Consider the following 111,047-nt stretch of genomic DNA (forward strand, 5'->3'; position numbering starts at 1 on the left):
GCGATTGCTTCATGACGGCTGGCGAATCGCCTGACTTCGACCGGTACGCCCAGCTGCTCGGCGATCAGCCCGGCATAATCGGCGCTCAGGCCTTCGTAATCAGCCAGGCTGACGTTGATTTCAAAGGGCGGGTAATCCGGCCGTGAACTCCCCAGCAGCAACACGCCGCGCCGCTGCAGCCATTGGCGGTCGACGTCATCCAGTTGCAGTGGTTGCGTGGCGCTGGTGGCGCGTGCCAGCAAATGCCTGGGTTCAGCATCGGCAAGCGCCATGAACGGGTAACAGAGCAGGGCGATCAGCAGGGCAAGGCCGGCCAGGACAGGTTTCATGCTACCCACACGCATCAACTGATGCGGTTGCGTTTGGCCAGATCCACCATTTCCACCAGTGACTCGGTCTTGAGCTTTTCCATGATACGGCCTCGGTAGGTGCTGATGGTCTTGGCACTGAGGTTCATGCAGGTGCCGATGTTCTTGTTGTTTTCACCACGGCTCAGGCGCCGCAGCACTTCCATTTCACGGTTGGACAGGCTGTTCAGGCGCTCTGGCTCGCTCTCCAGGGTATTGCTGTTCACCGCCATCTGAGGGAAGGTGGAGTAACCCTTGGTCAAGGCCTTGAGGGCGAACACCACGGCCTCCAGGTCCTCGCCTTTGGTGACGAATGCACCGATGCCGGCATCCAGGCAGCGGCGCACATAAAGGTCGGTGGCTTGCCCGGTCAGCACCATGATCCTGGGGGCCGGCTCCTGTTGTTGCAGGCGCTTGATGACTTCCATGCCATCCAGGCCGGGGAGCCCGATGTCAAGCAGCACCACATCCGGGCGCAATTCGCGCACCTTCTGCGCCACCTCACTGCCATTGTCGACTTCGCCGACGATACGAAAGCGCTCACGCTCGAGCAATATGCGCAAGGAAAAACGGACGATGGCATGATCATCAACGATCAGCACGGTTGTCATATCACTAACTCCTATCGGAATGTGGTCGGCTTCCTGAAGCAATCAGGAATACGTCTGCAAGCTTTTTCTGCTGTGCGGCACGATACGACCATTCCGGACCCATGGTAATGGCGAGTATAGGTGTGTTGAACAAGCGAGCCGATATTGTAGAAATTTCCTACACGGCAGCCGTTACAAGCACCGTCAGAAGCGGCGGCGCCTGTATTGGCGGAGGGTCAGGCGCAAGTCGGGTGAGGCTTGAGGACCCGTTGGGTCGAGGCGGGGTTGTTGCTCAACGCCTGCCCCACCCGCGTCGGGCGGGGTAGCAACTGGCCGCCGCAATTCGGACAACGCCCCTGCAAGCGGTGGTCAGCGCAGTGGCGGCAGAAGGTGCATTCGAACGAGCAAATCAGGGCGTCGGGGCTATCGCCCGGCAGATCGGCATCGCAGCATTCACAGTTAGGGCGCAGCTCCAGCATGGGTATCCCTCCGGTCTGGTGGAGTGCGCAGTCTGCTCCGCCCCTTGTCAGCTTGGCAATGCTAGTCGCCGGGGCGGTACAGGTGGGCGTGGCCGGCGCGGTACAGCGCCGACTCGGTGAACGGCGCATCGCCGAGCACGTGGCCGACGAGGATCAGGGCGGTGCGCCGGAAACCCCTGCTCGCAACCTGTTCGACGATATCGGCCAGAGTGCCGCGCACCCAGTCCTGGTCTGGCCAGGTGGCACGATGAACCACCGCGATCGGGCAGTCGGGGCCATAGTGGGGCAGCAGTTCTTCGACGATACGTGGCAAATGCTTGACCCCCAGGTGAATGGCCAAGGTACTGCCGTGTCGGGCCAGGTCGCCGAGCTGCTCGCCAGCGGGCATCGGTGAGCTGTCGCCGTAGCGGGTGAGGATGACCGTCTGCGCTACTTGCGGCAGGGTCAGTTCGCAGCCGAGCAGTGCCGCGCTGGCGGCGGTGGCAGTGACGCCGGGGATGATCTGGTAATCGATGCCCAGTTCGCGCAGATGGCGGATCTGCTCGCCGATGGCCCCATACAGGCTGGGGTCGCCACTGTGCACCCGGGCCACGTCTTGGCCATTGGCGTGTGCGGTGCGGATGGCGTCGATGATTTGTTCGAGGTGCAGTTCGGCACTGTTGATGACCGTCTCGGCTTGATGCCCTTCGAGCACCGCCGCGGGTACCAGCGAGCCGGCATAGATGATCACCGGGCACTGACGGATCAGGCGTTGGCCCTTGACCGTGATCAGTTCCGGGTCGCCGGGGCCGGCGCCGATGAAGTAGACCGTCATGGCGGATCCTTGAATAGATGAAAGAAGCGATTATCCGGCACAGGCCAGTGCCAGGGTAGCGGGGCCGCGCACCTGGCGGGCCACCCTGAGTGCGGCGCCGGCGTGACTGAGGTTGGCCAGGGCCAGTGCCGTGCTCTCGGCGACGCCCCAGCAGCCGCTGTGGGCGTAGGCGATTGCGGAGCGATGGCTGAGCTGGGGTTCATACGGCTGCAGTTGCTCGGCAGTGAAAACCTCCAACGGCAGGGCGTAGCGTGCGGCGAGTTGCTGCAAACCTGGCTCGTCGGCCTTGCCAGCGATGCTGGCAAAACCGCGAAGTGCTGTGGCGCTCAGGCCGTGACGCTGCAGCACTTCATGCAGCAAGGCGTCGAGGGCGTCCGCCGAGCAACCCCGACGGCAGCCGAAGCCGGCGTACAGCGCCGGCAATGGCTGATCGATGGCCATCAGGCGTGGCTAGAGCGGCGATACAACCAGGCGCTGAGCAGGCCCAGGGCCACCCAGAAGGCCGCGTTGGTCAGCCAGGAAGCGATCTTGAACTGAGCCTCCAGGGCTTCGGGGGCCAGGCTTTCGTGGACTTCCGGCTGCGGAGCGCCGATTACGTGCGGTACCACCAGCAAGACGGCGCCCAGTGCCTTGAGCAAACCATGGCGTGCGAACACCAGCAGGGCCAGGCCCAGTGCGGTCGCGGCTGCGGTGCCGACCCACCAGCTCTGGCGCTGACCGAGGTCGGCGGCAGCTGTGCCTGGCAGTTCCGGTGGCAGGCCCAGGGTTGGAGCCAGGCAGAACACGGCAAAACCGGCCAGTCCCCACAGCGCCCCAGTGCTGGTACGGCCCGGCTCACGCAGGCTGTACAGGGCGGCGAGGATCAGGGCAAAACCGACGGCAACCACCAGATTGCCGCCGGTGGTCGACAGGATGCGCTGCCAGCCATCTGCTGGCGACCAGGCTTCCTCGCTGTGGCTGTGGCCAGCGCTGGCCTTTTCGCCGTGGCTGTGTTGCTCGGCTGCGGGGGCCGCCGTTTCATAGGTTTCCGCCTCGAGGATCAGCGGTGCGACCCAAAAGCTTTGCAGCAGGGTCAGCAACAGAGCGGCGAGCAAGCCGCTGAAACCGGCAGTGCGGGCGATACGCTTGATCATGGCAGCCTCAGTGGCAAGGGAAGGCGGCGCTGTGGCGGGTGTCGTGCGCGGCGTTGTGCACGGCTTCGATGTGCGAGAACCCGGCAAAGTACACCAGGCACAGGCCGAGCAGGCTGGCACTGACGGCGATGACCACGCGCTGGCTGAGGGTGACGGGGGTAGTAATGCTGTGTTTGGCGCTGGTGATGGGCATGTCGCGATCCTCTGCTTTGCTTTTTGCTTTTGCTTTCTAGAAGGCAATGGGGACACGCGCGGCAGCCCCGGGCACGGGGCGCCCGAGGGAATGCGACAGCGCCCGCCCACCGCGGGGTGTTCATGAACGCCAGGCCGGTCTCCGGGCTTGCGAGGAGGAGCAGGGCTCCTTGAAAAGCATCACCTTCCCATGCCGGACTGCGTGGCACAGTGGTCTGGACGCTTCGCTCGCTTACCGTTGCGGGGGCAGCACCGGATTTGCCCGGCCCTGGCAAGGGCCTGCGACGCACCGATTTCCCGTTTCACCCCCAATGGGGGCACCTGACGCAAGGCGTAAGGAGAGCACGCGGTGAAGGTGGCGTCAAATGCAATGGCATTGAACCGGGGGGCAGGGGGCATCATGAAACAAGATCAGCGGATGATGCCCGGCCCGAACCTCTGTTTTTTGCACAGTCCAACGTAAGCAAGGCCTCGCTTCGCCTGGCTGGAGGTACGCACATGAAACGCAAGACTGCATGGGTTGTCGTGTTGTCCGGGTTGTTGTTGCTCAGTGGCTGCTGGCCTTACTGGCACGACGGGGATCACCACCACCGGCATTACTACGATGAAGATCGCGGCGGGCACCAGGACTATCGTCGTTACTGATGCAAGGCGGCATTGGTTATCCACACTGGCAGGTGGCTGGATGTTCATGCCGCCAGGTGGCGGTGGTGGGCATGGTGGGGGACATGGCGGCCCACGCTGACTGTACTGAAGCAGACGGCTGTTCGCTCACCGGCCAAGGGCTGGGCGGATAGCCCGGCTGCCGTCATGATTCTTCGAGCAACCGCCCAGGGTTGAAGAAGAACGATGCAATCATGACGGCGCTGATCACACCCAAGGCGTCCGCGACCAGCAACAGGAATTCGCTGCCAGCCCCCGGCAGCGCCTGCTGGCTGATGGCGAAGCTCGTCCCATGGGGGAAAGCTGCGATGCCCAGCAGGGCCAGCGCCAACGCGGCTGATAGAAGCTTGCTGTAGGTCCTGCCGAACGCCAGCGTGTAGGCCCAGAACACAAAGATGCTGAACACGGCAAGGCCTGTTGAAATCACGAACTGGGCGAGTATTTCCAGCCACCACACCATGGACCTCTCCTGAACGGTGCATCTGGTCGATACGCATCAGAATCATGGCTGATTGAAATCGTTCCGCTCGGCTAAAGAAATAATGCGAAAGTCGCAAAGTTGCCAGTCATGGGCCATTGCCCATATAGCAAACAAGAATATTGTGCTGTGCACTTTGCGCAGTACCATGGGCACACGAGAACTAAAAAAGGGCGTTCGGCTTGGCCACTCTTTCGTCAGTTATCGATGGGGCAGCAGGAGCGTGTCGCGTGAAGCGTTCAAGATCGGTCGCAGGCGCAATACTGTTAACCACTTTCGCCACGCTGTTGATGGGCGGGTGCGCACAGAATCGGGATGTACGGGATGGCCATGATTATACGTCCGGTACTACCGACAGAAGCACACCCGTTTATCTAGGGTGTGTCAAAGGCGAACTTCAAGGTAATGTGAAAACCTATGAGGTCGATGGCGACAACTCGGTGAAACTGTACGTCGAAAGTACCGACCCTACCCAGGCCGCTGGTTTGGTAGAACTGCGCGGAACGGGGACCGAGCGTCAGTTCACGGCCTACCAGCGCGACGCCTGGTACGACCATGGCAGGCTGCTCGATGCTGCATTGATGTGTAAAAAAGCCTGATCCATTGATCTGCAAGTGCAAAAAGCCCGCGCACATGAGAGCGGGCTTTTTGCGATGGGTGCTGATCCATCAGCGGGGTTCATTCTAGGGGATAGGGCCGTCTTGCCCATTCGACGGAAGTCTTGCGCGGTTGCAATCAAGCCTGCGCACGACCTTGGTGGATTACTCCTGTGGCTCGATCCCGGCTAGAATGGCCCATGTTCCAGTCAGGTTAATCGCAAATGCCAACCGTTCGTATCCTCTTCTGCGCTGCACTCGCTGCGAGTCTTGTTGCGTGCGCCAACCCGGGCAAGCCCACTGCCAGCAAGCTCACTGCAAAATCCCCGGATGTGTACGCCGCCTGCGTACTGCCAAAGTGGCAGGCACTGTCCCCCCAGACAACGCAAAAGTCCATCAGCCATGGTTATCGGCTGACTGCACCGAGTGCCGTCACTTCAGACGAGGTGCTGGAAGTGGTCGAGTATCACGATGGCAGCCGGGCAACTTTCTACAAAGGCAGCTTTCTGTCGAGTGACAAGCTGCGCATGGCCGCCAGAGAGTGCCTTGAGTGACCGGCTGCCGGGTGCCTCAGTAGCCTGAACCTCCCATACCGCCCATGCTGGGTAATGCCTGCCGGGCCTTCTGCTGGGCATTGCTCCATTCGGCGCAGGTCATGAAGCTGGTCTTGTCGACCTTCCCGGCCTGATCGAAGCTGACCATGTAAGGTTGTTGCTTCTGCCCCGGTTTGCTCAGCATGTAGTCGAAGCACGTTCCAGGCACTACCGTGCGCTCGGACTGGGCGCCCGGTTTGCCACCTATTTGCAGTACTTGCTCTTTGCTCATGCCGGTATCGACTTTGGTTACCAACGGCTGGTCATGGTAAGTGGATGCGTTACTTGAACAGCCAGTGAGCACTGACAACGTCAGTATCAGCGCACAAGTTGATTTGTTCATGGCAGTGCTCCTGTCAGAGAACGCCGTTGCGGAACAGCATCAATCCAGTCGGCTATTCATCATACGCTTGTATTGCTTGACCCGACGCAGCGTGCACCACTGTTCCAGCAGCAGGGCGCGCAGCGGGGAGGCCTTGGCCTGGGGTTTGCTGCCGGCGGCGAGCCGGCGCATCTGCAACTTCACCAGCGCCATGTAGGCAAGGGCGGCGAATGCCTTGCGCTTCCAGCGGATCGGCGGCAGTTCGGCCAATGCGTTGGTCTCGCCGTTTTGCCAGCGCCGGGGCAGGGTGGGGTCGACCGCCAGAGCGGTGGCAATGCCTGCCATCGCCACGCCATTGGCGAGCACCTGTTCGACCACCGCCAGGCGACGGATGCCACCGGTGACCATCACAGGCATGCGGGCAATCGCGGCAATGTCGCGGGCGAAATCGAGGAAATAGGCCTCCCGCGCCAAGGTTCGGCCATCCCGGGCATCGCCTTGCATGGCCGGTGCTTCGTAGCTGCCCCCGGACAGCTCCACCAGGTCCACCGGCAGTTCGTTCAGCCATAGCACGACCTGGCGCGCATCTGCCGGTTCGAAACCGCCGCGCTGGAAGTCAGCCGAGTTGAGCTTGACCGCCACGCTGAAGCCGGGAGCCACCACCTCGCGCACCGCCTTCACCACTTCCAGCAACAGCCGTGCACGGTTTTCCAGGCTGCCACCCCAGCGGTCCTGGCGCCGGTTGGTCAGCGGCGAGAGGAACTGGCTGAGCAGGTAGCCGTGGGCGGCGTGTATCTGCACACCGCTGAAGCCGGCTTGTTCGGCCAGTGCCGAAGTGCGGGCGAAGCGCTGGATCAACGCGGCGATTTCGCTTTCGTCCAGGGCCTTGGGCTGCGGGAACAGTTTCGACAAACCGCCCATGTTCAGTGCCACCGCCGAGGGTGCCACGGTTGGCTGGCCAAGGTTGGCCTGCATTTGCCGCCCGGGGTGGTTGATCTGCATCCAGAACTGCGCGCCTTGGGCGCGGCCTGCTTCGGCCCATTGGCGAAAACGTTGCAACGGCTGGCTGTCATCGAGCATCACGCCCCCTGGCCCGGTCATGGCGCTGGGGTCGATCATGACGTTACCTGTCAGCAGCAAGCCGGCGCCGCCTTCGGCCCAGGCCTGATACAGGCGCAGCAACTGATCGGAAGGGGTCTGATCCTGATTGGCGAGGTTTTCTTCCATGGCCGCCTTGGCAATGCGATTGGGGATGACGCTGCCATTGGGCAGGCACAGGGGCTGGAACGGGGTCATGCGATATTCTCCAAGGTAGCGCCGGGCGTCGGGCGGGTTGGGTTTTGGAGAAGGCTAAGGTTAAAGTAAACCTTAAGGTCAACAGAGAATTTCACCCAGCATGAGAATTGGCGAACTGGCCCGACGCACGGGCCTCAGCGCATCGCGTATCCGTTTCTATCAAGCCAGCGGGCTGATCGAGGCCAGGCGCCTGGGTAACGGTTATCGGGATTACCCAGAGCAGGTGGTGAGGTCACTTGAGATCATCACCTGCGGGCAGCAGGCGGGCTTCAGCCTTGAGGAAATGCGCAAACTGACCAGCGCAGCTGGCGACGGCGCGGCGCGGCACGATCGGCTGCTGGCAAGCCTCATGCGCAAGGTGGCCGAGATCGAAGCGATGCAGCTGCGCCTGGCACAGAACCGCGCGCAATTGCTGGCAGTGATCGCTGGCATGGAGAGCAAGCCACAGGGCTTGGATTGCGACGAAAATGCCCAGCGCCTGATCAATGGCTGGCAGGAAGGTGAGGCCGACAAGCCGCATCAATGATGATCGTGTTTTCCGTGAGGGCCGGATTTGCGGCCCTCACCGATGGCGGTCAAGGTAGCTGACTACCTGGCCTACTTTGCCATGTTCATGTTTCGGCACTGTACCTCGGCATCCGTCTTGTTCGGGTAACTGGGTTTGAGCCGCTCCTTTTCCTGAGTGTCGTAGATATCGAAACCACCGCATACGGCCGCCGCGTAGTAGCGGGTGCCGATGCGGAACGACTGCTTTTCAATGGGCACAGCCGGAACGATAACAAATCTTGTTTGCATGTTTCGTGCCTCCCCAGGCAGAGAGTTAAGTATTAGTCGGGCCTTTGTTAACCATCAAGACGGCTCATGAAGAAAAGATTGCAGGCTCAGCCCTGGCCTCTGTCATCAAATGAAAACCCGCTGTCGCCCGATGCGAAGCACTCCGCACCCGGAGCGCTTACATTCCAATGACCCAGAACTGACGCCCTGCGTCCAGATCGATGATTGGAGTGACAAGCATGTCAAAAGCCGTACGTTTCCATCAGACCGGTGGCCCCGAAGTGCTGCGCTACGAGGATGTCGAGGTCGGCGATCCCGGCCCGGGGCAGGTGCGCCTGCGTCACGTGGCGGTTGGCCTGAACTACGCCGACACCTATTTCCGCAATGGCACCTACCCAATCCCGCTGCCCAATGGCATCGGTGTGGAAGCCTCCGGCGTGGTGCAGGCGCTAGGTGAAGGCGTAACTCAGGTGGCGGTGGGTGACCGGGTCACTTACACCGGCTTTCTCAACACCCTCGGCGCGTATTGCACCGAGCGGCTGATCCCCGCCGCAGCGCTGATCAAGCTGCCGGAAACCATCGCCTTCGAAACCGCCGCTGCCATGACCATGCGCGGCCTGACGGCGGCCTACCTGATGCGCCGGCTTTACGCCTTCAAACCGGGCGACACCGTGCTGCTGCATGCGGCGGCGGGTGGCGTCGGCCTGATCGTCGCGCAGTGGGCGCGGCTGCTGGGGCTGAACGTGATTGGCACGGTGTCCACCGAGGCCAAGGCCGAAGTCGCCCGCAGCCATGGCTGCAACCAGATCATCAACTACAGCGTCGAGGATGTGGCCAGCCGTGTGCGTGAGCTCACCGATGGCGTCGGCGTCAACGTGGTGTTCGACAGCGTGGGCAAGAACACTTTCATGGGTTCGCTCGATTCGCTCAAACGCCGTGGCCTGATGGTCTGCGTCGGCACCGCCTCTGGCACCATCCCGCCGTTCGACCCACAGTTGCTGGCGATCAAGGGTTCGCTGCAGCTGACTCGCCCGGCACTGGCCGACTTCATTGCCGACCCTGCGGAAAAGGCCGACCTGGCCGGCGAGCTGTTCGACCACGTCAGCAGTGGCCGCATCCGCATCGAAATCAACCAGCACTATGCCCTGCAGGACGCCGTCCAGGCCCATCGCGACCTGGAAGCGCGCAAGACCACCGGCTCGTCGATCTTCGTCATCTGAAGAGGGCAACCACATGCACATCGAACAACTGAGCTGTGCAATCGGCGCCGAGATCAGCGGCGTCAACCTGGCTGACGCGATCCACGATGACGATCTGTTCGAGCAACTGCGCGCGCAGTTGCTCAAGCACCGTGTGCTGTTCCTGCGCGACCAGCATTTCAGCCGTGCCGAACACGTGGCCTTTGCCCGGCGCTTTGGTGACCTCGAAGACCACCCGGTGGCCGGCAGCGATCCGCAGCACCCTGGCCTGGTGCAGATCTACAAGCGTCCCGACCAGCCCAACGACCGTTACGAAAACGCCTGGCACACCGACGCCACCTGGCGCGAGGTACCGCCCATGGGCTGCGTGTTGCGCTGCGTCGAGTGCCCGCCGGTAGGCGGCGACACGATGTGGGCGAACATGGTGATGGCCTATGAAAACCTGCCACGTGACGTGAAGGCGAAGATCGAAGGCTTGCGTGCACGCCACAGCATCGAAGCCAGCTTCGGCGCGGCCATGCCGATCGACAAGCGCCTGGCGCTCAAGGCGCAGTTCCCGGATGCCGAACATCCGGTGGTGCGCACTCACCCGGAAACCGGCGAACAGGTGCTGTTCGTCAATGCCTTCACGACCCACTTCAGCAACTACCACACGCCCCAGCGCGTGCGGGTCGGCCAGGACGCCAACCCCGGCGCCGGCGACCTGCTGCGCTACCTGGTCAGCCAGGCCTACCTGCCCGAGTACCAGGTACGCTGGCGCTGGAAGCCCAACAGCGTGGCCATCTGGGACAACCGTAGCACCCAGCATTACGCGGTCATGGACTACCCGCCGTGCCATCGCAAGATGGAACGTGCGGGGATCAAGGGCAGCCGCACCTTCTGAGTCATCCGCAGTCAGCTGTGCCCGTGCCGCGTCACGTTCGTCAACCTAAGCAAGCGAGTGTTTGCCTCATGTCTGATTACCTTGCACCACTGCGCGACATGGATTTCCTGTTCAACGAAGTGTTTGATATCCCGGCCTGGTGGGCGCAGACCCCGGCCTTGGTCGAGCAAGTCGACGCCGACACTGCCCGCGCCGTGCTGGAGCAGGCCGGCAAGCTGATTGCCGAGGTGGTGGCGCCGCTCAACCGCTGCGGTGACGAACAGGGTTGCCGCTGGGAAAACGGCCGTGTGATCACCCCCGACGGTTTCGCCGATGCCTACCGGGCGTTCGCCGAAGATGGCTGGGTGGGTGTGGCTGGCGCGCCGGAATATGGCGGCATGGGCATGCCGAAAGTGATCGGCGCCCAGCTTGAAGAGATGCTCAACGCCGCCAACCTGTCGTTCGGCCTGTACCCGATGCTCACTGCAGGCGCCTGCCTGTCCTTGCTCAACCACGCCAGCGAGCCGCTCAAGGCCCGTTACCTGCCACCGATGTATGAAGGCCGCTGGACGGGTTCGATGTGCCTGACCGAGTCGCACTGTGGCACCGACCTGGGCCTGCTGCGCACCCGTGCAGAACCTGCGGCCGATGGCAGCTACCGGGTCAGCGGCACCAAGATTTTCATCACCGGTGGTGAGCAGGACCTGACCGAGAACATCATCCACCTGGTGCTGGCCCGTCTGCCCGATGCACCCGCAGGTGCAAAGGGCATTTCCCTGTTCCTGGTGCCGAAAGTGCTGGTCGACGACAAGGGCGCGTTGGGCGAAGCCAATGCGGTCAGCTGCGGCTCCATCGAGCACAAGATGGGCATCAAGGCCTCGGCCACCTGCGTGATGAACTTCGACGGCGCCATCGGCTACCTGGTCGGCGAGCCGAACAAAGGCCTGAACGCCATGTTCACCATGATGAACTACGAGCGCCTGGGGGTGGGTATCCAGGGCCTGGCCCTGGGCGAGCGCTCCTACCAGAATGCCATTGCCTATGCCCGCGACCGCCAGCAGGGTCGTGCCCCGACCGGCGCCGAGGTGCCTGGGCAAGCTGCCGACCCGATCGTCGTGCACCCGGATGTACGACGTATGCTGCTGACCATGAAGGCCCTGAACGAGGGCGGGCGGGCATTCTCCACCTACGTGGCGTTGCAGCTGGACCTGGCGAAGTACAGCGAGGATGCCGGCGCACGCCGCCTGGCCGAGGCCAAGGTGGCCTTGCTGACTCCGGTGGCCAAGGCCTTCCTCACCGACATGGGCCTGGAAACCACGGTGCATGGCCAGCAGGTGTTCGGCGGCCACGGCTACATCCGTGAATGGGGCCAGGAACAGCTGATTCGCGATTGCCGCATCACCCAGATCTACGAAGGTGCCAACGGCATCCAGGCCCTCGATCTGGTAGGGCGCAAACTGCTGGGCGATGATGGCCAGGCGTATCGCCTGCTGTCGACGGAGATCCGCACGTTCGCCGAGACGCTGACAGCCGAGTTCGGTACGCCGCTGCTGGCGGCGGTGAGCGAACTCGACGCACTGACCGCCTGGGTCCTCGACCGTGGCCAGGGCAACCCCCAGGAGATTGGCGCGGCGTCGGTGGAATACCTGCATGCGTTCGGTTACACGCTCTACGCCTACCTGTGGGCTCGCATGGCCGAAGTCGCACTGAACACGGCGCAACCTGAGCCGTTCCACCAGAGCAAGCTGGCCACCGCGCGGTTCTACTTCGCGCGCCTGCTGCCGCGCACCCACTCGCTGAGTGCCAGCGTCAAGGCGGGTAGCCACAGCCTGTATCTGCTCGATGCCGACCTGCTGTGACAGATGCTGCTCGCGGAATAACCTGCGCAAGAAAGCGGATGCAGCAAGGGGGCGAGCGACGTTAAAGTGCGCTGAAACTGGTTTGCCGTAGGGAACTCAGATGTCCAGCGCCTTTTCTTTGATGCCGTCTCCGGTCGGCACCCTGACCCTGGTGGCACGCGGCGAGCGACTCGCCGCCGTGCTGTGGGAGGAGGAGCGTGAGAACCGCGTGCGGCTTGGCGAGTTGCACCGCGATGATCGCCACCCGACGCTGTGCGAAACGGCCCGCCAGCTGGGCGAGTACTTCGCTGGCACGCGCCAACACTTCGAACTGGCACTGGACTTTGCCGGTACTGAGTTTCAGCGCCAGGTGTGGGCGGCCTTGCTGACCATTCCATTTGGTGAGACCCGCAGCTACAGCGACATCGCCCTGCAGATCGGCAACCCAAGTGCCGTGCGGGCAGTGGGGGCAGCCAACGGGCGCAACCCGATCTCGATCATTGCCCCGTGTCACCGGGTTATCGGCGCGTCCGGGAGCTTGACCGGGTTTGCCGGGGGCTTGCCAGCCAAACAGTTTCTGCTGGCATTGGAAGGGCGGCAGAGCCTGGCCCTCGACCTGTGAGAAACCTGTAGCGGCCTGTTCGTGGGAGAGGCTCCTCAGCTGACCCAGCTCACCAGCAGGCAGACGACCAGCGCCAGCACAGACCCTGCCATCAGTGTGTACTGACGCCGTGCACGCTGTGCATGCGGCCTTACCTCGCGCAGGTACTCCCCCGGCGTCGGTGCATCGGGCCGGTGCCGCAAACTCTCGGCAATTTCAGCCAGCTGGCCCTGGATCAGCAGGCTGACCACGTAGTAGGTGACGGCAAAACTGAATAGCGTCGACAGCAGAAACTTCATGCCTCAGGCATATCCAGCGGCAGGCCGAGCGCGATGTTGCTGGCGGTATCCAGCAGGATAAGGCCTTCGGCCTTGTCATCCAGCGCTGCCAGCAGGTTGCCCTGGCTGTCCCAGGCTGCGGAGCCGCCGGCACCGATGAACTTGTCGGCCGGCCCGACGCAGTTGGCCAGCAGCACCGGAATGCCCAGGGTGCGCGCCACCTCCGGGTAATGCTCGTTGCCTTCACGTATGCCTTTGGCGGTCTTGGCCACGCTGACCAGATACAGCTCGGCACCCAGCCCACGGGCCTGGGCGGCATGTTCGATGAACATCGATTCATAGCAGATGGCCGGGGCGATCTGCAGCGTCCCCGATTCGAACACCAGGGGTTGGTCACCACGCGTGAAGAACGGCAGCTCATCGTCATGCAGGCGCTGCTTGGCATATGCCAGGCGCGGCAGGCCTGGGCGCAGGATGGGCATGCCGATACGAATGCCCTCGGCGGTCGGCAATGGCAGACCCACGGCCACGCTGATTGCCAGCTGGTCACAAAGCACCTGCAAGGGCTCGAGGCGGGCAGAGGTCACCGGCAGGGCCACCTGGCGCGCCACGGTCGGTTCGTAACCGGTCAACGACAGTTCCGGGAACACCACCAGCTCGGCGCCCAATGCCGCGGCTTGCTCGATGCAGCGCAGATGGCGGGCGAGGTTGCCCGCCAGGTCGCCTTTACGCGACGCCAATTGTATGGCACAGAGTTTCATGGTGTGTTCCTTCCCTGGTACAGGTCGAATGGCCGAGCATACCCCCGACACACTGGCGAAGCCAGTCGTCGAGCATGGCCTTTTCCGCGTACAGGCGGTCACTGCTAGTCGAAACGCACCTCGACCTGCGCAGGCGGGGTGCCTTGTGCCATGCTGTTGAATGACAGCGCCATGAGCACGGCACACACGAGAGCGTTACGCATGATGCGCCTCCGCGGCGGGCTGCGTGTCGCTCCAATTTACGCCGGCCGCCGCGCGCCAGCAGAGGAACATTGTAATGAGCCGGTTTCGGCGGGTAGCCGCCAACAGCAAGGGGCGCGACCTCGCCGTGGGCGATATCCACGGGCATTTTCGGCGGCTTGAGCAGTGCCTGGACGCAGCTGGTTTCGACCCAGTAGTGGACCGGCTGTTCAGCGTCGGCGACCTGGTCGACCGCGGGCCGCACAGTGAAGAGTGCCTGTGGTGGCTGGAGCAGCCCTGGTTCCATGCCGTGCAGGGCAATCACGAGTCGCTGGCGATCACTTGCCTGAAAGGCGGGCGCCTGGACCTGGAAATGTACCGTGCCGCAGGAGGTGGTTGGTTCATCGACATGCCCAGTGACAGGCAGGCAGTCTTTGTCGAACGGTTTCTGCAACTGCCGATTGCCATGGAGGTGCAAACGGATGTCGGCCTGATCGGCTTGCTGCATGCAGACAGCCCGTTCAACGACTGGAATGCCTTGCGCGATAGCTTGCTGTTCGATGACGACGCAGGCGTTCGTGAGGTTTGCCAGTGGTCGCGTCAACGACTGAAGGACGGCAACACCGAGCATGTGGCAGGCCTGCGCGCCTTGTTGGTGGGGCATACGCCGGTGGTGCGGGCCAAGCAGCTGGGCAACGTCTGGCATCTGGATACCGGTGGCTGGGCCAGTGGCCATTTCAGCCTGATGGACCTCGCCAGCCTGCGCCTGGTCATCCCGCCAGCAGATGAATCAACAGCGCCACCGCCAGCACCATCAGCATGACCCCGGATGCCCGTTCCAGCCACGGCAGGGCACGGGCGAAACGCCGCAGCAGGCGTTGATTGCCGATGGCCGCAGCCACCAGCAGGTCCCACAGCAGCACGATGCTGAACATCCAGGCGCTGTACAGCCACTTCCAGCCGGCGCTGCTGCTGGCCACCATGCCGGCAAGGCTGGCGTAGAACAGCGCGTTCTTCGGGTTCAGTGCCCCAGATACAAAACCCATGCCCAGGCCGCGCCACCAACCCTTGATCGCGGCTTGCCCGGCAACGGCTGTCAGCTCGCTTTTACCGGCATGACGCACGAACAGCAAGCCGATGTACAACAGGTAACCGGCACCGGCCAGTTGCAGGGTAAGGAACATCGCACTGCCTTCGCGCAGGATGGCCAGGCCGGCAAAGGCCATGGCAATGAACAGGCCATTGGCCAGGGCGATGCCCAGGCAGGCGCCGCTGGCCACACGCCAACCCGCCGATATAGACGTGCGGGCGACCAGGAAAAAGTCCGGCCCCGGTGACAGCAGGGCGAGGAAGTGGGCGAGGGCGACGATCAGGAACTGCTCCATGGTGGGCTTTCTCGGTAGCAAAGCCGCAGTCTGGAGGCTGCCCTGGAGCAGGTATTGAAGATTATTGCGCGTGCCGGTACTGCCCCGGCGTGACCCCGACATGGGCCTTGAACACCCGCTGGAAGTGGCTCTGGTCGGCAAACCCCAGCTGGTACGCAACCTCGGCCAACGCCAGCCCGTCACGCAGCAGTACCCGGCCACGGTTGACCCGCGCGTTAAGCAGATAGGCATGGGGTGTCAGCCCGGTGGCGGCGCGAAACGCCCGGATCAACTGATAGCGGCCAAGGCCCGCCTGCCCGGCCAGGCGCTCAAGGCTCAGTTGCGCCAGGTCTTGCGCTTCGATGTGTTCGATCAACTCACGTAAGGTCGGCATCCCCAGCACAGGTGCGGGCGCTGCCAGCGAAACCGGTTGCGCGGAAAAATCGTGATCGCCGAGCAATGCCACGAGCGCCGCTTCCTTCTCACCGATGCTGGCTGTAGAGAAGAGCAGGTCGTTCAAGTTGCAGAATTCTTGGTACAGCGTCGGTTCCCGGCTGATCCGTGCAGGGGCACCGGGCCTTGCCGCTTCGAGCCCTGACTCCAGGCGCAATTGCGCTAGCCAGCTGGCATCCACATGCAGCATCTGATAGCTCCAAGCCTGGCCAGGCTCGGGGTTGCAGGCATGCACTCGCTGCGCCGGCACCAACACCAGGGTGCCCGGTGTCAGGCGCTCCTGCCCGTCGCCGGCTCCGCTGAAGCAGCTGCTACCAGCATCCACTGCGCCGATGGAGAAGGTCGGGTGACTGTGCGCCTTGTAGCAGGCGCGGCTATGGCAGGCGCGGCGGCTTTCCACCCAGGGCAGTGCCGGGTCGCGCCAGAGCTGGGAGCGGGCAGTGGGCATGACAGGGTCCTCGGTCAGCTGGGCAGCTTAGCAGCGCCGGGCGAGCGACCGTACAGTTTTTGCCGTTGGCTGTACCTTGACCCGGCCCCTGCACGGCATCGACAGTAGCGGCTGATTGCCTGGAGAACAAAATGGACCTGTCGAGCCTGTTGCTATTCATCCCCGCCTGCTTCGCCCTGAACATGGCACCGGGGCCGAACAACCTGTTGTCGCTGCACAATGCCAGCCGCTACGGCCTGCGCACTGCCTGCGTGGCCGGCGGCGGGCGAATTCTCGCCTTCAGCGGCATGATCGCCCTCGCCGCCATGGGCCTGGCGGTGGTGCTGCACACCAGCGAGTACCTGTTCCTGGCGATCAAGGTGGTGGGCGCGGCGTACCTGTTCTACATCGCCTGGCAGCTGTGGCGCGCCCCGGTCGGCGAAGCCGTGGTGGCCAGTGATCACCCGCGCGGCACGTGGCGCCTGGCACGCCAGGAATTCTGGGTGGCGGCGGGCAACCCGAAAGCCATCCTGATCTTCACCGCCTTCCTGCCGCAGTTTGTTTCGGTTGGCAGCGCCACGCCGGTGAGTGAGCAGTTCCTATGGCTTGGCGTGCTGTTCTTGCTGCTGGAGTGGGCGGCGATCGCCATCTATTCAGGCCTGGGTGCCTACATGCAACGCTGGTTCAGCCAGCCCGGGCCACGCCGGCTGTTCAACCGGGTCAGCGCCTCGCTGCTTGGTTGCGCCGGCCTCGGCCTGCTGGCGGCGCGGCGCTAGAACTGCCAGCGCACGCCCAGGTTCACGCTGCTGGCTTCCTGCTGGCGGCTGTCGAGGTTGCGTGAGTACTGCACGCCGCCGTGCAGGCTCAGCGCCTCGCTAACCTGGGCGACCAGGCCGGTTTCGAGCTGTAGCGAGGTGTAGCGGTAGTCGGTCTTGATCTTGTCCACGCCATCGAAGGTCAGGGTGTCCCGGCCGCCGTCGCCGTGCCACAGGTTCAGTTGCGCATAGGGTTGCAGCAGGCGCCCGCTGCTTGCTTTGTAGGCGCCTTCGAGGCGCACGCCGAGCCGACCGGTCAGCTCGACCTGGGCGTCATGGCTGACGTGCGAGACGCTGTCGTTGGCGCTGTCCAGCGAGACTTTCTGGGCGATCAGCTGGGCTTGTGGCTCCAGGATCCAGCGCTCGGAGAGGCTGATCGGGTAGCCGGACTCCAGCGACGCAGTCCAGGCGTGGCCGTCGATGTTCAGCTTGTCGCCCCGGTCGGAGCGGGCTCGGCCATCGAGCTTGGTGTACTGCAGCACGCTGTCGAGGTACCAGCCTTGTGGACCCACCAGCGTCCAGTAGCCGCCGACACTGTCGCCGTCGAGCTTGAGGTCACCCACGCTGCGATCCTCCACGGCCAGGGCAAAGCCTTTGACGTCGGCGTCCAACCGGCTATGGCTGACGTATAGGCCCAGATGCTGGCGATAGCCGTCATCGCTGACCATGGCGTACAGGTCCTGACCCACCTTGAAACCAAACAGGTCGCCGTCCAGGCTCGGGCTGACGGTGCCGCTCCATTGCTGGCGCAGCGCGCCGCCATAGGCCTGGCCCCAGCTGGCGGGGAGGGCGCCCCCGCCCTGCAGCAATTGCTGGTCACCTTGGCGCTGATGGAACGTGCCCAGCGCCTGGCGGGCTATGATGGCGGCGCCTCTAGGGGCAGCAGCATAGACCGGCACTTCCGGGCGATACAGCGGCAGGCTTTCACCTTGCACGGGCGCTGGCAGGTCGGGCTGACCGGGTGCTGGCGCCGCGACAGGCGGGGTGACGGCCGGAGCGGGCAGCGCGACCAGCGTCGAGCGCAGGTACCAGCTGTTTTCGCTGCCCGCAGTCATCCCACCTTTAAACAGTCGGTAGTCGTAAGCGCCGACCGATAGCGTCTGAGTCTGGACAAAAGCCGTGGCGGTGCTGGTGGCGCCATTGCGCGCTTCGACGACCTGGATACCATTCTGGTTGGTGGCGGCACCCGCGCCACCTAAATTGTTCACCTCCAGGCGCGTGCTGCCGCTGATGCTGCCCTGGCTGACCACCAGCCGGTCGGATGCTGCGTCATCGCCCGCGAGTATGCTGTTTACGCGCAGCAGTCCGTTCTCCCCAACGTAGTTGCCGTTCACCGTCAATCTGCCCTGTGCATCATTGCCGCTGCTGAGGTCAATGGTGCCAGCATTGTTTAGCGTCGCATCTTGCCCTTGGCTGATGGGCATCATGATCCCGTGGCGGGAAACCAGTGTGCTGCTGTCGTCAATGAGCAGGGCGCCTGTGCCGCTACCAGGTTGCTCAACGGTGCCGTCGCCAAGGGTCAACGTGTCGTCGAGCGTGAGGCGGCTGTTTTCGAACAGGCCGATTGCTTCCCAGTTCACATACCGGGCCCCGCCATTGATCTGGCTGTTCTCGAATACCAGGCTGTCGTTGCCGCGGCCGCCGTCCAGTTCAGTGACCAGCGTGCTGGCGTCGAGGCCAACGATGCTTGCATGGTCATCACCTTGGCCCTTATCGACCTTGCCGCCTATGCGGCCACCCGTCCAGGTGAAGAGGTCGTCACCTGCGCTGGCCAGTACATTGCCCTTAAACAGACCGCCGCTGATGGTGATGTCGTCGGTACCGCCGCTGGTGCTGATGTTACCGCCGATGGTGCCGCCACGAAGGATGATGGTGTCGTTGCCGAAACCGCTGACCAGGTTGCCATCGATCAAGGTTTCGACACCAAGGTCCTGGGACATGGCGAAGTAGTTGTCGGCCAGCTTGAGGTCGACACGGCCAATTCGTCCGCCAGCGAAGATTGCACGGTCGCCGTCCTCGAATGCGCCGACGATTCGCCCGCCGGACATGTAGAACGTGTCGTAGCCTTGCCCTTGGTTGAGTGACCGAATCGTTCCGCCGGTCATTCTGAAATCATCAATGGCCGGGGTCTGTACGACGGCGCCAAGGTTGTCGCCAGGCGAAACCAGCAAGGTTTGCGCGTTAACGATCAGCGGCAGGGTGAGGAGGGGAAAGGCAGCAGGCAGCAGCAGGCGAGGGCAAGGCATCGGCAGGTCTCCGTGTCCATTGAGGGACCACAACCTTGAGCGGCATTTCATATGCCGCTTCGGCCCTGCCGGAGTTGTATGTCAATGCATTGACACGGGCCAACTGGCAAAAATGCCAGGTGGCCCGTGGCTATCAATCGCGATAGAAGGTTTGCACCAGGTGGTAGCCGAACTTGCTCTTGATCGGCCCGTGCACCACGCGCAGGGGCTTCTTGAAGATCACTTGATCGATCGCGCCCACCAGCTGGCCCGGGCGTACTTCGCCCAGGTCACCGCCGCGCTTGCCCGACGGGCAGGTGGAGAACTTCTTCGCCAGCACGTCGAAGGCCTCGCCGTTGGCGATGCGCTGCTTGAGCTTTTCGGCTTCGTCAGCAGTCTTGACCAGGATATGGCGGGCTTGAGCTTTCATGGGTACACCTGTGCTTCGGGGCAAAAAAGGGCGCCATTATGCCTGATCGCGCAGCTCCGTGCGGTCACGAAACTGCTCCAGTGCCTGCGGGTTCGCCAGGGCGTCGGTATTTTTCACCGGTAGCCCATGCACCACGTTGCGGATGGCCAGTTCCACCAGTTTGCCGCTGATGGTGCGTGGGATGTCGGTTACCTGGGCAATGACCGCTGGCACATGGCGCGGCGTGGTGTACTGTCGGATCACCTGGCGAATGCGCTGGCGCAGGGCGTCGTCGAGTTGCAGGCCATCGCGCAGGCGCACGAACAGCACCACGCGCACATCGCCGTGCCAGTCCTGGCCGATCGCCACGCTTTCCAGCACCTCTTCGACCTTTTCCACCTGGCGATAGATCTCTGCCGTGCCGATGCGCACGCCGCCGGGGTTGAGTACGGCGTCGGAGCGGCCATGGATCAGCAGGCCGCCGCTGCTGCTGCGCTGTTCGGCGTAGTCGCCCTGCGCCCAGACCCCGGGGAACCGGCTGAAATACGCGTCATGGTAGCGGCTGCCGTCGCTGTCGCTCCAGAAGCCCATCGGCATCGACGGGAAGTTGCGGGTGCAGACCAACTCGCCTTTTTCGTCGAGCACTGGCTGGCCCTGTTCGTTCCACACTTCCACGGCCATGCCCAGGCCCTTACAGGCCATTTCGCCGCGGCGCACCGGTAGCGTCGGGTTGCCGAGCACGAAACACGAAACGATATCGGTACCGCCGGACATCGACGCCAGGCACAGGTCAGCCTTGATCTTGCCGTACACGTAGTCGTAGCTGTGCGGCGACAATGGTGAACCGGTGGAGAGGATCAACCGCAGGCTGTCGAGGCGATGGCTGCGGGCCGGTTCCAGACCTTCCTGCTCCAGCGCGGCCAGGTACTTGGCACTGGTGCCGAAGGCCTGGATGCGTTCGGCGTCGATCAGGTCAAGCAGGCGCTCGGGGCCAGGGTGGAAGGGGGAGCCGTCATACAACACCAGGGTGGCGCCGACGGCCAGGCCGCTGACCAGCCAGTTCCACATCATCCAGCCACAGGTGGTGTAGTAGAACAGCACATCGTCGGCCTTCAGGTCGTTGTGCAGGCCATGTTCCTTGAGGTGCTGCAGCAGCAGGCCGCCGGCACGGTGGACGATACACTTGGGCACACCCGTGGTGCCGCTGGAATAGAGAATGTACAGCGGGTGGTCGAACGGCAGCGAGGCAAACTCAGGTTCGCCGCCGGGCTGGTAGAAGTCATCCCACAGGCTGACCTTGGCGGCGGTGAATTCACACGCTTGGGTGTGGGGGCGGGTATAGGGCACCACGATCAACTGCTGCAGCCTCGGCAACTGGGCGCAGACCTGGTTGATCTTGTCGACCTGGTCGATCGACTTGCCGGCGTACTTATAACCGGCGCAGACTAGCAGCAGTTTCGGTTCGATCTGGCCGAACCGATCGATGATGCCGTGCAGCCCGAACTCCGGCGAAGACGTCGACCAGACCGCACCCAGACTGCTGCAGGCGAGCATTGCCACCAGGGTTTGCCAGGTATTGGGCATGACTGCCGCGATGCGGTCACCGGGCACGATGCCAGCTGCCTTGAACGCTTTCTGCAGGCCCGCAACTTCAGCGGCCAGTTGGGCATGGGTGAAGACCGTGCGCTGGCCATCTTCGCGCACGGAAACCATCGCAGGCCGGTCGTCACGACGGCGCAGCAGGTGTTCGGCGAAATTCAGGGTTGCCCCACTGAACCAGCGGGCGTCAGGCATCTGCGCGCCTTCGCTGAGGATCTGGTTGGCAGGGGTATGCCAGGCCACATGAAAATAGTCGGCAAGGGTTTGCCAGAAGACCGGACGCTGCTCGATGCTCCAGCGGTGCAAGGCCGCGTAGTCATTGAGCTGCAAGTTGTAGCGCAAGTTCACCCGGCGGCGGAAGGCATCCATCCGGCTGGCTTCGATCTGCGCCGTGGAGGGGCGCCAGAGCACATCGTTCATGCCGAACCTCCAGAGACTGCTTGGGGTTGAGGGCCCGTGAAGGGCCCTCGGGGTGACTTATTCCACTTTAGCCTTTTGCACCTCTTCCGATGCCGACCACACGCGATAACGCACTTCGACACCCTTGGGCACATACACCACGACAGGCAGTTTGCTGTTGTAGCGCAGCATGAAGCCTTCACCGACCACCGGCACGAAGGCCTGGGTCTTCTTGCCATCCGGGCAGGCCATCAGGGTGCTGGCTGGCCCACCGATCTTGTCCAGGCGGTAGTAGCTGTAGCCCCAGCCTTCGAGGGTGTGTTCTTCCAGGCTGCCGGCCAGGCGCTGGCGGTTGCAGTCCACTTCCAGCGTCTTGCCGGCCAGGATTTCCAGCTTGTGGGCCGATTCATCGGTTTGCGCCGGCAGGTGGATGACCTGCCGGGTGAAGCCTTTTTCCGCCTCGGGATAGGGCGCGACGTCCTTGAGGCTGGCGGCCATCGCCGGAGCGGCGGCGGCCAGAGTCAGGGCAAAGATCGCGGTCATTGGGGTTGGGCGCATAGGGCCTCCTTGCAGGTAAACGAGTGCAAAACCGTTGCCAGGCCCAGGCCGCCCGTCACTGGGCCAACCAGCCACCATCGACGTTCCAGGCGGCACCGCGAACCTGGCTACCGGCCTCGCTGCACAGGAATAGTACCAGCTCACCGAGGTGTTCGGGGGTGACGAAGGCCAGCGAAGGTTGCTTCTCGGCCAGCAGATCGTGCTGCGCTTGCTGCGGATCGACGCCGTTGGCAGCACGATCGTCGATTTGCTTCTGAACCAGCGGGGTCAGCACCCACCCTGGGCAGATGGCGTTGCAGGTGACGTTGCTGGTGGCGGTTTCCAGCCCCACCACCTTGGTCAACCCGACCACGCCATGCTTGGCCGCCACATAGGCCGCCTTGCCGGTGGAGCCGACCAGACCGTGCACCGAAGCGATATTGATGATCCGCCCCCAGTTGCGCGCGCGCATGCCGGGCAGGGCCAGGCGGGTCCCGTGGAACACGGCCGAGAGGTTGAGGGCGATGATCTTGTCCCAGCTTTCCAGCGGGAACTGCTCCACCGGCGCCACGTGCTGGATGCCGGCGTTGCTGACCAGGATGTCGACGCCGCCGAACTCGCGCTCAGCCATCGCGAACAGCGCTTCGATCTGCGCCACATCGGACAGGTCCGCCGGGTGGTGGGCAACCTTGACGCCTTGGCCGGCGACCGCTGCCAATGCCGGCGACGGGTCGCCGAAACCGTTGAGCACAATGTTCGCGCCAGCCCGGGCCAGTACCTGGGCGATGCCCAGGCCGATGCCGCTAGTGGAACCAGTGACGAGTGCCGTCTTGCCTTTCAAAGTCATGTAAATACTCCTTAGACGATGCCGGTGGCGTAGAACGTGGCAATGACCACGAATACCGCCAGGGTCTTGATCAGGGTAATACCGAAAATGTCCTTGTAGGCTTCGCGGTGGGTCAGCCCGGTCACGGCCAACAAGGTGATCACCGCGCCGTTGTGTGGCAGGGTGTCCATGCCGCCACTGGCCATCGCGGCCACCCGGTGCAGCACTTCGAGGGGAATGTTGGCGGCATGGGCCGCAGCAATGAAGCTGTCGCTCATGGCCGCCAGGGCGATGCTCATGCCACCCGAGGCGGAGCCGGTGATGCCGGCCAGCAAGGTCACGGTGATCGCTTCGTTGACCAGCGGGTTAGGAATCCCGCGCAGCGCATCGGCCAGCACCAGAAAGCCCGGCAGCGAAGCGATGACGGCACCAAAGCCATACTCGGAGGCGGTGTTCATGGCCGCCAGCAAGGCGCCACCGACTGCACTCTTGGTGCCCTCGGCCAGGCGCTCGCGGATCACCCCGAAGGCACATACCAGCACCATCAGGATGCCCACCAGCAGGGCAGCCTGCACCGCCCAGATTGCCGTGAGCTTGGCCACGTCGCTGTTGACCGGTGCGCTCATGCCCGGCAACTGCAGGGTGTGGCTGGGGCCGTACCACTGCGGGATCCAGTGGGTGAACAGCAGGTTCATCACCCCCACCAGTACCAGCGGCGACAGCGCCAGCCAGGGGTTGGGCAGGGCAAGGTCGGTGGCGGTTTCAGGTTCGTTGCGCAGGTTGCTGCCGTAGCCTTCACCCGCGCACTGGGCCTTGTTGCGCTGGCGCTGCAGGTAGAGCATGCCGCTGCAAACCACGAACAGCGTGCCGATCAGCCCCAGCCATGGCGCGGCCCAGGCGGTAGTGTTGAAGAAGGTGCTGGGGATGATGTTCTGGATCTGCGGGGTGCCGGGCAGAGCATCCATGGTGAACGAGAACGCGCCCAGGGCGATGGTCGCCGGGATCAGGCGCTTGGGGATGTCGCTCTGGCGGAACATTTCGGCGGCGAACGGATACACCGCGAACACCACCACGAACAGCGATACGCCGCCATAGGTGAGCAGGGCACAGACCAGCACGATCACCAGCATCGCCTGGCGAGTGCCAAGCAGGCGGATAGCGGCGGCGACGATCGAGCGCGAGAAGCCGGACAGCTCGATGAGCTTGCCGAACACGGCGCCGAGCAGGAACACCGGGAAGTACAGCTTGATGAAACCGACCATCTTCTCCATGAACACCCCGGTGAACGCGGGGGCTACGGCGGCCGGGTCGGTAAGCAGGACGGCGCCGAGGGCGGCGATGGGGGCGAAGAGAATCACGCTGTAACCGCGATAGGCGGCCAGCATCAGCAGGGCCAGAGCGGCGAGGGCGATGAGCACGGTCATCGGGATGGATCTCCTGGGTGAGTCTTGTTGTTATGGGTGGCCGGGAGATAGCGGGAATCGTGCCAATTTCTTAACTATATGAACTTAAAGGAATTTTTTGTTTTGTTTAATGGCTGTGTCTCCATTTTGAGATTGCAGGGGCCGCTGTGCGACCATCGCGGATGGATGCGCTCCTACCGGAGACCGCGTACCCCTGTAAGAGCGCGTTTATCCGCGTTCGAGAGCAGCCCTCGCGGCAATCTCAAAAATGAAACAAAAGTCTCCATTCAGAGACCGAGCGCTACCATCTTCTTGTACAAAGTCGAGCGCCCCAACCCCAGCGCCTTGGCAGCCTCGGGCACATTTCCCGCATGCTCGGCCAACGCCCCGGCAAGTAGCCTGCGCTCAAACTGTTCACACGCCTCACGATAGCGCATCCGTTGTTCCTGATCCGCGACCGGGCTCAGCGGCCCCAGTGCCGCCGTAAGGTCGGCGACACCAAGGCGCGGTTGGTCGGCCAGCAACGTCGCCCGCTCCAACACGTTGCGCAGCTCACGAATATTCCCCGGCCACCCATGCCGCGCCAGCAATGCCTGGGCGTCCTGCTCCAGCTCGTACTGGCTGCCCAGCTCGGCCAGGATTGCTTCGCACAGCGCCGGCAAGTCTTCGACGCGCTCGCGCAGCGGCGGCACTTCAATCGGCAGCACATTCAACCGGTAGTAAAGGTCGGCACGAAATGCCCCACGGGCCATGGCCGCCTGCAGATCGATGGAGGTGGCGGCAATGATGCGCACATCGCTGCGCAGCATCTGGTTCGAGCCAACCGGTTCGTACTCCTTTTCCTGCAGTACGCGTAGCAGCTTGCTCTGTAGAGCCAGCGGCATGTCACCAATCTCGTCGAGGAACAGCGTGCCACCCTCGGCCAGTTGCAGCTTACCGCTGCGGCCCTTGCGGTCGGCGCCGGTAAAGGCACCGGGTGCGGTGCCGAAAAACTCGGCTTCCAGCAGGGTTTCGGGGATTGCCGCACTGTTGATGCTGACAAAGGCCTTGTGCGCCCGCGCCGAAGCCGCATGAATGGCATGGGCCAACAACTCTTTGCCAGTGCCGGTCTCTCCCAGCAGCAGCACCGGCGAATCGCTGCCCGCACCGCGCCTTGCGCGCCGCTTGGCTTCGAGGCTGGCCGGGCTGCTGCCGACGAACTGGGCGAAGCTGTACTTGGCCTGGCGTGCGCGCAATTGCGAGCGGGTGCTGGCCAGTTCCTGTTGCATGCTCGCATAGCGCTTGAGCAAGGGCGACAGGCTGCGCAGCTCTTCGAACAGGGCGAAGCCGATGGCCCCGATCAGGGCGCCCTGGGCATCGTGAATCGGCAGGCGCATCACCACCAGCGGCTCGTTGGGGGTATCGAGCATGTCCAGCAGGATCGGCCGGCCATCGCTCACTACCTGGCGCATCAGGCTGCCCGGAATGACCGCCTCGCACGGCTGGCCGATCGCGCTGGCTGCGTCGGCCAGGCCGAAGCGCCGGGCGTAGCGCTCGTTCATCCAGACGATGCGTGCATCACGGCCGACGATCACCGTGCCTTCGCTGGATTGCTCGATGATCTCGAACAGCGAGCGGATCGCCAGTTGCCGTACCTGGGGGTAGTCCTTGAGGCTGTCGCTGTCATGCATGGTTAAAATCCTGAAACCTATCGTCTGGGGTCGAACGCCTCACGCAAGGCATCGCCGATAAACACCAGCAGCGACAAGATCACCGCCAGGGCAAAGAACGCGGTAAAACCCAACCACGGCGCTTCCAGGTGCTGCTTGCCCTGAGTCACCAGCTCACCCAGTGAAGCGCTGCCGGCGGGCATGCCGAAGCCGAGGAAATCCAGCGCCGTCAGCGTGGTGATGGCCCCGGTGAGCATGAAGGGTACATAGGTAAAGGTCGCGTTCATCGCATTAGGCAGCACATGGCGCAGCATCACCAGGGTGTCTGACAACCCCAAGGCACGCGCCGCCTTCACGTATTCGAGGTTGCGCCCACGCAGAAATTCGGCGCGCACCACATCGACCAGGGCCAGCCACGAAAACAGCGCCATGATGCCCAGCAACCACCAGAAATCCGGCTCGACAAAGCCACTGAGGATGATCAGCAGGTACAGCACCGGCAGCCCCGACCATACCTCCAGCAAGCGCTGCCCGAACAGGTCCACCCAGCCGCCGTAATAGCCTTGCAGCGCGCCGGCGCCGACGCCGATGAGCACGCTGATCACCGTCAGGGCAAAGGCGAACAACAGCGAGGTGCGCGTGCCATACAGCACCCGCGCCAGCACGTCGCGGCCTTGGTCGTCGGTTCCCAGCCAGTTGCTCGCGCTCGGCGGGCTGGGGGTGGGCACCAGCAGGTCGTAGTTGGGTGTGTCGGCGCTGAACGGGATGGGGGCGAACAGCATCCAGCCGCCCTGGCCCTCGATCAGCTGGCGCACATAGGCACTGCGGTAGTCCGGCTGGAACGGCAGCTGGCCGCCAAACTGCTGCTCGCTGTAGCGCTTGAGCGCCGGCATGTACAAATCGCCTTTGTAGCTCAGCAGCAGCGGCTTGTCGTTGGCCACCAGCTCGGCGCACAGGCTCAGCGCCAGCAGGCCGGCGAACAGCCACAGCGACACCCAGCCGAGGCGGTTGCGGCGAAAACGCTGCAGGCGACGACGCGAAACCGGCGACAGCATCAGTGCGCCCTCGTGTCGAAGTCGATGCGCGGGTCGAGCACGGTGAAGGCCAGGTCGCCAATCAGGCGGAACAGCAGGCCGGCCAGGGTGAAGATGAACAGCGTGCCGAACACCACCGGATAGTCGCGTGACACCGCTGCTTCGTAGCTCATGCGACCAAGGCCGTCGAGAGAGAAGATCACCTCGATCAGCAACGAGCCGGCGAAGAACACTGTGATCAGCGCTTGGGGCAGGCCGGCCAGCACCAGCAGCATGGCGTTGCGCAACACATGCCCATAAAGCACGCGGCGTTCGCTCAGGCCTTTGGCGCGGGCCGTGACCACGTATTGGCGGGAGATTTCATCGAGAAAGGCGTTTTTGGTCAGCAGAGTAAGGGTGGCGAAGCCACCGATCACCAGTGCGCCGACTGGCAACACCAGATGCCAGAAGTAATCGGTGACCTTGCCCAGCAGGCTGAGCTGGTCGAAGTCATCCGATACCAGGCCACGAACCGGGAACCAGTTCAGCGAGGTGCCGCCCGCGAACAGCACGATCAGCAGCAGCGCGAACAGGAACGAGGGCAGGGCATAGCCGACCACGATCAGCGCGCTGCTCCAGGTATCGAAGCGGCTGCCATGGCGTACTGCCTTGCGGATACCCAGCGGGATCGACACCAGGTAGGTGATCAGCGTGGCCCAGAAGCCCAGTGACAGGGTCACCGGCAGCTTGTCGAGGATCAGGTCGGTGACCTTGGCGCCGCGGAAGAAGCTCTGGCCGAAGTCCAGCCGGGCGTACTGGCCGAGCATCAGCCACAGGCGTTCCGAGGCGGTCTTGTCGAAACCGTACTGGCGCTTGATCTCCTCGATCAGCTTTGGGTCCAGGCCGCGGGTGGCTCGGGACTCGCCGTGTACCACTTCGGCCCGGGAGCCGGGCGCACCGCCGCCCAGGCCCTGCAGCCGCGCTACCGCCTGCTCGACCGGGCCACCGGGGGCGGCCTGGACGATGGCGAAGTTGACCAGCAGGATCGCCAGCAAGGTCGGGATGATCAGCAGCAGGCGCCGCAAGATGTAGCTGGTCATGGCTGGGCCTTCTGCCGTTCGGCCATCTGCGCGTTGGTCAGTGCGGTCGGGCTGATTTCCCACCAGCTGTCCAGGCCTTCGTCATAGGCGGGCTGGATTTTCGGCAGGCCGAAGCGGTTCCACCACACTGTCGAGCTGCCGGGCGGGTAATAGTTGGGGATCCAGTAGTAGTTCCATTGCAGCACCCGGTCCAGGGCATGGGCGTGGTGCAGCATGTCGGCCTGGGTATCGGCGCGCACCAGGCCGTCGATCAGCTGGTCCACCACCGGGTCCTTGAGCACCATCAGGTTGTTCGAGCCCGGGTCGTTGGCGGCGGCCGAGCCGAAGTAGTTGTACAGCTCGGCGCCTGGCGAGAGGGTCACCGAATAGCCGGTGACGATCATGTCGTAGTCGCGGGCCATCAACCGGTTCACGTACTGCGCCGAATCGACGTTGCGAATGTTCAGGCTGATACCTATCTGTGCCAGGTTGCGCTTCCACGGCAGCAGCAGGCGTTCCATGCCGGACTGGCCGTTGAGGAAGGTGAATTCCAGCGGCTCGCCCTGGGCGTTGACCAGGCGATCACCGTCGGGGTGCCAGCCGGCCTGTTGTAACAAGGCCAGCGCCTGCAGTTGTTGCGGGCGAATGATCCCCGAGCCGTCGGTGACCGGCGCCGTGAACACCTGGTTGAAGACTTCGTCCGGCACCCGGCCGCGCAGCGGTTCGAGCAGTTTGAGCTCGCCCGCATCCGGCAGTTCGCGGGCCGCCAGCGGGGTATTGGAGAACACGCTCTGCTGGCGGATGTACATGTTGCGCATCATTTGCCGGTTGCTCCACTCGAAGTCCCAGAGCATGGCCAGTGCCTGGCGCACACGGCGGTCCTTGAATTGGGGCTTGTCGAGGTTGAACACGAAGCCCTGGGCCGCCTGAGGCTTGGCCGGCCCCAGATGGGCCCGTTGCAGGCGGCCATCGTCCAGCTGCGCGCCGTTGTAGCCCAGGGTGTAGGCGGTGGCGGAAAACTCGCGGTTGTAGTCGTAGCCACCGCCCTTGAGCACCTGGCGTGCCACTTCGGTATCGCCGAAATACTCGATGCGGATGTGTTCGAAATTGTAGCGCCCGCGATTGACCGGCAAGTCCTTGGCCCACCAGTTCGGGTCGCGTTCGAAGGTGATGCTGCGGCCGTTGTCGATGCGCCCGATTCGGTACGGGCCGCTGCCGACCGGCTTGTCAAAACCGGCGCCGTTGGCAAAATCGCGGTTGGCCCAATCGTGCTCGGGCAGCACTGGCAGGCTGGCCAGGTCCAGGGCCAGGGTGCGGCCGTGGGGCTGCTTGAAGTCGAAGCGCACCTGCAGCGGGCCTTCGACCGTGACCCCGGCAACTTCGGCGAACTGGGTGCGGTACTTGAGGCTGCCTTCGGCCATGAGTTTATTGAAGCTGAAGCGCACATCTTCGGCGCGCACCGGCTTGCCATCGGCGAACGTCGCCTTGGGGTCAATCTCGAAGCGCAGCCAGGCGTCGTCCGGGCCACGTTCCATGCGCCGGGCTATCAGGCCGTAAACGGTATAGGGTTCGTCGAACGAGCGTTGCGCCAGGGGCGCATACAGCCAGCCATCGACCTCGCTGACGCCGATGCCTTTGTCGATGTAGGGCAGGATATGGTCGAACTGGCCGATCTCGATGGCTGAGCGGCGCATCAGGCCACGCTTGGGAGCGTCGGGGTTGGCGTATTCGAAGTGGCGGAAGGTTTCGCTGTAGCGGGGGGCTTCGCCGTAGACGGTCAAAGCGTGGGTGGGCGCGGCTTGGGCCATCCAGCCCATACACAACAGCACGACCCCAAAAATGGCTTGTGGGAACGGCTTTACCCGCGAAGAGGCGCGAGCCGGCAATGTAGTTGCCTGGGCTGGCCTATTCGCGGGTAAACCCGCTCCCACAGGGATAGTCATCGGATTCGATGACTTAGTCCTGGCGGCTGGTCACTTCCAGCAGGTGATAGCCGAACTGGGTCTTGACCGGGCCCTGTACGGTGTTGACCGGGGCGCTGAACACCACGGTGTCGAATTCCTTGACCATCTGGCCTGGGCCGAACGAACCCAGGTCACCGCCCTGGCGGCTGGACGGACAGGTGGAATTGGCCTTGGCGATTTCAGCGAAGTCGGCACCGGCTTCGATCTGGGCTTTCAGTTCGTTGCACTTGTCTTCAGTGGCGACGAGGATGTGACGTGCGGTGGCGCGTGCCATGGGTACTGCTCCTTGGGGGTGAAAACGGCAAGCCTAGCGCACTTGATCGGGTGATGTCTCGCCAGGCTTGCTGTAGGCACTTCACAGACGGGCCGCGGCCTCGCGCAGCAGGGTTTCGGTCGCGCTCCAGCCCAGGCAGCCATCGGTGATCGACACGCCGTATTTCAGCGCGCCCTTGCCCAGGGCCTGGCAGCCATCGAACAGGTGGCCTTCGAGCATTACGCCGACCAGCGAGCGGTCACCGGCCAGGCGCTGGGCCAGCACGTCCTCGAACACGGCGGGCTGGCGGGCTGGGTCCTTGCCGCTGTTGGCATGGCTGCAGTCGACCACGATGCGTGCCTGCAAACCGGCTTTGGCCAGGCCTTGGCGGGCCAGGGCGATGCTGGCGGCATCGTAGTTCGGGCCCTTGTGGCCGCCGCGCAGTACCAGATGGGTATCCGGGTTGCCCAGGGTTTCGATGATCGCCGGGTAGCCCTGCGCATCCATGCCGAAGTGGCGGTGCGGGGCCGCCGCGCTGCGCATGGCGTCACTGGCGATGCCGACGCCGCCGTCGGTGCCGTTCTTGAAACCGACCGGCAGCTCCAGGCCGCTGACCATTTCCCGGTGAATCTGCGATTCGGTGGTGCGTGCGCCAATCGCCGCCCAGCCCAACAGGTCATCGAAGTAGCCGGCGGCCATCGGTTGCAGCAACTCGGTGGCGATCGGCAGGCCGCGTTCGATCATGCTCAGCATCAAGCCGCGGGACAGGGCGATGCCGGCATGCATGTCGTCGCTGCCATCGAGGTGCGGGTCGTAGGCCAGGCCTTTCCAGCCCACCGTGGTGCGGGGTTTTTCCACGTAGGCGCGCATCACCAGCAGCAGCTTGTCATCGACTTCGCGGCTCAGCGCCGCCAGGCGGTCGGCGTATTCCAGGGCCGAACGGGGGTCGTGGATCGAGCACGGACCGACGATCACCAGCAGGCGCTCATCGCGGCCTTCGAGAATGGCGCGGATGGCCTGGCGGTGGCTGTGAACTTGCTGGGCGAGTTCGCTGGACAGCGGCATCTGCTGCTTGAGCAGGTGCGGGCTGGGCAGGCGCTGGCTAACGGAGGTGTTGGCAGCGTGCGGTTGGGTCAGGGGTAGAGCGAGGTTCGAGGCTTGCATGGCGTATGTTCCCTGGGCGGACGGCGGGTTCTGGCCCGCGCGGTCGGCCCTATCGAGGTGTTCGACTATTCGTTGATTGATGATCTGCAGCATTGCCACCCGTGATGGACCGATCGGAGGCGGCAGGCTGGCCCGAACGGGATTGGCTAAATCGCCAGGCATAGGTGCTTGCGTAGTAATAAGTGGCGTAGTTCATGAATCTGTCCTCAGTTCGAATCGGTAAAAGTGCAATGGCCTGAAAAGCAAAACCCCCGGGCGGGGAGCCGACCGGGGGTTTGAGTATTCTCATGTTCGGCGGCCCCTCGAAGGTGGGCGCCGGGTGGGTATCGGCGCCTAGTGGCTAAACCAATACCCAAAGTAATAGCTGGCAGCAGCCTGGCAGCCGGCAACGGCCAGCACTGGGCGCAGGGTGCGACCGGTATGGTTGGCGTGATTGCGGGTGTGTTTCGGCATGTTGCTCTCCAGTGAATGAGCCCGAGCTTACTTCAGGCGATGCGCACTGTTCAATGGATAAATGCTATCGCGCCAATAATTGCACAAAACGGATAGCACTCTGCACACGATGGATATTGCCACCCCAGGGCAAGCTCTAACCTGACCCGGTCTGAACAATAACAATGGAGACCCTGGCCATGTCCCTGGGATTCGACTACCTCAATGCCATGCTTGAGGACGACCGTGAAACCGGCGTCTATCGCTGCAAACGCGAGATGTTCACCGACCCGCGCCTGTTCGACCTGGAGATGAAGCACATCTTCGAGGGCAACTGGATCTACCTGGCCCATGAAAGCCAGATCCCCGAGAAAAACGACTTCCTCACCCTGACCATGGGGCGCCAGCCGGTCTTCATCGCGCGCAACAAGGACGGCGAACTCAACGCCTTCCTCAACGCCTGCAGCCACCGCGGCGCCATGCTCTGCCGACACAAGCGCGGAAACCGCGCAAGCTACACCTGCCCGTTCCACGGCTGGACCTTCAACAACAGCGGCAAGCTACTCAAGGTCAAAGACCCGAGCAATGCCGGCTACCCCGACAGCTTCAATTGCGACGGCTCTCATGACCTGACCAAGGTCGCCCGCTTCGAGTCGTACCGTGGCTTCCTGTTCGGCAGCCTGAATGCAGACGTCAAGCCGCTGGTCGAGCACCTCGGCGAGTCTGCCAAGATCATCGACATGATCGTCGACCAGTCCCCGGAAGGCCTGGAAGTGCTGCGCGGTGCCAGCTCGTACATCTACGAGGGCAACTGGAAGCTCACCGCCGAGAACGGCGCCGACGGTTACCACGTCAGCTCCGTGCACTGGAATTACGCCGCCACCCAGAACCAACGCAAGCAGCGCGAAGCGGGTGACGAGATCAAGACCATGAGTGCCGGCGCCTGGGCCAAGCAGGGCGGTGGTTTCTATTCCTTCGACCACGGCCACCTGCTGCTGTGGACCCGCTGGGCCAACCCCGAAGACCGCCCGGCCTTCGAGCGCCGCGATCAGCTGGCCGCCGATTTCGGCCAGGCCCGCGCCGACTGGATGATCGAGAACTCGCGCAACCTGTGCCTGTACCCGAACGTCTACCTGATGGACCAGTTCAGTTCGCAGATCCGCATCGCCCGGCCGATTTCGGTGAACAAGACCGAAATCACCATCTACTGCATCGCGCCGAAAGGCGAGAGCGCCGATGCCCGGGCCAAGCGCATCCGCCAGTACGAAGACTTCTTCAACGTCAGTGGCATGGCCACCCCGGACGACCTGGAAGAGTTCCGCTCCTGCCAGACCGGCTACGGCGGCGGCACCGGCTGGAACGATATGTCCCGTGGTGCACAGCACTGGGTCGAAGGTGCCGATGAGGCGGCGAAGGAAATCGAACTCAAGCCGCTGCTGTCGGGCGTGCGCACCGAGGACGAAGGCCTGTTCGTGCTGCAGCACAAGTACTGGCAGGACACCATGATCAAAGCCCTCGAACAGGAAACCCAGCTGATCCCCGTGGAGGCCGTGCAATGAGCCTGCATGACACCGTGCGCGACTTCCTCTACCGCGAGGCGCGCTACCTGGACGATGCCCAGTGGGACCAGTGGCTTGAGCTGTACGCCAGCGACGCAACCTTCTGGATGCCGTCCTGGGACGATGACGACACCCTCACCGAAGACCCTCAGAGCGAAATCTCGCTTATCTGGTACGGGAACCGTGGCGGCCTCGAAGACCGCGTGTTCCGCATCAAGACCGAGCGCTCCAGTGCGACCGTGCCGGACACCCGTACCTCGCACAACATCAGCAACATCGAGATCGTCGAGCAAAGCGAAGGCAGCTGCCAGGTCCGCTTCAACTGGCACACCCTGAGCTTTCGCTACAAGACCACCGACAGCTACTTCGGCACCAGTTTCTACACCCTTGACCTGCGCGGCGAGCAGCCGCTGATCAAGGCCAAGAAGGTGGTGCTGAAGAACGACTACGTGCGTCAGGTCATCGACATCTACCACATCTGATCCGAGGTAACGCGAGCCGCTCGGTGTGCCCTTGGGTGCGCCGCGGCCAGGCTCGCCCGTGAGGTGCAACATGAGCTTCCAGATCGCGCTTAATTTCGAAGACGGGGTCACCCGCTTCATCGAGGCCAGCGGCCATGAAACCGTGGCCGATGCCGCCTACCGCCAGGGCATCAACATCCCGCTGGACTGCCGCGACGGCGCCTGCGGTACGTGCAAGTGCAAGGCCGAATCCGGGCGTTACGACCTGGGCGACAACTTTATCGAAGACGCCCTGAGCGAGGATGAAATCGCCGAAGGCTACGTGCTGACCTGCCAGATGCGCGCCGAAAGCGACTGCGTGGTGCGCATTCCGGCCTCGTCACAACTGTGCAAGACCGAACAAGCCAGCTTCGAGGCGGCCATCAGCCAGGTGCGCCAGCTGTCGGCCAGCACCATCGCCTTGTCGATCAAGGGCGAGGCACTGAGCCGCCTGGCGTTCCTGCCGGGGCAGTACGTCAACCTCAAGGTGCCTGGCAGTGACCAGAGCCGCGCCTATTCCTTCAGCTCGCTGCAGAAGGACGGCGAGGTCAGCTTCCTGATCCGCAACGTGCCAGGCGGCCTGATGAGCAGCTTCCTCACCAGCCTGGCCAAGGCCGGCGACAGCATGAGCCTGGCTGGCCCATTGGGCAGCTTCTACCTGCGGCCGATCCAGCGCCCGCTGTTGCTGCTGGCCGGTGGTACGGGCCTGGCGCCGTTCACGGCGATGCTGGAGAAGATTGCCGAACAGGGCAGCGAGCACCCGCTGCACCTGATCTATGGGGTGACCAACGATTTCGACCTGGTCGAACTGGACCGCCTGCAGGACCTGGCGGCGTGCATCCCCAACTTCACCTTCAGCGCTTGCGTGGCCAACCCTGACAGCCAATACCCGCAGAAGGGTTACGTGACCCAACACATTGCGCCGCAGCACCTCAATGACGGCGACGTCGATGTGTATCTGTGCGGGCCTCCGCCGATGGTCGAGGCGGTGAGCCAGTACATCCGCGAGCAGGGCATCACCCCGGCGAACTTCTACTACGAGAAGTTTGCAGCGGCGGCCTGAGTTTACTTGGGGCCACCGGCATCGTGCGGGTGACGGTGGCCTCCTTTTATTGACTGCGGGATTGAAAGGAGATCGACGTGAACAACCGATTCCACAACAAGGTCGCTTTGGTCACCGGCGCCGCCCAGGGCATCGGCCGCGGCGTGTGCTGGCGGCTCAAGGCCGAAGGCGCGCAGGTGGTGGCGGTGGACCGTTCCGAGCTGGTCCACGAACTGGCCGGGGAGGGCATGTTGACCCTCACCGCCGACCTTGAACTGCATGCCGATTGCGCCCGGGTCATGGCCACGGCGGTGGAAACCTTCGGCCGCCTCGACATCCTGGTCAACAACGTCGGCGGCACCATCTGGGCCAAGCCTTTCGAGCATTACCAGGTCGACCAGATCGAGGCCGAAGTACGCCGCTCGCTGTTCCCGACCCTGTGGTGCTGCCACGCGGCGCTGCCGTACATGCTCGAACGCGGCAGTGGCGCCATCGTCAACGTCTCGTCGATCGCCACCCGTGGGGTCAACCGCGTGCCGTACGGCGCGGCCAAGGGCGGCGTCAACGCGCTCACCGCGTGCCTGGCCTTCGAAACCGCCGGCCGCGGCATTCGTGTCAACGCCACCGCGCCAGGCGGCACGGAAGCGCCCCCGCGCCGGGTGCCGCGCAACACCAGCGAGCAGAGCGAGCAGGAAAAGGCCTGGTACCAGCAGATCGTCGACCAGACCCTCGACAGCAGCCTGATGCACCGCTACGGCAGCATCGACGAACAGGTCGGCGCGATCCTCTTCCTGGCCTCCGACGAGGCCTCCTACATCACCGGCGTAACCTTGCCGGTGGGGGGCGGTGACCTCGGCTGAACCCTCCCCATGCAAAGCCCCCCGGCAAAGCGTTCCTCCAAAACAACAACAAGAGAGACAGATGCCATGCGAACCCTTGACGTACACCCGATCATCGATAACGCCCGCTTTACACCGTTCCACTGGCTGATCATGGCTCTGTGCGGCCTGCTGCTGATCTTTGACGGCTACGACCTGTTCATCTACGGCGTCGTGCTGCCGGTGATCATGAAGGAGTGGGGCCTGACCCCGTTGCAGGCCGGTGCGCTGGGCAGCTACGCGCTGTTCGGCATGATGTTCGGCGCCCTGTCATTCGGCAGCCTGGCTGACCGCATCGGGCGCAAGAAAGGGATCGCCATCTGTTTCGCCTTGTTCTCCGGGGCGACCATCCTCAACGGCTTTGCCAGCAGCCCCGGCGAGTTCGGCATCTACCGCTTCATCGCCGGCCTCGGCTGCGGCGGCCTGATGCCCAATGCCGTGGCGCTGATGAACGAATACGCGCCCAAGCGCGTGCGCAGCACGCTGGTGGCGATCATGTTCAGCGGTTACTCGCTGGGCGGCATGCTTTCGGCAGGTGTCGGCATCTTCATGCTGCCGCGTTTTGGCTGGGAGTCGATGTTCTTTGCCGCTGCGGTGCCGCTGCTGCTGTTGCCGGTGATTCTCTATTACCTGCCGGAGTCCATAGGCTTTCTGGTGCGGCAGGGGCGTACCGATGAAGCGCGCCAGCTGCTCAAACGCCTGGACCCGGATTGCGATGTGCAGGCGGATGACGCGCTGCAGGCGACGGACCGCAAAGGTGGCGGCAGCACGGTGCTGGAACTGTTCCGCAATGGCCTGGCCATCCGCACTTTGGCCCTGTGGCTGGCCTTCTTCTGCTGCCTGCTGATGGTCTACGCGCTGAGCTCGTGGCTGCCCAAGCTGATGGCCAACGCCGGCTACAGCCTGGGGTCGAGCCTGTCGTTCCTGCTGGCCCTGAACTTCGGCGGCATGGCCGGGGCGATTCTCGGTGGCTGGCTGGGCGACCGCTACAACCTGGTCAAGGTCAAGGTGGCCTTCTTCATCGCGGCGGCGCTGTCGATCGGCCTGCTTGGCGTCAACAGCCCGATGCCGGTGCTGTACCTGCTGATCTTCATCGCCGGCGCCACCACCATTGGCACGCAGATCCTGCTGTATGCCGGTGCTGCCCAACTCTACGGCCTGTCGGTGCGTTCCACCGGCCTTGGCTGGGCGTCGGGCATCGGCCGCAACGGTGCCATCGTCGGCCCGTTGCTCGGCGGTGCGCTGATGGGCATCAACCTGCCGCTGCAACTCAATTTCATCGCCTTCGCCATCCCCGGTGCGATTGCCGCGCTGGCCATGGCCGTGCACCTGGCCAGCGGCCGGCGCCAGGCCCATCTGGCGACGGCCTGATTATTCACTGACTGAACTGGAGCTTTTGCATGACAAGCCCGACCATCGAGCGCATCGACGCGATCATCGTCGACCTGCCGACCATCCGCCCGCACAAGCTGGCGATGCACACGATGCAGCAGCAGACCCTGGTGGTGCTACGCCTGCGGCGCATCGCCGGGCACTACGCCAACTACAGCGTGTTCGACGTGCCCAGCGTCGAGGCATTGCACGACACGCTGATGCAGCTGCCGCTGTTCCCGTACATGGAAATCGAGGTCGACGGCCTGTGCCGCCACCCGTCGTCGATCCACAGTGACGACCGCTGATTCAACCCTTTGCACAAGAACACGATGAGGTAACCATCATGACCGTGAAGATTTCCCACACTGCCGATATCCAGAAGTTCTTCGAAGAAGCCGCCGGCTTTGGCAACGACCAAGGCAGCCCGCGCCTGAAGCGCATCGTCCAGCGTGTGCTGCAGGACACCGCGCGGCTGATCGAAGACCTGGAAATCACCGAGGACGAGTTCTGGCACGCCGTCGACTATCTCAACCGCCTCGGCGGGCGCGGTGAGGCCGGGTTGCTGGTGGCAGGCCTAGGCATCGAGCACTTCCTCGACCTGCTGCAGGATGCCAAGGACGCCGAAGTCGGTTTGACCGGCGGCACCCCGCGCACCATCGAAGGCCCGCTGTATGTGGCCGGTGCGCCGCTCGCTGAAGGTGAAGTGCGCATGGACGACGGCAGCGAGGAGGGCGTGGCTACCGTCATGTTCCTCGAGGGCCAGGTGTTCGACCCTCAGGGCCAGCCGCTGGCCGGCGCCATTGTCGACTTGTGGCATGCCAATACCCGTGGCACCTACTCGTTCTTCGATCAGCGCCAGTCCGAATACAACCTGCGCCGACGCATCATCACCGATGCCGAAGGCCGTTATCGTGCGCGCTCCATCGTGCCGTCCGGTTATGGCTGCGACCCGCAGGGCCCGACCCAGGAATGCCTGGACCTGCTCGGTCGCCATGGCCAGCGCCCGGCCCACGTGCACTTCTTCATTTCGGCGCCGGGGCATCGCCACCTGACCACGCAGATCAACCTGGCCGGGGACAAGTACCTGTGGGACGACTTCGCCTACGCCACCCGTGACGGGCTGGTGGGTGAGGTGGTGTTCCATGAAGGGGCAGAGGGGCGCCATGCCGAGTTGAAGTTCGACTTCCAGCTGCAGAAGGCCCAGGCCAATGCGGATGAACAGCGCAGTGGTCGGCCACGGGCCTTGCAGGAGGCCTGATACATCGCCTTGGCTTCTTCGCAGGCCTGCCCGCGAAGAAGCCAACACAGAACAAGAGCCAGCCACCAAGGCCGGCCGATGCCTTGCGAGAAGTCTCATGAAAACCCTGCTCAAGGACTGCTCTCTGTCAGCCCTGGTCGCCGGCTGCATCGCGACCCTGATTTCCTACGCCGGCCCACTGGTGATCATCTTCCATGCCGCCGAAGCCGCCGGCCTGTCCCACGGCATGCTGTCGTCCTGGGTCTGGGCCGTGTCCATGGGCAGCGCCGTACTTGGTGCGCTGCTCAGCCTGCATTATCGGGTACCGGTGGTGATCGCCTGGTCGATCCCGGGTTCGGCGCTGCTGGTCACCGCCTTGCCCCAACTCGGCCTGGAACAGGCTGTAGGTGCCTACCTGGTGGCCAACCTGGTCCTGCTGCTGATCGGCATCAGCGGGGCCTTTGATCGAATCATCGCGCACCTGCCTGGCTCCATCGCGGCGGGCATGCAGGCCGGCATCCTGTTCAGCTTCGGCACCGAAGTGTTCCGGGCATTGCCGGTGCAGCCGCTGCTGGTGCTGGCGATGTTCGCGACCTACGTGCTGATGCGCAGGCTGCAATCGCGCTATGCCGTGGCAGCAGTACTGGGTGTCGGCGCCATGGTGACGGTGGCCAGCGGTGCCTTTCGCAGCGAGGCGCTGGTGCTGGAGCTGGCCTCGCCACAGTGGATCACCCCGCAGTTCAGCCTGGCGGCGACCTTCAGCCTGGCACTGCCCATGGTGCTGGTCGCACTCACCGGGCAGTTCATGCCGGGCATGGCGGTGTTGCGCAACGCGGGCTATGCCACGCCGGCCAGCCCGCTGATCAGTGCCAGCGCACTGGCCGGCGCGCTGCTCGCACCGTTCGGTTGCCATGGCCTGAACCTCGCGGCCGTCACCGCCAGCCTGTGCACCGGTCATGAAGCCCATGAGAACCCGCGTCGGCGTTACATCGCGGCGGTCGCCGGCAGCGCGCTGTACCTGCTGCTGGGGATTGCCGGGGCGACGCTGATGTCGCTGTTCGCCGCGTTCCCTGCCGCGTTGATCGCCGCGCTGGCCGGGCTTGCCCTGTACGGCGCCATCAGCGAGGCACTGGCGCGCAGCCTGGCCGAGCCCAGCGAACGCGATGCCGGGTTGTTCACCTTCCTGGTCACCGCCTCGGGGGTGTCCTTCCTGGGCCTGTCGGCGGCGTTCTGGGGGCTGCTGTTCGGCCTGCTGGCCCATGGGCTGCTGCGCCTGCGCCGCCCGCAACCCCGCGAGGTGCTGCGCCGCAATTCCTGAAAACCCGTGTTCCCGCGCTTTATCCATAACAACAAGATCAAGAGAGCTTCGGAATGAACCACACCCCCTGCGTCGCCATCGGGCTGACTTTGCTCAGCCCCTCCTTGCTCGCGGCCGAAAGCGGCTTCTTCGAGGATGCCAAGGCCAGCCTCAGCGCCCGCAATTACTACTTCAGCCGTGATTTTTCCGACATCGTTGGGGCCAACCAGCAGTCCAAGGCCGAGGAGTGGGCCCAGGGCTTCATCCTCGATTTCAAGTCCGGCTACACGCCGGGCCCGGTTGGCTTTGGCGTCGACGCCCTGGGCCTGCTCGGCATCAAGCTCGACAGCAGCCCGGACCGGGTCAACACCGGTCTGCTGCCGGTGCACGGTGATGGCCGCGCGGCTGACGAGTACAGCCGCCTGGGCCTCGCTTTCAAGGCTCGGCTGTCGAAGACCGAGCTGCGCGTGGGCGAGTTGCAGCCCAACCTGCCGGTGCTGACCTTCAGTGATATCCGCCTGCTGCCGCCGACCTACCAGGGCACCAGCATCAGCTCGGCGGAAATCGACGGGCTGACCGTGCAGGCCGGGCACCTGACCAGCACCCACCTGCGCAACGAGGGCGGCGATGGCAAGATGAACGCCATGCTCGGCCATGTGCCCCAGCGCCAGGCCGAAAGCGATGCCTTCAACTATGTGGGCGGTGACTATGCGTTCAACGCCAACCAGAGCAGCGTCAGCCTGTGGTACGGGCAGCTTGAAGATATCTACCACCAGGGTTTCCTGGGCCTGAAGCACAGCAAGCCGGTGGGGGACTGGGTGCTGAGTGCCAATCTTGGCTATTTCACCGCCCAGGAGGATGGCGATGCGTTGCTGGGCAAGATCGACAACCAGGCGTTTTTCTCGATGTTCACTGCCCGGCTGGGTGGCCACAGTTTCCACGCCGGCTACCAGGGCATCTATGGCGACAGCCCGTTCCCACGGGTGTTCGCCAACATTTCGCCGTTGGGCAACGAAGTGCCGACCTATGAGTTTGCCTATACCGACGAGCGTTCGTATCAGCTGCGTTACGACTACAACTTCGCGGCCATGGGTGTTCCAGGTCTGACGGCGACGGTGCGCTATATCACCGGGAACAACGTCGACACGGGCAAGGGGTACGAAGGCAAGGATCGCGAACGCGATCTGGATATAGGCTATGCCGTGCAGAGTGGGGTGCTGAAAGGGCTGGGCATCAGGGTTCGCAATGCCATGGCGCGCTCCAACTACCGCAGTGATATCGACGAGAACCGGCTGACCCTGGTTTACACCTGGCAGCTGTTTTGAGGCATCGCCAGCCATTGTTGTCACACAAGGCTCAAGTCATGCGCCAGGGCTGGCAACCAAATCCGCGCCTACAGTTGCGAAGAGGCTGGGGCAGGAGAATGATCAGCGACGCGCCAACCGCCCACTGACAAAGTGCGCCACATCATTGAACCCCGGCGTCGACGCATGCCCCGGCGTCACCAGCGAATCGATGAATGCCTCGTCTTCGGCTGTGATCTTCACTTCCAGTGCGCCGCCATAGGTATCCCACTGCGCCTCGGTGCGTGGCCCGACGATGGCCGAGCTGACCAGCTGGCTGTTGAGCACCCAGGCAATCGCGAACTCGACCAGGCCCACGCCCTTGGCCTGAGCGTAGTCCTGCAGCTGCCGGGCAATGGCCAGCGACTCCTGGCGCCATTCCACCTCCATGATGCGCTTGTCCTGGCGTGCAGCGCGGCTGCCCGCTTCGGGCTCGGCCCCTGGCGCATACTTGCCGCTGAGCACACCACGGGCCAGCGGGCTGAACGGCACTACGCCCAGGCCGTGATACGTGGCAGCGGTCATCTGCTCAGGCTCCGCCTGGCGGTTGACGATGTTGTACAGCGGCTGGCTTACCACCGGCTTGGCCACACCCAGGCGCTCGGCGAGGTTGCAGAGCTCGGCGATGCGCCAGCCACGGTAATTGGACACCCCCCAGTAACGGATCTTGCCCTGCTGCAACAGGTCGCCGATGGCGCGCACGGTTTCTTCCAGCGGCACCTTGTGGTCTTCGCGATGCAGGTAATAGATGTCCAGGTAGTCCAGGTGCATGCGCGTCAGCGTGGCATCGATGCCATTGAAGATGTGCTTGCGCGACAACCCGCTGCGGTTGGGCAGGCCATCAGTAGGCCCCATGCCGACCTTGGAGGCAACGATCCAGTCCTGGCGGTGGCGCGCTACCGCTTCACCGACGATCTCCTCGGAGCGTCCGGCGTTGTACACGTCGGCGGTGTCGATGAAGTTGATGCCCTGGTCCCAGGCCTTGTCGATGATCCGCAACGCATCCTCGGTGCCGGTCTGCTCGCCGAACATCATGCTGCCCAGGGTCAGGGCGGAGACTTGCAGGCCGGATTGGCCCAGGGGACGGTAGATCATGCCGAGTATCCTTTGCGGGGAATGATCCGGTTGTTTTACACAGAACCGACGGGGTTTAAAAGGGCACAGGGGAGGTGAAATCAGCCAATCAGCGCGAGGGCTTCATTCAGGCTCAAGGGCCGCTTCATCCGTTGTGACAGCGTCGCCATGGCATCCGAATAGCCCTTGGCTACCACCGCCTGGACTTGGTCTCCGACACACTGCAGGGCAACGAAATCGCCTTTTTCCGGCTCACCGACGAACTCGATGCGGTCCCAATTCCGGGCATGTCCCAGCACCTCGTAGGTGCGCCCGTGCTGGTAGGTCCAGAAGAACGGCACATCGTTGTAGCGCCGTTGCTCACCCAGCATGTTGGCCGCCGCAATCACGCCGTGCTGCTGGGCCAGCCGCCAGTGCTCGATGCGCACCGGCTGCCCTGCGTGGGGGAAGGTGGCGATATCGCCAGCGGCCCAGAGCCCATCGGCAGCATGCAGTTCTGCATTGACCGACACTGACTGGTCTTTGGCCAATTGCACACCTTGCACGAACGCCGTGGCCGGCTTCACTCCCGTTCCGAGTAGCACCAGGGAGGTGCTCAGCCGCTCGCCATTGGTCAATTGCACGGCTTCGACCTTGTCTTCGCCCAAAAAGCGCTCGACTTCGGTCGGGCCGTGGAACACCACGCCCTTGCGCTCATGCAGCTCGCGAATGCAGCGCCCGATACGCTCGCCCAGCTGTTTGGCCAACGGTACTTCGTGACGTGTGACCACATGCACCTGCGCGCCATACTTTCGAAGTGCCGAGGCGGCTTCGAGGCCAATGAAGCCGTCACCGACGATCACCACCGGCTGCCCAGGTTCGGCGGCATCGAGCAGGCGCGCGGCATCCTCGCGCGAGCGCAAGGTCATGATGCCGGGTAGGTCGACACCCGGCAGCTGCGGGCGCAGCGGCTTGCCGCCGGTGGCCAGCAGGGCAGCGTCGTATTCGATGTGCTGGCTGTCGGCGAGGGTGATCTGGCGCTTTTTTGCATCCAGCGCACGGACCTTGCCGAAGCGCCGGTCAAGCTGGCCCTTGCGCAGCTGATCGGGCTCCAGCAAGGCAGACACCTCGTCGGGCGCCATCTCCCCAGCGATGACGAATTTGCTCAAGGCGGTGCGATCGTAAGCGGGCTGCCGTTCCTGGTCGAGCCAGATCAGGTGCCCGCCGAAGCCGTGGTCGAGCAGCGTGGCCACCGCCGCCGAGCCGGCGGCACCGGCACCGATCACCACGAAGGTGCGGGCATCGCTGTGGCGCGGTGACTCGCTCTGTGGCAAGGGTTGGTCATCGACCCATACTTCGCCATCCTTGACCCATGCCCGATACCTGCGCAGACCCGTCAACGCCGGCGGTTCGCACACCGCGCCTTCATCGACGGCAAACGCGGCCTTGTGCCAGGGGCAGACCAGCAGGCCGCCGCAGATGACGCCTTCCTCCAGCGGCGCGCCTTCGTGCGGGCAGTTGCCCTGGTAGGCATGGACCTGATCGCCCTGACGGACGAGGATCATCTCTTCGTTGCCGGCCTGGACGCGCAAGGGGCGCCTGGGATCGAGCTGTTCGAGGCGGGCCACGGCGTGCTGGGTCATGGGGCTTCTCCAAAGGGGGCTTTGGAACCATTTGACGCCTGGGACGGGAGGGGGATGCGTTGAGCTGACGATCGGTGTTCTTGTGTTCGCCGCGGGGTTTGCACCCCGGTGCCTCAACTCACCCGAGCAGTACTCAACGCCCCAGCCCGGGTAACCCGCAGGGCCACCAAGCTACCCAGCACGATCAGCGCGGCCAGCGAATACAGCGCAACATCGGTAGACCCAGTCTGGTCCTTGATGAAGCCGACCAGGTACGGGCTGAGGAAGCCAGCCATCTGGCCCACCGAGTTGATGATCGCCAGGCCCGCCACTGCGGCACTGGCGCTGAGCAGCGCGGTCGGCATCGGCCAGAACATCGGCAGGCCGGTGAGGGCGCCCATGGTGGCGATCGACAGGCCGAGGATGGCGATGGTCGGGTTGGCGGCGAAGTTGACTGCGATCAGCAGGCCGACGGCGCCCATCAACATCGGGACTACGAGGTGCCAGCGGCGTTCGTTGCGCAGGTCTGCCGAGCGGCCGCAGAGGATCATGAACACGCCAGCAAGCAGGTACGGAATGGCGCTCAGCCAGCCGATCAGCAGCGGGTTGTCAAAGCCCATGTTCTTGATGATCGACGGCAGCCAGAAGTTGATCGCGTACACGCCGCTCTGGATGCAGAAGTAGATGAAGCCGAAGGTCCAGATCAGCGGGTTGGCCAACACGGCCATCACGCTGTCGCCGGTGGCGTTCGGTTTGCTGGCGGCGTCGGCCTCGAGGTCGGCGGCGATCAGCTGGCGTTCGGCCGGGCTCAGCCAGGCGGCTTTCTGGTAACCATCGCTGAGCAGTTTGATGGCCAGTACACCGAGAGCGACGGTCGGCAGGCCCTGGATCAGAAACATCCACTGCCAGCCGGCCAGGCCATGCTGGCCAGCGGCGAAGTGCTGGAGGATCCAGCCGGAGAACGGCCCGCCGAGCAGGCCCGACACCGGGATCGCCGACATGAACAGGGCCATGATGCGGCCGCGACGGTCAGCCGGGAACCAGCGCGAGAGGTACAGCACCACCCCGGGGAAGAAGCCTGCCTCGGCCGCACTGGTCAGCAGGCGCAGGGTGTAGAACTCGGTGGGGGTGGTGACGAACAGCAGGCAAGTCGACAGGCTGCCCCAGGCGATCATCATCGCTGCAATCCAGCGCCGCGGGCCGAAGCGGTTGAGCGCCAGGTTGCTCGGCAGGCCGCAGAGCACGTAGCCGATGAAGAAGATGCCGGCGCCGAGGCCGTACACGGTTTCGCTGAACTTCAGTGCATCGAGCATCTGCAGCTTGGCGAAACCGACGTTGACGCGGTCCAGGTAGTTGAACAGGTAGCAGATGAAAATGAACGGGATCAACCGCAGGGTAATGCGCCGGTACAGCGCGTTGCGGGTGATATCCGTGCCTTGGTCAGGGGCGGGGCTGTGTGCCATGATTGTGGTCTCTGTTGTTATGGTTGTCGCCGCGTCGCCTGTGCCGGCGCTCGCCCTGACGAGTCTCGGGGACGGCGGTGCGCCTGTCTTTGTGCTTTTGCACAGCGTATCGTGCATGGTGCTGTGCCTTCCAACAAAGGCAGAGGGTGTATGCGCTCCAGTAGCCATCAACCCAACCGTCGGATTACAGTCAGGTACGAGATCGGCCCGATAGCTATGGCTGCGATTTATTGAGGTTAATGTCGAACATGGCTAACTATTCGTTGGGCCGGATTGGAGCGGTTCTTAATGACCAGCGCAGGATTCACTAGGCTGTGCTCGAAGGCAGCCAGTGCAAAATTCAGAGCTTCCGCAGGCGACGGTGACGTTGGGTAATTCTTACGCTCAAGCGCGGAAGTTATAATGTCGCTCACTCTTCCCGCAATGCTGCTCTGCCCTCGTTTATTCTCTACGGGGGAAAACTCCCTATAATCAACCCCCTTGAACAGCCTCATCATCCCGACAGTCGGATGATCAGCCATGGTGTCCTCCACCTCTATGCCTGTGCCAGCCAGGTTCTTTTCGTACCTTGACCTCAGGTATGTCATTACTAGCTTGGCTGACTGTTGGTCTTGCGTGTGAAGGTACAGTACCGCACTTTCAGATACGTGGCCGATCTTGTCGTGAGCAGCGATTTTGCTTTGCCTTACGTATTGGGGTAGTGCTGTTGTGGTATCTGCCACTGCTGCGCTGAGCTCATTTATATATGCTTTCTTTACTGAGATATTGAGGCGGGATTTTGTGCTGTTTGGCCGGTCTTCTGCATTGTTAGGTATCATTCGAAAATATAATACGCGCTGCGTCGGTAGCTGCTGGAGCTGATGGCTTTGTGCGTTCAGCTGTCTAAGTTTTACATGGCGTTTCGCCTGAGGGTAAATGTCAAGGTATGACTCGAACTGTTTCGCCAGTTTCGCCATGTAATTGACTTGTATAATTGATTCTTCGCGGGTCATTTTCGGTGTTGTTTCTTGGCTGGAGCTTAACTCGTGATAGTGCGCTATAAGTGCTCGTGCGTCCAGTGATGGCTGTTCCCAGGCCCATTGGGTGAGCGTCAGAAGCGATTCATAAGCCGAATCCTCCCCTTGTAATCCTTCGTTGTCAGTCAGCGTAGAAGGATTATTGCGACAGAATCTAAATAGATTGAGTCCATCAATGCTAGCGGCAGGATCAGCACTCAACCATCTTCCCGCCCAAGGCTGGTAATACCTAAAGCCGTAATAATAGAGCCCCGTGGCATCTCGCTCTTTGCCTGAGTATTTAAACACCTTGTAGTCTGCTTCAACCTGGCTTCGCGCCATGAACATGGCAGTGCCGCCATAGGGATAGTATTCTTCGAGGCTGATCACTTTACCTGCGCCATCGAGTTCCAGGTCACTGCTGCCATTGAGTAGAGGGTAGCTGTATCGCAGTTGATCATTATCAATGTTTTCCGGCCTACCGCTCATCCAGTGCAGTACGCGCACATGCGCAGCGCCGGCAGCGGTCATGCCTATGACATGCAGCGCTTCCTCGAGGTTGCCATCGTTGAGCCTGTGCCGCAGTTCGAGTCCTTGTAAATAGATGACCTGCCGCGTCTGTCGGGTGTCTTTCAACTGCTGGCGAGTGATCTTCAGGCTGCGCTGGCCTTGCGCATCATACCGGTAATACTCACCGTCGTTGATTGCGTCAGCGCGTGTGAGAGGCTCGACGCTCGATAATTCACCACGTAGTGTCCAGTTCAGTTGCTGGCCAGGTTGCAAGGTTCTCTGTTGCCCGGCTGCGGTGAACAACAGGTCTACTTCAGCGGGGTCTTCCGTCAGTGTACTCAGCACACCCCGGTTGCTTCGGTCGCTCAAAGTGATATTAGTGGTGTACCGATTGCCCGTTGCGCCTGCACTGTGCCTCATGCGCAATAGGTTGCCAGCGCCGTCATAGTCGTAAGTGCGGGTATAGTTTGTATAAGTACTGCTGTCGAAGCCAGAGGCTGGAACGGGTCCTGAATTCATAGAATAAGCGCAACGCTTGAAACGAGAGGCAGAGAGCCAGCCACCGGTAGAATCCAGGCTCTCACACCGAAGGATTCAAGCGCAGATGACTAAGTAGCGAGGATCAATCTACGCCCGCGCAAGCGCTTGGGCTGGAAGACGCCGTACGAAGTGCATACAGGGGTGAGCGTTGCACTTATGTGTTGAATTCAGGGGTGAATGACGTTCATGCCAACGTGCATTTGCCATTTCCCGTCCGGTAGCCTTGACCAGTTGGTAAAGACTGTCATAGCTGTATGTGTTCCCTGCGACCACTTTCTGGTTGCGCCAGAAATGGACCTTTTGCGCATCATTGCGCACCTTGGTTACGTTACCGACAGGGTCGTAGGTGTAAGACAAATCTTGCAGGACGCAGGCGCCAGCAGCATGCCCAACAGGGCGCTCCGTTCTGTTGCCAGCCAGGCGTTGCGTATGCGCTTGGTAATGAAAGGTAGTCACTACACCATTGCCGTGCACCTCGCGCAGCTTTGCACCGATGGCCGAATGGGTTACGGCCTGGACGATAACTTGCTCCGTAGTGCCATGGAGTGTCAGTGAGCTACCGCAGGGTAGGCCCGCCAAGTCATATGTCATGCGTTGGCGATTGCCTGCGGCATCGACACTAATCAGCGTAGCTCCGACAACATCTGTGGTGGTCAGCGAGGTATACGTAGCTGAACTCAGTGCGTTATCCCAAAAAACCATGCGATCAGGGTTCTGGGCATCTTCAAGCAAGCGGCGGGTCACTGAACTAGGGACACCCGTCAGGGAGATACTGTCCGTCTGTACAAATCCTGCTGGGTCAAAATGGCCAACTTTCTGCCCGCACAGGTTCAAGGCCTGTTCGATTGGAGTGCTCCCGCCATAGATCAAACGTTCTGTGTCTCTGGCAGTTTCACCGCTGGCCTGTTCGCAGATGCATAACAGGCGTCCGGGCAGACCTCTATCTTCGTAATACCAAGTGTGGGTCACGGCCTGCAGATCGCCTGCCAAACCCTCGTCAGAGATACCGATATTATTGACTGCTAAAAGCGGCTGTCCGCCGACATTGCTGAGTGACAGGAGGGTCCCGTTATCCACACCCTGTGCGCGAACGACATTGCCGAGCAGCTCAGTTTCGTAGTTGAAGTTCGTCAGCCCGGTAGCATGCAGACGCGGGTCCGCGCTCCAGGTCAAAAAACCGTGAGGGCTGTAGAAGTGGTGGCTGATTTGCTCAGACCTTGTAGCCGGTGCGTCCGGATGGCAGTGGTAGGCGACGTTGCGTACAGCAAAGCCACGGTTGTCGGTGACTGTAATGGTGGGCGTGCTGCTCAGTATCGGTTCAGCCATCGTTACGCTCCATGAGTATGGCGGGACGCCAATGAATCCACTTCATCCTTATCGAGTGTAGTTCTTCAGGAAGCTTCCAGTTGGCCCGTTTCAGATGAGCGAGTCGGCTTCACAGGGTGCACTTGCCCAATGCCTGTCTTTGTCCGCCTTGGTCTAGAGCAACGCCGTATGCCATCATCTGAGTCATAGTTATATGGCTAACGTTCCTCATGGGCGATGGCTCCAAAATCCTTCTGCAAGGACTCTTGAATGTTCGAACTGGACCATGACCTGGCGCAGGATATCGTCGATCGGGCGATGGCCATTCTGCCGTGCAACGTCAACGTCATGGACAGCCAGGGGCTGATTCTCGGCAGTGGCGAGTCGGAGCGCATCAACACCCGCCACGAGGGTGCGCAGCTGGTGTTGGCCAATGGCCGGGTGGTCGAACTGGACGTGGACGCGGCCAAGTGCCTGAAGGGCGTGCAGCCTGGGGTCAACCTGCCGTTGATGCTCGACGGGCGCCTGATCGGCGTGCTCGGCCTGACCGGCGACCCGCAGCAACTGCGCACCTACGGCGAGCTGGTGCGCATGACCGCCGAGATGCTCCTGGCGCAGCGCCATCTGCAGGTCGAGCAGCAGTGGCGGCGCCAGCGTTGCGACGACCTGCTGGCGCTGCTGCTCGGCGGCAGCGGTGATTCGCCACGGTTGCTGGATGAGGCCCAGCAGTTGGGCCTGAAGCCCCAGTTGCCACGGGTGCCATGCCTGTTTGAACTGCAATCCGGGCCGCCTGCCGAGACGCTGTCGGCCTGGTTGATGAGCCGTTACCCAGAAAGCTGGTGCGTGAGCCCTTCGCGCGAGTCGCTGCTGTGGTGCCGGCCGGCGGGGTTGGTGCTGGATGAAGCACGCCTGATCGAGCGCCTGCGGCGCCACGGCTGGGAGGTGGAACGCCTGGCCCTGGGCAGCGCGGCGCAGAGCCTGGAACAGCTGCGCCGGGGCTACCGGCGGGTGCGTGACTTGCTGGCCTATGGCCGCGAGGTGTTGCCGAAGGAGCAGCTGCTGAGCCTAAGCCGCTACCGCTTGCCGGCCTTGCTCTGGCGCCATCGCAATGAAGACGCGCTGGATGAGTTGCTCGAGCCGTTGCTACGCCTTCGCGCCCGCGATGCCAGCGGCCAGTTGCTGACCACGCTGCGCGCCTGGTGCGCGCACGATGGCCAGAGCCAGGCCTGTGCCGATGCCTTGGGGATCCACCGCAACAGCCTGCGCTACCGCCTCGAGCGCATCGCCGAACTGGGCGAAGTGGACCCGTTGCGCCTGGAAGGCATGCTCAGCCTGTACCTGGGGCTGCAACTGCTACCGGCCGATTGAGCGCTGCCAAAGGCATTTGCCCAAACAACGTCGCCGGCCTTTTGTGCATCCGACTGAGGCCGCCGCGCCAGACAGCTGTCAGCATGCCTGTTATCAGGACAGGAGAATCCCCATGAAAATCGTCATCGCCCCCGACTCGTTCAAGGACAGCCTTGACGCTGCCGGTGTCGCCCGTGCCATTGCCCTGGGCCTGGGCGAGGCGTTGCCTGCTGCCGAGCTGGTCGAATGCCCGATGGCCGATGGCGGCGAAGGCACCATGGAGGCGATTGTCGCTGCCAGCCATGGCGAGTTGCGCAGGCTGACTGTGCGCGGGCCGCTGGGGGAGCGCGTGGAAGCCGGTTGGGGCTGGCTGGCAGAAAGCCGCACCGCAGTCATCGAGATGGCCCAGGCCAGCGGCATCCAGCTGGTACCCAGCGGGCAGCGCGATGCCTGCCGCAGCAGCACCTGGGGCACCGGCGAGCTGATCGCCGCCGCCCTGGCGGCCGGGGCGCAACGGATCGTCCTGGCCATTGGCGGCAGCGCCACCAACGATGGCGGCAGCGGCATGCTGCGGGCGCTGGGCCTGCGCCTGCTGGATGCCGGCGGGCAGGCGCTGGAGGAGGGTGGCCTTGCCCTGGCCCGGCTGGCCCATATCGACGCCAGTGACCTGGACCCACGGCTGGCCGAGGTGCAGGTCGACGTGGCGGCCGATGTCGACAACCCGCTATGTGGCGCCAATGGCGCTTCGGCGATCTTCGGCCCCCAGAAGGGCGCCAACCCCGAGCAGGTGCAGGCGCTGGACCAGGCTTTGGGCCACTTTGCCGACCACTGTGCGCAACTGCTGGGTAAGGACGTGCGCGACTTCCCGGGTTGCGGTGCGGCCGGGGGCATGGGCTTTGCCGCCAAAGCCTTCATGGGCGCGCGCTTCCGCCCCGGCGTGGAAGTGGTCGCGGAGATGGCTGGCCTGGACGCGCTGGTGCAAGGCGCCGACCTGGTAATTACCGGTGAAGGGCGCTTCGACGCCCAGACCCTGCGCGGCAAGACCCCGATGGGTGTCGCCCGGGTCGCCAAACGTCATGGGGTGCCGGTGGTGGTGCTGGCGGGCACCTTGGGCGAAGGCTACCAACAGCTGTATGCCCACGGTATCGACGCTGCCTTTGCCTTGGCCAATGGGCCGATGACCCTGGAGCAGGCGTGCGCGAATGCCGCGCAGCTATTGCAGGACCGTGCCGGTGATATCGCCCGTGTCTGGCAATGCGCCATTGCGTAATCACACGGGTCGGCATGGTACCGGCGCAGCTACGGCATTACCCCGATGCGGGCGACATTTACGCGATTCGCCCGGAGCTGGGTGGCATCGCCCGGTATGCCTTCAAGGAATGAGCGCCTGCCCCTGACTGGCCGGTAGCACGGCCAGCTCGCCGAAGCGTTGCGCGGCGTCGATATAGCGCAATGCCGACTTGGCGTCCTTCCAGCCAACGTAGCTCATCAGGGCCTTAAGCTCCCAGCCATTGGCCGTTGCCCAGGTGGCAAAGCCGCGGCGCAGGGAATGGCCGGTGTACAGCGCGGCGGGTACCTCGGCACGTGCCAGCATGCGCCGGAGCAGGCCGACCAGGCTGTTGCTGTTGAGTGGTGTGTCGCTGAGGTTGCCCCAGCGGTCGAGCTTGCGGAATACCGGCCCGTGGGCGATGCCCGCCACCTCGATCCATTGCAGGTAGGCATTGACCGGGCACAGCGTCTTCAGCGCCGGGGTGCGGTGCTGCACGCCCAGTGCTTCACGGTCGCCCTTGCTGCGCGGCAGGAACAGGGTGATGCCGACGCCAGCTTCGGCCTGGATGTGCTCCACGCGCAGGCGCGCCAGTTCATCGCCGCGAAAGCCGCGCCAGAAGCCCAGCAACAGCAAGGCGGTATCACGGCGAGCGCGGCGCAGGGCTGGGAGGTCGTGGCATGTGCGGGCCTGGGTAGCTTCTGCCTCGAAGCGCTCGACGGCTGCCTGCAGGTGTTGCAGCAACAGCGGGGCTGCTTGCCTGGGGGGTGTCGGGTGCAGGGTGCGGATGCCGCGCAGCACCTGGCGCACCAGCGGCGCCTTTGTCGGGTCGGGGAAGCCCTGGCTGATGTGCCACTGGCTGAGTGCTGCCAGGCGTTGGCGCAGGGTGCTGACTGCGTGCTGTTCGGCGTGGTCGGCCAGGTAGCGGGCGATGCTGTCGGCAGTGGCCGGCAGGAACCCGCCCCAATGGGCCTCGAAATGTTCGATGGCGGCTTGGTAGCTGCGCCGGGTGTTGTCGCGGGTGGCGGCGCGGACGTAGCGCTCGATGTCGGTCATGGCAGGTAGGTTGGTGGGAGACCTTGACACGATAGAGCTAATTGCTCCGCCTGTCCCGGCCTATTCGCGGGGCAAGCCCGCTCCTGCAAGGATTGCATAACTCCTGTAGGAGCGGGCTTGCCCCGCGAAGAGGCCGGTGAGGATGAAGAAAGTCTCAGCGAGGCAACGAAGCATCCATCAACTGCCGCAGCGGCGCATATTCGGCCTGGCTTACCGGCACCAGCCCGCTGGCATCCTGGGAGGCGACAAAGGCGGCCATGGCCTTGGGGTCGTCCAGCATCGCCGCGCGAATGCGTTGCTTCAGCGTCGGGCACAGGCTGGCACTGAACACATAAGGGTCGTAGTAGATCGGCTGTGAGCGCCATTGCACCTTGAGTGCAGCCGGGCTCAGCGCATGCCCGGCGAGGTAGGCATCGGCCCGCTCGCTGGCGACGAACGCGGCATCGACCCGGCCATCGAGCAACGCCTCCAGCGCCTTGTCGTGGGTCCCGGCATACACCAGCGCGCCGAAGAATTGCGGCAACGGCGAGCCGACTTCGATCGGGAACTCGACACTTGGCACCAGGCTGCCCGAGGTGCTGGCCGGGTCGCTCAGGGCCACGCGCTTGCCGCGCAGTTGCTCGATGTTTTCGACGCTGTTGGCACGGGTCAGCAGCAGCGCCTGATAATGGCTGCCGGCCGGGGTGTAAGGGCCAGCACTCAAGGTGAAGGTCGCGAACGGTTCGATGCCGGGGTCGCGACGGTTGGCCAATACATAAGATGCTGGGCCAAGCCGGGCGATATCCGCACCGCCGGAGACGATGGCGTCCACCACGCTTTCATAGGAGGCGGCAATCACCAGCTCCACCGGCACACCCGCTGCCTGGCTCAAGCGCTGCAGCAGCGGCTGGTGTTCGCGGACCATGTCCTCGCTGCTCTTGATCGGGATGACCGCCAGGCGCAGGCTGCGCGGCGTGCAATCGGCCACGGCGGCAGAGGCCAGCAGATTGGCCAGCAACAGCGCGGCCAGGGTCTTCACAACACGCATGGCTTTTCCTCGACACCGTTGAAGGGTGGGTACTCACGCAACTGCGCAGGCGACAACGGCCGGCTGAAGTGGTAGCCCTGGGCGATATCGCAGCCGGCGAGCTTCAGGCACACCACCTGCTCGCGGGTCTCGACGCCTTCGGCCACCACTTCCAGGCCCAGGCGCTTGGCCAGGATAATGGTCGAGGACACGATCGGGCTGTCGTCATAGCTGTTGGACAGCGGTGCGATCAGCGAGCGGTCGATCTTCAGCTTGCTCAGCGGCAGCGACTGCAGGTGCGCGAAGCCGGCGTAGCCGCGGCCGAAGTCGTCCAGGCTGATGCCCAGGCCAGCGGCCCGCAGGCGATGCAGGTGATCGACGGCGGTGCCTTCCGGGTCGAGGATGGTCGTTTCGGTGATCTCCAGCTCCAGGCGCTGCGGGTTGATGCCGTAAAGCTGCAACTTAGCCAGCAGGCGGGTGCTGAAGTCGGCCTGGCGCAACTGCATAGCCGAGACATTCACCGCCAGCCGTGCCTCACGGCCTTGCGCATCCCAATGGGCCAGTTCCACGCAGGCCAGGCGCAACACCTCCCAACCCAACTCGATGATGAAACCGCTGCGTTCGGCCAGGCTGATGAAGCGGTCTGGGTAAAGCAGCCCGAATTCGGGGTGATCCCAGCGCACCAAGGCTTCATAGCCCAGTACACGGTGGCTATCCAGGCGGATCTGCGGCTGGTAGTGCAGCACGAACTGGCGCTCGGTCAGGGCCGTGCCGAAGGCCTGCTCAAGGGTGAAGGCCTGGATATCGGAAAGGTTGAGTGAGGGGTCGAAGAAGCGGTACTGGGCGCGCCCGGCCTGCTTCGCCGAGTACATGGCGGCATCGGCGCTGCGGATCAGGCTGTCGATGTCCTGGCCATCACGCGGGCAGATGCTGACCCCGACACTGGGGCTGGTGTTGACCTCCTGGCCGTCGAGGGCGTAGGTGGCCGAGAGCTTCTGCACCAGCGTGCGCACCCAGCTGTTGATCTGCGCCTCACTGCGCTCGCCTGCCAGCAGCACGACGAACTCGTCACCGCCGAAGCGCGAAGCCTCGTCGCCGGGTTCGAGCAGGCGCTGGATACTCCCGGCCACCGCCTGCAGCAACAGGTCGCCAATCTTGTGCCCGAGCGAGTCGTTGATCGACTTGAAACGGTCCATGTCGATGAACAGGATGGCCATCAGGCGGCGCTTGCCGCGTTGTCGGGTCAGTGCTTGTCCTGCGACTTCGACGAACTGGCGGCGGTTGTGCAGGCCGCTGAGGTGGTCGGTGGCGGCGGCGTGGCTGCTGCGCCGGTGTTCGTCTTCCAGGCGGTCGATCAATTGCTGGTTGACCTGCTGCGCTTGCTCCAAAGCGCTGAACGCCTCCTGGCGCTTGCGCAGCAGGCGCAAGGTCCAGGCCAGGCTGGCGAGGATCATCAGGGTCATGCTCAGGTTCAGCCAGAACTGCCGTGAATAGGCCAGCGTGGAAGGGGCGAGAATCTCGTCATAACGCTGGCTGACCACCACGCTGAAGCCACGCTCTGGCACCCGCCGGTACAGGCTCTGGTACGGGACCCCGGACGCGTACTGGGTCAGTTGCCCGGCCGCCGCGTCGGCATCTGCCATATCCGGTTCGAAGCTGTCGCCTGCCACCACCACGCCGCTGGTATCGATGCGCAGACGCTCCTGGCCATCGTCCTGGATCAGGCGCATCAAGCCGCTGTCGCCAAGATCGATGTGCTGGAACAGCACCGCCAGGTAGCCAATGTCGAGCTGCACCACGAGGATGTTGTCGATCTCCCGGCCCGGCAGGTCGGTCAATGGCAACAGGAAGGGCAGGCGCCAGTTGGGCATGGTTGGGGGCGAGGTATCGAAGGCGGTACGTGGCAGGAAAGGTTTGAAACCGTAGTGGGCGACATGCACCTTCAATTGATCCAGCCATTGCGCTGGCAGCTGCGCGGCCTCGTCACTGTGGCTTGCGGAAAGCAGCCGGCCTTGGCGGTCGTACAGGCTCATGCGCTTGAACACCGGGTCCTCTGCCAGCAGCCTGGCCAGGCTGAGGCTGCCCTGGCGCAGGGTTTTCATGTCGTCCTGGGTTACCCGGCCCACGGCCTGGGCGCGGTCGACCAGCTGGCGCAGGCTTTCGGCAACGATACTGGCCAGGTTCAGATGCTCCGCCGCCTTGGCCGTCAGTGCATCCTGGCGCGAGGCGGCCTTCTGGGTGACGTGCAGCCCCCAGAGGAAGGTCAGGGTGGCTGCACAGAGCATCAGGATCAGCAAGCGCAGGAGGCTTGCGGAGGAGAGAGAGCGACGGATCACTGCTGTTGTTCCCGACCCTGGGTGATGGTCGAAAAATACGACAGGCAGATGACAGCCTCATGACTGGTGGCTAATTGCCTTTAAGGTTTTCCCCGATCCGCCAGGGGCGCCTGTATGCGCGTGGTCTCCTCCTGCAGGTAAGTGATCAACGCGCTGATCTCGGTATCGCCCAGGCGCATGTTGGGCATGGCCAGGCGGTTGTACTGCTCGAAGAGCAGGGTGGCCAGCGGCTCCTGCTCGGCGAGCATCTGGTCCGGCTCCTTCAGCCAGCGTACCAGCCAGCTGGGGTCGCGTTGCTGGGTCACACCAAGCAGGTCGGGGCCGATGCCGGGCTGGCCGGGCTCGGTGTTGCCCACGGTGTGGCAGGAGGAGCAGCGGGTGCGGAAGATCTGTTCGCCGCTGCTGGGCGGGCGGATTTCCGGTGCGCTGGCGTAGTCGTTGGCCATGGCACTGGCCTGTTTCCAGTTGTGCAGGCTGTTGCCTAGGCGATCGGCGAGAATGTAGGGGCTTTCGAAGGGCGAGGCCTTCATCCAGCGGCCGGTGGCCTGGTTGCCGATGATCAGGCTCAGGTTGTGGTCCTTGGAACGGCCGTTCTCCAGGCCTTCGATGTACAGGCCCAGGCGCCGGCGCAGCTGTTCGATGTCTTCAGGTTCGCCGGTGAGCAGGGTCCAGCCGGGGCCGATGCCGAACTTTTCGGCATAGCGCTTGAGTGTGGCGGGGGTGTCGTTGTAGGGGTCGATGCTGATGGAGTAGAGGAAGATGTCCTTGCCCACCCGGTCACCGAGGATCTTCTGCACCTGGCGCAGGCGGGCGGTTTCCACCGGGCAGGAGTCGGAGCAGCCGGTGAAGATGAAGTTGATCGCCACCACTTTGTCCTTGATCAGGTCGTCGAAGAACCGCACCGGCTTGCCGTCCTGGGTAACCAGCGGGGTGTTGGGGAAGTAGTCGGCGCCCCATGGGGTGGCGGCTTCGGCCGTTTGCATCGATTGTGCCGATTTGATCGGCCAGTAGTGGGTACCGGCGGCGAACAGGGTGAGTGCGAGCAGAACACGCCATGACAGGGCCATGATGTATGTCCTCTGATTTGCGGTGAGCCGCGAAAGGGCCGCAGAGCGGCCCCCGTGCAACGCGTATTACTTGACGCTGACTGGCACCGTGACGCTCTGCCCCAGGGCCGACTTCACGGTGATCGTCGCCGGTGTCGCCAGGCTGCCACCGGTGGTGGTCACCGACAACCGCCAGCGCGCCCCGCTGGATGCCGCCGTCAGCGTTGCCGTGCCCAGGTTCAGCGGGCCACTGGTGGTGGCTGCGGCCACGCTGATGCTGTTGCCGGTGGCAACCGAGGTGGTGCCGGAGATGTCCCAGGTGTAGCGGTTGTTGCTGCGCACCTGCACCACGGCGCTGCTGACCTGGACCTCGTCGGCATTCACCGCCGGGCTCACTGCCACGCTGACCGTGGCCGGTGTCAGCGACTCGGCGCCCTTGGCGTCACGCGCCGTGTAGTTGAAGCTGGCGGTAAACGGGGTGTCGACCGTAGCCGGCGGGGTGTAGGTTACGGTGGTGCCGTCGGTGCTGACCGAGCCCTTGCCGGAATCAGGCTGGCTGAGGTCCTTGACGGTCAATGGCAGGTTGCCTTCCGGGTCGGTGTCGTTGGCCAGCACGTTGATCACGATCGGCTTGCCTGCCTTGGTCGCAGCGCTGTCATTGACGGCCACGGGTGGCTTGTTGGCCGGATTTTCTCCGTTGTTGCTGCTGGCGGTACGGAAGGTCGGCAGGCCTACCGAGGCCATATACTGCACGCCATCCCAGCCTGGCAGCGGCGTCGGCATGACCTGGAACTGCCCAGGGTGCTCGATGTCCCAGCGCAGCAGCATCGACGAGTCTTCATGCTGGGTGTTGTGGCAGTGCTCCATGTAGGTGCCGGCGAATTCGCGGAAGCGAATGGCCATTTCCACTTCACCCGAGGAGTCGGCGTCCGGGCCGATGCGGTAGACGTCCTTGCGTGCCCATTTTTCCCACTCTGGCGGTGCCTTGCCGTCACGGCTGAGGATCACGCCTTCCTCGAAGTGCACATGCACTGGGTGGCTCCAGCCGTTGCCACCGTTCTTGATCTTCCACACTTCCAGGGTGCCGTCGCCGCTGAAACCGCCCTGGGTCGCTTCGCTGGCCAGCTGTGGCGCGGCGGAGATGCGCCGTGGGTCCATGCTGTAGCCAAATCCGCCGTCGGTCTTGATGGTCCAGGGGCTGGTATCGGTGCCGTCGGAGCGGCCGAAGATGAACTCGCGGTGGCGGGCAGCCTTGATTTTGGCCTGGTCGGCCACGGCGGTGCGGTCGATGGTCAGCGGGATCATCTTCAGGCCTTCGGCCTTGCCCGGCTTGGCCGGTTCATAGGCGCTCGGGTCCATGCTGAGGTCCTGGCCGCTGTAGGGCTGCACGATCAGTTGCATGACCTTGCCGACTACCGGGTCGCCCTTGTCCCACTCAGGCCCGCTGCTGGTCTGCTGGATCACCGCCTTGTACTTCTCGGACAGCACATCGGCCAGCGAGATAGGCTGTTTCGGGCCCTTGCCGGTTTCGTGCTCCATGATGTTGACGATATACAGCTTGTCGCCGACCTTGATCCCGTTCTTGGCGAAGTTGATGATGATGTCGTAGCGCTCGGCGATGCCTTGCAGCGGCAGGATGGCGTTGTTGTCGTCGGTCTTGCCGTCGCCGTTGAGGTCCATGGTGCCGTCGAACGGCACGGCGTGTTCCATGATGTTACCGTCGTTGCCAATCATGTGGAACGGCACGCGGGCATACGACACGTTGGAACCGGACGGCCCCTTGAACTCGCCACCGTTGCCGGCGATTTCACGCACCACGGCAAACTTGAAGTAGCGCGACACCGAGCCGTTGAGGATACGGAAGCGATAGGCGCGGGCGCGGACCTTGAGCTTGGGCTGGTACTGCCAGTTGACCAGCACCTGGTCGCCGAGGAAGCCGTCGGTGTTGAAGGGGTTGAACCACAGCTGACCGTTCTGATCCCAGGCTTTGTCGGCGATCACCAGGTTGACGTCGTAGTCGCGGTTACCCCAAGGCATCGCCGAGCCGCTGGGGAAGCGCAGGTTGACACCGTCCTGCAGCGCTTCGTTGCCGCGGTCGATGGCGCTGTAGTAGTTCATCATCACGGCGTTGCCCTTGTAGACGTTCTGCGCCGTGAAATCCATCATGTGGTCGTGGAACCAATGGGTACTCATGGTTTCGTGCCAGTCGCCACGAATCTTGATGCTGCCGTTCTCGCAGGTCTTCAGCCCCGGGTTGGCGTCGTTGACGTAGAGCGTTTCACCCGGCGAGCAGGGGAATGCGGCGCGCGGGTCTTCGGCACGGGTGTTGATGGTGTCGTAGCCAGCCAGCTGGATCGGCCAGCGGTAGTCATAGTACTGGCCAGGGAAGAAGTAGGCGTTGGCGAAGCCATCGCTCTCGGCCGGTGAGTGACCGTTATGCTCATGGGTGGAAATGGTGTGCAAGCCGAAGCCGGCGTTGGCTGCCGGGTCGATCGGCAGCGCGTTGTAGTGGCGCATCAGCACCGGTTGGCCATAGCGAACCATCAGCAGTTTCGGCGGAAAGGTGCCGTCGAAGGTCCACAGTGACTTGTGGTTCTGCAGCGGGAAGTTCGGGTGGAAGCGGGTGTCGATGCCCTTGGTGGTGCCGAGGGTGTTCGGGATGTCCGAGGTCTGGTAGTACAGCCCGCCTGGCGCGAACTCACCGACGGCATAGTTGTGCAGTTGCTTGCGGTCACGCAGCCCCTGGTTGATGCGCGCACCTGCCTGCGCAGTCTTGAACACTGCCTGGGGGTAGAACTCGTTCCAGCGCTGGTGCGACCAGCCTTTTCCTGGTGGCCGGCCTTCCGCTGGCGAGCCGACCGAGTTGCGGTTCAGGAACAGCTCGATCTGCGCCTTCCACGGGTTGCGGTCGAGGGTGTTGGCGTACTGGGACGGGTACGGGTACAGCCCCGGCTGCTTGAGGAAGGCCTCCAGGGCATTGCCATTGGGGCTGCTGCGGGCGACCACGTTGGGGTCTTGAGCAGGTTCCGGGCCCAGAGTGGGGACCGGGAAGGTCAGCGAAGGGGGCGGCAGATTGGGGTCGAGTTTTTCCGGGCCGAATTCCTCGAACAGCAGCAATTGCTGGGTGAACGGCTGCGCTCCAAACAACGGGCTCGGCTTGCCGTTGGTAGGGTAATTGCGTGATGTCTGCAGGGCGGGCGGCAGCACGTTGTCGACGCGGTTGGTCTGCCGAGTACCGTACAACCCGTTTTGCAGCTCCAGCGAACCTTCGTTGGCTTCAGGCAGGTTGAACAGGTTGAGCAGCGACGGGGCGGGGTCTGCCGGCTGGTCATCGTAATGCGAGGGGTCTGTCGGCGGCGGCTGGCTGACATCATCCAGCGAAGAGGCCATGGCTGAGATCAGCCCGAAGCTGAGCATCAGCGCGGTCACGGCAGACAGTTTGAAGGCGTGGCTGTTGGGGTGGATCACGGCAGGTGTTTTCATTGCCTGGTGCCTCGCTCGCGGCTAAATGGCTATGGGCCATCAATGGCGTATTGCCGGGTTTTGATGGCCTGAGCAACGGCTGTGCCAACAGATGTTTCGGTAATACTTTGTCAAACAACTCCTTGCGGCGCCTGAGGCGCGCTAAATAACGGGGTGTCAAGGACCGGGTCTAGGCCCCCGAAACTGGGCAGGGTTGGGGCCCAACTCTGGTGATGGAGTGGGTGACAATTGGTGATGGGGGCTGTATACATGTTGCCCACCAAGGGGAGCCCGGCAACGGGCTGAGAAACCGCTGACAGCTGCAGCGCGGTGACCCTTCGAACCTGATCCGGATAATGCCGGCGAAGGGATGGGACAGCCGAACCTGCCTTTTGCCGGCCTCACTGCGAGGCCACACCATGACCGAACGCTTCAGCGAAACCCTGCAACGCCAGAACCAGCCGACTTGGTCGGCCGCCGTCGGCCACCGTTTCGTCACCGAACTCTGTGCAGGCAGCGTCGCCGACCCGATCATGGTCCGCTACCTGGTTCAGGACCACCGCTTTCTCGACAGCTTCCTGACCCTGCTCGGCGCCGCCATCGCCACCGCCGACACCTATGAAGCCCGCCTGCGTTTCGGCCGCTTCGCGGGGATGATCTCCAGCGACGAGAACACCTATTTCCTGCGTGCGTTCGAAGCCTTGGACGTCAGCCCGGCGCAGCGCACCGAGCCTGCAGACACTGCACCTACCGCCGGTTTCAAGGCCATCATGCGCGAGGCCGCGGCCACCCGTTCCTATGCTGCCGCGCTGGCCGTGCTGAACGTTGCCGAAGGCCTTTACCTGGACTGGGCTCTCAAGGCACCCAAGCCGTTGCCGGCCAACTTCGTCCATGCCGAATGGATTACGTTGCACGACAACCCGGCATTCTGTGATTTCGTGGCGTTCCTGAAGTCCGAACTGGACCGTGTCGGCCCCCAGGAGGCCGCATTGGCCAGTGATTTCTACGCAAGGACCGTTGAACTGGAGCTTGCCTTCTTCGACGCCATTTACACCGAGGAGGCTTGAGCATGGATATTTTCGAGCGCTTGAAGGCTGCTACTGCCGGCCAGTGGAACAGCTACGTCGATCACGACTTCGTGCGGCAGATGGGCGAGGGCACCTTGTCGGAACAAGCCTTTCGCACCTACCTCATCCAGGACTACCTGTTTCTCATCCAGTTCGCCCGCGCCTGGGCCCTGGCCGCCTACAAGAGCCGACTGCCGGCGGATATCCGCGCCGCCCAGGCCGGCCTGGCGGCGATTCTCGACGAAACCGAACTGCACCTGCGCCTGTGTGCACGTTGGGGGTTGTCGCAAGCCGATATCCAGGCAGCCCCCGAGCACCAGGCGACCGTGGCGTACACCCGTTACGTGCTCGACTGCGGCGCGGCCGGTGACCTGCTCGAACTGCATGTGGCGTTGGCACCGTGCGTGATCGGCTATGCCGAGATCGGCCGCACGCTGGCGGAGCGCATTGGTGATCTGAGCGACCACCCGTACCGGGAATGGATAGGCGAGTATGCCGGCGAGGGCTACCAGGGCGTGGCCGCGGCGGCGCGCAAGCACCTGGATGAACTGGCGGCACGGAGCATGACCGAGCAGCGGTTTGTGGAGCTGGCACAGATCTTTGGCCAGGCTTCGCGGCTGGAGGCTGATTTCTGGCAGATGGGGCTGGATGGCGTTGACTGAGTGCCGGTTGGCTTCAGTCGGGCTGTTTCATTGAGGTTTTGTGAATTGCCGTGCACATGTACCGCACGGCGATTCGATCGCGTTCGGGCAGGGTGCGGTAGTGGTCGATGAGGTTGACCTCTTCCTTGTTCAGGCGACGCAGGAACAGGCGCTGGTTGAATGACGTGAAAGCACGGAGGATGCGGATCAGAACGGAATCGATTGCCATGGAATCGCCTTGCATGGTTGTGGGCTCTCTTCCGTGAGATTTACCCTGCTTTGTCAGGGTAAAGGTGAAGTCTAGCGATCTGGGTCAATGTTTCAAGTGATGGGGCTGCTGCAGGCAGCCCAAGCTTTTCTCAGCCGGTGCTCATTTGCGTTTTCGCTTTCTGGGTTGAATGGGGGCTTCCTCGAACGCCTCTGGCGGTGGCGGCGCTGCGCGAACGTTGAATACGCGGCAGATGACGTACCAGCAGATGGCTACTGACAGGTTGTAGGGAAAGAGCACTGCCCAGAACGGTAGTTGCCAGTTCTTTTTGCCTTGCATTTCTCCGGGCTCGCCGGTGCGCCAGGGGGCGTAATGGTTCCAGGCTTCTGCTGGTGTGAGGCATATGGCGTGTAACGGTCTGTGCCACCAGTTGGGTTCGCCTGGAGGAGGGAGTTTGTCGGGGCCGTGGTCCATGAGATCACCAGCAGGCCCATGAAATAGGTCGCCCACAAGGCCAAAGTGCCGAAGCGGTAGCGCTCGCTGAACAGCTGGCGAGCCGGGGCCTTGTGCTGCACGGACGGTTCGCTGACGGTAAAGCGGGTGCCTTCGGCGAATCGCCCGCCGAGTTTGGCCAGGGCTGCGGCAATCTGTTGTGCCGGCGCCTGGCGGGCCGCCAGGAAGCGGGCGGACTCCGGCAGCAGCCACAGCAACAGGGGCAGCAGCGCAAGCGGCAGCACGCCGCCGGCCAGCAGCACCGACTGCCAACCGTGCTGGGGAATCAGCCAGGCTGCGAGAAACCCGCCCAATCCCGAGCCCATGTTGAAGCCGGTAAACATGACGGTGATCAGCAGCGAGCGGCTGCGCTCAGGCAGGTATTCGGACAGCAGGGTGGTGCTGTTGGGCATGGCCGCGCCCAGTGCGATGCCGGTCAGCAGACGCAGCACCGCCAGCTCATAAGGGGTGCGGGCGAAGGCGCAGGCCAGGCTGAGCAGGCTGAAACCGGTGACGGCAATCAGCAGCACCTTCTTGCGCCCCAGGCGGTCGGCGTAGGGGCCGGCCGTGAGAGCGCCGAGGGCCAGCCCGACCATGCCAGCGCTCATCACCGGGCCGAACGCTGCACGCGACAGCCCCCAGTCCTGCATCAACGATGGGGCGATGAAGCCCATGACGGCCACGTCGAAGCCATCGAACAGCACGATCAGAAAGCACAGCGACAGGATCAGCCACTGATAGGGCGAGACAGGGCGGCTGTCGATCCAGTCTTTGACGTCGACGCTGGCGTCGACAGAGGGCTTGAGCATGGGGGATCACCTTTTGTTCTTGTAGTGGTGAGTAGTCCGGATGGAGAACCACCGCGCCGGATTTCGGCGGCAGGTGACTGTAAGGCGCGCCTGGCCGCGAGCGCCTCTGGGAAATGCTTAATGGGATATCGAATCTGCTTATCGGCGACGTTTCGCCGCCGGCGTACCGGCTGCATCGATCAGCTACGGGGAGCGCTGTTTTTCTAATTCACATGCGATAAGCCGTGATTATTAAGCCTTAGATTTAACTTGAAATATTGCCAGGCAAGGAACAAAATTCTTACGTAATTACATGGTACGTATCATGTTACGAAATCGTAGGAGCAATCATGGCCCGGGGCGGTATCAACAAGGCGGTAGTGCAGCAGGCGCGGCAGGTGCTGATCGCCCGGGGCGAGTACCCCAGCATCGATGCGGTACGTATCGAGTTGGGCAATACAGGCTCGAAGACCACCATCCATCGCTACTTGAAGGAGCTTGAGGGGCAGAAGCCTGTGGCCCTGCAGGGGCAGGCTGCCCTCAGCGATGCGCTGACCAAACTGGTATCGCAATTGGCTGCGCAGGTGCAGGAGGAAGGCGACGCCCGTATCGAGCAGGCCGAATGCGCGTTCAACGAGGAACGCGAAAAGCTTGAGGCGCGGTTGCAGCTGGCGCAGCAGGCACTGGCGGCCGCCCACCAGCAACAGCAGATCCAGGCTGCTGCACTGGCTGCCGAGTCGGAGCGCCTGGTGACTGCACAGAACTCGCTGCAGGCCGAGCAGTTGCGCAGCGCCAGCCTCAATCAGTCGCTGGGCGAACTGCAGGTGCGCCTGACCGACAAGGACGAGCAGGTCCGCTCACTGGAAGACAAGCATCGCCACGCCCGCGAAGCGCTGGAGCATTACCGCAGCGCCAGCCGCGAACAGCGTGAGCAGGAGCAGCGTCGCCACGAAGCGCAGACCCAGCAGTTGCAAGTGGAGCTGCGTCAATTGCAGCAAGGCATGATCGTCAAGCAGGACGAACTCACCCGCCTGCACCGCGATAACGAGCGGATGCTCGGTGAGCATCGCCAGGTCAACAGTGAGTGCAAGGTCAAGGATGAACTGCTCGAGCAGCGCGACTCGCAGATCCAGGGCTTGCGTACAATCCTCGCGCAGGCTCAAGGTGCCAGCGATGAAATGCGCCGGCAATTGCAGGTGCAATCGCAAAGCCTGGAAGACAAACGCGCGCAGTGTGCCGAGCAGGGCAGGCAATTGCAGCACTTGCACGATGAACTGGTTGACCGTGATGAGGCGCTCAAGGCCTGCCGCGCACAGCTGAAAGCGGTCAATTGAATCAAACTTCCTCAGCTGCCTGTGTTCTTCCGTAGACATCACCGGGAGAGCGCAACATGAACAAGCCAGAGCAGCATCGACAGGGGCCGCATTCCTCAGAGCAGGCGAGTAAAAAGCATGATCTGGGCTTCGACCCGGATTCGCCCGACCTTGAAGATCCGCAAGTCGACCCACAAGGGCCGGCCAAACCGCCCAGGGATGACGAGAAAGCCAACACCAAGCCCTGATGCAACACGCCCCATCGCCAGCAACTGGACGATGGGGCGGCTGTCATTCAGCTCTCAACTTGCTTGGCCGCTTCGACCCCTGATGAAGACAGCTTGATCGGATAGCTCATGCTGATTTGGTGATCATCACCCACCGCCACGCTACCGTCCTGGATCAATCCATGCTCCTGGAGCGTCTTGAGCATGCCGGCCACGGCTTTCTCGCCGCGGTAGTTGTCCAGTAGTTCCTTGCCCAGGCCGTGCGGGTGGGCGTGCAGCAGGCGAGTGAGGATTTCGCTACGCAGTGCATCATTACTCATGTGTGGCCTCGTGTGCTGGGACGGTCACTTGCCGTGGGTAGCCTGGAGTGCCTTGGCCTGTTCCAGGTGGTGCTCCAGGGTCGGCAGTGTTTCGCTGGCAAAGGCCTTCAGTTCAGGCTTGTCGGAGGACGCCGCTTCCTTCTTGAACAGTTCCACGGCCTTTTCGTGGGCGTCGACCTGGTTGTTTACGTACGACTTGTCGAACGACTCGTCACGCCATTCGAGGATCATCTTCTTCACCTTGTCGGTCAGCGTGGCTTCGTCGGGAACGCTGATATCCAGTTTGCGGGCAATGTCGCCAAGTTTCTGGTTGGCCTTGGTGTGGTCGGTGACCATCTGCTGGGCGAATGTCTTGATCTCGGCGTTCTGACTTTTTTCCATGGCCAGGTTGCCAGTGACCGTTTCGGCGATCCCGGCCTCAGTGGCGGCCTCGACAAAATCATCGGATGTCGCGGCCAGTGCCTGCAGCGACGCCATGCCCAGCACCAGCGACAACCCAGCGCGTTTGATAAACAAATTGCTCATGCCTGACTCCTTGATACCGGTGGCGCGACCTCAGTGTCGCGTACGGTTGAGCCGGGCTTGTTGGCAAAGGTTTAGTTTTTCTTGGCACCGGGCGACCACCGTGAGGCACCTGAGTGCTGAACTATAGTCAGAGGTGGCATACGCTTGAGGGCAAGGACTTCCATGAGTGCAGCCAGAAAACAGGATGACGACGGGCTGTTCGCGGCCAGTGGCGAAGGGCGTGCCTTGGTATTGTTCCGCCTCGTCCTGGCATTCATGGCCATGATGATGCTGGCATTCGTGCTGGTCGAAGGCTGGCGAACCTGGCGTGATTACCGGCTCGCTTTCAGCACTGCCGAGAACATGGTCAGCAACCTGGCCAGGGCCACCAGCCAGCATGCCGAAGACGCCATACGCCAAGTGGACGCGATCACCGCAGCGCTTGCCGAGCGTCTGGAGGGTGATGGCTTCGATCATCTTGACCGCCCACGCCTGCATGCATTGCTGGCCCAGCAGATGGCGATCATGCCGCAACTGCATGGCCTGTTTATCTACGCACCGGACGGCAGCTGGATCGTGACTTATCACGACGCGATACCGCCCAATGCCAACAATGCCGACCGCGACTACTTCATCTATCACCGTAGCCATACCGACCGCAGCGTGCACATCGGCTCGGTGGTGCGCAGTCGCACCACTGGCGACCTGATCATCCCCATCTCGCGCCGGCTCAATAATCGCGATGGCAGCTTTGCCGGGGTATTGCTCGGCACCATCAAGGTGGACTGGTTCGTGCGCTATTACGGTGATTTCAAAATCGATGAAAGGGGCGCGCTGGTGCTGGCCAAGCGCGATGGCACCATCCTGGTTCGCAGGCCGTTCGTGGAGCAAGTAGTGGGACGCAGCCTGGCCAACAGCGAGGTGTTTCGCAACCACCTGCCCTATGCCAACGAAGGCCTGGCCGAGGCGGTGGCGGTGATTGACGGGACCCCGCGGCTGTATGCGTACAGGGCATTGTCGAGTTATCCGCTGGTGGTGGAGGCGGGCCTGTCGCGGGAATCGATCATCGCGCCCTGGCGGCAGGATGTGATCAAGTCGGTCTCGGTACTGTCGCTGTTGTTGGCCGGCCTGGCTGCGTTCGGCTGGGTGGTGCTGCGCCAGCTGCGCGAGCGTATCGCCATCGAGCGGGCGCTGCACCAGGCGCACCAGACCCTCAAGTCACTGGCCCTGACCGATAGCTTGACCGGGCTCGGCAATCGCCGGCGGCTGGATGCAGTGTTCGAGGCCGAACTCAAGCGGGCTCGGCGCCAGGGGCGTCCGGTGGCGCTGGTCATGCTCGATCTGGATTACTTCAAGCTCTATAACGACCGCTATGGCCACCCAGCCGGCGATCAATGCCTGCGGCGCTTTGCCGAGCTCTTACAGCAAGCGTTGAAGCGGCCTGCGGACCTGGCAGTGCGCTATGGCGGTGAAGAATTCACCGTGTTGCTGCCTGACACCGATGTAGCAGGCGCCGAACTGGTTGTCGAAGAGATCATGCAGTTGCTGCGCCGCCACGCGATCACCCACGCCGGTAGCCCGTTGGGAGTGGTATCGGCCAGTGCCGGGATCGCCGTTGGCTATCCGACACTGGATGCCAGCACGCCAGAAAGCCTCATGGCGGCGGCTGACGCTGCGTTGTACCAGGCCAAACGGCAGGGGCGTGATGGTTATACGGTGGCAGCCGCGTTGGCAGAAAGTACCGAATGACTGCTCAAGCCAGAGCCAAGCGCATTGCACACCGCCCACTCAAACCATGCGCACGCTCTGTTGCCAGAATGCCCTGCAGTCTTGCGTCAAGCTGCTGATCATTGAGCACTTCGAACCCGTATCGGGCATAGAAGGGGCCATTCCAGGCTACTTGCGCAAAGGTAGTCAAAGTCAGCGTCAGGACACCCCGATCTCGCGCCACGGCACATGCCTGGTCGAGCAACTGCCTGCCGATACCTTGCCCCTGCAGCTGCAACCGTACCGAAAGCTCGTGAACATGCAGCGCTTGGCGTTCCAGGCTCATGCACACAAAGCCCAGGACCTGCCCATGGTCATCCTCGGCCAACCAGCTGCCATGATCGTCAATGAAGGCCTTGTGCGCCATTTCGTCCAGCCCCTCGGCATTGGCCAGCCAGGCCAGTTCAGGCAGCCGCAAGAATGCGTGTGCGGCGGATTGCTCGACTGCAATCAACTGGGCGATGTCAGCGGGCAGGGCGGGGCGTATGTGCATTGGATGTTCCTCCGTGGACGGGCAACAGTCTGCGGTGAGCTGGGCGGGACTTGCAATGAATGGGTTATAACGTAACATTTGCAGTTTCCCAGCCACGTGAGACTGCCTTGATGACTGAAGAGGAACTGCTGCGCCAGGCTCCTGCAGCCTACATGAACGAAGTCCAACAGCAATTTTTCCGCAAGTTGCTGCTTGGCCAGCGCTTCGACCTGCAAGCGCGTATCGACGAGGAGTTCCAGGCACTGCGCGAGCAGGAAGTGCACAGCGACCCGGCTGACATCGGCAGTGCCGAAGAGGAACGGCGGTGGCGGCTGCGCTCGCTGGAGCGGGAAAAGAAACTGCTGGACAAGATCGACCAGGCGTTGGAGCGCCTGGCCCGGGGTGAATATGGCTGGTGCGAGGAAACCGGCGAGCCGATCGGCCTGCACCGCCTGCTGCTGCGCCCTACGGCAACGCTGTGCATCGAAGCCAAGGAGCGCCAGGAGCAGAAGGAGCGGCACCTGCGCGAAGTGCGTTAGTCCGCTGCCAGCGCCTGGGCCTGCAACTGCCAGCGCACCGAGCTGACGCCTTTCTCCAGGCTCACCCGACCCACCAGCCGCTCCAGTTGCGCCGGCGCCTGCGGGTTGCCGAGCAGTTCTGCGCGCACTTCCAGGCGCGCCGGGTTGGCCAGGTCTTCACTGTGCAGCGATTGCAGGCGCAGCTGTGGGTCGCCCAGGCTGTGCAGCATCAGGCTGCGCACCTGGATCTCATCTTCGGCGCGGCAGACGATGCGCACCTCGAACCGTTGTTCGACCTCGCTGGCGGGCAGCACCTCCTGGCGGTCGAGACGCTGGGCGATGTCGCGCAGCAGGATGTTGGCACACAGCACCATCAGGCTGCCCAGCGTTGCCTCTAGCAACAGCCCGAGGCTGCACAACACACCGACCGCCGCGGTGCACCAGAGTGTGGCGGCGGTGTTCAGGCCACGCACATTGAAGCCATCGCGCATGATGACCCCGCCACCGAGAAACCCGATACCCGACACCACGTAAGCGGCCACCCGCGAGGCATCGTTGGGTGCCATGCCAGGCACTGCCTGGGTCATCAGCACGAACAGGCAGGCACCGGTGCTGACCAGCGCGTTGGTGCGCAGCCCGGTCAGGCGCTGGCGCAGTTGGCGCTCGGCACCGATCAGAGCGCCGAGCAGCAGGGCAATGCCGACGCGCAGCAGAAAGACTTTCCAATCCATAGCAAACCTCTTCCACGGGCACACGCCCGCACGGTTGAATAACCAGAAAATGCGCAGGACCACGAAAGGGAAGAGGGGGAAAGCCTTCAAAGGCTGAAGAATTCCACCGCCTGGCCAATGGCGAGACAGTGGCAGGAAGCTGCCGGACTAGCTCGCCGTGTGGGCCTGTCGCAAGCGACTGGGGCTACTGTCCAAAGCAGGACTCCTGTTCAGGGATGCGAAATTGCGTCGCGGACCTTACGCCGCCGTCCACGCCGGGTCAAGGGCAGAAACATGACAAGGGATTCATCAGGAAATGCCCTACAGCAGGTCACGCCTGCATAGAAATAAACCTGGGTAATCGGTACCCTTGCGCCATTCTCCGCCATACCCCGGACCGTTACATGCTGTTCAATCTCGCCGTGCTGCTCGGCACCCTGGTGGCCATGGAAGGTGTCGGCACGCTGGCTCACAAGTACATCATGCATGGCTGGGGCTGGTGGCTGCACCGTTCGCACCACGAGCCGCAGCTGGGCATGCTGGAAACCAACGACCTGTACCTGGTGGCCCTGGGGCTGATCGCCACGGCGTTGATCGCCCTGGGCAAGGCCGGCCATGCGCCCTTGCAGTGGGTGGGCGCTGGCGTGGCCGGGTATGGCGTGCTGTACGTGCTGGCCCACGACGGCTTCTTTCACCGGCACTGGCCGCGCAAGCCGCGGCCGGTCAACCGCTACCTCAAGCGCCTGCACCGCGCCCATCAGTTGCACCACGCCGTGAAGGGGCGTACGGGCAGCGTGTCGTTCGGCTTTTTCTATGCGCCGCCGCTGAAAGTGCTCAAGCGCCAGCTGCAGGCGCGGGTGCCACGCGACCGCGGCTGACCCACCAGCCAAACCCTGCGGCGGTGAAGAACATGATCAGGCTGTACAGCGCGGCTGGCACGGCCATGGTGGCGTTGTTCAGCAGCGAGGGGCTCAGCGCCAGGGCGATGGCCAAGGTACCGTTATGGATGCCGATCTCCATGCCGATGGCGATGGCCTGGCGCTTGGGAATGCTCAGCAGGCGCGGCACCCAGTAGCCGAGAGTGAGACTGATCAGGTTGAACACTAAGGCTGCCAGGCCCACCACCGGGGCATATTCGACAACGGTCTGCCAGTCCTTGGCCAGCGCCAGCACGATGGTGAATGCCAGGAACAGCGCTGCCACCAGCTTCATCGGTTTTTCCATGCGTGCAGCAAATCGCGGTGCCCAATGGCGGATCATCATGCCCAGGGCCACCGGCAGCAGGACGATGGCGAACACCTGCATGACCTTGGCGAATTGCAGCGGAATTGCCTGATCCGATGTCATGAACCAGGCCAGCGACAGGTTTACCAGCAGCGGCATGGTCAGGATCGCAATCAACGAATTGACCGCCGTCAAGGTGATGTTCAGCGCCACATCACCATGGGCCAGGTGGCTGAACAAGTTGGCCGTGGTGCCGCCCGGGGACGCGGCCAGCAGCATCAGGCCGACCGCCAGCGCCGATTCCAGGCCAAAGCCATTGGCAATCAGGAAACATACCAGTGGCAGCAGCAGGAGCTGGCAGCACAGGCCAACCACCACCGGTTTCGGGTATTTCACCACGCGGGCGAAGTCGGCCAGTGTCAGGGACAAGCCGAGACCGAGCATGATGATGCCCAGTGCCAGGGGGAGGAACGCAGTCAACAAGGGTGAGGCGGTCATGGGCAGGCACTCGGGCAAGGGATGCAGGCAGTCTAGGCCGGCCTTGCGGGCCGGCTGATCGCAATGCGCCAGTACTTGGTAACCGTTTGTTACCGGATTACTGGCAGACCTTGACGCACAGCGTCTCCCTGCCGCGTTGCGATAGGCGCCCCAGCGCAGTAGCATTCCGCTTTTGCCGAGGATTAGTCTGTCATGCCGTTCCAGCAAGGTCTGCTTGCCACCCCCGTGCCGGCCCACGCCCGTCACCTGTTCTTCGCCCTGCAGTCGCCCGAGGCGCTGCCTGCCATACTGGATGTATTGCTGCCGCAGGTGGATGGCCAGAACCTGATCCTCGGTATCGGTGCGCCGTTGGTAAAAGCCCTTGGCCGCGACATCCCTGGCCTGCGCGCCTTCCCGCAGCTTGATGCCGCGGTGGAAAACCCGAGCACTCAGCACGCCCTGTGGTTGTGGCTGCGCGGCAACGAACGTGGCGACCTGCTGCTTCAGGCCCAGGCACTGGAACAGGTGCTGGCCCCGGCATTGCACCTGGCTGACAGCGTCGATGGCTTCGTGCACCGCGGTGGCCACGACCTGACCGGTTACGAAGACGGCACCGAGAACCCGGTGGACCAGGATGCGGTGGATGCCGCCCTTCTAGCCGGCGGGCAGCCAGGCCTGGCCGGTTCCAGCTTCGCCGCTTTCCAGTTGTGGAAGCATGATCTGGAGTACTTCAAGTCGCTGCCTCAGGCTGACCAGGACAACATCATCGGCCGCCGCCTGAGCGATAACGAAGAACTCGATGACGCGCCCGCGTCAGCTCACGTCAAGCGCACCGCCCAGGAAAGCTTCGAGCCGGAAGCGTTCATGGTGCGCCGTTCGGTCGCCTGGGCCGACAGCCGTGGCGCAGGCCTGGCGTTCGTCGCACTGGGCCACAGCTTCGATGCCTTCGAAGTGCAGCTGCGGCGCATGAGCGGCCTGGAAGATGGCATCATCGACGGCCTGTACCGCTTCAGCCGGCCGCTGACCGGTGGCTACTACTGGTGCCCACCGATGACCGAGGCGGGTCTGGACCTGAGCGCATTGCTGCAGGCCTGATCACAAAATATCCAGATACACAATCACCTGCCAGCGCAGGGGAGAGCGGCTAGCCTTGAAAGTTTCCGACTTATTGGCGGGAGCCTTGCCATGTTCAAGCGTCGCGATGTCCTACGCGCTGGTGCGGCGTTGGGGTTGGTAGCCGCCAGCCCTTGGCTGCATGCCGCCAGCTCCGCTGGGTTGCTGACGCGCAAGGTCCCCTCCACGGGCGAGGCCTTGCCGGTGATTGGTGCTGGCACTTCCGGCAGTTTCGAGGTCGAGGCCGGCTCCACCGAGTTCCAGCAGCTCAAGGTGGTGCTCAAGGCATTCTTCGACGGTGGCGGCAAGGTGATCGACACTTCGCCCAACTATGGCGGCGCCGACAGCGTTCTCGGGCAGTTGCTGGAGGAGGGCGGCTGGCACCGGCAGTGCTTCATTGCCACCAAGATCGCTGCCGACAGCCGGGCCGATGCCGAAGCGCAATGGGCCGGCACGCTCCGGAGCCTGCGCACTGACAAGGTCGACCTGCTGCAGATCCACAACCTGCGCGACTGGCAGACGCAACTGCCCTATGCCCGCGAACTCAAGCAGCAGGGCAAGGCCCGTTACGTCGGTATCACCCATTACCTGAACAGCGGCCACGAAGACGTGGCGCGCATCGTGCGCAGCGAGCCGCTGGACTTCATCCAGATCAACTATTCGGTGAATGCCCCACAAGCGGCACGCGAACTGCTGCCGTTGTGCCAGGACAAGGGCGTCGCCGTGCTGATCAACCGCGCTTTCGACGACGGCCGGTTGTTTGCCAGGGTGAAGGACCAGGCCCTGCCGGCGTGGGCCGCCGAGGCCGGTGTCGGCAGCTGGGCACAGCTGTTTCTCAAGTTCGCCATCAGCCACCCGGCAGTGACCACGGTGATACCGGCGACCGGGCGACCGGAGCGTCAGGTTGACCAGCTCAAGGCAGGGCATGAGCCGCTGCTCACCCAGGCGCAACAACAAGCGCTGATCAAGCAGTTCGCCTGAGCCCATGAACAGCTGGGGCAGGCGCCTCGTCCAGCCCGGGGAGGGGCCTGCGGTGATCGCCGGGCTATCGCTGTTCTACCTGCTGTTCACCGGCTACTTCATGCTGCGGCCGGTGCGCGAAACCATGGGCGTGGCGGGCGGTGTAGATAACCTGCAATGGCTATTCACCGGCACCTTCATCGCCACCGTGGCCAGCCTGCCGCTGTTTGGCTGGCTGGCCTCGAAAGTACCTCGCCGGCACATCCTGCCCTGGACCTATGGTTTCTTCGCCAGCAACCTGGTGCTCTTCGCTGTGCTGTTTGCGGTTGATCCAGACGACCTGTGGAACGCCCGGGCTTTCTACATCTGGCTGTCTGTGTTCAACCTGCTGAGCATTTCGCTGGCCTGGAGTGTGCTCACCGACCTGTTCTCCACCGAGCAGGGCAAGCGCCTGTTCGGCCTGCTGGCTGCCGGGGCCAGCTTGGGTGGCCTGAGCGGGCCGATCCTGGGTACGCTGCTGGTGGCGCCATTGGGGCACGCCGGGCTGGTGCTGCTGGCCGGGTTGTTGCTGGTGGGCAGCGTGGTCGCCTGCGCCTGGCTGCAACACTGGCGCGATCGCAACCCATTGCCTGATACGAATGAACAGCCCACATCGCGCGCCCTGGGCGGAAATCCCTTCGCCGGCGCGACCGCCGTGTTGCGCTCACCTTATCTGCTGGCGATTGCCTTGTTCGTGGTGCTACTCGCCAGTGTCAGTACCTTCCTGTATTTCGAGCAGGCCCGCATCGTCAGCGAAACCTTCATTGATCGTACGCGCCAGACCCAGGTTTTCGGCCTGATCGACACCGTGGTGCAGGCGCTGGCCATCCTCACGCAAGTGTTCCTCACCGGCCGCCTGGCCAGGCGCATGGGCGTAGGCGTGCTGCTGGTGGCGGTTCCGCTGGTGATGGCAGCGGGTTTCCTCTGGCTGGCGCTTGCACCGGTATTTGCCCTCTTCGTGGTAGTCATGGTGGTGCGCCGGGCGGGTGAATATGCGCTGGTACGGCCAGGCCGCGAGATGTTGTTCACGGTCTTGCCGGCCGAGGACAAGTACAAGGCAAAAAACTTCATCGACACTGTGGTGTACCGCGGTGGCGACGCCCTGAGCGGCTGGCTCAAGCGCGGGTTGGACCTGCTGGCCGATCACCCCCAGCTGGCGATGCTGATCGGCGCTGGGCTTTCCATAGGCTGGGCGTTGACGGGTGGTTGGTTGGGCAGACGTCAGCGCCAGGCAGAATCGGCTGTCGCGCCAAATAAACCACCGCCGCATATTTAACGCCACCGGTCCGAACCCTTCGCAATAAAACGAATCCCCCCGATATTTCCGAACTCCGACCTTATGTACGGCGCAGCGCCGTGCACTTCGAAAGCCACAAGAGGTTAGAGACCATGGCCAACAAAGAAAACAGCCGCAGCGGCAGCCAGGGCGGCAACAAGAACCCAGGCAACTTCGCCAATGATCGCGAGAAGGCCTCCGAGGCCGGTCGCAAAGGCGGCCAGCAATCCGGCAGCGGCCGGACCAGCAGCGAGTCGGGCCGCAAGGGCGGCCGTTCGTAAGTGAGGCAACGCAGTGCCGGGGCAACCTGGCGCTGCGGTCTGCCGGATCAGGAGCAAGGCATGACGGTCATAACTCTCAACAGCCCTGTAGCTCCAGGGACCTTGGCCACTGGCAGCAGCCTTGCCAGCCGTTACCATGCGCTGTTGTCGGGCGAAGACCACGACAGTTGCCAATGGCTGGCGGCCAGGCTGGCCGAGGCCAGCGCCTTGGCCGATGACCTGCCGGATACGCCTGGGCAGCTCGATGCCTGGAGCACACGTCATGCCGCGCAGGTCGCCCATGAGCATGCCCACTACTTGGAGCAACGTCGTCACGGCGCCCCCCGGCGCTATTTTGTCAATCGCGCCCAGGCTCTCTGGTTCCTGCAACAAGTGGCACCGACCAAGGCCGTCGACGGTGCCTGGCTGCACGCCACCCTGCGGCATTGGCACGACCCGCGGTACCACGGTCTGATCCGCACCTATCTTGAAGAATTGGGTGATGGCGACCCGCGCAGCAATCACGTGCTGATCTACCAGCGCCTGTTGAGTCGACTAGGTTGCCTCGAGCCACTTGCGCTAGACGATGAGCGCTATCTGCAAGGGGCCTTGCAGCTCGCCTTGGGCCGGTACGGGGACAGCTTCCTGCCGGAGGTGATCGGCTACAACCTGGGCTACGAACAGCCGCCCCTGCACTTGCTGATCACCACCCACGAACTGGCTGAACTGGGTATAGACGGTTATTACTTTCAGCTGCATGTGACCATCGATAATGCCGCCAGCGGCCATGCTTGCAAATCCATCCGTGCGGTGCAGCAGCTGTGCCCCGAGCAGGATACCGAGACGTTCTACCGCCGGGTTCGCCACGGCTACCGGCTCAATGATCTGGGCACCCCGGCACCGACCTTGATCAGCCGTTTCGACCTTGAGGCCGAACTGCTGGCAGCCCTCGAGCGCAAACGCGCTTTTGGCCAGTTCATGCATGCCGACCGTTGTCGCTTGCAGCAGCGTACGGTGAATCAGTGGCTAGCCGAAGCTGGCACGCTGCCGGCATTTCTGCAGGCATTGCAGACTCAAGGCTGGATCAAGCGCGGGCAGAACCCGGCAGACAGCCGCTGGTGGTCGCTGATCGAAGGCCCGCGCGCGCCCATGTTCGGGGTGTTCAACGCCTACGATAAGCAGCTGTGGCACGACTGGATCGCCGCCGACTGGCAGCCGCCCCTGTGCCGCGTTGCGCCCGGCAGCTGGTTGCCAGACGTGCCAGCGGCGACCGAAAACACCTCCCACGCACAAGACATCGACAGCCTCATCGCCGACATGGCCGGCAATCGTCATGCCCTGCCCCGGGGCCTGTGCGCCACCCGTGCCTACCTTCGCATTACCGGCCTGGCCCAGGAGGGCCCGCACTGATGATGCTCAATCCACAACAGGCCCGGGCCGACGAGGCGCTGCTCCAGCTTGGCCGGCGCCTGCGTGCAGATGGTTACCGCTTCACCTGCGTGACACCGGCTACCCAGGCACGCCACAACGCCCGGCCGGGCGCCGAGCATGCCAGCAACCTGCGCGATGTGTTTGGCTGGAGCCGACCGTTCTCGCCTTCACTGATCGCCAGCGACGAACTGCAACAGCTGCGCGCCGCCGATGTGGTGGCCGAAGAGGGCGAGTGGTTGCGCAGCCGAGTACGCTGGTCGAGCCTGGACGACCTGCTACTGGTGCATTCGGCCTACCCGACCGAGGCCAGTGATGCGGTGTTCTTTGGCCCCGATAGCTACCGCTTTGCCCAGGTCATCCACGACCACCTGCAGCGCAGCCCGATCCCTGTCCAGCACGCCGTCGATATCGGTTGCGGCAGTGGTGTCGGTGCACTGGTGATCGCCCGTGCGGCCCACCATGCTCAGGTCAGCGCCGTCGATATCAACCCGCTGGCCCTGCGTTACACGGCCATCAATGCGGCATTGGCCGGTGTCAGCAATGTGTCGGTCGAACCGAGTGACCTGCTGGACGACATCAGCGGCAATTTCGACCTGATCGTGGCCAACCCGCCGTACATGCTCGATGCCGGGCAACGCACCTACCGCCATGGTGGCGGGGCGCTGGGCGCGGAACTGTCGCTGCGTATCGTCGAGCAGGCCCGGGAGCGCCTGAGCCCGGGTGGCTCGTTGCTGCTGTACACCGGGGTCGCCATCGTCGAAGGCCGTGACGCATTGCTCGAAGCCATTCGCCTGCGCCTGGCCGGGCCAGAATGGGCATGGGTGTACCGCGAAATCGACCCCGATGTATTCGGCGAGCAACTGCTGGAGCCAGGCTACGAGCGGGTCGATCGCATTGCGGCGGTGGCACTGACCGTCAACCGCTGCGCCTGATGCCGCATGTACCGCCCCTGTACGTTTGGCATCGAAGAAGAGTACCTGCTGGCGGTTCTGGCCAGTGGTCGGCTGTTGACCTCACCTTCGCCCGCAGTGGCCCGACGCTGCCGTGATGCAGCGGGCCAGTATTTTGTCGAAGAGATGTTTCGCAGCCAGATCGAAATTGCCTCGCCGATATTCGGTAACCTGCACGAGGCTTGCGAATTCTTTCAAGAATACCGCCATCGCCTCAATGCGAGTCTGGCCGAGGAGGGCGTTGGCCTCTACTGTGCGTCCAGTCACCCCAATGCGCCGTGGCTGCGCCAGAAGGCCAGGCCTTCGCCGCACTATCGCCAAGTCTTCGACGACTACCAGCTGGTTGCCAGGCGCAGCCTGCTCAATGGCCTGCACGTCCACGTCGGCGTGCCGCCTGGCTGTGATCGCATGCAACTGATCAACCGCCTGTTGTACTGGTTACCCCTGCTGTTGGTGCTGAGCACTTCGTCGCCCTTCTGGGGCGGGGAGGATACCGGCTACATGAGCTACCGGCGGGTGATCTGTGGTGAGTGGCCGCATATGGGGCTGCCGGAGGCATTGCCGGACTGGGCTGCCTACGAGCGTTACCGGGCGTTGCTGCAACGTACCGGGGCGCTGGCAAAGGACGGCGATTTCTGGTGGGCAATCAGGCCGTCGCGGCGCTTCCCCACCGTGGAATTGCGCATCTGCGACGCCTGCCCTGATCTGGAAGATGCACTGTGCGTGGCCGGTTTGTTCCGCTATTTGGTGGAACACAACCTGCAGCCCCGATACGACCCCATGCCGCTTGGCCGTGAACTGCGCTGGATTACCCAGGAAAACTACTGGCGAGCCATGCGCCATGGTCGTTTTGCCGAGTTCATCGGGCTGCATGACCAGCAACCGGTCACCGCACAGGGCTGGCTGAGCCAGCTGCAGGCGCGTCATGCCGTCGACACGGTGGACGCTGAACGGGCCTGCCAGCAGGCTCAGCTCATCCTGCAGGCTGGCACCAGTGCCGACCACCAGCGCCAGGTGCGGGCACGGGCACTTGCCGATGGCGCAACCGCTGCCCGCGCGTTGCAGGCGGTGGCTGCGCAGGTGCTGGCCCAAGGCCGTGGCGAGCCCGTAACGGCGCAGACGTCGGCAGGGCTTGCAATCAGGTAGCGATGGCCGACAATGGCGGCGCCCAAGCCATTCGGACCCCCTGCGCCATGATGCTGATCAAGCAATTCCCCGACATTTCCCTCGCCGATACCTTGTTCGTCTTCGCCCTGGAGGCAGAAGCCGGCGAGGTCTTCAGCGAGGTGAGGACCGTGTTCACGGGTATCGGCAAGGTCAACGCCGCCATCGCCCTGACCCGGGCCATACAGCAGCAGCGCCCCAAGCTGATCGTCAACCTCGGCTCGGCCGGCAGCCAGCGCCACGGCAAGGGCGAGGTGGTGTGCTGCACGCGCTTCGTGCAGCGCGACATGGACGTGACCCCGCTGGGCTTCGCCCGCTATGAAACGCCGCTGTCGAACATCCCGGTCCTGCTGGAGCATGGCCAGGCGATCCCCGGCTTGCCTGTGGAAATCTGCGGCAGCGGTGACAGCTTCGAGGTCAACCATGGCGATGCCCCTTACGATGTGGTCGACATGGAGGCCTACGTGTTTGCGCTGATTGCCCGCGAAGAGGGCATTCCGTTCGTGTGCCTGAAGTACATCTCCGATGATGCTGGCAGCGATGCGGCGGGGGACTGGGCAGTGCAGGTGCACCTGGCGGCCGAGGCGTTCAAGCGGGTGCTGTTCACCCAGGTGGGCTGACCCACCCGCAGGGCGAATCGAGTAAACCTTCGCGGCGCCACGCAGTCACTTCTGGTAGGAGGCCCATCGTCGGGCCTGGGAGGTGCAGGCAATGGCCAGGGCTATCTGGAAAGGCGCGATCAGTTTCGGTCTGGTCCATATCCCGGTGTCGCTCAATACCGCGGTGCGCACCGAGCGGGTCGATTTCGACTGGCTCGACAAGCGCAGCATGGAGCCGGTGGGCTACAAGCGGGTGAACAAGGTTACCGGCAAGGACATCGACAAGGACAACATCGTCAAGGGTGTGGAGTACGAGAAGGGCCGCTACGTGGTGATCAGCGAGGAGGAGATCCGCAAGGCCCGCCCCGAAGCCACCCAGACCATCGATATCTTCTCGTTCGTCGAAGCGCAGGACATCCCCCTGCAGCAGTTCGATACCCCCTATTATCTGAGCCCCGACAAGCGCGGTGGCAAGGTTTATGCCTTGCTGCGCGAAACCCTGGAGGCGACCGGCAAGGTGGCGCTGGCCACCGTGGTACTGCATACCCGCCAGCATCTGGCGCTGCTGCGCCCGCTGGAATCAGCGCTGGTGATGATCACCCTGCGCTGGCCGGAAGAAGTGCGGGGCCTGGAAACGCTGGAGCTGGACAACAGCGTGACCGACAGCAAGCCCGACAAGCGCGAGCTGGAGATGGCCAAGCGGCTGGTCGAAGACATGAGCGGGCCGTGGGCGCCGGATGAGTACCACGACGCGTTCCGCCAGACCATCATGGACCTGGTTGAGGAAAAGGCCAGCAAAGGCAAGATCAGCGTGGTGGACAAGGGCGAGGCAGCTGGCAGCGAGAAGAGTGCCGATATTATCGACCTTACCGAACTGCTCAAGCGCAGCCTCGGTGGCAAGAAGCCCGCCGCCGCGAAAAAAACGGCCAAGCGTAGCCGCAAGGCCTCCTGAACCCTGGTCCGGTCTCTTCGCGGGTGAACCCGCTCGCACAGGTATATCATCGCCCTTGAGGCATGTGTGGTACCCGCGAAGAGGCCGGAACAGGTCACTACAGACTCGCCAGATAATCCCCAAACCCTTCCCGAGCCCGGCTGTCGATGCGGCTGCTGGTCGCCACACTGTGCCTGGCCGTCCACACGATCTGCGCACCATCGGCCTCAAGGTCACGCACCAGTTGCACATCTTCATGGGCCGCCAGCGGCTGAAACCCGCCCACCCGCTCATAGGCCCGGGCACACACGCCAAGGTTGGCCCCATGGACATGCCGATGGCCCTCCCGCGCTTCATAGCGGCTGAGGTAGAGCTTGCGCAGCGCTGCCCGTTGCCAAGGCTGCCAATGGGCAATATGCACCGTGCCGCACACCACCTCGGCCGTGCAGGCCAGCTGCGATAGCAACCAGTGCGCAGGCACCTGGCTATCGGCATCGGTGCAGGCCAGCCAGCTGGCGCCGCGCTGAAGCATCCATTCGGCTCCCAGGCGGCGTGCCATGCCGACGTTGCCGGCCTCGACCGCAAGTACATCGACAGCATGCCGGGCGGCTACCTGGGCGCTGCCATCGACACAGCGATCAAGTACCACCAGCACGCGCACTCGATGGCCTGCCCGTTCAGCACTGGCCACGGCGGCAGCCATGGCCTTCAGGCAGCGCCCCAGGCGCCTGGCTTCGTTGTGTGCAGGAATCACCACGCCAATCATGGGCAAGTCTCGTCCAGGTCGACCAGGCTGGGCTGGCACGACCAGTACTCCAGCAGGAAGTCGGCTTCCTCGTGCCGGTAGACGGCGAACAGCGGCAGGTGCCTGGCCAGCAACTGGTGTACCTCACGGCCATCCTGCGGGCAGCCCGCGATCGGATGTTTCCAGTGGCAGGCAAGCAGGCCTCCGTCGTACGTCAGGCTGGCGACCGACTGCTCGATGACCTGCAGCCAATCGGTTGGGTCGAGGTAGTAACCGATCTCACTGAGGACGATCAGGTCGAAGTGCCCCCCAGGCCAGTCACCGGGCAGCCTGGCCTGCTCGATCGAAGCATTCGGCACATCGACCAGGCGTTCACGGGCCAGGCCCACCGCCGTTGGGTCGAGGTCCTGGCAGAGCAGGTCGGCGCAGCGCTCGGCCAGCAGCACGCTCAGTTCACCATTGGCACAGGCCGGCTCGAAGATCCGCTGGTAGCACTGGCGCGGCAGGCTGGCCGCGACCAGCTCGCGTTTGCGTTTTTCATACCAGCGGGTGCGGAACGCCCACGGGTCTTCGTTGCGGGCATACAGGTCGGCGAAATATTGCGCATCGAGGCTCATGACCACTCCGTTTAAAGAAACACCAGTTCGAACGGTTGCAACAGACAATCCAGCAGCCGGGCCGGCAGCACGGGTGGGCGCGGGCCGTCCGGCTCCAGCTGGCTGACATGGGCGGCCAGGGCCTTGCGTTTGCGCGCCAGGGCGGTGTCGTCCAGCTCAATGCGGTGGGCCCGTGGCCAGGGCAGGCGCGGGTCGTCCGGCTGTGCCCAGTACCAGGCCCACACCGGCACTTCGATCAATTGCGCCTTGCGCGCTTGCGCAGCCTGCGCCGCGGCTCTGCCGACCGCCTCGTGATCGCCATGCCCATCGTGGCGCCAGGTCGCCATCAGCACGTCATCGGGCCGCAGCACCTGGGTCAGGTGGTTGACCAGAAAGGCCTCTTCGCGAGGCAAGGCGCCGTCCTTGAGGTTCAGTCGGCGCCAGTCCAGGCGGTTGAGGTCCAGATCGAGTTGCTGCAAGGCCTGCCGGCTCTCAAGCGGGCGTTGCCTGCGCAGGCGATGCTCGGTCCAGTGTTCAGAGCCACAGTGGCTAGCCTCACCGTCGGTGGCGGAAATCAGCAGCAGTTCGTTTTCGCGACCGTGAAAATGCGTCAGCAAGCCGCCGGCCATCAGCACTTCGTCGTCCGGGTGCGGTGCAATCAGCACCAGGCGGCGCCCGGGCGGGCACAATTGCTGTGGCGTTATCCAGGTGGCACGCGCCAGGTGGGCGGCCTGCTGCCACTCGGCCCAGGGTGTACCGTCGCTGGACTGGATCAGGTTGGTGTTCATAGCTTCCACGCTCCGGCTGGTACTTGTGTCACTTGCGCACCCAATGCCGCTAGGTCGCGTTCAGCATGGCTCTGGCGAATGAACACCGGCAGGTCGGCGCTGAGACGGGCAAAGTGGCTGTTACAGCAGAACGGCGTCGCCCCCAGTGCACGGCCGACGTGGCCAATGACCTGCTCGACGGCGTGCTCGACCTGGGCGCGGGTGCGGCGCACTTCGTAGCTGGCGTCGGTATCGGGGTGGCGGTCGATCCACGCTGCGCATTCCCTTAGCGCTGCGCGGGCGCCGAACAAGGCGGCATCGACGGCGCCCAGGTGGGCATCGGCATGGGCGTCGCGGTGGGGGTTGTGGCAATGCGCCCGCAGATAATCTGCCAAGGCTTCGGCGGCGCCGTACCAGCAGGCGGCAATGCCGGCACCGCCGTGCCAGAAGCCTGGGCGCGACAGATACTGCCCGGGCCTGCCGATGGCGGTGCCGGGGGTGTTGTCGAACGTCACCTCGACGCTCGCCGTGTTGGCCATGCCCACGGCCTGCCAGCGATCGATGCTCAAGCCCTGGCTTGGGTGCGCCAGTTCGATCGCCACCAGCTGTGGCTGGTCGTCTTCGGCCCAGGCGGTAATCAGCGCCCGGTCGATTTGCAGTGCGCCGGAGCACCAGGCCTTGCGCCCGGCCAGGCGCACCTGGTCGCCGTCACGGGCGACGATGCGTGCGCGGGCATCTGGCGGCTCGGCGGCCCAGACGCCCCAGATGCCTTCATCGACGTGGTGCGCTGCGCCACATTCCGCGAGGATGGCCAAGGCATCGGTATGGCCCTCGTAAAGCTTGGCCAATGCCAGGTCGCAACCGGCCACTCGCGCCAGGGTCTGCCAGCGCCGCAAGGTGTTGCCTTGCCCGGGCAGGGGCAGCAGGTCCAGGTGGTCGGCCTGCAGGGCCTGGATCAGTTGCGGCAGCTGGGTGTCGAGGTTCAGCGGCTGCGGCCGTTCGCCAAAGTTGCGCAACAGCCGGTCGAGGTTGGTGAGGTCGAAATCCTGGACAATGCTCATGCCACCCCCATTTGCTTGCGCATGCGCGCGGTGATCGATTGGCGGGTCTTGGCCATGTCGGCCCACGGGTCGTCGATTTCGGCGAGGCGCTCGCGCAGGTTGCCGATATGCCACTGGTTGGCGCCCTTGAGCTGGGCCAGTTCCTCGCGCCAGATCGGCACCGATACCGGCAGGCCTTCTCGGGCTCGCAGGGAATACGCGCACACCGTGGTGGCGCCCTTGCCGTTGCGCAGATAGTCGATGAAGATCTTGCCCACTCGGTTCTTCGGCCCTGAAACAGCGCTCAGCCGATCTGGAAAAAGCTTGGCGAGGTAGTCGACGATGGCGTGGCTGAAATCCTTCACCTCGTCCCAACCGGCACGGCGGGTGAGCGGGACCACAAGGTGCATGCCCTTGCCGCCGCTGGTCTTGAGGAACACCTTCAGGCCCAGTTCGTCGAGCAGGGTGAGGGCCAGTTGCGTGGCCTCGAGCATGGCTTTCCACGGCAGCGCCGGGTCCGGGTCGAGGTCAAGCACGAAGCGGTCGGGCTTGTCGAAATCCTTGTCGGTGGCGTTCCAGGTGTGCAGTTCGAGCATGTTCATCTGCACCGCGCCCAGCAGGGTATCGGCGCGGTTGATGACCATGGCCGCCTGACCGGCTTCGGCCTTGTCGTAGGTGAGCACATGGGGGATGTGCAACTGGCCGGCGTTCTTCTGGAAGAACAGCTCCCCAGCCAGGCCGTCCGGGGCCCGCACCAGCGCCACGGGGCGATCCTTGAGTTGTGGCAATAGCCACTGGCTGACTTCGGCGTAGTACTCGGCAATCTGCCGCTTGGTCGCACCAATGGTAGCGTCGATCACCCGGTCGGGATGGGTCAGGCGCAGCTCGCCGAGGTCGTCCGAAAGGTCGGCTTGCTGGCGTTTGGGCAGGGTCTTGCCGGGCATGGCGCGCTCCAGGTCGATGGCGGTGGCAGGCTTGTCATCGCGCAGCCCATGGAACACCGCGTGGCGCACCACGCCGTCGCGGGTCATCTGGGCATAGGCAACCTCGGCCAGCAGCTGCGGTTTGAGCCAGTGCACGCCACGTGCTTCAACGCCGGTCGGCGGCCTGGGCAGAGCGGGCCTGGCGATTTCCAGTGGTTTGAGGCGAGCATGGATGCTGTCCAGCGTGGTGGCGCTGAAGCCGGTGCCAACCTTGCCGGCGTAACGCAGTTCGCCGCTGTCGTTGTCGTGCAGGGCCAGCAGCAGGGCCCCAAAGCCGCTGCGGCTGCCTCTGGGGTCGGTGAAGCCGACGATCACGAACTCCTGGCGTTGCTTGCACTTGAGCTTGACCCAGTCTGCGCTGCGCCGGCCGACATAGAGGCTGTCTGCGCGCTTGCCAATCAGGCCTTCGAGCTCAAGGCGGCAGGCGCTGTCCAGCAGCGAGTCGACAGGCTGGTCGAAGTCTTCGGAATACCTGAGCCTGTCCGACTGGTTGTGTTCGAGCAGCTGACGCAAGGCTTCGCGACGTTGCTGCAGCGGCAGTTGGCGCAGGTCGCGGCCGCCCAGGTATGGCAGGTCAAAGAGGTAGTAGCTGATCTGTTCGTCGTGATCGGTGTCGAAGGCATTCTGCAGGGCCTGGAAGTCGGCCTTGCCGTGCTCGTCGTTGACTACCATCTCGCCATCGAGCCACGCCGAATCGACGCCAAGCGCCCGCAGCGCGGCAACCTGGCCTGGCATCCTGGTGCTCCAGTCATGGCCATTACGGGTGAACAGGCGGATGTCGTCGCCGTCAATTCGGGCGAGCATGCGATAGCCGTCAAATTTCACCTCGTAACGCCAGTCGCCGTCGGGCGGCGAATCGACCAAGGTGGCGAGCTGCGGTTGAAAGTGCCCGGGCAGTGCAGCCTTGACCGCGCTGCCGGTTCGCTTACGGTTGGTCCGGGTTGCCGAGGACTTGGTTTTGGCCGTACGCCGGGGCAGCAGGGTGCGGTCACTGAGCACACTGTGCGGCTGGGCCTCGACGATGCTGTATTCGTCTTCGCTACGCGCTTGTTCGTCGTGCGACTTTACCAGCATCCATTGCTCTTTCTTGCCGGCCAGGTGGGTGCGGAACAGGTTCCACACACCGTTGAGCTTTTCGCCCTGCAAACGAAAGCGCAGCTTGCCCTTGGCATAGGCTTGGCGGGCATCGCCTTCGGGCTCCCAGATACCCCGGTCCCAGACGATCACGTCGCCGGCCCCGTAATGGCCCTCGGGGATATGCCCTTCGAAATCGGCGTAGTCCAACGGGTGGTCTTCGACATGCACCGCCAGGCGCCGCACTTTCGGGTCCAGTGATGGGCCTTTGGGAATGGCCCAGCTCTTCAGCGTGCCGTCTAGTTCCAGTCGAAAGTCGTAGTGCAGGTGGCTGGCGTCGTGCTTCTGGATGCAAAACTGCAGGGCGTGAGCGTGCTTGCCCCGGCCACGTTTGCCGCTGGGCTCGGGCGTGGCGGTGAAATCGCGCTTGCGTTCGTACTCTGCAAGGGGCTTGGCCATGGCGGGCTCCGGGGTGATTCCCTGTCTGTAGATTGGGAGGTGGCCACCTGCGTGCTAGTTCAAAAAAACTCTGAATCATCCACAGCTTGGCGGAGTCGACCGTGTGTACCGCACTGATGGAGAACCCCGATGAACCGATCCAATGACCCGAAGCCGTACACACCCACCGAAATCGATGACACCGAAGACCGCATGGGCAGCATCCGTGAACTGGACTTCAGCGACCGGAATGATGAGCACGAAGGCCGGGCCGGTGATGAGCGGCCAGCCGCCGAGGTGGCCCAGGAGTTCCCCGCGCGGCGCGTTGCCGAAAGCGGCATGACCGGCGGCGAGGCCCTGAGCGACAGCCTGCATGAAGACAATGTGACCTACGACGACCTCAGCCCCGATACGCTGCTGGATGAAACCGGCGCCCGCGACCCGTATGAACCTGGTGGCGGAGGGCCAGCGGACCAGGCCCTGCGCCACGTGGATGCCGACGAGATCGGCGGCGGCATCGGCCTGGACGAAGCCGAGCTTGCGCGCTCTGCACCACTGGACGGCGAGCCGTGGACAGATGATGTGATCGAAGACGACGAGGGGAACACACCATGAACGAGCAACGTTGTGCCTGTAACCACTGCAGCTGTACCGTCGATGCCAACGCCGTGCAGCAGGGTGGCCAGGCCTACTGCTGCGAGGCCTGCGCCAGCGGGCACCGCAATGGCGAACCTTGCCGCATGGCCGACTGCAAGTGTGGCGAAACCGTGCAGCCCAAGGAAAGCAGCGTGGACAATGCGCTGGAAGAGACCTTCCCGGCCAGTGACCCTATCTCGCCCTGATGCGCATCTTCTGGATCAATGGGTCTGCCAGATGCCCTCGTTGCGCTCGCAGTCTGCGCGAGCCTGGCCGAGGCTAGGCGTGTCGTAGTAGTAAGTGATGACCCTGGCATCCTTGGGCAGGGCCGGCTTCGTCGAAGGCTGGTCCCGCCCGCCGGCCTTGGGATTGGCCAGGGTTTCCTGGGTCAGCGGTGCGATGCAGCTGCCCACACTGCCATCGGCGCAGCGCGCCACCTTGTGTTTTTCGGTGCTGAGCATGTCCTTGCTCTCGTTGCTGCAAGACCAGCTGATCGCTTCAGCGGGCATGTTGCTGAAGCTGTAGCAGGTATGACCCTCGACCGGCTTTACCGCTTCGCTGGAGGAACGCGTCTGCACATCGCAGGCTTCGGCCAGCACTTCGCCGCTGGCCAGGCTGGCGAGCAATATCATCAGGTGAATGCGCATGTTACCTCGCGGGCCATCAGGCCGGTGTGTCGCGCTGGCGCATGGCCTTGGCGCGCTTTTCCAGGATCAGGTAGGTGAATAGGGCGACCAGCAGCGGAATCAGGTAATACAACGTCCGGTAACCGAGCAGTGCCGCCACCAGGGGGCCTTGGCCGATCTGCCCGTGGAGCAGGGAGAGGAATACCGTCTCGAGCACGCCAAGGCCGGCAGGTATATGGGCGACCACCCCCGCGACACAGCTGATCAGCAGGATGCCGAGGATCGAGGGGTAGAACGCTTCGCCAGGCAACAGCCAGAAGATCAGCAAGGCCATCATGGCCCAGTTGCTGGCACCCAGCGCCACCTGGCACAGCGCCAGGCGCAGCGAGGGCAGGGTAACTTCGTGTTCACGCCAGCGCCAGGTCCGCTTTTTCGCAAAGCCGCAAGCCAGCAGGTAGCCGACAGCGATGACCAGCAACAGCACACCGATCAAGCGCAGCCCTCCAGCGCCGACCGCCCAGTTCGCCGGCAACTCGACCAGCCCCAGGGCAAACACGCTGCCGGCCAGCAGCATGTAACCCATCCAGTTGGTCAGCAGGCCAAGGGTAAGGATGCGGGTAATGGTCGGTGTGTCCAGGCCCAGGCGACTGTACAGGCGATAGCGCAAGGCAACGCCACCCACCCAGGTGGTGAAGTTGAGGTTGAAGGCGTAGCACACGAATGCCACCGGTAGCACCTGCCGGGCCGGCAGGCGGTGCCCGGTATAAGCGCGGGCCAGCAGGTCGTAGCTGGCGAAGATCAGGTAGCTGCACAGCGCCAGCACCAGGCCTATGGCCAGCGTGCCCGGCTTGTAGGCCAGCAGCGACTGGCGTACTTCGTTCCAGTCCAGGTTGCGGGCCAGTACATAAAGCAATGCCGGGATGAGAATCAGAAACGCCACGGTGAACAACCGCTTGCCCCAGATTTGCCAAACTTTCTGTGCCATCAGGTATTGCCCTCATGCAGATCACCTTGGGCCTCGACCTCCGGCTGCACCGAACGCAGGCGCTGGCGGTGGGCGGGAAACCAGCCGGCGATCCGTGGGAAATGCCGGATGACGTGGAAGCAGACGAAAATCAGCGGTGCTCGCCACCAGTAGCCGCGAACCATCCGTTCCAGCGTCACCGGTTTGCACTGTTCGACGGCCAGTTGCTGCAGGTGCTCGAACAGGTGCTGATTGAAGGCCGGGTCACGGATGAACAGGTTGGCTTCCAGGTTGAACGACAGGCTCAGGGGGTCGAGGTTGCTGGAACCGACCGTGGCCCACTGGTCATCAACCAGCGCCACCTTGCCGTGCAACGGCCGCTGACAATACTCGAGGATGCGTACGCCGTCGCGCAGCAGGTAGTTGTAGAGCAGGCGCGACAGGGCGCGCACCCAGCGCATGTCAGGCTGGCCCTGGAGAATCAGCGTGACCTCGACGCCGCGTCGCGCCGCATTGCGCAGCTCGCGCAGCAGGCGGTAACCGGGGAAGAAGTAGGCATTGGCTACCACTATCCGCCGCTGCGCCGCACGCAAGGCCTGGAGGTAGTGGGCTTCGATGTCAGTGCTGCGCAGCCGATTGTCGCGTTCGATCAGCACCGCCGTGCTGTGGCCGGTCGGCTGTGTCACCGGGCGTACCTCACTGGGCGGCTCCAGCACCGGGGCCATGAGCCTGCGGCTGGCGGCATGCACCTGCGCGACCACCGGGCCGGTCACCTCCACGGCATAGTCCTGCTTGGCCATCGGACCGAAATCGCCCAGGTGGTCGGCACTGTAGTTGATTCCGCCGATGAAAGCCTGCTCACCATCGATCACCACGATCTTGCGGTGCAGGCGGCGGAACAGGTTGGTGCGCATACCGGCCAGCCGGGGTTGCGGGTCGAAGGCATGAAAGCTGACTCCGGCATCGGTCAGCGCTGCAACGAAGCTGTCGGGCAGGTCGGCGGTGCCGTAGCCATCCACCGCGACTTCCACCCGCACCCCGCGCCCAGCGGCATCGATCAGCACCTGCTGCAACTGCTGGCCGACCTTGTCGTCGTAGATGATGAAGGTTTCCAGCAAAATCTCTTCCCGCGCCCGGGCCATCGCCTCGAATACCCGTGGGTAATAGGCCTCGCCATTGATCAGCAGCTGGACACTGTTGCCCTCTACCCAAGGTCTGTTCACAGGTTGATCTCCGCAGCCAGTGGCGCATGGTCAGACAGGTGCGACCAGGGATACATCGAAAGCACCTGGGCCTTGGTCGGCATGGCATTGCGCAAATAGATGCGGTCCAGGCGCAGCAGTGGCAGGCGTGCCGGGAAGCTGCGTGCCGGGCTGCCAAAATGCTCGCCGAAGGCTTCGACCAGGCGCCGGGAGAGCACCGCATCGGCCTTGAGGCGCCAGTCATTGAAGTCGCCAGCAATAATCACCGGAGCCTGCGTCGGCAGGCTGTCGAGTAGCTTCAGCAGCAGTTGTACCTGGCTTTGCCGGTGCGCCTCGCGCAGCCCCAGGTGCACACAGACGGCATGCACCTGCGCATGGCCTGGCACCTCCAGGCGGCAATGCAACAGGCCGCGCTGTTCGTTGCCCTGGATCGACACGTCGAGATTCTCGTACTGCACGATCGGGAATTTCGACAGCAGGGCATTACCGTGGTCACCGTTGGGATACACCGCGTTGCGGCCATAGGCAAACTGCGGCCACATGCTGTCGGCAAGGAACTCGTACTGTGGCGTCTCAGGCCACGCAGGGTGGCGCACGGCATGCTGCTGGTGGCTGCCGTGCACTTCCTGCAGAAACACCAGGTCGGCATTGGTGGCGCGCACCGCGTCGCGCAGTTCGGGCAGAATGAAGCGCCGGTTGAACAGGGTGAAGCCCTTGTGCACGTTGATCGTCAGCACATTCAGGCGGTGCACCGCCGTCACTTTGTCGATGATGCAGTGGGGGGCGGGCAAGGTCTTGTTCATAGCTGCACCTGCGGTGTCACGCCCGGTTCGGTGAGCAGGTGGTAATCCAGCTTGAGCTTTTCCAGCAGGCGCCTCGCATCATAGGGGGCATGCACCTTCTGATCGTTGTCGAAGTAGCAGTAGATATCCCGTGACGCCCGTCGCGGCGGCGCCCCGGTCACGATCAGCTGCGCGTCATCGGCCTGGCCTCCTTCGGCCCAGGCTTGAATACGCTGCTTCCAGCGGCGCAAGGCACGTGACGTGTAGCCGCTGCTATAGAGCTCGACGTCACCGTGCAGGCGTATGTAGACAAAATCGGCGGTGACATCCTCGACATAGGGCCACTTGCCCGCGCTGTCTGTCACGACCAGGGCCACACCGTACTTGCGCAGCAGTTTGACGAAGGCTTGGCAGAGAAAACTCTCGTTGCGGATCTCTACGGCGTGGCGCAGCCGCACATTGCCTTTGATGGCGCTGCCGCCGTTATCCTTGAGTGCCTGCGCGCAACGCTGGGCGCAGGCGCGTGCGGCCTTGCGGTCCTTGGGCAGCAACTGGAAAAAGTGGCTGAATCGCGCTTCGTCGAACTTCATGTTCGGCGGAAACTGCCACAGGAACGGCCCAAGCTTGTCGCCGAGCAGCAGTGGCCCGGAGGCGAAGAAGTTGGCGATTGGCTCTTCGATTTCCTTCAGCCGGCGCACATGGGTGATGTAACGCGGGCCCTTGACCGCGAAAATGAAGTCGTCCGGGGTTTCGTCGCGCCATTTCACATAGCGTTCGGGCGTCTGCAGGCTATAGAACGAGCCATTGATCTCGATGCTGTTCACCGCTCGCGAGGCAAACGCCAGCTCGCTGTCCTGGCGCAGCCCCTTTGGGTAGAAGTCCTTGCGCCAGGGGCCGTAGCGCCATCCGGAAATGCCGATGCGGATATCGCTCATGCTGCTGTCCTCATAGCCTGCTCCGTAGAACGTCACTGTGAAGTTGCGACCGGGGCAAAGCGGTGAGGGTTCAGCGCAGTTGATCGAAGGCCATGCTGCAAGCCGGAGTTGAACTTTGCCGGCGCCAGCGATTCCACCGCATAGCGGATATGCAACGCAGGAGATCGTCGGAATGAAATTCGATCGCTTCTGTCAGTGGCTGGCGAACTGGAGCGGACGGCCGATGGCGTTCGGCGTCGCCTTCCTGTTGATTGTGGTATGGGGCATCACCGGGCCGTTGTTCGATTTCAACGACACCTGGCAACTGGTGATCAACACCTCGACCACCATCATCACCTTCCTGATGGTGTTTCTGATCCAGAACACCCAGAACCGCGATAACGATGAACTGCATATCAAGATTGACGAGTTGCTGCGCACCACTCAAAAGGCGCATAAGGCACTGCTAGACCTGGAGGACATGGACCCGGCCGAGCTGCATGCCTTGCGCAAGCAGTACCAGCAGATGGCCGAGCGCGGCGACGACAGGCAGAAACCGAAGGAATGACCTGCCAGAGACAGGAGGCAAGCATGGCCAGACATATCATCCACTTCACCGGGCCGATCAATTCATCCACCTGCGGCAACCTCATCAACACCTGCTCGCGCGCCATGCAGCAAGGCGCCGACGTGCTGCAGCTGAACATCGCCACCATGGGCGGCGAGTGCAGCTATGGTTTCACCTTGTACAACTTCCTGAGGGCGCTGCCGATCAGCGTGCACACCCATAACCTCGGCACCGTCGAGTCCATGGGCAATATCCTGTTTCTGGCGGGCGAGCACCGCACGGCATGCAGCTACAGCAAGTTCCTGTTCCATCCGTTCCACTGGACGCTGCACGGTTCGGTGGACCATGCGCGCATGGCGGAATATGCCATGAGCCTGGACTACGACTTGCGCCTGTATGCGCAAATTGTTGCCGAACGTACTGAAGGCAGCCGCGAAGTGCTGGATGTTCCGCGTTACCTGATGGCTTACCCGCGGATCCTCGGCCCCAGCGAGGCGCTGGAAAGCGGGATGATACATGCCATCGATGAGCTGCCGATCGAAGCCGAAAGCACCCAGTGGAGTGTGCACGCCTGAATTGCCAGCGATGGGCCGCAAGGCGGCCCCAGCCTTTCAGTAAGGCACTGAACCGCTCAGGACCTCGATCGCCTCGACCAGTTCGTCATATCCTACTGGCTTGCTCAGGTGTCGATCGAAGCCGTACTGGCGCGACTTGTACTGGTCGGCGCTAGCACCGTAACCGGTCAGGGCGATCGCCGGGATGTTGCGCAGATGAGCATGGCCACGCAGGGCCCTGATCAGCGCGTGACCGTCCATGCCCGGCATGCCGATGTCTGAGATGATCACGTCATAGTGGCCGTCGGCAGCGGCCGCCAGGGCCTTCAGCGGGTCGCTGTAGGCCATGACTTCGGCGCTCTCCATCTCAAGCAGTTCCTGCATGACCTCGAGGACTTCGGGTGAGTCGTCGACCAGCAAGATGGTGGTGCCTTGCAGCCGTCCCTCGCTGAACGGTTCGGGGCCACCGCCACGCGGTTGCAAACCGGTGTCGCACAGCGGCAGGCGCACGGTGAAGGTGCAGCCCTTGCCCAGCCCTGCCGAGCGGGCCTCGACACTGCCGCCATGGGCTTCGGTGAGCTGGCGCACCAGTGACAGGCCGATGCCCAGACCTTCCCGGCCATGGTTGGCCAACTGAGGCGCCGCCTGGCTGAACAGGTCGAAGATGTGCTCCAGGCTGTCGGGGTTCAGCCCCACGCCCTGGTCGATCACCTGCAGCCGCGCCTGCACCTCGTCGTGGCTCAGCACCAGGCGAATCTCGCTGCCAGGCGGGCTGAACTTCAGCGCATTGTTCAGCAGGTTCCAGATGATCTGCTCCAGGCGCGTGACATCGCCCTCGATCATCAATGGCAGGTCGTCGGCAGGCAACTCCAGGCGCACCTGGCAAGGGTGCTGCTCGCTCAGTACCACGGCATGGATGCCCTGGACAATACTGCCGAGGTCGACCGGCTCGGTCTTGAGCTTGAGCTTGCCGGTGCGAATGCGGGCCACATCCAGCAGGTCATCGATGATCCGCGCCTGGCTGGACACCGCTTCGCGAATGGTCGTCACGGCCTTGCTGGCGGCGCCGATGCCCTTGATCGTAGGCAACCGGCGGAGGATCTCGGCATTGAGCTGAATCAGGTTGAGCGGGTGCTTCAGCTCATGGGACATCACCGCGAAGAACTCGTCCTTCATGTGACTGGAGCTCTGCGATTCTGCCAGCTGCTTGCTCAGCCGCTCTTCACCCAGGCGCACGCGCTCTTCGGCGGCGTGGTTCTTGCTGATGTCGATGAAAGTCAGCACCGTGCCGTCGATCTTCTGCTCGCTGGAGCGGTAGGGCAACAGGCGTGCCAGGTACCAGTGATCGCCGTGGCCGCCTATCTCGCGTTCGATGATGGTTTCGCCCTTGGCCACGGCACGGGCGTCATCGGCCAGGGCCGGGTAGTCGAGGTGGTGGGTGATGTCCAGCAGCGATCGGCCGGTGTCCAGCGGCAGCATATTGAACAGGTCGGTGGCGCGCGGGGTGAACCAGCGAATGTGCAGGTTGCGGTCGACGAACACCGTGGCGATGTCGGTCGAGGCGATCAGGTTGCTCAGGTAGTCGTTGACCTTGTCGGTCTCCTCGACCTTGTTCTTGAGCTCGTAGTTGACGGTGAGCAGCTCCTCGTTGATCGACTGCAGTTCTTCCTTGCTGGTTTCCAGCTCTTCGCTGGCCGAACGCAGTTCTTCGTTGATCGCCTGCATTTCTTCGTTGGAGGCGGTCAGTTCTTCGCTGGAAATTTCCGATTGCTCGATGGTTTCCTGCAGTTGCACGCGCGTTCGCTGCAGTTCGCGTTCCAGGTTGTGCAGCACCATGCTGTCGGTCTGGCGGATGACACCGGGCAGAGGCAACGACGGGTCGGGCGCGCGCTCTTCGAACACCACCAGCAGGCATTCGTTGTCGCTGAGCTCGTCCTTATAGGGTTGCACGGTGATTTCCACTTGCTGCCTGTGCTCACCTTCGCCAAGGTCGACCGGGCGCGAGGTCACGGCCTCGATGCCCTGACGGGCCTGGAACAGCGTACTGCGCAAGGTCAGGCGCAAGGTTGGCAGCACCAGATTGAGCAGGTTGCGGCTCGGCTCGCCGCCGGCCAGTTGCAGGTAACGCCCGAAACCTTCGCTCATGTGCAGGATGTTGCCTTCGCTGTCGACGATCAGGCTGGGCGGCGTACGCCGGGCCAGGGCGCGGTGGTGCACTTCGGCATAGGACGGCTTGCGACCTGGTTTGGCCTTGGCCTGGGTGCCCTGGGCGAGGTTGGCCATGCCAGCGGCTGGCAGCTGCCGGCCTGAACTGCGGCCAGCGGGGCTGACGTCGCGGGCGCGGAAAATCCGGTTGCGCTTGTCCACGGGCGTGAACAGCTCATTGGCCACGTCGGCTGATTCCGAGGTGCCAAGGAACAGGTAGCCGCCGCTTCGCAGGGCGAAATGGAACATCCGCAGGATATCCTCCTGCACCTCGCGGTCCAGGTAGATCAGCAGGTTGCGGCAAACAATCAGGTCGATCTGCGAAAACGGCGGGTCGGACAGCAGGTTGTGACGGGCGAACAGAACCTTTTCCCGAACTTCCTTGCGCACCCGGTAATGCTGATCCTCCTTCATGAAGAACTGGCGCAGGCGGGTGGGCGGCACGTCGGTGACGATTGCTTCTGGATAAGAACCCGTGCGGGCAATGCCGATGGCGCGCTCGTCCAGATCGGTGGCGAACACCTGCACCTTGCTGGCACGTTGTTCCAGCGCCAATTGCTCGCTGACCAGCATGGCCAGGCTGTAGGCCTCTTCGCCCGTGGAACAGCCGGCCGACCAGACGCGGATCTCGCGATTGTCCTCGCCTTCGCTGACCAGTTGCGGCAGTACATGACGCTCCAGCGATTCGAACGCCTCACGGTCGCGGAAGAAGTTGGTGACGCCGATCAGCATGTCGCCCAGCAAGGCCGTGGCTTCGCTGCTGTGCTGCTCCAGGTGGCGCAGGTAACCGCCCAGGTCGGTCTGCCCGGTCACGTGCAGGCGCCGCTCGATCCGCCGAAGTACGGTGGCGCGCTTGTAATGCTGGAAGTCGTGGCCGGTGGCGCTGCGCAGTTGCAGCAAGATCTCTTCGAGCAAAGGCTCTGCGGCCTGGGCATCGCCGGCCCGGGTGCCCAGCGGCGGTGGCAGGGTATCGTCCTCGATTTCCGGCAGCTTCACCTGGCGTGCGGTACGCCACAGCTCCATGAGCTTTTGCGGCATTTCTGCAGCCGGCAGCACCAGGTCGACCATGCCGGTTTCGATTGCGGCGCGTGGCATGCTGTCGTACTGCGCGTCGTCCGGGGTCTGCACCAGAGTCACGCCACCTTGTTCCTTGATCCGCGACAGGCCCACCGCGCCATCGGCGCCAGTACCCGAGAGCACCACGCAGAAGGCGTGGTCCTTGTGCACGTCGGCGAGGTCGCGGAAGAACAGGTCGATGGCCACGTGGTCGCCACGCCGGCGATTGGCCGGGGTGACCCTCAAGTAGCCGTCATTGGTGGAGAGGCGGTTGGCCGGGGAGATCACGTAGACGTGGTTGCGTTCGATCGGTACGGGCTCGGTGACCTGGCGCACCGGCATCGAGGTGGCCTCCTGGATGATCCGGTCGGCCACGCTCTGGTGATCGGGCGACAGGTGCAGCACCACCACGAAGGCCATGCCGCAATCACCAGGCATCTGCTGGAAGAAGGTGCGGATGGCCTCCAGCCCGCCGGCCGAGGCGCCGATGCCGACCACCGGGAAATCCAGATGGCTCGGGCTCAGCGCTGGGTTTTGCGGCGATGCGGGTTGCTCAGGGGACGACGTCATGGAGTTGCCTTGTGCAGACCTGAATGTTGGCCCTTCGACGCATCGCCGGGCAGCTGAACGAGCATTATAGGCCGCTCGTCGGCTCTGCTGCGAGGCATTGCAGGGACGGGGCCGCTTGAAGTTGTGACCGCTGCACTGCAAAAAAATTGCCTTGCCAATACATGCCGCACAAGCATTTGCAGCAAGAACCTTTCGCGCCACCGGTCAGCCGCATACATTCCGATTGAGCAGACCCGCCCATCGCCGGTTCGGAACTAAGGCATGGCACCGTTTCATGCGCCCAACCTATCCGTATCGCAAGGAGAAACGACATGGCTGGTGATCAACAACGGACCGGACAACGTGGCGGCACCAAGGAAACCAACCCAGGCAATTTCGCCAACGATCGTGAACGCGCCTCCCGTGCCGGCCACAAAGGCGGCCAGGCATCTGGCGGCAACTTCGCCAATGATCGGCAACGGGCATCGGAGGCTGGCCGCAAGGGCGGGCAGAACAGCCACGGCGGGGGGCGCCCGCATCAGCAATAGCGGCGTTCGCTGAGGCCCGCCAGCGCGCCTGGCGGGCTACCTACCACAGTCGGACCGGGGGACGATGACGATATCCTCTTGAGAGTGATCGCCACCGCCATCTGCTCTGCTGAAGGGTTCGACAATCTTTTTGAATCTTTCCCGGGCGGCATCACTCAATGAAGAAGTCATCCATGGAGAAAGGAGGGCGGCGTGATGCCGAGTCCGCAGCTTTACATTATCGATTACCTGCTGCACGGCGAGCCGCGCAGCTTCATCATCCGGCTCGAGAAGATCGATAACGCCGAGGCGTGGCACTGGGCAAGTTGTGATGCAGGGATCGGTATCATCCCCAAATTCGGGCGAGAGAAGATCAGGAAGGTGAGCCGACCGATGGCTGAGCGCTACGGGATAACCGCGGTGAGTTGGCGCGAATCAGGTGGCAAGCCCAGCCGGGCAGTCAGCGACTCCAGTGTGACCAGCTAGTGCCTCATGCACCGGACTCGGGGTCGCTGGCAGGCACCCCTGGGCGGTTCTGATCGTCATCGGTCAGGTTCGGGTCGGTATCCGGGTCATCTGCCCGGTCATCACGTTGGTCAGGGGCCAGCTCTGGCCAGTCGTCCTGGGCGCTGCCTCCGCCCATGTGCAGTCGTATGTTCATTTTGGCGCCCTCGTTCATGGAAAAGGGCCCACCGGGGGTGGGCCTGGCACAGGAGTGAGAGGCAAAGCCATTGGCCACCCCTCATTGATTGAGAGTGGCGGCCACACTGGCCTGATCAGTCCAGACGCAGGCGACACTGACCAACGGTATCAGGTACCGCTGTACTTGACCGCCGCTGCGGTGCGGGTGGTGACATTGAGCGCCTTGAGCAACGACGACACGTGAATGCGCACGGTAAACGGCGAGATGTCCAAGGCGCGGGCGATTTCCTTGTTGGTCTTGCCCTGGGCGATCAGGCGCAGCACCTCGTGTTGGCGGTGGGTAAGCTGTTCCACCTCGCTGGCGCTGCCAAGGCTCGGCAACAACCCTGAAGGGCTGTACCTGACCAGTAGTTCGCCGTCACGGATGGCCAGGATCGCCGCGCCGAGCTCGTCAGGGGCGACGCTCTTGCCAATGAAGCCATCGACCCCACTGGCCATGACATGCTCGATCAGCGCCGGGTCGTCGACCATCGACACGATGATCAGGGTGGTACGACGCAACAGCTGGCGCAGTTCGGCCAGCCGCTCGATGCAGTCGAGCCCCGGGAAGCGCAGGTCGAGAATCAGTGTGTCCGGTGCTTCGCCCTGGCGGGCCAGCGCCAACACCTGTTGCAGGTCGCCAGCCTCTTCGATCTGCGCCTGCGGCAAAACCCTTTGCACGGTGCGGACCATCGCTTCCCTGAACAATGGATGGTCGTCCGCTACGATGATGCGGCACGTCACGTCCTGACACTCCCTGTGAACGGCGGTTCTTCCGACCATGCTAAGTTAGCACTCGACAACGGCAAGCGCTGCGCCAAGCGGGCGTTTATGCGACCCCGTGCACAAGGACGTCGACCATGGACTACAACAAGAACAACGAACTCGACCAGGCCAACCTGCGCGTCATCGTCGCCAGTTGCGCGCTGGTCTACATCACCGTGCTGGGTTTCCTGCCGGGTGAATCGATCGACAGCTACCTGCCGGTGATCTACTACATCATCAGCTTCATCGTGCTGTCGATCGGCCTGCGCCAAGCCATCGCCCGCTGGCCGGGGCATTACCCGTGGCGGCGGGTGCTGGGCATCGTGCACGACTACACCGGCACCTGCTTCGGCCTGGTGCTTGGCGGCGAAGCGGCGCTGCCGCTGTATGCAGTGATGGTCTGGGTCAACCTGGGCAACGGCATGCGCTTCGGTACCCGCTACCTGGCCATCGCCACGGTGCTGGCGCTGACCGCGCTGGTGGCGGTGTACCAGCTCAACCCTTACTGGCAGGCCAACCCGTTCATGGTGCTGATGCTGCTCACCACCAGTACGGTCATCCCGCTCTACGCCCATATGCTGCTGGAGCGCACGCGCAAGGCCTCGGAGCTGGCGATGGCCGCCACCCGGGAGAAATCGCGCTTCCTGGCCCAGGCCAGCCACGACCTGCGCCAACCGATCCACTCCATCGGCCTGTTCACCGCCTGCCTGCGCGAAGCGCCGCTGGCCGAGCAGGAACGGCGCCTGGTGGACAGCATCGACCGCTCGCTGCTCAACGTGTCGCAGCTGTTCCGCTCGATCCTCGACCTGTACACGCTGGACAATGGCCGGGTGCAACCGAAGTGCGAGGCCTTTGCGTTGCATGAGTTTCTTGCCGAACTGCTGCGCCAGAACGCCGAGGCGGCGCGCTGGGCGGGCGTCGAGATGCGCTTGCGCCCTTGTGCGCACTGGACCCACGCTGACCGCGGCATGCTTGCCACCATGGTGCAGAACGTGCTGTCCAACAGCTTCAAGTACGCCGCCCAGCGGCCGCTGCTGATCGGCGTGCGGCGTCAGGGTGAAGCGCTGGCCATCGTGGTCTATGACCAGGGGCGCGGAATCGAGGAGGTGCATCAGGGCTTGGTCTTCGAAGAGTTTTACCGGGTGCGCCAGGTGCGTGACAAGGACGTCGAAGGGGTTGGCCTGGGCCTGTCGATCGTCAAGCGCCTGGGGCATTTGATGGGTTTGCAGGTGCAACTGCGTTCTCGCGTAGGCCATGGTACGGCCGTTAGCCTGCAGGGCTTGCCGCGGCTGGCCGCACAGCCAGTGCCCCAACGTAGCGAACAGCGCGTGTTGCCGGATGCCATGCTCGGCGGCCTGAAGGTGTGCCTGGTGGAGGATGATCACAACGTATTGCGTGCGACCTCGGCACTGCTGCAGCGTTGGGGCTGCGAAGTTGAAGCGCATGGTTCACCCATGGGATTGGTCAGCCATTGTGACGTGATCGTCGCCGACTACGATCTTGGCCAGGAGGCCACCGGGGTCGATTGCATCGACAGCTTGCGGGCGCAGCGGGGCTGGGAACTGCCGGCCTTGATCATGACCGGGCATGACCTGGAGAAGATCCAGGCAATTGTGCAGGGGCGCAATATCGCAATCCTGTCCAAGCCGGTGCGCCCGGCGGAATTGCGCGCGGCCCTGCGGGCCTTGCGCGAGGTGCCGGCGGCTCCGGAGCTGGAGCGCGGCGCCGGGGGCGGCGGCAGCATCACTGCAAGATGATCGCCTGGCCTTCCTTCAGGCAGGACGGGGTGGGCTCATACAGGCCCATGCTACCGACCGCAACGATGGCTCCGCTGGGCATCTGGCAGTTGTATTCGCCCTTGGCGGTGGTAACGGTGTAGTAGGTGAGGGTGCTGTCGTTGCGCACGTTGGCGACCTTGGTAACCGGGGTGTTGAGCGCGAACTCGGCGCGCTCCTTGAGGGTTTGGTCGGAGGGTTTGATGGTCTGACAGCCGGCGACGGTGAACAGGACGGCAGCGCTCAGCAGGAGCTTGGCGGATTTCATGGTGGAGGCTTCCTTGGCGTGGGGTGTGGCGGATGGCCGGACTATAGCGCCGAGGAGCGGGCAGGGCATTAGGGCGGATGTACGAGGTGGCTATGTGCCTTTATGTGGCGCCTGTGCGGGCCTCTTCGCGGGACAAGCCCGCTCCTACAGGAGATCACAATCGTTGTAGGAGCGGGCTTGTCCCGCGAAGAGGCCCGCACAGGCAACCCATCTATCAGGCCTTCTTCAGCACCAGCGTCAGGATGTCGTAACTGGCTACTAGCTCACCCAGCTGGTTGGTCACCTCCACATCCCACGCGACAACGCCTTGCGGCTGCCCCAGCGGGCTGGTCTTGCCCTGGTCGATCTTGCGCTTGCAGGTCAGCCTCGCCTGGATGGTGTCGCCAATCCCGACCGGGTTGATGAAGCGCAGGGTGTCCAGCCCGTAGTTGGCCAGTACCGGCCCGGCGCCTGGCGAGACGAACAGCCCGGCCGCAGCGGAGAGCACGAAGTAGCCATGGGCGATGCGCTTGCCAAACTGCGATTCCTTGGCCGCGATCTCGTCGAAGTGCATGTAGAAATGGTCGCCGGACAGGCAACCGAAGTTGACCAGGTCGGCTTCGGTCACGGTGCGACGGTGGGTCAGCAGCGATTCACCGATACGCAGGTCGTCGAAGTAGCGGCGGAACGGATGCACTTCGGTTTCGATCACTTCGGCGCCGCGCACGTACTCGCCGGTAACGGCGGTCAGCATGCTGGGCGAACCCTGCACTGCGGCGCGTTGCAGGTAGTGCTTGACCGCCCGCAGGCCGCCGAGCTCCTCGCCACCCCCGGCGCGGCCCGGGCCGCCGTGCTTGAGCTGCGGCAGCGGCGAGCCGTGGCCGGTGGATTCCTTGGCTGCTTCACTGTCGAGCACCAGCAGGCGCCCGTGCCAGGCGGCGGCTACCGGGATGGCCTTGGCGGCGACGGCGCGGTCGGCGGTGACCAGGGTCGCCACCAGGCTGCCTTTGCCGCGTGCAGCCAGGGCCAACGCTTCATCCAGGTCGTCATAGGCCATCAACGTGCTGACCGGGCCGAACGCCTCGATGTCATGGGCGCCGCCCTCGGCATGCGGGTCGCGGGCCTGGAGCAGGGTCGGGGCGAAGAACGCGCCTTCGCCAACGCCCTCACCTCGCGGGGCAAAGCCATCGCTGGCACCGAACAGCTGGTCACAGCTCTGCAGCAGGCTGCGCACACGCTCGCCGACGTCGCGTTGCTGGTCATGGGAGGCCAAAGCCCCCATGCGCACGCCTTCCACCGATGGGTCACCGACCACGACCTTGCTCAGGCGCTCGCGCAGGCGGCTAGCCACCGCATCGACGTGCTTGGCCGGGACGATGGCGCGGCGGATGGCGGTGCACTTCTGACCGGCCTTAGTGGTCATTTCCCGCACCACTTCCTTGATGTACAGCTCGAACTCTTGGCTGTCCGGGCTGACATCCGGGCCGAGGATGGCGCAGTTGAGCGAATCGGCCTCGGCGGTGAACGGTACCGAGTTGCGGATCAGATTGGGCGTGACGCGCAGTTTCGCGGCAGTGTCGGCGGAGCCGGTGAAGGTCACCACATCCTGGCCCTGCAGACGGTCGAGCAGGTCGCCGGTGCTGCCGATCACCAGCTGCAGGCTACCTGCTGGCAGCAGCCCGGAGTCGTTCATCAGGCGCACCACGGCCTCGGTCAGGTAGCTGGTCGAGGTGGCCGGCTTGACGATGCACGGCATGCCGGCCAGGAAGGTCGGCGCGAATTTCTCCAGCATGCCCCAGATCGGGAAGTTGAAGGCGTTGATGTGCACAGCCACGCCGGCGCGCGGCACCAGGATATGGCTACCGGCGAAGTGTCCCTGCTTGCCCAGCGGGATCGCCGGCCCTTCATGCACCAGATTGCCCGACGGCAGTTCGCGGCTGCCGATGCCGGCGTAGCTGAACAGCGTGGCATTGCCGCCCTCGATGTCGATCCAGCTGTCGGCGCGGGTTGCACCGCTGTGGTGGGACAAGGCGTAGAGCTGTTCTTTGCGCTCGGCCAGGTACAGAGCCAGGGCCTTGAGGCGCTGGGCGCGTTGCTGGAAGTCCATGGCCATCAGCTCGGCCAGGCCACGCGCGCGGGCAAAGTTCACGGCTTCGGCGAAATCCGGGCGTTCTTCGTGGCTGTAGGCCAGGACGTGGCCGTCCAGGGCGCTGCGCAGGGCCTGGGCGCCGTGCTGGCCGATCCAGCGGCCAGCAATGAAGCTCTGCAGGGTTGGGGCGTCAGACATGCTGTTTTCCTCTTGTGGGCGCTGTTACCACAGCGCCAGGGTGTAGCCGATGATCAGGCGGTTTTCGTCCACGGCATTGGTCAGGCCATTGCCGGAACGGAAGGTGACGTTGCGCCAGCGTAGGCTGACGTCCTTGAACGGGCCGCTCTGGATGACGTAGGTGAGGTCGGTGTCGCGTTCGCGCTCACGGCCGTTGCTGACCGTGGCGGTTTCGGCATGGTGGCCGTCGGTGTAGCGGGTCATGAAGCTCAGGCCGGGGATGCCCAGGGCGACGAAGTCGTAGTCGTAGCGCAGCTGCCATGAGTCCAGCCCGGCGCGGGTGAAGGTGTTGTAGGTCACCAGGTTGACGGTGAACGGGTCACCGCCGTTGACGAACGGGAACGCACTGTCGCCGGACATCTGCTGCCAGGTGGCGTTGAACTTGTGGGCCCGCACGCCGAGGGTGAACATGGCGTTGAAGTTGCGGTTGTCGATGTTGCCGGCGCGCTCGGCGCCGTCGTTGCGGCTGTCGAAGTAGCGCAGGTCGCTGCGCAGGCTCAGGCCTTCGCCCAGCGGGCGGGTGTCGATCAGGCCGACGAACTGCTGGCGGTAGATGTCTTCAAGCTTGGCGTAGTAATAGCTGACGCTGGTCTGCGGGGTCAGCGCGTAGCTGCCACCACCGAAGTCGAGGTGGTCGCTGGTCACAGCGCCATAGCCCATGTCGTCGCGGCCGGACGAATCGCGCAGGTTGGCCTTGCTCAGGCGCCCGGCGTTGACGGTCAGGCGGTCGATGTCCTGGCTGGTAAGCTGGCCGCCCTGGAAGGTCGAGGCCAGCAGGCGGGTGTCGTTGTACACCACCACCGGCAGGATCGGCTGTAGCGTGCCGAGGCGCAGGGTGCTCTTGGACACGCGCACTTTGCCGGTCAGGCCCAGCTCGCTGTAGTCATCGACCGGCTCATGGCTTTTCGGGCCGAACGGCAGCAGGCCAGTGTTGCGCCGGTCAGGGCTGGAGTCGAGCTTGACGCCCAGCTGGCCCATGGCATCGAGGCCGAAGCCGACCATGCCCTCGGTGAAGCCCGATTCCACTTTTGCAGTAAAGCCCTGGGCCCATTCCTCGGCCTTGGCCTGGGGCGCGTTGCTCTGGCGGAAGTCGCGGTTGATGTAGTGGTTACGCAGTTCCAGCCGTGCGTGGCTGTCGTCGATGAAGTCAGCCAGGGCCGGGAGCGGCAGGGCTAAGGTGGCCAACCAGGCGGCCGATTTCAGGTGCGTGCGGTTCATTGTTGTTATACCCGACAGAGTCAAAGATCAGTGCTTGCTGGCGCCGGCGGCGCCGATACCGGTCATGGAGCGGATGAACTGCGCCAGGTAGCGGCCGCGTTCTTCCTTGGCCCGCTCCGAGCTGTCAGTGACCGAGAACGCCCAGGCGCTGAGGAATGCCAGGCTCATCGAAAACAGCGCCGGGTTGCTGTAGGGGAACAATGCCGTTTCGTTGTGCAGCACGTTGACCCACACCGCAGGGCCGAGCACCACCAGCAGCACGGCCGACACCAGCCCGGCCATGCTGCCGCACACCGCGCCACGGGTGGTCAGGCCCTTCCAGAACATCGAAAGCAGCAGCACCGGGAAGTTGACCGAGGCCGCCACGGCCAGCACCAGGCCAGACAGGAAGGCGATGTTCTGCGACTCGAACACCAGGCCCAGCACCACCGCGAGCAGGCCGATCACCAAGGTGGCGATCCGCGACACGCGCATTTCTTCCTGCTCGGTGGCCTGGCCCTTGCGTACCACGCAGGCATACAGGTCATGGGAAACCGCAGAAGCACCGGACAGCGCCAGGCCTGCGACCACAGCCAGGATGGTGGCGAAGGCCACGGCGGAGATGAAGCCGAGGAACAGGTTGCCGCCCACAGCCTGGGCCAGGTGCACGGCGACCATGTTGCCGCCACCGATGATCGCGCCCGCCGCGTCGCGATACGCAGGCTCGGTACCGACCATGACGATGGCGCCGAAACCGATGACGATCAGCAGCAGGTAGAAGTAGCCGATGAAGCCGGTGGCGTAGAACACGCTCTTGCGCGCTTCCTTGGCGTCGCTGACGGTGAAGAAGCGCATCAGGATATGGGGCAGGCCGGCGGTACCGAACATCATGCCCAGGCCCAGCGAAATTGCATCCACCGGATTCGACAGCAGGCCGCCCGGGGCCATGATCGCCTGGCCCTTGGCATGCACCGCCACGGCGCTGGCGAACATCGCTTCGGTGCTGAAGCCAAAGTGCTTGAGCACCATGAAGGGGGGCTCGCAGAATTCGGAAAAAATCGTACGCTAAGGTTTTCCGGGCATCCGTAGGGGCCGAAACTTCCCGTCTTCCAGTCTGCGGCTCTGCCGCCAGACGTAATCGCCGGTGAGGTTGATGTGCTCCCAGCCCAGCGGCGACAGGAATTGCAGCAGCTCGCCGTCCACCGGCTTGCCGGCCTCGACCAACCCCTGGGTGGCGCGCTCCAGGTACACCGTGTTCCACAGCACGATAGCCGCCGTCACCAGGTTGAGGCCGCTGGCCCGGTAGCGCTGCTGCTCGAAGCTCCGATCCCTGATTTCCCCAAGGCGGTTGAAGAACACCGCCCTGGCCAGCGAGTTGCGCGCCTCACCTTTGTTCAGGCCGGCATGCACGCGGCGGCGCAGCTCAACACTTTGCAGCCAGTCTAGGATGAACAGCGTGCGTTCGATCCGGCCCAGCTCGCGCAGGGCCACGGCCAGGCCGTTCTGGCGCGGATAGCTGCCGAGCTTGCGCAGCATCAGCGAGGCAGTGACGGTGCCCTGTTTGATCGAGCTGGCCAGGCGCAGGATGTCGTCCCAATGGGCGCGGACGTGCTTGATGTTCAGGGTGCCGCCGATCAGCGGCCGCAGCGTCGGGTAGGTCTGCACGCCCTGCGGCACGTACAGCTTGGTTTCGCCGAGGTCGCGGATGCGCGGCGCGAAACGGAAGCCCAGCAGGTGCATCAGGGCGAAGACGTGATCGGTGAAGCCGGCCGTGTCGGTGTAGTGCTCCTCGATCCGCAGGTCGGACTCGTGGTACAGCAGGCCGTCGAGCACATAGGTGGAATCGCGCACGCCGACATTCACCACGCGGGTGCTGAACGGCGCGTACTGGTCGGAGATATGGGTGTAGAACAGCCGTCCCGGCTCACTGCCGTACTTCGGGTTGACGTGTCCGGTGCTCTCGCCCCGGCCGCCAGCCCGGAAACGCTGGCCATCGGAGGATGAGGTGGTGCCGTCGCCCCAGTGGGCGGCGAAGGCATGCTGGTACTGGTGGTTGACCAGCTCGGCCAGGGCCGCCGAATAGGTCTCGTCGCGGATGTGCCAGGCTTGCAGCCAGGACAGCTTGGCGTAGGTCAGACCGGGGCTCGACTCGGCCATCTTGGTCAGCCCGAGGTTGATCGCATCACCGAGGATCGCGGACAGCAGCAACGTCCGGTCTTTGGCCTCGGCCCCGTCCTTCAGGTGGGTGAAGTGGCGGCTGAAGCCCGTCCAGTCGTCCACGTCCATCAGCAGTTCGGTGATCTTGATGCGCGGCAGTAACTGACTGGTCTGGTCGATCAGCGCCTGCGCCCGATCCGGCACCGCCGCATCCAGCGGGGTGATCTTCAACCCGGACTCGGTGAGGATGGCATCGGGCAGCTCGTTGTCCTTGGCCAGGCGGGCGACAGTGGCCAACTGCTCGTCCAGCAGCTGCAAGCGCTCTTCCAGATACTGGTCGCTGTTCGGGTTGATCGCCAGCGGCAGGGCCTGTTCCCGCTTGAGCGCGGCGAACTTCTCGGCCGGCAACAGGTAGTCGTCGAAGTCGCGGAACTGCCGCGAGCCCTTGACCCAGATGTCGCCGGAGCGCAGGGCGTTCTTCAGCTCGGACAGGGCGCAGATTTCGTAGAAGCGCCGGTCGAGGCCTTCCGGGGTGATCACCAGTGGCTTCCAGCGCGGCTTGATGAAGGCGGTGGGAGCATCGGCCGGCACCTTGCGCAGGTTGTCGGCGTTCATCTCGCGCAGCGTCTGCACGGCTGCCAGCACGCCCTGCGCGGCCGGGGCGGCGCGCAGCTCCAATACCTCCAGCAGAGCCGGCGTGTAGCGGCGCAGGGTGGCGAAGTTCTCGCCGACCAGGTGCAGGTGGTCGAAGCCCTCCGGCCGGGCCAGCAGCTCGGCTTCGCTGACGCTCTCGGTGAACTCGTCCCAGGGGATCACCGCCTCGATGGCGGCATAGGGGTCGCTGCCGGCTTCCTTGGCCTCCAGCAGCGCCTGGCCGATCTTGGAGTACAGGCGCACCTTGTCGTTGATCGCCTTGCCCTGCTTCTGGAACTGCTGCTGATGCTTGTGCTTCGCGCCGCTGAACAGCTTGACTAGGATGCGGTCGTGCAGATCCACCAGCTCATCAATCACGGTTGCAGTGCTCTCCAGCACCACGGCGGCCAGGGTCGCATAGCGCCGCTGCGGCTCGAACTTGCCGAGGTCTTTGGGCGTCATCTGCCCACCCTCGCGGGCCAGCTTGAGCAGGCGGTTCTGGTGGATGTGCCGGCCCAGGACTTCGGGCAAGTCCACCAGCTGAAATGTCTTCAGCCGCTCGATGTGCTCAAGCATGTGCCGAGAGTTGGGTTTCAGCGGTGCCTGGCGCAGCCAGGTCAACCAGGTGATGCTGCTGCCGGCCTTGAGCTTCAACAGCTCGTCCAGCTTGGCCCGATGCGAGTCCGTGAGCGGTTCAACCAGGGCGCGGTAGACCCGCCGATTGGCCCGTGCAATGGCCTCCGAGCAAGCCCGGTCGATCACGCTCAACGCCGGCAGGATGCGTCGCTTCTGCCGCAGGCTCTCCAGCGCCTGGCCGGCCAGCAGCAAGCCCTTGTCGGTCTGCTGGGCCAGTTCGGTCAGCTCGCGCACCAGGGCGCGGAAGTCGGACAGGCCGAACGGGGCCAGTTGAAGGTAGGTGCGCAGTTCCTGGGCGTGCTCGCGACGGGTCACATCGCGCTCGCCGTACTTCGTCCAACTCGCCGGATCGGTCTGGACTTGCTTGGCCACCCACAGGATGACCGGTTCGGGCAGCTCGCTGTCAGTGCCCAACGCATAGCCGGGGTAGCGCAGCAGGCAGAGTTGCACGGCGAAGCCGAGGCGGTTGGCGTCGCCGCGCCGCTGACGGATCAGCGACAGGTCGGAGTCGTTGAAGGTGTAGTAGCGGATCAGGTCATCCTGGCTTTCTGGCAACGCGAGCAGGGTGCCCCGCTCCGTGGCCGAGAGGATCAAGCGACGCGGCATGTGTCAGTCGTCCGTGCGGAGGTACTGGTAGAGGGTTTCCCGGCTGATGTTGAACTCGCGGGCAAGCTGCGCCTTGGGCTCGCCGGCCGTCGCTCGCTGCCGCAGGGTAGCAGCCTGCTCATCGGACAGGGCTTTCTTGCGGCCCCGGTACGCGCCACGCTGCTTGGCCAAGGTGATGCCCTCACGCTGCCGCTCGCGGATCAGGGCGCGCTCGAACTCAGCGAAGGCCCCCATCACCGACAGCATCAGGTTGGCCATCGGCGAGTCCTCGCCAGTGAACACCAGGCCCTCCTTCAGGAACTCGATGCGCACGCCGCGTTGAGTCAGCTTCTGTACCAAGCGACGCAGGTCATCGAGGTTGCGGGCCAGCCGGTCCATGCTGTGCACCACCACTGTATCGCCTTCGCGGACGAAGCTCAGCAGCGCTTCGAGCTGGGGGCGCTGGGTGTCCTTGCCCGATGCCTTGTCGGTGAACACCTTGCTCACCTGTGTCTGTTCCAGCTGGCGTTCCGGGTTCTGGTCGAAGCTGCTGACCCGGACGTAGCCGATGCGGTGCCCCTGCACGATGTCTCCTTGGTTGAAGGCGGCTTAAGTGCTCCTTCTGTTCCGTTGTGCCTCAAACCCCGTTTCTGTCAGGCTGAAATCTATGACCTTCGCAGGCATGTGTCAAAAATGCGAAAGATGACTCTATTCTGACTAAGCGGCGCGGCCCTGCCTGACATCCAGTTAGGGTATACCTCAAATTGACACTGCGTATTCCAGAGAACGTGATGACGGAAGGTTGAACCTTCCGTCATAGCGCATCTGGTTTGGCCTCCCGTCAGCCAACCACGGGAAACACTGACTCGATCATTGGAGAATGGTCAGCTTGGCCTTGAGATCAATGGCTCTCGCGAAGTTGTGGTAATTCGGCGATGTTCGCTGCACCTGCGCGTGCAATGCTTTCAGCGCCGCCGAATCCGCCGACGACTCCATTTCGACCTCATACTCGACCTGGTCGTACCCTGGATTGATCCCAGGATCGATTCCAAGAAAACCTCTCAGATCGAGGCTTCCCTTCGTGCGGATAGTCAGCGATTGCAACTCGATGTTCATTGCCGCCGCATTTGCCGCGTAGGTTGCAGTCATGCATGCGTTCAACGCAGCCAGGATCAATTCTTGTGGATTAGCGGCCGTGTCGGTACCGAGCAATTCTGCCGGTTCGTCCGCGTCGATGACAAAGCCGCGCGCCAAGGCCGTGTCACCTAGTACGAGCGGCATGGTTCGCGCACGCGTCCGGGTGCCACCCTCCCAGGTTGTCACGACGCCGAACGTCGCGATGCCTGCGGCGGGCTTTGCTGCGACCTGATCTGCAAACTCACGCAATGCGCCGACGTTGATCCCGTTGCCGGGAGTTCCTTTAATGTTTGTGTTCATTTCTCGTTCCCCCATTATGTGTTACGCCCGGCCATCACGCCGCCGTCAACGTCCCAGATTGCGCCCGTCACCCATGCTGCCTTGTCCGACAACAGGAAGAGGATGACCTCGGCGACGTCTTGTGGCGTCCCAACCCTGCCGATTGGGTGGAAGCTGTTGAATCCCTGTAAGGCGCCATGAACCTCGGCCTTGGGTATGAATCCCTCGTAAATCGGCGTTTCGACAACCGCCGGAGAAACGGCATTGACCCTGATTTGTTTGGATGCCAGCTCCATCGCAAGGTGCTGGGTCAGCGAATGCAAACCTGCTTTTGCCATCGAATACGCGGACGACGGCGTAGCCGCAATCGCCTGCTTGCCCCACATCGAGCCGATGTTCACAATGGCGCCGGGACGCTCGCTGGCCACGAGATTGGCCACGACTTTTTGTGTGATGAAGAAGAACGCTTTATTCAACGTCAAATATTGTTCGTAATCACTTTCCGTGTGCTCAAGAAACGCCTTCGGGAAGAACACCCCAGCCGCGTTGACCAGAAGATTGATGTCCTTGTGGTGTTCATCGATGGTATGCAGGAGTCGCTTCACATCTTCGGCTCGCGAGAGATCGGCAGTCAGGGCGGTCACGGTGCCCAACGACGACAGCGCCTTGCGGGCCTCTTCGGCCTTGTCTTCACGGTGACCGACGATGACGACGCTTCCGCCTTGCTCAAGAACCATGCGGGCAGTTTGCAGTCCCATCCCGCTAGTGCCGCCGATGACCAACAACTTCTTGCCATTAAATTCAGTACTCATAATAATCTCCTTAACTACCAACTAAATGGTAGGGTTGTGTTGCAAAAAAAGTGCCGACCTCAGGTCAACACGGTGGAAAGAAAAGTGTTTCCAACTTCGGCCGGTCCGCGTGACGACCGCATGCCACGGCCCACCATCATCGAGCCTTCCAACGCGCACAAGAATGCCTCTGCGAGAGCCTCTGGGGTGGAATTCGAGGTGATCAGCGCGGCACGCTGACCATCGGCAACGACAAGAGTCAACCAGTCGAGATTGACTTTAAAGAATCGCTCGACCTCGCTCACAACGGCGTCCGGCAGCGAGTCCGACTCGGCACCCAACATGCCGCAGACACAAAGGCGCCGGTCCTTGGCGAAGGTGCGTTCGAAAAGTGCCGCATACGCAGTTAGCCTGTCAGGCGCTTTCGCATGCTGCCCTTCGATGCTCAGCAACTCCTCACGAAACCGGTGCGTGTAGCGCTGTGCGACCACGGCCACGAGTTCACCCTTCTTGGGAAAGTGGTGGTGGATACTTGGTTTTTTGATGCCTACCAACTGGGCCACGTCGTCGTATGAGAAGCCGTTGTAGCCGTGCTGCTGTACCAACCCTTCAGCGGCATCGACCACCCGCTCGGCGGTCGGCGAGATTTCGGAGAAATGCTTCATGCAAGCGCCTCATTTGATTCGGCGACTGGCAGGTGGCCTGTCTTGACCAGGATGGTGCAGCCTGTATTGCTGAAGGGACGGTGAGCACTCAAATGCGGACTGCGCATCCATGTGCCGGTAGGGTAGCTTCCGAACTCATCCTCAAAGACGCCTTCCAACACATAGATTTCTTCACCGCCGTAGTGACGATGCGAATTGAATCGTGTCCCCGGGGCCCAGCGCACCAAAGCCGTATGTTGTGTGTCGAACTCAGAAAGTGGCATCACCGACAGACCCGGCACGAGGCCTGGAAACCAGGGGCCGTTACGGGTGTCGACCACGGTGCGTTGGCTGTCGGCTAGATCAAGATGGCGCAGCTTGACGAACAACGTGCAACCCGTCGCGGAGCTCGGTGCATGCGAAGAACCTGGTGGATTCTTGATGTAAGTCCCAGGCCCGAAGGTCCCGGATTCGTCGCTGAATTCGCCGTCCAGGACCAGAATCTCCTCGCCCAAGTCGTGCTTATGATTTTCAAAAGCGGAGCCCGGCGCGTATCGCACGATCGAGGTGGCACGCGCCACTTCGTCGCCATCACGCTCCAGTAACTGGCGTTGAATCCCGGTCGCTGGCGAATCGACCCACTGTAAGCTTGAAGGCTCGACGACAACACGCTGCGAAAGATCTGAATTGAGTTTCATGGCTTTATTTCATCTACCGACTACTTGGTAGGTAAGTTATAAGATCCCGATTTGTTTGTCAAATAGCTTTCGCCATTTTCTTTCATCCATTGAAAAAACAATGAATTGGTTACAAGAACTCGCGAAGCTTAGCGTACGATTTTTTCCGAATTCTCTATCGTCCCCATAAAGGCGTTTGCAGACGGGCTCGGTGTTGATCGCGGCGATCACGATATCGCCGTGCTCGGCCTCCCTACTGCGGTCTACGATGAGAAGATCGCCCGAGAAGATCCCGGCGCCCTGCATGCTGTCGCCCTCCACCTGCACCAGATACACGTGAGGTGCACGCAGGTCGAACAGCTCGTCGAGGGAGATGTGACGCTCCAGGTGATCCGCCGCTGGCGAAGGGAACCCGGCCGGCACACGGAAGGAGTACACCGGCAGCAGCATAAGGCCGCCCGTCGGCGCGCCCAGGAAGGTGATGGTCATGGCAGATCAACTCAAAAGGATATCTGTATATTTATACAGTAAACTGTCAGAGCGTTCCTACGTCAATGCGCGGATGCCTGGCAGCCGACAAACGAGCGAGGTGGGT

109 protein-coding genes, 6 pseudogenes and 2 riboswitches (1 of these 117 running past the window's edge) are annotated in these 111,047 nt (G+C 63.3%); of the genes and pseudogenes, 46 read left to right on the forward strand and 69 right to left on the reverse strand.

Translation table 11 applies throughout. The features are described from left to right. From BGP85_RS04455 to BGP85_RS04485, 7 genes are all read right to left on the reverse strand, one after another. A protein-coding gene (locus BGP85_RS04455) for a transporter substrate-binding domain-containing protein (protein ID WP_103448263.1) crosses the window boundary here: on the reverse strand, window positions 1–329 show its start. It extends 2,947 nt beyond the left edge of the window; the window shows 329 of its 3,276 coding nt (coding positions 1–329); its start codon is at window positions 327–329; its stop codon lies off the left edge, out of view. A 14-nt stretch (window positions 330–343) separates the two neighbouring features. Continuing rightward, on the reverse strand, window positions 344–958 hold the full coding sequence (locus BGP85_RS04460; RefSeq protein WP_103447489.1) for a response regulator transcription factor: 615 nt from the start codon (window positions 956–958) through the stop codon (window positions 344–346). Between the two features lie 215 nt (window positions 959–1,173). Then, window positions 1,174–1,416: a DUF1272 domain-containing protein gene (locus BGP85_RS04465; protein ID WP_103447488.1), complete on the reverse strand. Its 243-nt coding sequence runs from the start codon at window positions 1,414–1,416 to the stop codon at window positions 1,174–1,176. Window positions 1,417–1,477: 61 nt separating this feature from the next. Next, entirely contained in the window at window positions 1,478–2,230 is a 753-nt protein-coding gene (gene cobM, locus BGP85_RS04470; protein ID WP_103447487.1) for a precorrin-4 C(11)-methyltransferase, read from the reverse strand. Between the two features lie 30 nt (window positions 2,231–2,260). Beyond that, the gene (locus tag BGP85_RS04475) at window positions 2,261–2,653 is read right to left on the reverse strand and encodes a cobalamin biosynthesis protein (protein WP_103448262.1); all 393 of its coding nucleotides are present in this window, start codon (window positions 2,651–2,653) and stop codon (window positions 2,261–2,263) included. A gap of 17 nt (window positions 2,654–2,670) precedes the next feature. Then, window positions 2,671–3,363: a CbtA family protein gene (locus tag BGP85_RS04480; RefSeq protein ID WP_103447486.1), complete on the reverse strand. Its 693-nt coding sequence runs from the start codon at window positions 3,361–3,363 to the stop codon at window positions 2,671–2,673. Between the two features lie 7 nt (window positions 3,364–3,370). Next, window positions 3,371–3,556 (reverse strand): CbtB domain-containing protein, encoded by a 186-nt coding sequence (locus BGP85_RS04485; protein WP_103447485.1) that lies wholly within the window; start codon window positions 3,554–3,556, stop codon window positions 3,371–3,373. Between the two features lie 115 nt (window positions 3,557–3,671). Further along, a riboswitch (cobalamin riboswitch) is annotated at window positions 3,672–3,895 on the reverse strand. Between the two features lie 158 nt (window positions 3,896–4,053). On the opposite strand from BGP85_RS04485, the gene BGP85_RS28825 reads away from it, so the two are divergent. Then, window positions 4,054–4,200, forward strand: a complete 147-nt coding sequence (locus BGP85_RS28825; RefSeq protein ID WP_181004497.1) for a hypothetical protein — start codon at window positions 4,054–4,056, stop codon at window positions 4,198–4,200. A gap of 163 nt (window positions 4,201–4,363) precedes the next feature. Here the strand turns inward: BGP85_RS28825 and BGP85_RS04490 are convergent, their stop codons facing one another. Continuing rightward, window positions 4,364–4,678: a hypothetical protein gene (locus BGP85_RS04490; protein ID WP_103447484.1), complete on the reverse strand. Its 315-nt coding sequence runs from the start codon at window positions 4,676–4,678 to the stop codon at window positions 4,364–4,366. A gap of 248 nt (window positions 4,679–4,926) precedes the next feature. Between BGP85_RS04490 and BGP85_RS04495 the strand changes: the two genes are divergently transcribed. Next, the gene (locus BGP85_RS04495) at window positions 4,927–5,295 is read left to right on the forward strand and encodes a hypothetical protein (protein ID WP_103447483.1); all 369 of its coding nucleotides are present in this window, start codon (window positions 4,927–4,929) and stop codon (window positions 5,293–5,295) included. Between the two features lie 221 nt (window positions 5,296–5,516). Beyond that, on the forward strand, window positions 5,517–5,846 hold the full coding sequence (locus tag BGP85_RS04500; protein ID WP_103447482.1) for a hypothetical protein: 330 nt from the start codon (window positions 5,517–5,519) through the stop codon (window positions 5,844–5,846). A 16-nt stretch (window positions 5,847–5,862) separates the two neighbouring features. Here the strand turns inward: BGP85_RS04500 and osmE are convergent, their stop codons facing one another. Together osmE and BGP85_RS04510 are read right to left on the reverse strand one after the other, a co-directional pair. Continuing rightward, window positions 5,863–6,228, reverse strand: a complete 366-nt coding sequence (gene osmE / locus BGP85_RS04505; protein WP_103447481.1) for an osmotically-inducible lipoprotein OsmE — start codon at window positions 6,226–6,228, stop codon at window positions 5,863–5,865. A gap of 39 nt (window positions 6,229–6,267) precedes the next feature. Beyond that, a complete protein-coding gene (locus tag BGP85_RS04510; protein WP_103447480.1) occupies window positions 6,268–7,503 on the reverse strand; it encodes an NADH:flavin oxidoreductase/NADH oxidase family protein in 1,236 nt (411 codons plus the stop codon). A 100-nt stretch (window positions 7,504–7,603) separates the two neighbouring features. Here BGP85_RS04510 and BGP85_RS04515 point away from each other — a divergent pair, with 100 nt between their 5' ends. Further along, window positions 7,604–8,029 (forward strand): MerR family transcriptional regulator, encoded by a 426-nt coding sequence (locus tag BGP85_RS04515; protein ID WP_103447479.1) that lies wholly within the window; start codon window positions 7,604–7,606, stop codon window positions 8,027–8,029. A gap of 71 nt (window positions 8,030–8,100) precedes the next feature. Here the strand turns inward: BGP85_RS04515 and BGP85_RS04520 are convergent, their stop codons facing one another. Continuing rightward, window positions 8,101–8,298, reverse strand: coding sequence for a hypothetical protein (locus BGP85_RS04520; RefSeq protein ID WP_103447478.1), 198 nt, complete (start codon window positions 8,296–8,298; stop codon window positions 8,101–8,103). A 218-nt stretch (window positions 8,299–8,516) separates the two neighbouring features. On the opposite strand from BGP85_RS04520, the gene BGP85_RS04525 reads away from it, so the two are divergent. The 4 genes from BGP85_RS04525 (at window position 8,517) to BGP85_RS04540 (ending at window position 12,798) form a co-directional block, all read left to right on the forward strand. Beyond that, window positions 8,517–9,497 (forward strand): quinone oxidoreductase family protein, encoded by a 981-nt coding sequence (locus BGP85_RS04525; protein ID WP_103447477.1) that lies wholly within the window; start codon window positions 8,517–8,519, stop codon window positions 9,495–9,497. 13 nt (window positions 9,498–9,510) lie between these two features. After that, window positions 9,511–10,359, forward strand: a complete 849-nt coding sequence (locus BGP85_RS04530; RefSeq protein ID WP_103447476.1) for a TauD/TfdA dioxygenase family protein — start codon at window positions 9,511–9,513, stop codon at window positions 10,357–10,359. A gap of 68 nt (window positions 10,360–10,427) precedes the next feature. Beyond that, window positions 10,428–12,197, forward strand: coding sequence for an acyl-CoA dehydrogenase C-terminal domain-containing protein (locus BGP85_RS04535; RefSeq protein ID WP_103447475.1), 1,770 nt, complete (start codon window positions 10,428–10,430; stop codon window positions 12,195–12,197). A 100-nt stretch (window positions 12,198–12,297) separates the two neighbouring features. Continuing rightward, entirely contained in the window at window positions 12,298–12,798 is a 501-nt protein-coding gene (locus BGP85_RS04540; protein ID WP_103447474.1) for a methylated-DNA--[protein]-cysteine S-methyltransferase, read from the forward strand. 35 nt (window positions 12,799–12,833) lie between these two features. Here the strand turns inward: BGP85_RS04540 and BGP85_RS04545 are convergent, their stop codons facing one another. From BGP85_RS04545 to BGP85_RS29530, 3 genes and pseudogenes are all read right to left on the reverse strand, one after another. Next, entirely contained in the window at window positions 12,834–13,076 is a 243-nt protein-coding gene (locus BGP85_RS04545; protein ID WP_103447473.1) for a hypothetical protein, read from the reverse strand. Beyond that, complete coding sequence (locus tag BGP85_RS04550; protein ID WP_103447472.1) at window positions 13,073–13,816, reverse strand: carbon-nitrogen hydrolase family protein; 744 nt, start codon at window positions 13,814–13,816, stop codon at window positions 13,073–13,075. Before BGP85_RS04550 ends, BGP85_RS04545 begins: the two co-directional genes overlap by 4 nt. Before the next feature lie 107 nt (window positions 13,817–13,923). Then, window positions 13,924–14,019, reverse strand: a pseudogene (locus BGP85_RS29530) (DUF3016 domain-containing protein); the annotation flags it as partial. A 74-nt stretch (window positions 14,020–14,093) separates the two neighbouring features. Here BGP85_RS29530 and BGP85_RS04560 point away from each other — a divergent pair. Beyond that, the gene (locus BGP85_RS04560) at window positions 14,094–14,819 is read left to right on the forward strand and encodes a metallophosphoesterase (RefSeq protein WP_103447471.1); all 726 of its coding nucleotides are present in this window, start codon (window positions 14,094–14,096) and stop codon (window positions 14,817–14,819) included. Here the strand turns inward: BGP85_RS04560 and BGP85_RS04565 are convergent. Beyond that, the gene (locus BGP85_RS04565; protein ID WP_103447470.1) at window positions 14,767–15,381 is read right to left on the reverse strand and encodes a LysE family translocator; all 615 of its coding nucleotides are present in this window, start codon (window positions 15,379–15,381) and stop codon (window positions 14,767–14,769) included. The two genes, BGP85_RS04560 and BGP85_RS04565, sit on opposite strands and share 53 nt — an antisense overlap. Window positions 15,382–15,442: 61 nt before the next feature. Then, complete coding sequence (locus BGP85_RS04570; RefSeq protein WP_103447469.1) at window positions 15,443–16,261, reverse strand: helix-turn-helix domain-containing protein; 819 nt, start codon at window positions 16,259–16,261, stop codon at window positions 15,443–15,445. Window positions 16,262–16,392: 131 nt separating this feature from the next. On the opposite strand from BGP85_RS04570, the gene BGP85_RS04575 reads away from it, so the two are divergent. Further along, window positions 16,393–17,016, forward strand: coding sequence for a LysE family translocator (locus BGP85_RS04575; RefSeq protein WP_103447468.1), 624 nt, complete (start codon window positions 16,393–16,395; stop codon window positions 17,014–17,016). Here the strand turns inward: BGP85_RS04575 and BGP85_RS04580 are convergent. From BGP85_RS04580 to BGP85_RS04635, 12 genes are all read right to left on the reverse strand, one after another. After that, complete coding sequence (locus BGP85_RS04580) at window positions 17,013–19,301, reverse strand: autotransporter family protein (protein ID WP_103447467.1); 2,289 nt, start codon at window positions 19,299–19,301, stop codon at window positions 17,013–17,015. The genes BGP85_RS04575 and BGP85_RS04580 overlap by 4 nt on opposite strands. Window positions 19,302–19,434: 133 nt before the next feature. After that, entirely contained in the window at window positions 19,435–19,710 is a 276-nt protein-coding gene (locus BGP85_RS04585; protein WP_008095636.1) for a peptidylprolyl isomerase, read from the reverse strand. Between the two features lie 36 nt (window positions 19,711–19,746). Then, window positions 19,747–21,708, reverse strand: coding sequence for an acetoacetate--CoA ligase (locus BGP85_RS04590; RefSeq protein WP_103447466.1), 1,962 nt, complete (start codon window positions 21,706–21,708; stop codon window positions 19,747–19,749). A 57-nt stretch (window positions 21,709–21,765) separates the two neighbouring features. Continuing rightward, window positions 21,766–22,245, reverse strand: coding sequence for a serine protease inhibitor ecotin (gene eco / locus BGP85_RS04595; protein WP_103447465.1), 480 nt, complete (start codon window positions 22,243–22,245; stop codon window positions 21,766–21,768). Window positions 22,246–22,300: 55 nt separating this feature from the next. Beyond that, on the reverse strand, window positions 22,301–23,071 hold the full coding sequence (hbdH, locus tag BGP85_RS04600; protein WP_103447464.1) for a 3-hydroxybutyrate dehydrogenase: 771 nt from the start codon (window positions 23,069–23,071) through the stop codon (window positions 22,301–22,303). Window positions 23,072–23,082: 11 nt separating this feature from the next. Further along, the gene (locus BGP85_RS04605; protein WP_103447463.1) at window positions 23,083–24,474 is read right to left on the reverse strand and encodes a GntP family permease; all 1,392 of its coding nucleotides are present in this window, start codon (window positions 24,472–24,474) and stop codon (window positions 23,083–23,085) included. Window positions 24,475–24,740: 266 nt separating this feature from the next. Beyond that, window positions 24,741–26,123, reverse strand: coding sequence for a sigma-54 interaction domain-containing protein (locus BGP85_RS04610; protein WP_103447462.1), 1,383 nt, complete (start codon window positions 26,121–26,123; stop codon window positions 24,741–24,743). A 17-nt stretch (window positions 26,124–26,140) separates the two neighbouring features. Further along, window positions 26,141–27,157, reverse strand: a complete 1,017-nt coding sequence (locus BGP85_RS04615; RefSeq protein WP_103447461.1) for an ABC transporter permease — start codon at window positions 27,155–27,157, stop codon at window positions 26,141–26,143. Beyond that, window positions 27,157–28,215, reverse strand: a complete 1,059-nt coding sequence (locus tag BGP85_RS04620) for a microcin C ABC transporter permease YejB (protein WP_103447460.1) — start codon at window positions 28,213–28,215, stop codon at window positions 27,157–27,159. Before BGP85_RS04620 ends, BGP85_RS04615 begins: the two co-directional genes overlap by 1 nt. Then, a complete protein-coding gene (locus tag BGP85_RS04625; protein ID WP_103447459.1) occupies window positions 28,212–30,137 on the reverse strand; it encodes an extracellular solute-binding protein in 1,926 nt (641 codons plus the stop codon). Before BGP85_RS04625 ends, BGP85_RS04620 begins: the two co-directional genes overlap by 4 nt. A gap of 13 nt (window positions 30,138–30,150) precedes the next feature. Next, entirely contained in the window at window positions 30,151–30,432 is a 282-nt protein-coding gene (locus BGP85_RS04630; RefSeq protein ID WP_054884552.1) for a peptidylprolyl isomerase, read from the reverse strand. 81 nt (window positions 30,433–30,513) lie between these two features. Beyond that, entirely contained in the window at window positions 30,514–31,575 is a 1,062-nt protein-coding gene (locus BGP85_RS04635) for a 3-deoxy-7-phosphoheptulonate synthase (protein WP_103447458.1), read from the reverse strand. Window positions 31,576–32,207: 632 nt separating this feature from the next. Between BGP85_RS04635 and benA the strand changes: the two genes are divergently transcribed. The 10 genes and pseudogenes from benA to BGP85_RS04680 all read left to right on the forward strand — a co-directional run bounded on the left by benA (window position 32,208) and on the right by BGP85_RS04680 (window position 41,219). After that, window positions 32,208–33,566 carry a benzoate 1,2-dioxygenase large subunit gene (gene benA, locus BGP85_RS04640; protein WP_103448261.1) on the forward strand — a complete coding sequence of 453 codons (1,359 nt, stop codon included), beginning with the start codon at window positions 32,208–32,210 and terminating at the stop codon, window positions 33,564–33,566. Next, the gene (benB, locus tag BGP85_RS04645) at window positions 33,563–34,048 is read left to right on the forward strand and encodes a benzoate 1,2-dioxygenase small subunit (protein WP_103447457.1); all 486 of its coding nucleotides are present in this window, start codon (window positions 33,563–33,565) and stop codon (window positions 34,046–34,048) included. The genes benA and benB overlap by 4 nt, the downstream gene beginning before the upstream one ends. Before the next feature lie 70 nt (window positions 34,049–34,118). Beyond that, window positions 34,119–35,129, forward strand: a complete 1,011-nt coding sequence (gene benC / locus BGP85_RS04650) for a benzoate 1,2-dioxygenase electron transfer component BenC (protein ID WP_103447456.1) — start codon at window positions 34,119–34,121, stop codon at window positions 35,127–35,129. A gap of 77 nt (window positions 35,130–35,206) precedes the next feature. After that, window positions 35,207–35,968, forward strand: coding sequence for a 1,6-dihydroxycyclohexa-2,4-diene-1-carboxylate dehydrogenase (locus BGP85_RS04655; RefSeq protein ID WP_103447455.1), 762 nt, complete (start codon window positions 35,207–35,209; stop codon window positions 35,966–35,968). Window positions 35,969–36,034: 66 nt separating this feature from the next. Next, entirely contained in the window at window positions 36,035–37,357 is a 1,323-nt protein-coding gene (locus BGP85_RS04660) for an MFS transporter (protein WP_103447454.1), read from the forward strand. Between the two features lie 29 nt (window positions 37,358–37,386). Beyond that, window positions 37,387–37,497 (forward strand): annotated as a pseudogene (locus BGP85_RS29035) (hypothetical protein); the annotation flags it as partial. 3 nt (window positions 37,498–37,500) lie between these two features. Beyond that, a pseudogene (locus BGP85_RS29040) lies at window positions 37,501–37,665 on the forward strand (muconolactone Delta-isomerase family protein); the annotation flags it as partial. Between the two features lie 38 nt (window positions 37,666–37,703). After that, the gene (gene catA / locus BGP85_RS04670; protein WP_103447453.1) at window positions 37,704–38,618 is read left to right on the forward strand and encodes a catechol 1,2-dioxygenase; all 915 of its coding nucleotides are present in this window, start codon (window positions 37,704–37,706) and stop codon (window positions 38,616–38,618) included. 97 nt (window positions 38,619–38,715) lie between these two features. Beyond that, window positions 38,716–39,915, forward strand: a complete 1,200-nt coding sequence (locus tag BGP85_RS04675) for a benzoate/H(+) symporter BenE family transporter (protein ID WP_103447452.1) — start codon at window positions 38,716–38,718, stop codon at window positions 39,913–39,915. A 53-nt stretch (window positions 39,916–39,968) separates the two neighbouring features. Then, on the forward strand, window positions 39,969–41,219 hold the full coding sequence (locus BGP85_RS04680) for an OprD family porin (RefSeq protein ID WP_103447451.1): 1,251 nt from the start codon (window positions 39,969–39,971) through the stop codon (window positions 41,217–41,219). A 102-nt stretch (window positions 41,220–41,321) separates the two neighbouring features. Here BGP85_RS04680 and BGP85_RS04685 read toward each other — a convergent pair whose 3' ends face one another. The 5 genes from BGP85_RS04685 to BGP85_RS28830 form a co-directional block, all read right to left on the reverse strand. Next, window positions 41,322–42,332: an aldo/keto reductase gene (locus BGP85_RS04685; protein ID WP_103447450.1), complete on the reverse strand. Its 1,011-nt coding sequence runs from the start codon at window positions 42,330–42,332 to the stop codon at window positions 41,322–41,324. A gap of 80 nt (window positions 42,333–42,412) precedes the next feature. Continuing rightward, entirely contained in the window at window positions 42,413–43,933 is a 1,521-nt protein-coding gene (locus tag BGP85_RS04690) for an FAD-dependent oxidoreductase (protein WP_103447449.1), read from the reverse strand. A 113-nt stretch (window positions 43,934–44,046) separates the two neighbouring features. Continuing rightward, window positions 44,047–45,375, reverse strand: coding sequence for an MFS transporter (locus BGP85_RS04695; protein ID WP_103447448.1), 1,329 nt, complete (start codon window positions 45,373–45,375; stop codon window positions 44,047–44,049). 236 nt (window positions 45,376–45,611) lie between these two features. Beyond that, window positions 45,612–47,399, reverse strand: a complete 1,788-nt coding sequence (locus BGP85_RS04700; RefSeq protein WP_103447447.1) for an RHS repeat-associated core domain-containing protein — start codon at window positions 47,397–47,399, stop codon at window positions 45,612–45,614. A 108-nt stretch (window positions 47,400–47,507) separates the two neighbouring features. Further along, complete coding sequence (locus tag BGP85_RS28830) at window positions 47,508–48,746, reverse strand: RHS repeat protein (protein WP_181005065.1); 1,239 nt, start codon at window positions 48,744–48,746, stop codon at window positions 47,508–47,510. A gap of 249 nt (window positions 48,747–48,995) precedes the next feature. On the opposite strand from BGP85_RS28830, the gene BGP85_RS04710 reads away from it, so the two are divergent. From BGP85_RS04710 to BGP85_RS29135, 3 genes are all read left to right on the forward strand, one after another. After that, window positions 48,996–50,093: a sugar diacid recognition domain-containing protein gene (locus tag BGP85_RS04710; protein WP_103447446.1), complete on the forward strand. Its 1,098-nt coding sequence runs from the start codon at window positions 48,996–48,998 to the stop codon at window positions 50,091–50,093. Between the two features lie 112 nt (window positions 50,094–50,205). Then, complete coding sequence (locus BGP85_RS04715) at window positions 50,206–51,342, forward strand: glycerate kinase (RefSeq protein ID WP_103447445.1); 1,137 nt, start codon at window positions 50,206–50,208, stop codon at window positions 51,340–51,342. Next, on the forward strand, window positions 51,327–51,455 hold the full coding sequence (locus BGP85_RS29135) for a hypothetical protein (RefSeq protein ID WP_258035859.1): 129 nt from the start codon (window positions 51,327–51,329) through the stop codon (window positions 51,453–51,455). The genes BGP85_RS04715 and BGP85_RS29135 overlap by 16 nt, the downstream gene beginning before the upstream one ends. Here BGP85_RS29135 and BGP85_RS04720 read toward each other — a convergent pair. The 5 genes from BGP85_RS04720 to BGP85_RS04740 all read right to left on the reverse strand — a co-directional run bounded on the left by BGP85_RS04720 (window position 51,445) and on the right by BGP85_RS04740 (window position 60,266). After that, window positions 51,445–52,395 (reverse strand): site-specific integrase, encoded by a 951-nt coding sequence (locus tag BGP85_RS04720; RefSeq protein ID WP_103447444.1) that lies wholly within the window; start codon window positions 52,393–52,395, stop codon window positions 51,445–51,447. The two genes, BGP85_RS29135 and BGP85_RS04720, sit on opposite strands and share 11 nt — an antisense overlap. 154 nt (window positions 52,396–52,549) lie before the next feature. Then, window positions 52,550–53,422, reverse strand: a complete 873-nt coding sequence (locus tag BGP85_RS04725) for a phosphate/phosphite/phosphonate ABC transporter substrate-binding protein (RefSeq protein WP_103447443.1) — start codon at window positions 53,420–53,422, stop codon at window positions 52,550–52,552. After that, window positions 53,410–55,737, reverse strand: a complete 2,328-nt coding sequence (locus BGP85_RS04730) for a putative bifunctional diguanylate cyclase/phosphodiesterase (protein ID WP_103447442.1) — start codon at window positions 55,735–55,737, stop codon at window positions 53,410–53,412. The genes BGP85_RS04725 and BGP85_RS04730 overlap by 13 nt, the downstream gene beginning before the upstream one ends. Before the next feature lie 80 nt (window positions 55,738–55,817). Continuing rightward, the gene (locus BGP85_RS04735) at window positions 55,818–56,804 is read right to left on the reverse strand and encodes an SCO family protein (protein ID WP_103447441.1); all 987 of its coding nucleotides are present in this window, start codon (window positions 56,802–56,804) and stop codon (window positions 55,818–55,820) included. A 66-nt stretch (window positions 56,805–56,870) separates the two neighbouring features. Then, window positions 56,871–60,266, reverse strand: coding sequence for an Ig-like domain-containing protein (locus BGP85_RS04740; protein WP_103447440.1), 3,396 nt, complete (start codon window positions 60,264–60,266; stop codon window positions 56,871–56,873). 252 nt (window positions 60,267–60,518) lie between these two features. Continuing rightward, a riboswitch (TPP riboswitch) is annotated at window positions 60,519–60,633 on the forward strand. Between the two features lie 31 nt (window positions 60,634–60,664). Here BGP85_RS04740 and BGP85_RS04745 point away from each other — a divergent pair. After that, a complete protein-coding gene (locus BGP85_RS04745) occupies window positions 60,665–61,312 on the forward strand; it encodes a TenA family protein (protein WP_103447439.1) in 648 nt (215 codons plus the stop codon). Between the two features lie 2 nt (window positions 61,313–61,314). Further along, on the forward strand, window positions 61,315–61,974 hold the full coding sequence (gene tenA, locus BGP85_RS04750; protein ID WP_103447438.1) for a thiaminase II: 660 nt from the start codon (window positions 61,315–61,317) through the stop codon (window positions 61,972–61,974). Window positions 61,975–61,987: 13 nt separating this feature from the next. Here tenA and BGP85_RS04755 read toward each other — a convergent pair whose 3' ends face one another. Both BGP85_RS04755 and BGP85_RS04765 read right to left on the reverse strand, forming a co-directional pair. After that, window positions 61,988–62,182, reverse strand: coding sequence for a hypothetical protein (locus BGP85_RS04755; protein ID WP_116583648.1), 195 nt, complete (start codon window positions 62,180–62,182; stop codon window positions 61,988–61,990). A gap of 419 nt (window positions 62,183–62,601) precedes the next feature. Then, window positions 62,602–63,462, reverse strand: a pseudogene (locus tag BGP85_RS04765) (MFS transporter); the annotation flags it as partial. 329 nt (window positions 63,463–63,791) lie between these two features. On the opposite strand from BGP85_RS04765, the gene BGP85_RS04770 reads away from it, so the two are divergent. Together BGP85_RS04770 and BGP85_RS28835 are read left to right on the forward strand one after the other, a co-directional pair. Then, entirely contained in the window at window positions 63,792–64,775 is a 984-nt protein-coding gene (locus tag BGP85_RS04770) for a DNA-binding protein (protein WP_103447435.1), read from the forward strand. Window positions 64,776–64,831: 56 nt separating this feature from the next. Further along, the gene (locus tag BGP85_RS28835) at window positions 64,832–65,002 is read left to right on the forward strand and encodes a DUF6021 family protein (protein WP_181004496.1); all 171 of its coding nucleotides are present in this window, start codon (window positions 64,832–64,834) and stop codon (window positions 65,000–65,002) included. Between the two features lie 47 nt (window positions 65,003–65,049). Here the strand turns inward: BGP85_RS28835 and BGP85_RS04775 are convergent, their stop codons facing one another. Both BGP85_RS04775 and BGP85_RS04780 read right to left on the reverse strand, forming a co-directional pair. Beyond that, entirely contained in the window at window positions 65,050–65,301 is a 252-nt protein-coding gene (locus BGP85_RS04775; RefSeq protein WP_103447434.1) for a hypothetical protein, read from the reverse strand. A 24-nt stretch (window positions 65,302–65,325) separates the two neighbouring features. Beyond that, window positions 65,326–65,826: a DUF4142 domain-containing protein gene (locus tag BGP85_RS04780; RefSeq protein ID WP_103447433.1), complete on the reverse strand. Its 501-nt coding sequence runs from the start codon at window positions 65,824–65,826 to the stop codon at window positions 65,326–65,328. A 162-nt stretch (window positions 65,827–65,988) separates the two neighbouring features. On the opposite strand from BGP85_RS04780, the gene BGP85_RS04785 reads away from it, so the two are divergent. Continuing rightward, window positions 65,989–67,554, forward strand: coding sequence for a sensor domain-containing diguanylate cyclase (locus tag BGP85_RS04785; protein WP_103447432.1), 1,566 nt, complete (start codon window positions 65,989–65,991; stop codon window positions 67,552–67,554). Window positions 67,555–67,558: 4 nt separating this feature from the next. On the opposite strand, the gene BGP85_RS04790 is transcribed toward BGP85_RS04785, so the two are convergent. Next, complete coding sequence (locus BGP85_RS04790) at window positions 67,559–68,065, reverse strand: GNAT family N-acetyltransferase (protein ID WP_103447431.1); 507 nt, start codon at window positions 68,063–68,065, stop codon at window positions 67,559–67,561. A 110-nt stretch (window positions 68,066–68,175) separates the two neighbouring features. On the opposite strand from BGP85_RS04790, the gene dksA reads away from it, so the two are divergent. Further along, complete coding sequence (gene dksA, locus BGP85_RS04795; protein WP_103447430.1) at window positions 68,176–68,583, forward strand: RNA polymerase-binding protein DksA; 408 nt, start codon at window positions 68,176–68,178, stop codon at window positions 68,581–68,583. On the opposite strand, the gene BGP85_RS04800 is transcribed toward dksA, so the two are convergent. Then, window positions 68,580–69,293: an MgtC/SapB family protein gene (locus BGP85_RS04800; protein WP_103447429.1), complete on the reverse strand. Its 714-nt coding sequence runs from the start codon at window positions 69,291–69,293 to the stop codon at window positions 68,580–68,582. The two genes, dksA and BGP85_RS04800, sit on opposite strands and share 4 nt — an antisense overlap. 383 nt (window positions 69,294–69,676) lie before the next feature. On the opposite strand from BGP85_RS04800, the gene BGP85_RS04805 reads away from it, so the two are divergent. Next, window positions 69,677–70,150 carry a sterol desaturase family protein gene (locus BGP85_RS04805; RefSeq protein WP_103447428.1) on the forward strand — a complete coding sequence of 158 codons (474 nt, stop codon included), beginning with the start codon at window positions 69,677–69,679 and terminating at the stop codon, window positions 70,148–70,150. On the opposite strand, the gene BGP85_RS04810 is transcribed toward BGP85_RS04805, so the two are convergent. Further along, window positions 70,107–70,994 carry a bile acid:sodium symporter family protein gene (locus tag BGP85_RS04810; protein WP_103447427.1) on the reverse strand — a complete coding sequence of 296 codons (888 nt, stop codon included), beginning with the start codon at window positions 70,992–70,994 and terminating at the stop codon, window positions 70,107–70,109. The two genes, BGP85_RS04805 and BGP85_RS04810, sit on opposite strands and share 44 nt — an antisense overlap. 192 nt (window positions 70,995–71,186) lie before the next feature. Between BGP85_RS04810 and BGP85_RS04815 the strand changes: the two genes are divergently transcribed. From BGP85_RS04815 to ku, 9 genes and pseudogenes are all read left to right on the forward strand, one after another. Continuing rightward, window positions 71,187–72,068 (forward strand): Dyp-type peroxidase, encoded by an 882-nt coding sequence (locus tag BGP85_RS04815; RefSeq protein WP_103447426.1) that lies wholly within the window; start codon window positions 71,187–71,189, stop codon window positions 72,066–72,068. 90 nt (window positions 72,069–72,158) lie between these two features. Beyond that, window positions 72,159–73,067, forward strand: coding sequence for an aldo/keto reductase (locus tag BGP85_RS04820; RefSeq protein ID WP_103447425.1), 909 nt, complete (start codon window positions 72,159–72,161; stop codon window positions 73,065–73,067). Between the two features lie 4 nt (window positions 73,068–73,071). Continuing rightward, complete coding sequence (locus BGP85_RS04825) at window positions 73,072–74,361, forward strand: NTP/NDP exchange transporter (protein ID WP_103447424.1); 1,290 nt, start codon at window positions 73,072–73,074, stop codon at window positions 74,359–74,361. A 158-nt stretch (window positions 74,362–74,519) separates the two neighbouring features. Further along, window positions 74,520–74,642: pseudogene (locus BGP85_RS04830) on the forward strand (general stress protein); the annotation flags it as partial. Between the two features lie 60 nt (window positions 74,643–74,702). Beyond that, complete coding sequence (locus BGP85_RS04835; RefSeq protein ID WP_103447422.1) at window positions 74,703–76,031, forward strand: iron-containing redox enzyme family protein; 1,329 nt, start codon at window positions 74,703–74,705, stop codon at window positions 76,029–76,031. Beyond that, complete coding sequence (locus BGP85_RS04840) at window positions 76,031–76,984, forward strand: methyltransferase (protein WP_103447421.1); 954 nt, start codon at window positions 76,031–76,033, stop codon at window positions 76,982–76,984. The genes BGP85_RS04835 and BGP85_RS04840 overlap by 1 nt, the downstream gene beginning before the upstream one ends. Before the next feature lie 6 nt (window positions 76,985–76,990). Then, window positions 76,991–78,148, forward strand: a complete 1,158-nt coding sequence (locus BGP85_RS04845) for a carboxylate-amine ligase (RefSeq protein ID WP_103447420.1) — start codon at window positions 76,991–76,993, stop codon at window positions 78,146–78,148. Between the two features lie 47 nt (window positions 78,149–78,195). Further along, window positions 78,196–78,786, forward strand: coding sequence for a 5'-methylthioadenosine/S-adenosylhomocysteine nucleosidase family protein (locus BGP85_RS04850; protein ID WP_103448260.1), 591 nt, complete (start codon window positions 78,196–78,198; stop codon window positions 78,784–78,786). A gap of 91 nt (window positions 78,787–78,877) precedes the next feature. Beyond that, window positions 78,878–79,717, forward strand: coding sequence for a non-homologous end joining protein Ku (gene ku / locus BGP85_RS04855; protein ID WP_103447419.1), 840 nt, complete (start codon window positions 78,878–78,880; stop codon window positions 79,715–79,717). A gap of 97 nt (window positions 79,718–79,814) precedes the next feature. Here the strand turns inward: ku and BGP85_RS04860 are convergent, their stop codons facing one another. From BGP85_RS04860 to ligD, 5 genes are read right to left on the reverse strand one after another with little or no spacing between them, the layout of a single operon-like run. Then, a complete protein-coding gene (locus tag BGP85_RS04860; RefSeq protein ID WP_103447418.1) occupies window positions 79,815–80,462 on the reverse strand; it encodes a glycosyltransferase in 648 nt (215 codons plus the stop codon). Continuing rightward, window positions 80,459–81,058 (reverse strand): class I SAM-dependent methyltransferase, encoded by a 600-nt coding sequence (locus tag BGP85_RS04865; protein ID WP_103447417.1) that lies wholly within the window; start codon window positions 81,056–81,058, stop codon window positions 80,459–80,461. The genes BGP85_RS04860 and BGP85_RS04865 overlap by 4 nt, the downstream gene beginning before the upstream one ends. Window positions 81,059–81,069: 11 nt before the next feature. Continuing rightward, window positions 81,070–81,825 (reverse strand): PIG-L deacetylase family protein, encoded by a 756-nt coding sequence (locus BGP85_RS04870; protein ID WP_103447416.1) that lies wholly within the window; start codon window positions 81,823–81,825, stop codon window positions 81,070–81,072. Continuing rightward, entirely contained in the window at window positions 81,822–82,865 is a 1,044-nt protein-coding gene (locus BGP85_RS04875) for an acyl-CoA dehydrogenase family protein (RefSeq protein WP_103447415.1), read from the reverse strand. Before BGP85_RS04875 ends, BGP85_RS04870 begins: the two co-directional genes overlap by 4 nt. After that, window positions 82,862–85,360, reverse strand: a complete 2,499-nt coding sequence (gene ligD / locus BGP85_RS04880; RefSeq protein ID WP_103447414.1) for a DNA ligase D — start codon at window positions 85,358–85,360, stop codon at window positions 82,862–82,864. The genes BGP85_RS04875 and ligD overlap by 4 nt, the downstream gene beginning before the upstream one ends. A gap of 129 nt (window positions 85,361–85,489) precedes the next feature. Here ligD and BGP85_RS04885 point away from each other — a divergent pair, with 129 nt between their 5' ends. Together BGP85_RS04885 and BGP85_RS04890 are read left to right on the forward strand one after the other, a co-directional pair. Then, the gene (locus BGP85_RS04885) at window positions 85,490–85,954 is read left to right on the forward strand and encodes a phosphotransferase system, HPr-related protein (RefSeq protein WP_103447413.1); all 465 of its coding nucleotides are present in this window, start codon (window positions 85,490–85,492) and stop codon (window positions 85,952–85,954) included. Next, window positions 85,951–86,181 carry a metallothionein gene (locus tag BGP85_RS04890; protein WP_103447412.1) on the forward strand — a complete coding sequence of 77 codons (231 nt, stop codon included), beginning with the start codon at window positions 85,951–85,953 and terminating at the stop codon, window positions 86,179–86,181. The genes BGP85_RS04885 and BGP85_RS04890 overlap by 4 nt, the downstream gene beginning before the upstream one ends. 15 nt (window positions 86,182–86,196) lie before the next feature. Here BGP85_RS04890 and BGP85_RS04895 read toward each other — a convergent pair whose 3' ends face one another. The 5 genes from BGP85_RS04895 to BGP85_RS04915 are packed head-to-tail and all read right to left on the reverse strand — an operon-like array spanning window position 86,197 to window position 90,484. After that, window positions 86,197–86,622 carry a hypothetical protein gene (locus tag BGP85_RS04895; RefSeq protein WP_103447411.1) on the reverse strand — a complete coding sequence of 142 codons (426 nt, stop codon included), beginning with the start codon at window positions 86,620–86,622 and terminating at the stop codon, window positions 86,197–86,199. A 16-nt stretch (window positions 86,623–86,638) separates the two neighbouring features. Beyond that, window positions 86,639–87,586 (reverse strand): lysylphosphatidylglycerol synthase domain-containing protein, encoded by a 948-nt coding sequence (locus tag BGP85_RS04900; protein ID WP_103447410.1) that lies wholly within the window; start codon window positions 87,584–87,586, stop codon window positions 86,639–86,641. Continuing rightward, complete coding sequence (gene clsB, locus BGP85_RS04905; protein ID WP_103447409.1) at window positions 87,586–88,788, reverse strand: cardiolipin synthase ClsB; 1,203 nt, start codon at window positions 88,786–88,788, stop codon at window positions 87,586–87,588. The genes BGP85_RS04900 and clsB overlap by 1 nt, the downstream gene beginning before the upstream one ends. Further along, entirely contained in the window at window positions 88,785–89,570 is a 786-nt protein-coding gene (locus BGP85_RS04910; RefSeq protein ID WP_103447408.1) for an endonuclease/exonuclease/phosphatase family protein, read from the reverse strand. The genes clsB and BGP85_RS04910 overlap by 4 nt, the downstream gene beginning before the upstream one ends. After that, entirely contained in the window at window positions 89,567–90,484 is a 918-nt protein-coding gene (locus BGP85_RS04915; RefSeq protein ID WP_103447407.1) for a DUF72 domain-containing protein, read from the reverse strand. The genes BGP85_RS04910 and BGP85_RS04915 overlap by 4 nt, the downstream gene beginning before the upstream one ends. A gap of 172 nt (window positions 90,485–90,656) precedes the next feature. Here BGP85_RS04915 and BGP85_RS04920 point away from each other — a divergent pair, with 172 nt between their 5' ends. Both BGP85_RS04920 and BGP85_RS04925 read left to right on the forward strand, forming a co-directional pair. Continuing rightward, window positions 90,657–91,031 carry a low affinity iron permease family protein gene (locus tag BGP85_RS04920; protein WP_103447406.1) on the forward strand — a complete coding sequence of 125 codons (375 nt, stop codon included), beginning with the start codon at window positions 90,657–90,659 and terminating at the stop codon, window positions 91,029–91,031. Window positions 91,032–91,054: 23 nt separating this feature from the next. Further along, window positions 91,055–91,606 (forward strand): ATP-dependent Clp protease proteolytic subunit, encoded by a 552-nt coding sequence (locus tag BGP85_RS04925; RefSeq protein ID WP_103447405.1) that lies wholly within the window; start codon window positions 91,055–91,057, stop codon window positions 91,604–91,606. Window positions 91,607–91,642: 36 nt separating this feature from the next. Here the strand turns inward: BGP85_RS04925 and BGP85_RS04930 are convergent, their stop codons facing one another. Beyond that, a complete protein-coding gene (locus BGP85_RS04930) occupies window positions 91,643–95,416 on the reverse strand; it encodes a CheR family methyltransferase (RefSeq protein WP_103447404.1) in 3,774 nt (1,257 codons plus the stop codon). 311 nt (window positions 95,417–95,727) lie between these two features. On the opposite strand from BGP85_RS04930, the gene BGP85_RS04935 reads away from it, so the two are divergent. Next, entirely contained in the window at window positions 95,728–95,943 is a 216-nt protein-coding gene (locus BGP85_RS04935; RefSeq protein WP_103447403.1) for a con-10 family general stress protein, read from the forward strand. Window positions 95,944–96,138: 195 nt separating this feature from the next. Beyond that, window positions 96,139–96,408, forward strand: coding sequence for a DUF6555 family protein (locus BGP85_RS04940; RefSeq protein ID WP_103447402.1), 270 nt, complete (start codon window positions 96,139–96,141; stop codon window positions 96,406–96,408). A gap of 4 nt (window positions 96,409–96,412) precedes the next feature. On the opposite strand, the gene BGP85_RS28840 is transcribed toward BGP85_RS04940, so the two are convergent. Both BGP85_RS28840 and BGP85_RS04945 read right to left on the reverse strand, forming a co-directional pair. Beyond that, complete coding sequence (locus BGP85_RS28840) at window positions 96,413–96,583, reverse strand: hypothetical protein (protein WP_181004523.1); 171 nt, start codon at window positions 96,581–96,583, stop codon at window positions 96,413–96,415. A 149-nt stretch (window positions 96,584–96,732) separates the two neighbouring features. Further along, window positions 96,733–97,347 (reverse strand): LuxR C-terminal-related transcriptional regulator, encoded by a 615-nt coding sequence (locus BGP85_RS04945; protein ID WP_103447401.1) that lies wholly within the window; start codon window positions 97,345–97,347, stop codon window positions 96,733–96,735. 116 nt (window positions 97,348–97,463) lie between these two features. On the opposite strand from BGP85_RS04945, the gene BGP85_RS04950 reads away from it, so the two are divergent. Next, window positions 97,464–99,125 carry an ATP-binding response regulator gene (locus BGP85_RS04950; protein ID WP_103447400.1) on the forward strand — a complete coding sequence of 554 codons (1,662 nt, stop codon included), beginning with the start codon at window positions 97,464–97,466 and terminating at the stop codon, window positions 99,123–99,125. Here the strand turns inward: BGP85_RS04950 and BGP85_RS04955 are convergent. From BGP85_RS04955 to BGP85_RS05005, 11 genes and pseudogenes are all read right to left on the reverse strand, one after another. Next, entirely contained in the window at window positions 99,112–99,411 is a 300-nt protein-coding gene (locus tag BGP85_RS04955) for a hypothetical protein (RefSeq protein WP_103447399.1), read from the reverse strand. The two genes, BGP85_RS04950 and BGP85_RS04955, sit on opposite strands and share 14 nt — an antisense overlap. A 214-nt stretch (window positions 99,412–99,625) precedes the next feature. Next, window positions 99,626–101,677 carry a phenylacetic acid degradation bifunctional protein PaaZ gene (gene paaZ, locus BGP85_RS04960; protein WP_103447398.1) on the reverse strand — a complete coding sequence of 684 codons (2,052 nt, stop codon included), beginning with the start codon at window positions 101,675–101,677 and terminating at the stop codon, window positions 99,626–99,628. A 24-nt stretch (window positions 101,678–101,701) separates the two neighbouring features. Beyond that, the gene (locus BGP85_RS04965; protein ID WP_103447397.1) at window positions 101,702–102,934 is read right to left on the reverse strand and encodes an OprD family porin; all 1,233 of its coding nucleotides are present in this window, start codon (window positions 102,932–102,934) and stop codon (window positions 101,702–101,704) included. Window positions 102,935–102,961: 27 nt separating this feature from the next. After that, window positions 102,962–103,945, reverse strand: a pseudogene (locus BGP85_RS04970) (sodium:solute symporter family transporter); the annotation flags it as partial. Window positions 103,946–103,978: 33 nt separating this feature from the next. Then, window positions 103,979–106,945: a Tn3-like element TnAs1 family transposase gene (locus BGP85_RS04975; RefSeq protein ID WP_010921731.1), complete on the reverse strand. Its 2,967-nt coding sequence runs from the start codon at window positions 106,943–106,945 to the stop codon at window positions 103,979–103,981. A gap of 3 nt (window positions 106,946–106,948) precedes the next feature. Beyond that, the gene (locus BGP85_RS04980; RefSeq protein ID WP_010921730.1) at window positions 106,949–107,509 is read right to left on the reverse strand and encodes a recombinase family protein; all 561 of its coding nucleotides are present in this window, start codon (window positions 107,507–107,509) and stop codon (window positions 106,949–106,951) included. A 285-nt stretch (window positions 107,510–107,794) separates the two neighbouring features. Then, the gene (locus BGP85_RS04985) at window positions 107,795–108,361 is read right to left on the reverse strand and encodes an OsmC family protein (protein ID WP_004574805.1); all 567 of its coding nucleotides are present in this window, start codon (window positions 108,359–108,361) and stop codon (window positions 107,795–107,797) included. A gap of 14 nt (window positions 108,362–108,375) precedes the next feature. Then, window positions 108,376–109,152 carry an SDR family NAD(P)-dependent oxidoreductase gene (locus BGP85_RS04990; RefSeq protein WP_004574804.1) on the reverse strand — a complete coding sequence of 259 codons (777 nt, stop codon included), beginning with the start codon at window positions 109,150–109,152 and terminating at the stop codon, window positions 108,376–108,378. A gap of 59 nt (window positions 109,153–109,211) precedes the next feature. After that, entirely contained in the window at window positions 109,212–109,796 is a 585-nt protein-coding gene (locus BGP85_RS04995; RefSeq protein ID WP_004574803.1) for a TetR/AcrR family transcriptional regulator, read from the reverse strand. Then, the gene (locus BGP85_RS05000; protein WP_004574802.1) at window positions 109,793–110,473 is read right to left on the reverse strand and encodes a cupin domain-containing protein; all 681 of its coding nucleotides are present in this window, start codon (window positions 110,471–110,473) and stop codon (window positions 109,793–109,795) included. Before BGP85_RS05000 ends, BGP85_RS04995 begins: the two co-directional genes overlap by 4 nt. Before the next feature lie 36 nt (window positions 110,474–110,509). Further along, complete coding sequence (locus BGP85_RS05005) at window positions 110,510–110,941, reverse strand: LexA family protein (protein WP_232881378.1); 432 nt, start codon at window positions 110,939–110,941, stop codon at window positions 110,510–110,512. Window positions 110,942–111,047 lie beyond the last annotated feature (106 nt).

Source organism: Pseudomonas putida, assembly GCF_002906855.1.
Taxonomy (GTDB): Bacteria; Pseudomonadota; Gammaproteobacteria; order Pseudomonadales; family Pseudomonadaceae; genus Aquipseudomonas; species Aquipseudomonas putida_N.

Coding starts and splice junctions, on each gene's coding strand:
- BGP85_RS04540 (WP_103447474.1), top strand. CDS start 12,298: ATGTCCAGCGCCTTTTCTTTGATGCCGTCTCCGGTCGGCACCCTGACC.
- BGP85_RS04835 (WP_103447422.1), top strand. CDS start 74,703: ATGACGGTCATAACTCTCAACAGCCCTGTAGCTCCAGGGACCTTGGCC.
- BGP85_RS28825 (WP_181004497.1), top strand. CDS start 4,054: ATGAAACGCAAGACTGCATGGGTTGTCGTGTTGTCCGGGTTGTTGTTG.
- BGP85_RS04480 (WP_103447486.1), bottom strand. CDS start 3,363: ATGATCAAGCGTATCGCCCGCACTGCCGGTTTCAGCGGCTTGCTCGCC.
- dksA (WP_103447430.1), top strand. CDS start 68,176: ATGACTGAAGAGGAACTGCTGCGCCAGGCTCCTGCAGCCTACATGAAC.
- BGP85_RS04820 (WP_103447425.1), top strand. CDS start 72,159: ATGTTCAAGCGTCGCGATGTCCTACGCGCTGGTGCGGCGTTGGGGTTG.
- BGP85_RS04860 (WP_103447418.1), bottom strand. CDS start 80,462: ATGATTGGCGTGGTGATTCCTGCACACAACGAAGCCAGGCGCCTGGGG.
- BGP85_RS04690 (WP_103447449.1), bottom strand. CDS start 43,933: ATGACCCAGCACGCCGTGGCCCGCCTCGAACAGCTCGATCCCAGGCGC.
- BGP85_RS28840 (WP_181004523.1), bottom strand. CDS start 96,583: ATGAACATACGACTGCACATGGGCGGAGGCAGCGCCCAGGACGACTGG.
- BGP85_RS04885 (WP_103447413.1), top strand. CDS start 85,490: ATGAACCGATCCAATGACCCGAAGCCGTACACACCCACCGAAATCGAT.
- BGP85_RS04920 (WP_103447406.1), top strand. CDS start 90,657: ATGAAATTCGATCGCTTCTGTCAGTGGCTGGCGAACTGGAGCGGACGG.
- BGP85_RS04660 (WP_103447454.1), top strand. CDS start 36,035: ATGCGAACCCTTGACGTACACCCGATCATCGATAACGCCCGCTTTACA.
- BGP85_RS04500 (WP_103447482.1), top strand. CDS start 5,517: ATGCCAACCGTTCGTATCCTCTTCTGCGCTGCACTCGCTGCGAGTCTT.
- BGP85_RS04615 (WP_103447461.1), bottom strand. CDS start 27,157: ATGCTGTCGCCGGTTTCGCGTCGTCGCCTGCAGCGTTTTCGCCGCAAC.
- BGP85_RS28830 (WP_181005065.1), bottom strand. CDS start 48,746: ATGGCTGAACCGATACTGAGCAGCACGCCCACCATTACAGTCACCGAC.
- BGP85_RS04490 (WP_103447484.1), bottom strand. CDS start 4,678: ATGGTGTGGTGGCTGGAAATACTCGCCCAGTTCGTGATTTCAACAGGC.
- BGP85_RS04755 (WP_116583648.1), bottom strand. CDS start 62,182: ATGGCAATCGATTCCGTTCTGATCCGCATCCTCCGTGCTTTCACGTCA.
- ligD (WP_103447414.1), bottom strand. CDS start 85,360: ATGGCCAAGCCCCTTGCAGAGTACGAACGCAAGCGCGATTTCACCGCC.
- BGP85_RS29135 (WP_258035859.1), top strand. CDS start 51,327: ATGCGCCATTGCGTAATCACACGGGTCGGCATGGTACCGGCGCAGCTA.
- BGP85_RS04560 (WP_103447471.1), top strand. CDS start 14,094: ATGAGCCGGTTTCGGCGGGTAGCCGCCAACAGCAAGGGGCGCGACCTC.
- BGP85_RS28835 (WP_181004496.1), top strand. CDS start 64,832: ATGAACAAGCCAGAGCAGCATCGACAGGGGCCGCATTCCTCAGAGCAG.
- BGP85_RS04515 (WP_103447479.1), top strand. CDS start 7,604: ATGAGAATTGGCGAACTGGCCCGACGCACGGGCCTCAGCGCATCGCGT.
- BGP85_RS04545 (WP_103447473.1), bottom strand. CDS start 13,076: ATGAAGTTTCTGCTGTCGACGCTATTCAGTTTTGCCGTCACCTACTAC.
- BGP85_RS04940 (WP_103447402.1), top strand. CDS start 96,139: ATGCCGAGTCCGCAGCTTTACATTATCGATTACCTGCTGCACGGCGAG.
- osmE (WP_103447481.1), bottom strand. CDS start 6,228: ATGAACAAATCAACTTGTGCGCTGATACTGACGTTGTCAGTGCTCACT.
- BGP85_RS04510 (WP_103447480.1), bottom strand. CDS start 7,503: ATGACCCCGTTCCAGCCCCTGTGCCTGCCCAATGGCAGCGTCATCCCC.
- paaZ (WP_103447398.1), bottom strand. CDS start 101,677: ATGTCTGACGCCCCAACCCTGCAGAGCTTCATTGCTGGCCGCTGGATC.
- BGP85_RS04715 (WP_103447445.1), top strand. CDS start 50,206: ATGAAAATCGTCATCGCCCCCGACTCGTTCAAGGACAGCCTTGACGCT.
- BGP85_RS04950 (WP_103447400.1), top strand. CDS start 97,464: ATGGACTACAACAAGAACAACGAACTCGACCAGGCCAACCTGCGCGTC.
- BGP85_RS04825 (WP_103447424.1), top strand. CDS start 73,072: ATGAACAGCTGGGGCAGGCGCCTCGTCCAGCCCGGGGAGGGGCCTGCG.
- BGP85_RS04865 (WP_103447417.1), bottom strand. CDS start 81,058: ATGAGCCTCGATGCGCAATATTTCGCCGACCTGTATGCCCGCAACGAA.
- BGP85_RS04720 (WP_103447444.1), bottom strand. CDS start 52,395: ATGACCGACATCGAGCGCTACGTCCGCGCCGCCACCCGCGACAACACC.
- BGP85_RS05005 (WP_232881378.1), bottom strand. CDS start 110,941: ATGACCATCACCTTCCTGGGCGCGCCGACGGGCGGCCTTATGCTGCTG.
- BGP85_RS04845 (WP_103447420.1), top strand. CDS start 76,991: ATGTACCGCCCCTGTACGTTTGGCATCGAAGAAGAGTACCTGCTGGCG.
- catA (WP_103447453.1), top strand. CDS start 37,704: ATGACCGTGAAGATTTCCCACACTGCCGATATCCAGAAGTTCTTCGAA.
- BGP85_RS04935 (WP_103447403.1), top strand. CDS start 95,728: ATGGCTGGTGATCAACAACGGACCGGACAACGTGGCGGCACCAAGGAA.
- BGP85_RS04770 (WP_103447435.1), top strand. CDS start 63,792: ATGGCCCGGGGCGGTATCAACAAGGCGGTAGTGCAGCAGGCGCGGCAG.
- BGP85_RS04585 (WP_008095636.1), bottom strand. CDS start 19,710: ATGAAAGCTCAAGCCCGCCATATCCTGGTCAAGACTGCTGACGAAGCC.
- BGP85_RS04610 (WP_103447462.1), bottom strand. CDS start 26,123: ATGCATGACAGCGACAGCCTCAAGGACTACCCCCAGGTACGGCAACTG.
- BGP85_RS04775 (WP_103447434.1), bottom strand. CDS start 65,301: ATGAGTAATGATGCACTGCGTAGCGAAATCCTCACTCGCCTGCTGCAC.
- BGP85_RS04625 (WP_103447459.1), bottom strand. CDS start 30,137: ATGACTATCCCTGTGGGAGCGGGTTTACCCGCGAATAGGCCAGCCCAG.
- BGP85_RS04875 (WP_103447415.1), bottom strand. CDS start 82,865: ATGAGCATTGTCCAGGATTTCGACCTCACCAACCTCGACCGGCTGTTG.
- BGP85_RS04620 (WP_103447460.1), bottom strand. CDS start 28,215: ATGACCAGCTACATCTTGCGGCGCCTGCTGCTGATCATCCCGACCTTG.
- BGP85_RS04675 (WP_103447452.1), top strand. CDS start 38,716: ATGAAAACCCTGCTCAAGGACTGCTCTCTGTCAGCCCTGGTCGCCGGC.
- BGP85_RS04870 (WP_103447416.1), bottom strand. CDS start 81,825: ATGAACACCAACCTGATCCAGTCCAGCGACGGTACACCCTGGGCCGAG.
- BGP85_RS04575 (WP_103447468.1), top strand. CDS start 16,393: ATGGACCTGTCGAGCCTGTTGCTATTCATCCCCGCCTGCTTCGCCCTG.
- ku (WP_103447419.1), top strand. CDS start 78,878: ATGGCCAGGGCTATCTGGAAAGGCGCGATCAGTTTCGGTCTGGTCCAT.
- BGP85_RS04590 (WP_103447466.1), bottom strand. CDS start 21,708: ATGAACGATGTGCTCTGGCGCCCCTCCACGGCGCAGATCGAAGCCAGC.
- benB (WP_103447457.1), top strand. CDS start 33,563: ATGAGCCTGCATGACACCGTGCGCGACTTCCTCTACCGCGAGGCGCGC.
- BGP85_RS04955 (WP_103447399.1), bottom strand. CDS start 99,411: ATGAAATCCGCCAAGCTCCTGCTGAGCGCTGCCGTCCTGTTCACCGTC.
- BGP85_RS04465 (WP_103447488.1), bottom strand. CDS start 1,416: ATGCTGGAGCTGCGCCCTAACTGTGAATGCTGCGATGCCGATCTGCCG.
- BGP85_RS04565 (WP_103447470.1), bottom strand. CDS start 15,381: ATGGAGCAGTTCCTGATCGTCGCCCTCGCCCACTTCCTCGCCCTGCTG.
- BGP85_RS04790 (WP_103447431.1), bottom strand. CDS start 68,065: ATGCACATACGCCCCGCCCTGCCCGCTGACATCGCCCAGTTGATTGCA.
- benA (WP_103448261.1), top strand. CDS start 32,208: ATGTCCCTGGGATTCGACTACCTCAATGCCATGCTTGAGGACGACCGT.
- BGP85_RS04900 (WP_103447410.1), bottom strand. CDS start 87,586: ATGGCACAGAAAGTTTGGCAAATCTGGGGCAAGCGGTTGTTCACCGTG.
- BGP85_RS04995 (WP_004574803.1), bottom strand. CDS start 109,796: ATGAAGCATTTCTCCGAAATCTCGCCGACCGCCGAGCGGGTGGTCGAT.
- BGP85_RS04745 (WP_103447439.1), top strand. CDS start 60,665: ATGACCGAACGCTTCAGCGAAACCCTGCAACGCCAGAACCAGCCGACT.
- BGP85_RS04985 (WP_004574805.1), bottom strand. CDS start 108,361: ATGAACACAAACATTAAAGGAACTCCCGGCAACGGGATCAACGTCGGC.
- BGP85_RS04990 (WP_004574804.1), bottom strand. CDS start 109,152: ATGAGTACTGAATTTAATGGCAAGAAGTTGTTGGTCATCGGCGGCACT.
- BGP85_RS04700 (WP_103447447.1), bottom strand. CDS start 47,399: ATGAATTCAGGACCCGTTCCAGCCTCTGGCTTCGACAGCAGTACTTAT.
- BGP85_RS04570 (WP_103447469.1), bottom strand. CDS start 16,261: ATGCCCACTGCCCGCTCCCAGCTCTGGCGCGACCCGGCACTGCCCTGG.
- BGP85_RS04785 (WP_103447432.1), top strand. CDS start 65,989: ATGAGTGCAGCCAGAAAACAGGATGACGACGGGCTGTTCGCGGCCAGT.
- BGP85_RS04740 (WP_103447440.1), bottom strand. CDS start 60,266: ATGAAAACACCTGCCGTGATCCACCCCAACAGCCACGCCTTCAAACTG.
- BGP85_RS04525 (WP_103447477.1), top strand. CDS start 8,517: ATGTCAAAAGCCGTACGTTTCCATCAGACCGGTGGCCCCGAAGTGCTG.
- hbdH (WP_103447464.1), bottom strand. CDS start 23,071: ATGACTTTGAAAGGCAAGACGGCACTCGTCACTGGTTCCACTAGCGGC.
- BGP85_RS04550 (WP_103447472.1), bottom strand. CDS start 13,816: ATGAAACTCTGTGCCATACAATTGGCGTCGCGTAAAGGCGACCTGGCG.
- BGP85_RS04895 (WP_103447411.1), bottom strand. CDS start 86,622: ATGCGCATTCACCTGATGATATTGCTCGCCAGCCTGGCCAGCGGCGAA.
- eco (WP_103447465.1), bottom strand. CDS start 22,245: ATGCGCCCAACCCCAATGACCGCGATCTTTGCCCTGACTCTGGCCGCC.
- BGP85_RS04580 (WP_103447467.1), bottom strand. CDS start 19,301: ATGCCTTGCCCTCGCCTGCTGCTGCCTGCTGCCTTTCCCCTCCTCACC.
- BGP85_RS04910 (WP_103447408.1), bottom strand. CDS start 89,570: ATGAACAAGACCTTGCCCGCCCCCCACTGCATCATCGACAAAGTGACG.
- BGP85_RS04605 (WP_103447463.1), bottom strand. CDS start 24,474: ATGACCGTGCTCATCGCCCTCGCCGCTCTGGCCCTGCTGATGCTGGCC.
- BGP85_RS04685 (WP_103447450.1), bottom strand. CDS start 42,332: ATGATCTACCGTCCCCTGGGCCAATCCGGCCTGCAAGTCTCCGCCCTG.
- BGP85_RS04810 (WP_103447427.1), bottom strand. CDS start 70,994: ATGACCGCCTCACCCTTGTTGACTGCGTTCCTCCCCCTGGCACTGGGC.
- BGP85_RS04925 (WP_103447405.1), top strand. CDS start 91,055: ATGGCCAGACATATCATCCACTTCACCGGGCCGATCAATTCATCCACC.
- BGP85_RS04530 (WP_103447476.1), top strand. CDS start 9,511: ATGCACATCGAACAACTGAGCTGTGCAATCGGCGCCGAGATCAGCGGC.
- BGP85_RS04635 (WP_103447458.1), bottom strand. CDS start 31,575: ATGCAAGCCTCGAACCTCGCTCTACCCCTGACCCAACCGCACGCTGCC.
- BGP85_RS04710 (WP_103447446.1), top strand. CDS start 48,996: ATGTTCGAACTGGACCATGACCTGGCGCAGGATATCGTCGATCGGGCG.
- BGP85_RS04800 (WP_103447429.1), bottom strand. CDS start 69,293: ATGGATTGGAAAGTCTTTCTGCTGCGCGTCGGCATTGCCCTGCTGCTC.
- BGP85_RS04975 (WP_010921731.1), bottom strand. CDS start 106,945: ATGCCGCGTCGCTTGATCCTCTCGGCCACGGAGCGGGGCACCCTGCTC.
- BGP85_RS04930 (WP_103447404.1), bottom strand. CDS start 95,416: ATGACGTCGTCCCCTGAGCAACCCGCATCGCCGCAAAACCCAGCGCTG.
- cobM (WP_103447487.1), bottom strand. CDS start 2,230: ATGACGGTCTACTTCATCGGCGCCGGCCCCGGCGACCCGGAACTGATC.
- BGP85_RS04630 (WP_054884552.1), bottom strand. CDS start 30,432: ATGGCACGCGCCACCGCACGTCACATCCTCGTCGCCACTGAAGACAAG.
- BGP85_RS04695 (WP_103447448.1), bottom strand. CDS start 45,375: ATGGCACACAGCCCCGCCCCTGACCAAGGCACGGATATCACCCGCAAC.
- BGP85_RS04725 (WP_103447443.1), bottom strand. CDS start 53,422: ATGCGTGTTGTGAAGACCCTGGCCGCGCTGTTGCTGGCCAATCTGCTG.
- BGP85_RS04460 (WP_103447489.1), bottom strand. CDS start 958: ATGACAACCGTGCTGATCGTTGATGATCATGCCATCGTCCGTTTTTCC.
- BGP85_RS04965 (WP_103447397.1), bottom strand. CDS start 102,934: ATGAACCGCACGCACCTGAAATCGGCCGCCTGGTTGGCCACCTTAGCC.
- BGP85_RS04805 (WP_103447428.1), top strand. CDS start 69,677: ATGCTGTTCAATCTCGCCGTGCTGCTCGGCACCCTGGTGGCCATGGAA.
- BGP85_RS04520 (WP_103447478.1), bottom strand. CDS start 8,298: ATGCAAACAAGATTTGTTATCGTTCCGGCTGTGCCCATTGAAAAGCAG.
- BGP85_RS04890 (WP_103447412.1), top strand. CDS start 85,951: ATGAACGAGCAACGTTGTGCCTGTAACCACTGCAGCTGTACCGTCGAT.
- BGP85_RS04735 (WP_103447441.1), bottom strand. CDS start 56,804: ATGGCCCTGTCATGGCGTGTTCTGCTCGCACTCACCCTGTTCGCCGCC.
- BGP85_RS04840 (WP_103447421.1), top strand. CDS start 76,031: ATGATGCTCAATCCACAACAGGCCCGGGCCGACGAGGCGCTGCTCCAG.
- BGP85_RS04850 (WP_103448260.1), top strand. CDS start 78,196: ATGATGCTGATCAAGCAATTCCCCGACATTTCCCTCGCCGATACCTTG.
- BGP85_RS05000 (WP_004574802.1), bottom strand. CDS start 110,473: ATGAAACTCAATTCAGATCTTTCGCAGCGTGTTGTCGTCGAGCCTTCA.
- BGP85_RS04680 (WP_103447451.1), top strand. CDS start 39,969: ATGAACCACACCCCCTGCGTCGCCATCGGGCTGACTTTGCTCAGCCCC.
- BGP85_RS04915 (WP_103447407.1), bottom strand. CDS start 90,484: ATGAGCGATATCCGCATCGGCATTTCCGGATGGCGCTACGGCCCCTGG.
- benC (WP_103447456.1), top strand. CDS start 34,119: ATGAGCTTCCAGATCGCGCTTAATTTCGAAGACGGGGTCACCCGCTTC.
- BGP85_RS04535 (WP_103447475.1), top strand. CDS start 10,428: ATGTCTGATTACCTTGCACCACTGCGCGACATGGATTTCCTGTTCAAC.
- BGP85_RS04485 (WP_103447485.1), bottom strand. CDS start 3,556: ATGCCCATCACCAGCGCCAAACACAGCATTACTACCCCCGTCACCCTC.
- BGP85_RS04780 (WP_103447433.1), bottom strand. CDS start 65,826: ATGAGCAATTTGTTTATCAAACGCGCTGGGTTGTCGCTGGTGCTGGGC.
- BGP85_RS04815 (WP_103447426.1), top strand. CDS start 71,187: ATGCCGTTCCAGCAAGGTCTGCTTGCCACCCCCGTGCCGGCCCACGCC.
- tenA (WP_103447438.1), top strand. CDS start 61,315: ATGGATATTTTCGAGCGCTTGAAGGCTGCTACTGCCGGCCAGTGGAAC.